The sequence below is a fragment of the Inquilinus sp. CA228 genome (assembly GCF_052078665.1).
Taxonomy (GTDB): Bacteria; Pseudomonadota; Alphaproteobacteria; order DSM-16000; family Inquilinaceae; genus Inquilinus.
Window position 1 is genome coordinate 1 of record NZ_JBQJIK010000003.1, and the last position, 111,202, is coordinate 111,202.

The following is a 111,202-nucleotide window of genomic DNA, read 5'->3' on the forward strand; positions in this document are numbered from 1 at the left end:
CCAGCACGGTCAGCGTCGGCGACGCCGGCGCCGAGCGCACCATCACCAATGTCGCGGCGGGGCGGCTCTCGGCGACCTCGACCGACGCGGTGAACGGCTCGCAGCTCTTCGCCACCAACACGGCGGTCGACGACGTCGCCAGCCAGATCACCGACGTCACCGGCCAGCTGACGCATTACTACAGCGTCAACGACGGCGGCACCCAGGGCGCCAACTACGACAATGACGGCGCCACCGGCACCAATTCGCTGGCGGCCGGTGTCGCGGCCAGCGCGACGGCGGCGGATGCGACGGCGCTCGGTGCCAACAGCTCGGCGACCAATGCGGGCGACGTGGCCCTGGGCTCCGGCTCGGCCACGGCGGCTGCGGTCGGCACGGCCAGCGCGACGATCGCCGGCACGACCTACAGCTTCGCCGGCACCACGCCGGCCAGCGCGGTCAGCGTCGGTGCGGCGGGTGCGGAGCGCACAATCACCAACGTCGCGGCGGGTCGGATCGCCATCGACTCCACCGAAGCGGTGAACGGCAGCCAGCTCTTCGCCACCAACACCTCGGTCGACACGCTGAACACCAAGGTCGACAACATCAGCACCGGCGGCGGGATCAAGTACTTCCACGCCACCTCGACCCTGGCGGACAGCCAGGCGACGGGGACGGACAGCACCGCCGCCGGGCCCGAGGCCGTGGCCTCGGTGACGGACGGTGTCGCGGTCGGCCATGGTGCGACTGCGGGGGCGAATGCGGGTGACGTCGCTCTCGGCTCGGGCTCGACGACGGCGGCTGTGGTCGGCACGGCCAGCGCCACCATCGCCGGCACGACCTACGCCTTCGCCGGCACCACGCCGACCAGCACGGTCAGCGTCGGCGCGCCGGGGGCGGAGCGGACGATCACCAACGTCGCGGCGGGCCGGATCGCGGGCGACTCCACCGACGCGGTGAACGGCAGCCAGCTCTTCGCCACCAACACGGCGGTGGACAGCGTCGCCAACGAGGTGACGACCATCACCGGCCAGCTGACGCACTACTACAGCGTCAACGACGGCGGCACCCAGGGCGCGAACTACGACAATGACGGCGCCACCGGCACCAACTCGGTGGCGGCCGGCGTCGGGGCCAGCGCGACCGCGGCGGATGCGACGGTGCTCGGCGCCAACGCCTCGGCCGGCAACGCGGGTGATGTCGCGCTGGGTTCCGGCTCGGTCACGGCGGCCGCGGTCGGCACCGCCAGCGCGACCATCGCCGGCACCACCTACAGCTTCGCCGGCACCGCGCCGGCCAGCACGGTCAGCGTCGGCAGCGCCGGTGCCGAGCGGACCATCACCAATGTCGCGGCGGGGCGGCTCTCGGCGACCTCGACCGACGCGGTGAACGGCAGCCAGCTCTTCGCCTCCAACCAGGCGATCGACAACGTCGCCAGCCAGATCACGGATGTGAACGGCCAGCTGACGCACTACTACAGCGTGAACGACGGCGGCACCCAGGGGTCGAACTACGACAACCGCGGCGCCACCGGCACCAACTCGCTGGCGGCCGGCGTCGGCGCCAGCGCCACGGCGGCGAACGCCACCGCGGTCGGCAACGGCTCGCAGGCGCTGGCCGCCTCGACCGTGGCCATCGGCGACACCACCACGGTGGCGGCCGCGGCCGGCACGGGCTCGGTCGCCATCGGCCACAACTCCCAGGTGCTGGGCGGCACCGGGGCGGTGGCGATCGGTGAAGGCCAGACGGTGAGCGGCGACGGCGCGGTGGCGATCGGCGATCCGAACACCGTCACCGGCACCGGTGCCGTGGGCATGGGCGCCAACAACACGGCGGACGGCACCGGCGCACTGGCCATCGGCAGCGCCAACACCGCGACGGGCCAGGGCTCGATCGCGCTGGGCAATGCCAGCAACGCCACTGGCGCCGGCTCGCTCGCCTTCGGCGACGCGGCTTCGGCCGGCAACGCCGGCGATGTGGCGCTGGGCTCCGGCTCGGTGACCGGGGCGGCGGTCGGCACGGCCGGCACGACCATCGCCGGCACGAACTACAGCTTCGCGGGCACGGCGCCGACCAGCACGGTCAGCGTCGGTGCGCCGGGCGCCGAGCGCACCATCACCAACGTGGCGGCCGGGCGGCTCTCGGGTACCTCCACCGATGCGGTGAACGGCAGCCAGCTCTTCGCCACCAACCAGGCGGTCGACAGCATCGCGACCACGGCCAATGCCGGCTGGAACCTCAGCGCGGATGGCGGGACGACCAGCCAGAACATCGCGCCGGGCGGCACCGCGAGCTTCGCGGCGGGCAGCAACACCACGGTCAGCCGCACCGGCTCGACCATCACCTACGGCGTGGTGGCCGACCCGAGCTTCAACTCGGTGACGGTGGGCGGCACCTCGATCACCACCGATGGGCTGACCATCGCCGGCGGGCCGAGCATCACCTCGACCGGGATCAATGCCGGCGGCCGGACGATCACCAATGTGGCGCCGGGCGTGGGCGGCACCGATGCGGTGAACGTCAACCAGTTGAACGAGATCGGCGATGTCGCCAATGCCGGCTGGAACCTGCAGGCGAACGGCGACACCGCGACCAAGGTGGCGCCGGGCGGCACGGTGCAGTTCCTGAACGGGCAGAACATCGCGGTCACCCGGACCGGCACGGACATCACCGTGGCGACCACGCCGGCCCTGACCGCGGACAGCCTGACCCTGACCAGCGGCCAAGTGTTCGACGCCGCGGGCCTGAACATGAACGGCACCGGCATTACCGGCTTGGCGCCGGGCGCGGTGAACTCGACCTCGACCGACGGGATCAACGGCTCGCAGCTCTACGGCGTGTCGCAGAGCATCGCGACGCATCTCGGCGGCGACTCGACGGTCAATCCGGACGGCACCATCACCGGCCCGACCTACAATGTGCAGGGCAACAACTACACCACGGTGACCGACGCCTTCGACGCGGTCGATGGCAACCTGACCACCATCAACAATCAACTGACCAACATCAACAACGGCGCCGGGATCAAGTACTTCCACGCCAACTCGACCCTGGCCGACAGCCAGGCGGTCGGCACGGACAGCGTCGCGGTCGGGCCGACGGCCGTGGCCTCGGTGCAGGACGGCATCGCCATCGGCCATGGTGCTGCGGCCGGCGCCAATGCGGGCGACGTCGCCCTCGGCGCCGGCTCGACGACCGCGGCCGCGGTGGCCACCGCGGGCGCCACGATCGCCGGCAAGGACTACAGCTTCGCCGGGGCGACCCCGACCAGCACGGTCAGCGTCGGCGCGCCGGGGGCGGAGCGGACCATCACCAATGTCGCGGCGGGTCGCCTCTCGGCGGACTCGACCGACGCGGTGAACGGCAGCCAACTCTTCGCCACCAACTCGGCGGTCAACGTCCTGGGCACCCAGGTCGGCAACGGCGGCATCGGCCCGGTGCAGTACAGCAACCCCGACTCGCCGACGACCCCGAACGGCGGCACGCCGACATTCGACCTGACCCTGGTGGGCGAGGACTCCGGGCCGGTCAAGCTGCACAATGTCGACAAGGGCGTGGTGTCCTCGACCTCGACCGACGCCATCAACGGCTCGCAGCTCTTCGGCACGGCGCAGAGCATCACCAACGTGCTCGGTGGCGGGTCGACAGTGAACCCGGACGGCACCATCACCGGGCCGACCTTCTTGGTGCAGGGCAGCAGCTACACCACAATCTACGACGCCGTCGGGGCCGTGAACGACAGCCTGACCAACATCAACAACGGCGGCGGCATCAAGTACTTCCACGCCAACTCGACCCTGGCCGACAGCCAGGCGGTCGGCACGAACTCCGTGGCGATCGGGCCGGCGAGCATAGCGAACGGCGAGGACAGCTTCGCCGCGGGCAACGGGGCGACCACGGCGGCGGGGGCGACAGGTGCTGTCGCGTTGGGCAGTTCCGCCTCCGCCGGCGCCTCCGGCGCCACGGCGTTGGGCCAGGGGGCGACCGCGACCAACGCCAACGACGTAGCGCTGGGCGCGGGCTCGAAGACCGCGGCCGCGGTCGGCACCTCCAGCGCCTCGTTCAACAACTTCACGCTCGAGGGCTTCGCCGGGACCAACCCGACCAGCACGGTCAGCGTGGGCGATGTCGGCGCCGAGCGCACCATCACCAATGTGGCGGCGGGGCAGATCACGTCGACCTCGACCGACGCGATCAACGGCTCGCAGCTCTACTCGCTGGCGTCGGTGGTCGACAACTCGATCAACGGCGGGGCAGGCATCAAGTACTTCCACGCCAACTCGACCCTGGCGGACTCCGCGGCCACCGGCACCAACAGCACCGCCATCGGCCCGGCCTCGACCGCCAGCGCCAGCAACGCGATCTCGATGGGCAACGGCGCCAGCGCGTCCGCCAACAACGCGATCGCGATCGGCGCCGGGGCGCAGGCGACCAAGGCCAATTCGCTGGCCCTGGGCGCAGGCTCCACGACCATGGCGAACCTGTCCGACGCGGCCTACGCGCCGGTGGTGGGGGCCACCACCGCCGGGGTGGCGACGGGCGAGGTCTCGGTCGGCTCGTCGGGGGCGGAGCGCCGCATCACCAACGTCGCCGCCGGCTCGGCCGCGACCGATGGGGTCAATGTGAGTCAGCTGACGGCCCTGGCGAATGTGTCGGTGAAGTACGACACCGACGGATCCGGCAACCTCACCAACCGGATCACGCTGCAGGGTGGAAACCCGAACGCGCCGGTCACCATCGGCAATGTCGCGCCGGGCGTGAACGGCACCGATGCGGTGAATGTCGACCAGCTGAACGGCGCCTTCGACTCGCTCAATGGCAAGATCAAGCAGGCGCGGCGGGAGGCCTGGCAGGGAGCCGCGATCGGCATCGCCGCGTCGTCGCTGCAGTTCGACACCCGTCCGGGCAAGGTCAGCGCTTCGATGGGCGGCGGCATGTGGCGCGAGCAGGGGGCCCTGGCCCTCGGCCTCGGTTACACCGCCGAGTCCGGCCGGGTCCGCGTGAACGCCCGGGCCGTCACGAGCGGCGACGACTGGGGTGGCGGCATCGGCGTCTCCTTCACCTTCAACTGAGGGTGATGCCGATGCGGCTGGCAGGGCTCCTGTTCGCGGCGCTGGCGGTGGCGGCGACGTCCGGGACGGCTTTCGCGGTGGGCTGGGTGCAGTTGCCCGGCGGCTATGCCGTGAAGCCCTCGGAGGTCGCCATCCCCGACGGCGAGGAGCTCGGCCAGTACCGGCGGGTGGTGCAGCCGTTCAAGAACTGGACCCTGATCTGCGACGAGAGCCTGAAGTCGAAGCGTCGGGTCTGCAACCTGACCCAGTCGATCGTCGACCAGCGCGGGTCGCCCGTCTTCAACTGGTCATTCGTGGCCACGGCGGACGGCAAGCCCCTGGTGGTGATGCGGGTGCCGGCGGCGCTCGGCATCGGGCAGCAGATCGGGCTGGCGCTGGGCGACAAGCCGGACCGGATCGTCGCTCAGACCGACCAATGCGACGGGGCGTTCTGCACCGCCACGATCGCGATCGGCCGGATGCTGCGGCGGCACATCCAGGCCGGCACCGACTGCATCGTCTCCTACACGCTTCCGGGCGCGGGCGACGTGACGTTCCAGGCTCCCCTCGAAGGCCTGTTCACGGCCCTCGCGGTGATGAAATGACCCTGGCGCCCTGTCGGGCGCCTTTCAGAGAAGGATGAGATCCGATGCGACTGATCAAGACTCTACTTCTGGGGACCGTCTCGGTCGCGATCATTGCCGGCGCTGTGGTGGCGTTCGATCTGATCGGCTTTGCCCAGCTGCCGGCCCAGGCGGCGGATGCGAAGAAGCCGGCGGCGGAGGCACCGAAGGCACAGGAACAGGCGGCCCCGACCCAGCCGCCGGCGGCTCAGACCCAGCAGTCGGCCGCTGCGGCCCCCGGGGTGCAAAGCTCCGTCTTCGAGGAGCACGCGAAACAGGCCAAGCTCGGGGCCTGCGCCAACATCTTCAACGTCCTGGGGCGCGGCGTCGCCGCCGATGCGAGCTACACCGCGCAGACCCAATGGGACACCAAGGCAGCCGACGCGCACTCGGTTGAATCCCTGATCGCGCTCACCGGAAATCCGGCGACACAGGAGCTGCCTGCGGCCGGCCTGGTGTTCACAGCCCCGGTCGGGCGGTCCTGCGAGGGGGCACTGGTGCGGGTGACGCCGGTCAAGGCGACCTGCCTGGCCGTGGCCAGCCAGCTCATGACCCAGGAGAAGGGCCAGACCGGCATGCTCGGCGATCTGCCGCTGGTGTCGCTGCCCAACGGCGCACGGGTCGTCCTGGTGCCGTTTGAGAACAACTGCGTCGCGATGACGAGCATTCGGGCCGCCGGCTGATGGAGCGCCCGTGGCCGCGATAGGCAGGATCAGGGAGATGAAGATGATTCGACCGATCATTCTGGTTCTAGCCGCCTGGACCTGTCTCGCCGCCACGGCCGGGGCGGCCGATCCGCCCCTCGCGCCGGCGCCGGCCGTGGTCGAGACGATCGATACCAACCGCAGCTACCTGGTGTTCTTCGACTTCGACAGCTCGAGTCTGACCCCGGAAGCCAAGCAGGTCGTGGCCTCGGCCGCGGCCAGTGCGCTGCAGGGCGAGACCACCCGCATCGACGTCACCGGTCACACCGACCGTTCGGGCTCGGTCCAGTACAACCAGGCTCTCTCGGTTCGTCGTGGCGAGTCGGTCCGTCGCGAACTGGTTGCCGACGGCGTTGCCGACAGCCTGATCGCGGTCAGGGGCGTCGGCGAGTCCGATCCGCTCGTCCCGACCGCCGACGGCGTCCGCGAGCCGCAGAACCGTCGCGTCGTGATCGTCCTGTCACCGACCGGGCCGGCGGCCGAGCAGAACTCCGGGATGAGGGGGATCTGGGGCGCCATCGCCTATTCGGTGCCGGACCAGAAGCGGGGCTTCTTCTGGGGCGCCGACAAGGCGGATGAGGCGCAGGAGATCGCCCTGCGGCACTGCGTGCACCGGGGCGGCCAGGACTGCAAGGTCGTCTCCCTGTTCCGCAACCACCGCCACTGGACCGACGACGACAAGAGCGGCTTCCCCTATGAGCATTGCGCCGCCCTGGCGGTCGGGACGGCCCCCGCCGCCGGCCGGCCGGCCTTCTGGGGCGCCGCCTCGGCCGAGACCCGCCGGCAGGCCGAGGAGAAGGCGACCGCGATCTGCGGCGGCGACGCCAATGAGTGCCGGATCCCCGAATGGGTCTGCACCTGAGCCGACACCGCATCCGAAAAGACCGTCCGTCCAACCAGATCAGGCAGCTGAGACCCTCTGATGCTCCCCGTTTCCGCCCTGCCGTCGATGAACGTGCTCCTGGCGACGCCCTGCTACATCTCGGCCGTCTCGATGAACTACGTGACCAGCCTGTTCGAGTTCACCCATGAGGCGATCCGGCTGGGGCTGAACTCGTCCCTGCACATGCGCTCGGAGAGCCTGGTCACCCGCGGCCGCAACGAGATCGTCAAGTTCTTCCTGATGAACGAGCGGTACACGCATCTGTTCTGGATCGATTCCGACATCGTGTTCAAGCCGGCGGACGCGATCCGCCTGCTGCTGTCGGACCACGACGTCGCCGCCGGGATCTACCCGATCAAGCGCTTCAACTGGCCGCAGCAGGGCGTGCCCGCCGGCACGACGAAGGAATCCTTCGAGACGCGGTACACCGACTATCCGTTCAACCCGGTCGGCCTCGGCTCCGAACCGCTGGCCAAATTCGTCGGCGAGGAGGGCTTCATCGAAGTGGCCGAGGCACCGACCGGGTTCATGGTGATCAAGCGGCATGTGTTCAGCCGGCTGATGCAGCACTACCCGCAGCTCAACTACATGCCCGACGGGCCGCCGAACAACCCGGAGGCGCCGTTCTACTGGCTGTTCTTCGACTGCATGGTGGACCCCGACACCAACCGCTACCTGTCGGAGGACTACGCCTTCTGTCGCCGCTGGCGGGACATCGGCGGCAAGGTCCACGCCGATCTCCAATCCGACCTCGGGCATCTCGGCCAGCACATGTTCCGCGGCAATTTCGCCGAGAGCGTCAGGCTGCGGGCCCATGATCCGGGGAACGGGCCGCGGAAATGACGCGAGGGCCGAGGCCCGGAGTGCTCTCGACGCGTCGGTTGGGCTCGCAAGCGGCACGGCTTTGCGGGCATTGTGTCGGGCTGTCCTCGTCACCGGTCTGACCGGTTTGCCATCCCGTCACATGGTCCCGCAACCGGTGGGCCGGATGCGGCTGCCACGCCGCGACGACTGGCCGGATCGCGCACCGATCATAGAAATTCGAAGCAGGGGATCGAAGCTCTTCCAGACGCTTGTCGCATCGGGAGGAGGCTGTGGCGTGGAAACGGCGACGCACGGAGGTCGCGGCTTCAAACTGAAATGGCTCCCTGGACTGGACTCGAACCAGTGACCCGCTGATTAACAGTCAGCTGCTCTACCAACTGAGCTACCAGGGAACACGAGCGCCGGATCGCTCCGGGCTGTCGGTGGCGCGGCTTATAGCAACCTCGCCCCGCCCTGCCAAGCCTCACCTGCATCCTCGATCATACTTTTTGGGGATGCTGGTCCGGCCGGGATGTCGGGCGGGCCGTTTGGAGGCGCGAGCCGGAATCGAACCGGCGTGCACGGATTTGCAGTCCGCTGCTTGACCACTCAGCCATCGCGCCCCGACGGCGGCCCCCGTATATCGTCCGCCGAGAAGCAGGGTCAAGGACGAACGCGCGGAACTTTCGATGCCGCTGATGCGGCCGCCACGGCCGAGCGGCATCAGAGCGATTGTGTTGCGGGCGCGAAGGCCGATATAACCGCTGCGTTTGAGCGCGCGGCGGCCGCCCGGCCGCTGCGCCTCGCTGTTCTCAGAGTGCGGAATCCCATGGTCGACTACGCAGCCGCCCGCCTGAACATGGTCGAAGGGCAGATCAAGCCCAACAAGGTCGTCGACCAGGCCCTGATCGACGCGATGATGGCCGTCCCGCGCGAACGCTTCGTGCCGGCCGACCGGCGCGGCGTCGCCTATGTCGACCAGGATGTGGCGATCGGCGGCGGCCGGGTGCTGATGGAGCCGCGGGTTCTCGGCCGGCTGCTGAACGACGCCCGGATCACGCCGGACAGCCGGGTGCTGATCGTCGGCGCCGGCACCGGCTACAGCGCCGCGATTGTTGCCCGCCTCGCCGCCAAGGTGGTGGCGCTGGAGGAGGACAAGGCGCTGCTCGGCACCGCGCGTGGGGCGCTGTCCGAGCTCGGCGTCCAGGGTGCCGCGCTGGTCGAGGGGCGGCTGGCGGAGGGCCGGCAGGCCGAAGGGCCCTACGACGTCATCCTGATCGACGGCGCGGTGGCGGAGGTGCCGGCGGCGCTGATCGCGCAGCTGGCGCCCGGCGGCCGCCTGCTCACGGTGGTGGATGACGGCGACGGTGTCGGCCGTGCTATGCTGGTCAGCGCGGTCGATGGAGTCGCGTCGCAGCGCCCGCTGTTCGACGCGACGACGGCGACCCTACCGGGCTTCGAGCGCAAGCCGGCCTTCCAGTTCTGAGCGTGGCGGGGCATCGGGTGCAGCAGTTCGAGATCGACGTGGCGACCTTGGCGGATTGGCGGCGCGACGGCACCGGGCATGTGCTGGTCGATGTGCGCGAGCCGCAGGAGCTGGCGGTGTGCCGGGTCGAGGGTTCGCTCGACATCCCGATGGGCGAGCTCCCGGGCCGGCTGGATGAGATTCCGGGCGATCGCCCGGTGGTCGTCATGTGTCACCACGGGGGGCGCAGCGCGCAGGTGGTGCGGTGGCTTTCGGCGAGGGGCATGGACAACGCGGTCAATCTGCGCGGGGGCATCGATGCCTGGGCGTGCGAGATCGATCCAACCATGGGACGGTATTGACGATGACACGATTTGGACGGTTCGGGCTCTCCACCGCGGTCCTGTCCGCGGCGCTGATGCTGGGCACCGCCCCGGCCTCGGCGCAGTCGATGACCGAGGCGCTGGCGTCGGCCTACGCCACCAACCCGGATCTGGCCTCCGACATCGCCAATCTGAAGGCGGTCAATGAAGGTGTGGCGCAGGCCCTGTCCGGCTACCGACCGGATGTCAGCGCCACCGCCAGCATCCAGAGCCAGTTCACCAATACGACGAGCGACTCCAGGCCGCCCGCTGCGGGCCTTATCGGCCAACTCCAGGGCGGCAGCGGCCGGAGCGGCGATCCCCTGTCCGCCGGCGGCCGCGAGGGCTACTGGCATGAGGTCAACCCGGCCACGCTCGGCATCACGGTCACCCAGAACATCTACAACGGCGGCCAGACCCAGGCGTCGGTCAACCAGGCCGAGAACACGGTCATGGCGACCCGCGCCGTCGTCCAGACCACCGAGCAGACGGTGCTGCTGGACGCCGCGACGGCCTATGCCGACGTGGTCCAAAACCAGTCGGCACTCGACGTGCAGCGCAACAACGAGGCGGTGCTGCGCCGGCAGTTGCAGGCGACCCAGGACCGGTTCAATGTCGGCGAGGTGACCCGCACCGATGTCAGCCAGGCCGAAGCCAGCCTGGCCAGCGCCGTTGCCGGCCGGGTGGAGGCGGAGGGCACGCTGCGCGCCAGCCGCGCCACTTTCGAGCGCTTCATCGGCCAGCCGCCGGGGACGCTGGAGACGCCGGCGGTGCCGGCCGGGCTGCCGTCCTCGATGCAGGACGCGATCCAGAAGGCCCAGGCGAACTATCCGGGCATCGTCGCGGCGGTGTTCACCGAGCGCGCCGCGGCCGACAACATCGACCTGCAGTTCGGCGCGCTGCTGCCGTCGATCGACGTGCAGGCGCGGATCCAGCGGCAGTATTCGACCGTCTCCCATCCGCAGTCGACCACCGGGGCGCAGAATCGCATCGATTCCGCCTCGATCGTGGCCCAGTTGACCATCCCGCTGTACTCGCAGGGCAACCAGGAATCCCTGGTGCGCCAGGCGCGCTACACCCATGGCCAGCGCCGCATCCAGATCGAATCGCAGCGCCGCATCGCGATCCAGGGCGCGGTGCAGGCTTGGCAGGCGCTGGTGACGGCGCGCGCCGCGATCAAGTCCTTCCAGGCCGCGGTCAGGGCCGAGGAGCTGGCGGTGGAAGGCCTGCAGCAGGAAGCGCAGGTCGGGTCGCGCACCGTGCTCGACGTGCTGACCGAGCAGCAGAACCTGCTCAACGCCCAGCTCAGCCTGGTGCAGGCGCGGCGCAACGAGGTGGTCGCCGGCTACCAGCTGCGCAACGCGACCGGCACCCTGACCGCGCAGGACATGGGCCTGGCGGTCAAGGTCTACGATCCGGAGCCGGACTATCAGAAGACCCGCGCCCGCTGGTTCGGGACGTCGGTCGACGAGTGAAGACCGCTTCTCCCGGCATGGGGGAAGGTGCGTGTCCTGTCATTGCCGTCCTCGGACTTGATTCGAGGATTGACCCGGCAATCCGGAGGGTGTCGACACTCTCCGGATGTCCGGATCAAGCCCGGGCACGATATTGCAGTGGAAGTGGAAGACGACCGAGAGGATGAGCGAGACGCGGGCACAGCAGGAGCCGTCGATGGAGGAGATCCTGGCCTCCATCCGGCGCATGATCACCGAGGACGATCCGGCGCGCGGCCGGGCCGCCCCGATCGATGCTGCGCGGGCCCAGCCGTCCGCCGCGCCGGCCGATGACGACGTGCTGGAACTGACCGAGGCGCTGGACGATCCGCGGCCGGCCGCTCCTCCGCCGCCGCCTGCCGAAGCTGCGGCCGCGGAGGACGAGTCCGTGGTCTCGCCGGCCAGCGCCAGCGCCGCGCTGGCGGCCCTGGCCCGGCTGAACGCCGCGGCCCCGCCGCCGGCGGCGGTGCACAAGAGCCAGCCGGTGGACGATCTGGTGCGCGAATTGCTGCGGCCGATGCTGAAGGAATGGCTCGACGCCAACCTGCCGCGGCTGGTCGAGCAGGCGGTCGAGCGGGAGGTATCCCGCATCGCCAGCGGCGCCGTACGGCGCTGATCCGCCCCTCCGCTTCACCGCTCCATCGTCAAGAATTCAAAGATACGGAAGGTTCAGCCATGCTGGACAAGACTTACGGGCCGCGCGAGGTCGAGGCCAAGCTCTATCCCGAATGGGAGAACAGCGGCGCCTTCGCCAACAACGTCCATTCGAACGCGGCGCCCTTCACCATCATGATGCCGCCGCCGAACGTCACCGGCGACCTGCATATGGGCCATGCCTTCACCTTCACCTTGCAGGACGTGCTGACGCGGTTCAACCGGCGGCGCGGCCGCGACGCGCTGTGGCAGCCCGGCACCGACCATGCCGGCATCGCCACCCAGATGGTGGTCGAGCGCGAACTGGCGAAGGAGGGCATCAAGCGCCAGGACCTCGGCCGCGACGGCTTCCTGGAGCGGGTCTGGGACTGGAAGGCGCAGTCCGGCGGCGCCATCACCAGCCAGCTCCGCCGCCTCGGCGCCACCCCGAACTGGTCGCGCGAGCGCTTCACCATGGACGAGGGCCTGTCCCGCGCCGTGGTCAAGGTGTTCGTGCAGCTGCACCGCGAGGGCCTGATCTACCGCGACAAGCGGCTGGTGAACTGGGACCCGAAGCTGCGCACCTCGGTCTCCGACCTCGAGGTCGAGCAGAAGGAGACCAAGGGCCATCTCTGGCATTTCCGCTACCCGATCGAGGGCGAGGAGGGGCGGTTCATCACCGTCGCCACCACGCGGCCGGAGACGATGCTGGGCGACACCGCCGTCGCCGTGCATCCGGACGATGAGCGCTACAAGGACCTGGTCGGCAAGAACGTCATCCTGCCGCTGGTCGGCCGCCGCATCCCGATCGTGGCCGACGCGTATTCCGACCCCGAGAAGGGCTCGGGCGCGGTGAAGATCACCCCGGCGCACGACTTCAACGACTTCGAGGTCGGCCGCCGCCACGACCTGCCGCTGATCAACATCCTCGACGAGGAGGCGCGGCTGAACGATGAGGTGCCGGAGGCCTATCGCGGCCTGGACCGGTACGAGGCGCGCAAGCGCGTGGTCGCCGATCTCGAGGCGCTGGGCCTGGTCGAGACCATCGAGGACCATGTCCATGCGGTGCCGCATGGCGACCGCGGCGGCGTGCCGATCGAGCCGTACCTGACCGAGCAGTGGTATCTGAAGGCCGAGGTGCTGGCGAAGCCGGCGATCGAATCGGTGGAGCAGGGCCGCACCGTGCTGCTGCCAAAGATGGCCGAGAGCATCTTCTTCGAGTGGATGCGCAACATCCAGCCCTGGTGCATCAGCCGGCAACTGTGGTGGGGCCATCAGATCCCGGCCTGGTACGGGCCGGACGGCACGATCTTCGTCGAGGAGAGCGAGGCCGAGGCCAAGGCGGCGGCCGAGACCCAATACGGCGAGGCGGTCGAGCTGCGGCGCGAGACCGACGTGCTCGACACCTGGTTCTCCTCCGCCCTGTGGCCGTTCTCGACCCTGGGCTGGCCGGACCGGACGCCGGAGCTGCAGCGCTACTACCCCGGCGACGTGCTGGTCACGGGCTTCGACATCATCTTCTTCTGGGTCGCCCGGATGATGATGATGGGCATCCATTTCATGGACGAGGTGCCGTTCCGCACCGTGTACTTCCACTCCCTGGTCCGGGACGAGAAGGGCCAGAAGATGTCGAAGTCCAAGGGCAACGTCATCGACCCGCTGGAGCTGGTGGACCGCTACGGCGCCGACGCGCTGCGCATGACCCTGGTGTCGCTGGCCGCCGGCCGCGACATCAAGCTCGGGCCGCAGCAGGTCGAAGGCTATCGCAACTTCGCCACCAAGCTGTGGAACGCGGCCCGCTTCTGCGAGATGAACGAGTGCCGGCCGGTGCCCGGCTACGACCCGGCGGCGAACACGCTGACGCTGAACCGCTGGATCGTCGGCGAGGTGGCGAAGACGGCGGAGAAGGCGGCTGCGGCGCTGGAGGGCTTCCGCTTCAGCGAGGCGGCGCAGGTGCTGTACCAGTTCACCTGGGCCGGCTTCTGCGACTGGTACCTGGAATTCGCCAAGCCGGTGTTCTCGGGCACCGATGAGGCCGCCAAGGCCGAGACTCGCGCCACCACCGCCTGGGCGCTGGAGCAGATCCTGCACCTGCTCAACCCGATCATGCCGTTCGAGACGGAGGAGCTGTGGCGGCATCTCGCGGATCGCGGCGGCGCCACGCTGTTGACCCAGCCCTGGCCGGACTACCCGGCCGGTCTGGTCGACCCGCGGGCGGCGGCCGAGATGGACTGGGTGATCCGGCTGATCTCGGCGGTCCGCACCATCCGGTCGGAGATGAACGTGCCGCCGGCGGCCGAGCTGACGGCGACGCTGCGCGACGCCTCGGCGGAGACTAGGCGCCGGCTCGACACCCATGGCGCGCTGATCCGCCGCCTGGCCCGGCTGGCCGCGATCGAGCCGTCGGAGGCGGTGCCGGAGAAGGGCGCCGCCCAGGCGGTGATCGACGAGGCGACGCTGGTGCTGCCGCTGGCCGGGATCATCGATCTCGACAAGGAGCGGGCGCGTCTGACCAAGGAGATCGAGAAGAACGCGTCCGAGGTCGAGAAGATCGACCGCAAGCTCGGCAACGCCCAGTTCCTGGAGAAGGCGCCGGACGATGTGGTCGAGGAGCAGCGCGAGCGCCGGGCCGAGGCGCAGGCTGCGATCGAGAAGCTGCGGCAGGCGCTGGCCCGCGTCTCGGGCTGACCTCTCCGGCTCCGGATGACCTGGTGGAACGGGCCCCTCGCGGGGCCCGTTTCGATTCCGGCGGGCACATCGCGAAGGGATTGACAAAAAAAGTTGTCAAGGGTGGAATGGATCCATGCTGGACGTGGATGTCATCGACGACCCGGCGGCCGCCATGGCCGCGCTCGAACCGGTCCGCAACCGCCTGCTGGCCGAGCTGGGCGAGCCGGCCTCGGCCGCCGGGCTGGCCGCACGGCTCGGGATTCCGCGGCAGAAGGTGAACTACCATCTGCGCGCGCTGGAGGCGCATCGGCTGGTCCGCGAGGCGGAGACGCGGCGCTGGGGCGGGCTGACCGAGCGGCTCTACGTGGCCACCGCGACCTCCTACATCGTCTCGCCGCAGGCGCTCGGGCCGGTCGCCGCCGATCCCGCGCGCACCTCCGACCGGCTGTCGGCCAGCTATCTGATCGCGCTGGCCGCCCGCGTCGTTCGGGAGGTCAGCGGCCTGTGGCGGGCCGCCATCAACGCCGAGAAGCGGTTGGCCACCCTGTCGATCGACACCGAGATCCGCTTCGCGTCGCCGGCCGACCGGGCCGCCTTCACCCAGGAGCTGACGGCGTCGATCGCCGCCCTGGCGGCGCGCTACCACAACGCGTCGGCGCCCGGGGGGCGGAACCATCGCCTGGTTTTGGTGGCCTATCCCAAGCCCGCCGACCCAACGGAAAAGGAGCAGACATGCCACTGAAGACCGATGCAAAGCGGCGCTGGGTCGAGCTCGACGTGCTGCTGCCGGGAACGCCGGAGCAGGTGTGGCAGGCGATCGCCACCGGCCCGGGCCTCAGCGCCTGGTTCACCGCCACGCAGGTCGAGGAGCGGGTCGGCGGTGCCATCCGCTTCGAGTTCGGCGAGGGCATGGCCTCCGCCGGCACCGTCACCGCCTGGGAGCCGCCCTTCCGCTTCGCCTATGAGGAGACCGGCTGGAACGGCGAAGCGCCGCCGGTGGCGACGGAATGCGTCATCATCAGCCGGTCCGGCGATGCCTGCGTGCTGCGGCTCGTCCACACCCTGTTCACCACCGACGGCAGCTGGGATGACGAGCTGGAAGGCTTCGAATCCGGCTGGCCGGGCTTCTTCGTGATCCTGCAGATCTACCTGGCGCGCTTCGCCGGCCTGCCGGCCGCGCCGGCCCGGGCCATGGCCATGCATCCGGGCCCCGACCTAGCGGCCTGGACCGACCTGGCCCGCCGGTTCGGCTTTACCGGCGTCAATGTGGGCGAGCGGTGGAGCACGCCGGCCGGCGTCCCGGCGCTGGCCGGAACCGTGGAGCGGGTGCAGCAGAATGCCAAGTCGCGCGAGGTGACGGTGGCGCTGGACCAGCCGGCGCCCGGCATCGCCCTGATCGGGATCCATGGCTGGCAAGGCCGGGCCCGGGTGGCGGCCAGCGTGTTCTTCTACGGCGACCGCACCGCCGACACCGCCGCCAAGTTCGAGGCCGAGCTGCGCCGCTGGGCCCAGGAGACCTATCCGGACAAAAAAGGGGAATAGCCATGCCCGTGAAGAAGGACGAGACCGGCCGCCGCACCGTCCAGGTCGAGGTCGAGGTGCCGGGCACGCCGGAGGAGGTGTGGCATGCCATCGCCACCGGCCCCGGCGTGACCTCCTGGTTCGTGCCGACCCGGATGGAGGAGCGGGTGGGCGGCACGGTTACCGCCAATTTCGGGCCGGGGATGGATTCGCTGGCGACCATCACCGCCTGGGATCCGCCACATCGCTTCACCGCCGACAGCCGCGACGACATGGGGCCGGGCAGCCCGACCATCGCCACCGAATGGACCGTCGAGGCGAAGTCCGGCGGCACCTGCGTCGTCCGGGTGGTGCATGCCTGGTTCGCCGACAGCGACGACTGGGACGGCCAGTTCGGGGCGTTCGAGAGCGGTTGGCCGGCCTTCTTCCGCATCCTGCGGCTGTACCTCGCCCATTTCCGCGGCCAGAGCGGCGTCAATCTCCAGCTGATGGGCGTGGCGTCGGAACCGACGGTCGAGGCGGCCTGGGCGGCGCTGGCCGGGCGGCTCGGCATCGCCGGCGCCGGGCCGGGGCAGCGGGTGCAATCGGCAGCGGATGCACCGGCTTTGGCCGGGCAGGTCGAGCGTATCGGCCCGGACGAGCATCCGGAGCTGCTGCTGCGGCTTGACGCGCCGGCACCCGGCATCGCCCATCTCTTCGCCCTGCCGATGGGTGGGCAGGTCTATCTGCCGATCCGCCTCTATCTGTTCGGCGACCAAGCGGCGGCCGTCGCCGCGCGGGAGGAGCCGGCGTGGCAGGCCTGGATGGCCCGCCACTTCCCGATGCCGCCGGGCTGAGGCCGGCGCTTCAGCCGGCCTCGCGATCCAGCAGGGCGCGCTTGCGGGCCACGCCCCAGCGGTAGCCGGACAGGTCGCCGTCGGAGCGGACCACGCGATGGCAGGGGATGGCGACCGCCAGGTCGTTGGCGGCGCAGGCCTGGGCCACCGCGCGCACCGCCTTCGGACGGTCGATCCGCCGGGCAATCTCGGCGTAGCTGGCGGTGCTGCCGGCCGGGATGCTGCGCAGCGCCTGCCACACCTTCTGCTGGAAGGCGGTGCCGCGGATGTCGAGCGGCAGGTCCAGCATCGCCTCCCCATTGGCGGCCGACGGCGCCTCGACGAAGCCGACCACCCGGGCCACCAGCTGCTCGAACTCCGCGTCGCCGCCGACCAGCCGGGCCTTGGGGAAGCGGTCCTGCAGCTCCTCAAGCAGCACCTGCGGGTCGTCGCCGAACTGGATGGCGACGATGCCCTTCTCGGTCGCCGCCACCAGGATGGCGCCGAGATGGCATTGCCCGATGGCGAAGCGGATCTCGGCCCCGGTGCCGCCGTCGCGGAAAGCGGTCGGGGTCATGCCCAGCCGCTGCGGCGCCGCGGCGTAGAAGCGGCCGTTGGAGTTGAAGCCGGCGCCGTAGATCGCCTCGGTGACGGTCTCGGTCTGCTCGAGCTCGTCGCGCATGCGGTCGGCGCGATGGGCGTCGGCATAGGCCTTGGGGGTGACGCCGGTGACCGACTTGAACATGCGGTGGAAATGGAACCGGCTCAGCCCTGCCGCCTCGGCCAGCTCGTCCAGGCTGGGCATCTCCTCGGCGGTCTCGATCTTGCGGCAGGCCGCGACCACCAGGGCGGTCTGGCGCTCGGCCAGAGAGATCTCGTTCGGCTTGCAGCGCTTGCAGGGGCGGAAGCCGGCGCGCTCGGCCGCGGCGCCGTCGGCATGGAAGCCGGCATTCTCGCGCCGCGGATGGCGCGAGGCGCAGTTCGGCCGGCAATAGATCCCGGTGGTGCGGACGGCGAAGACGAAGGCGCCGCTGGCGGCGCGGTCGCGGCGCAGCACGGCGGCCCAGCGGGCCTCGTCATTGACGAAGACCGGGGTGGGGACGGGGGGCGGGGGAATGAAGCCCATGGTTCGCTCCTGTTCGACGGTGGGATCGACAGGTCCCGTTGATATGGGGATGCCGATCGTCCCCTCGAAGATGGCTGGCTGCGCTTCCGTCGGCACTCCGGCCCTTGCTCTCAAATTCCGGGCCTGGCGGCGACCCGGTTCTTGCGATGCCGGGCTTGCGATCGAATTCGGCGGCAACAAGCGGAGCGCGGGGCGGGGGCCGTGCACGGATGCTGGGGCTCCCGTCTCCCTTCCGCGAGCCCTCGATGTCCGCCACCGCCCCGCTTCCCGCCGCGTTCCGCCGCCTGGCCTGGTCCAATCTGGCCGCGCAGTCGGCGGAGCAGATCGGCCTCGCCGCCGCGCCGATCGTCGCCGTGCTCGCGCTCGGCGCCGGGGCCGGTGGCACCGGCCTGCTGCAGACCGTGCAGACGCTGCCCTTCCTGCTGCTGTCCCTCCCGGCCGGCCTCCTGGCCGACCGGTCGTCGCGCCGCCGGATGATGGCGGCGGCGGAGGCGTTGCGGGCGGTCTCGCTCTTCGCCGTGCTGTTGCTCCTCTCGACCGGCGGCCTCAGCCTCGGCCTGCTGGCGGCGCTCGGCTTCCTCGGCGCCGCCGGCACCGTGGCCTACAGCGTGGCGGCGCCGTCGCTGGTGCCGGACCTGGTGCCGCGGGCGGCGCTGCCGGCCGCGAACGGGCGGATCGAGCTGGCGCGCAGCGCCGCCTTCGCCGCCGGCCCGGCCGTGGCCGGCGCGCGGGTGGCCTGGACTGGCGCCGGCCTGGCCTTCGCCGCAGCGGCGGCCGTGTCGGTCCTGGCCGCGAACCTGCTCGCCGGCATCCGCGAGCCGCAGCGGCCGGCGCCGCCGCGCCGCCACGCCCTGCAGGACCTGCGCGAAGGGGCCGCTTTCGTCCTGACCCATCCGCTGCTGCGGCCGGTGCTGCTGACCGCGGTGTTCTTCAACCTCGGCTGGTTCGTGCTGCAGGCGATCTACGTGCCCTATGCGGTCGACCATCTCGGCCTCGGCGCGTCCTCCGTCGGCGCCACGCTGGCGGTGTACGGCATCGGCATGGTGCTGGCCGCGCTGGCGGCGCCGCGGATCGCCCGGCGGATGCCATTCGGGGCGATGCTGTTGGTCGGCCCGTTCTCCGGCCTCGCCGGCGCGCTGCTGATGCTGCTGACCGTCTGGCTGCCCTTCGCCCCGATCGCCGGGCTGGCCTTCTTCCTGTTCGGCGCCGGGCCGATGCTGTGGGTGATCGCCTCGACCACCCTGCGCCAGGCGGTGACTCCGCCGGCGATGCTGGGCCGGGTCTCGGCGATCATCACCATGGCCACCTTCGGCTCCCGCCCGCTCGGCGCCGCGATCGGCGGCCTGGTCGGCGACAGCCACGGCGCCGCCGCCTGCCTGGCCGTCGCCGTGATCGGCTTCGTCATCCAGGCCCTGGTCATCGCCGGCTCGCCGGTGCCGCGCCTCGCCGCGCTGCCGGCGGAGTAGAGCGGAATCGCGTGGGCAGCCCCTTGCCGTCGGCCGCGAGGTTCGCTCGAGGCTCGTCGGATCGGGGCTGCCCCTGCCGGGTATCGGTTATGATTCCGTCGCTCGGCTCAGCACCGGAGTGATGTCGATCGAGACCGGCTGCGCCGGCAGCGGATGGGGGGTCTCGCCGGGGACCGACAGGTCCAGCTTCTTGAGATCGACCTGCATGATGGTGGGATTGTCGTAGGTGCGGAAGTTGAAGACCTTCTGCGTCAGCGCTTTGAGGACGATCCACTGGGTGTAATCGTATTCGGGCGCCTTGCCCTCCTTCGGCCGCGAGGCGCTGGTGCCTTTCGGGATGTCGACGGTGTTGAGCAGGTGCAATGCCAGGTTGCACGCCTCTTCGCCGGTCTTCGGCCGCTCGGCGAAGTGCTTCTGGAAGACGGTGCGGATGAAGCGGGAGGGTGGGGTCGAATCCCCGGGGAGCCCCCGCATGCCGCTGCCATGTCCCGTCTGCTTGAACCGCTTCAGGCCGATCTCGATGGGCTCGGCGTCGGTGTTGGACAGACCGACATAGTTTTCGATGTTGGTGATCTGCCAGGGGAAGGGCGGGTCGTTGGTCAGCACCGCGACCGGGTTGTCGTGGATCTGGATCTCGCCGTCGATGAACTCGATGACGATGCTCCGGCCGGCCTCGTCATGGATCGGGAAATGCAGCGGCATCTCCTTCTCGAGCACCAGGTCCCCCCAGACCTCGACCTCGCCTCGGTTCAGCCTGTCCTTGACCTCGTCGACAGTGGCGCAGGTGCCCAGCACCCAACTGGTGAAGAGGTCGACGACCAGGGCCTTGGACGGGTTGGACACCGTGCGCTGGTAGCGCGTGCCGGGCAGCCACAGGGCGCCGATGCTGAGCCCCACCTCGTTCATGCCGTCGGTGATGATCTTTTTGCCATAGGCGTTCATGCCGACATAGCCGTATCGGGCCGTCCAGCGCAGCCCGTCCTTGAGATCGGGCGTCGGGCTCATTTTCTCCGTGCCCCTGCCGCCGATCAGGAGTTCGGATTTGAGGTCCGATCCGAACTCCATGCTGCGCCCGTTGACGACGCTGGCATCGCCGGCCAGCAGCAGAAAATCCGTGCACATAACCTGCCTCCTCGGGTGGGGATCCCGCCCGACCGGCGAAATCAGCCGGCCGGCATGCTTCCGTGCCAGGGACGGGACCCGGGTGACGCTGGGTTCAAAAGGGACGCGGCGGCGACGCTTCCGGGCCAACCGCCCATCGCCGTCCGACCGAGGTCAGGATGACATCTGTCTGCCTGGGCCGGTAGGTCCAGATGGCTGTCATCGCTGGGTCCAGATCCATAAAATCCAAGCTTGTGAACGCCAGCCGGTCTGGAGGACAAAAAGCCGACAGCTGCACATTTGGCAGCCATCGAGGGCGCGGAAGGGTGATTGCAGCTATGTCGAGGGGCGGGCGCCTTTCCACGGCGCTGGTGGTGGCCGGGGCAAGACAGAGCCTTCGGCCGCAAGTGACCGCGGGGCGGCCGCCGGTTCTACAGGCCTCGCCAAGACAGCCGACCGATCGAGGCCGGCGGTCGGCTCCGCGCGCCTAGCTCTTCTTGTCGGTCGCCGGCGCCGGGGTCTGCGGGATCTGCGTCTGGCCGGCCTGGATCTGGCTCTGTTCGCCTTTGGCGTCGGCCTGGGCGCTGTAGGGGCAGGCGAAGGCAGGTGACGCGATCAGCAGCGCTGCGGCAGCAAGGGCAAGGAGCTTCATCTCGGCCTCCCGTTCCTGCGCCGGAGCGTCGGATCGAGGATCCGGACTGCGGCGCAATGGCATAAGGGATCGATCCGAATCATCGTACTCGTCTGCGCCGGATCTGGAAAGCCGCTGTCCGGAGTCGGGCTCACGCCCGCTGCTTCTGCCGGGCCTGCTGCAGATAGGGCGCCAGGTACTGGCCGGTGTAGCTGCGCTTGGTGCGCACCACGTCCTCCGGCGTGCCGGCGGCGATGATCTCGCCGCCGCCGTCGCCGCCCTCGGGGCCGATGTCGACGATCCAGTCGGCGGTCTTGATCACCTCGAGATTGTGCTCGATCACGATCACCGTGTTGCCCTGGTCGACCAGCTCGTGCAGCACCTCGAGCAGCTTGCGCACATCGTGGAAATGCAGGCCGGTGGTCGGCTCGTCCAGGATGTAGACGGTCTTGCCGGTGGCCCGGCGCGACAGCTCCTTGGCCAGCTTGACCCGCTGCGCCTCGCCGCCCGACAGGGTGGTCGCGGCCTGGCCGATCTTGACGTAGTCGAGGCCGACCCGGTGCAGCGTCTCCATCTTGTCGCGGATCGAGGGCACGGCGCGGAAGAACTCCGCCCCTTCCTCGACCGTCATGTCCAGCACCTCGGCGATCGACTTGTCGCGGTACAGCACCTCCAGCGTCTCACGGTTGTAGCGATGGCCCTTGCAGACGTCGCATTGGACGTAGACGTCGGGCAGGAAGTGCATCTCGATCTTGATCACGCCGTCGCCCTGGCAGGCCTCGCAGCGGCCGCCCTTGACGTTGAACGAGAAGCGGCCGGGGCCGTAGCCGCGGGCCTTCGCCTCCGGCAGCCCGGCGAACCAGTCACGGATCGGCGTGAAGGCGCCGGTGTAGGTGGCCGGGTTCGACCGCGGCGTGCGGCCGATCGGCGATTGGTCGATGTCGATGATCTTGTCGAGGAACTGGACGCCCTCGATCGTGTCATGCGGTCCCGGGTGCTCATGCGCGCCCATCAGCTGCCGGGCCAGCGCCTTGTACAGGGTCTCGATCACCAGGGTCGACTTGCCGCCGCCGGACACGCCGGTGATGCAGGTGAAGGTGCCCAGCGGCACCTCCATGGTGACATTTTTGAGGTTGTTGCCGCGGGCGCCGACCACCTTCAGCACCTGACCCTTGTGGCCGGGGCGGCGAGTCACCGGCACCTCGATCCGCTTGGCGCCGGTCAGGTACTGGGCGGTGATGCTGTCGGGCGTCCGCAACACCTCCTCGGGCGTGCCATGCGCCACCACCACGCCGCCATGCACGCCGGCGCCCGGGCCCATGTCGACCAGATAGTCGGCGGCGCGGATCGCGTCCTCGTCATGCTCGACCACCAGCACGGTGTTGCCGAGGTCGCGCAGCCGCTTCAGCGTGCCCAGCAGCCGCTCGTTGTCGCGCTGGTGCAGCCCGATCGACGGCTCGTCGAGGACGTACAGCACGCCGGTCAGGCCGGAGCCGATCTGCGAGGCCAGGCGGATGCGCTGGCTCTCGCCGCCCGACAGCGAGCCCGAGCCGCGCGCGAGGGTGAGATAGGTCAGGCCGACGGCGCTGAGGAAGGTCAGCCGCTCGTTGATCTCCTTCAGGATGCGGTAGGCGATCTCCTGGTCCTTGACCGACAGCTTGGCGTTCAGCGCCGCGAACCACTGCCCGGCCTCGGCGATCGACTTTTCCGCCACCTGGCTGACATGCAGCCCGTCGATCTTCACTGCCAGCGCCTCGGGCTTGAGGCGGGCGCCGCCGCAGGTCTCGCAGGGCCGGGTGCCCTGGTACTTGCCCAGCTCCTCCCGGGTCCAGGCGCTGTCGGTCTCGCGGAACCGGCGCTCCATGTTCGGGATCAGCCCTTCGAACGGCTTCTCGGTCTTGTAGGTGCGCAGCCCGTCATCGTAGCGGAAGGTGATCGAGTCCTTGCCGGAGCCGTACAGGATCGCATTGCGCACCTGCTCCGGCAGGTCGCGCCAGGGCGTGGTGGTGCTGACGCCGTAATGGGCGGCGATCGCCTCCAGCGTCTGGTGATAGTATTTCGAGGACGAGCCCTCCCACGGCGCCACCGCGCCCTTGGCCAGGGTCCGGCTCTCGTCCGGCACCACCAGCTCCGGGTCGAACACCAGCTTGGCGCCCAGCCCGTCGCAGGCCGGGCAGGCGCCATGCGGGCTGTTGAAGGAGAACAGCCGCGGCTCGATCTCCGGGATGGTGAAGCCGGAGACCGGGCAGGCGAATTTCGACGAGAACAGCGTGCGGTCGCCGCTGTCGGCGTTCTCGGCGATGGCCAGGCCCTCGGCCAGGCCCAGCGCGGTCTCGATCGAATCGGCCAGGCGGTTGCCCAGGTCGTCGCGCACCACCAGCCGATCGACCACCACCTCGATGTCGTGCTTCAGCTTCTTGTTCAGCGCCGGCACGTCCTCGATCTCGTAGAGGGTGCCGTCGACCTTGACGCGCTGGAAGCCGCGGGCCCGCAGCTCCTGCAGCTCCTTGCGGTACTCGCCCTTGCGGCCGCGCACGATCGGGGCCAGCAGGTACAGGCGGGTGCCGTCGCCCATCGCCATCACCCGGTCGACCATCTGGCTGACCGTCTGGCTCTCGATCGGCAGGCCGGTGGCCGGGGAGTAGGGCACGCCGATGCGGGCGAACAGCAGCCGCATATAGTCGTAGATCTCGGTCACCGTGCCGACGGTCGACCGCGGGTTGCGGCTGGTCGTCTTCTGCTCGATCGAGATCGCCGGCGACAGGCCCTCGATCGAATCGACGTCCGGCTTCTGCATCAGCTCGAGGAACTGGCGGGCATAGGCCGACAGGCTCTCGACATAGCGGCGCTGGCCTTCGGCATAGATGGTGTCGAAGGCGAGGGAGGATTTGCCCGAGCCGCTGAGGCCGGTGATCACGATCAGCTGGTCGCGCGGCAGATCGACGTCGACATTCTTCAGATTGTGCTCGCGCGCGCCGCGGACGCTGATGAACTTGTGCATCGCCAGGATCACTCATGCGGGAAAGGCGTCCCCGGATTCCGGGCACACCGATGTGCAATATGGGGCGGGCGAAGCCCGAAAGCGACTCCGGCCCGGCTGTCGGATCGCTGCAGGGCCTGCGCCGCGTTCCGGCCCACAGCGAGTCCGATGTCGGGACTCGAACATATCGGGAACGTTGCGGTCAAGCGGAAAGCAAGATAGGATGCCCGTCCAAAGCCTTCCAGGGGCGAAACCCCAAGGCCTTCGGTGCGAGATTTCATGATCCATCGGGTTGGCTTGGTCGCGCTTCTGCTGCTGCTGTCGTGGGCCGGCGATTCGATGGCCGCGACGCTCGACTGCGGCGACGCCGGCAAGCGGCTGTGGAGCCGCAGCGACCCCCAGGTCAATCTCAGCCACATCTTCTGCGGCGAGATCGGGCGCAACGGCGACCCCAAGGGGTTCCACTCCCGCGCCGCCGGCCTGCCGACCGGCGCGGTCGACCGGGTGGAGGAGACCGCCCATCGCGGCAACGAGGTCTATGACGCGGCCGTGATCTTCAGCAACGGTCGGCGCAAGCGGTCGACCTTCTATCCCGACGACTGCTCGGCCGAGGCGATCCTGCGCTCGGTGCTCTACGCCTGGCGCAACCAGACCGGCGAGCATCCGGCCTGGGGCGTGCTCGGCCCCTCTGCGCCGGACGGCGGCAGCCAGGGGGACGGCTATTGCCGCGATGACCGCGGCCGGCCCTTCGAGATCCGCATCGGCACGATCCAGCGTCGCGGCCAGGATGCGGTCAACACCGCGTTCCCGAACTGAGAGGCCGCGATGAAGGGGAAGCAGAGCATGATCGAGGTCACCCGCGACGCCGAGGGGCGGCCCCGCGTCGTGCCCGGCACCGCGGCGCCGATCCTGGCCGACTTCCTCGAGACCGATCTGCGCGGCGATACGGCCTGGGCCGCCAGGGTGGCGGAGCGCCTGGGCGAGGCCGGGGAGGGGGGAGAGCCGATCACCGGTAACCTCTATGCGCTGGAGATCCGCGGTGCCCAGTCGGTGCTGCGCAACATCCACGACGCCAAGGTGCCGGCGCTGGTGCTGCCGACAAGGGATCTGGCGGCGGCGGTCGGCGCCTGGCTGGCGGCTTTGCGCAAGCCCGGCCGCGCGGCTCGGTCGCGGCGGAAGGAATGAGCCTGGCGGGGGCTCAAACGTGATTGGAATCAGGGGACCATCCGTCTAGGGTCCGCCGCTAACACGTATGGAGTGAGGTCTGGATCATGGCTGGCAGCGTCAACAAGGTCATTCTCATCGGCAATCTCGGCCGCGATCCGGAAATCCGGGCTTTCCAGAATGGCGGGCGCGTGGCGAATTTCTCGGTCGCGACGTCGGAGAACTGGAAGGACCGCACCACCGGCGAGCGCAAGGAGCGCACCGAATGGCACCGCGTCGCGGTGTTCAACGACGCGCTGGTCGGGGTGATCGAGCGATTCCTGAAGAAGGGCTCGAAAGTCTATATCGAAGGCCAGCTCGAGACCCGGAAATTCAACGACCAGAGCGGCGCTGAGCGCACCATCACCGAGGTGGTGCTGCGTCCGTTCCGCGGCGAGCTAACCATGCTCGACGGCCGTGAGGGCGGTGGCGGCGGCGGTGGCGGCGGCGGAGGCGGCGGTTTCGAGGACGAAGGCGGCGCGGGCGGCGGCTATGGTGGCGGTGGTGGCGGCGGCCGGTCCTCGGGCGGCGGTTCGCCCGGCGGGGGCTCCTCCGGCGGCGGCTCCTCCGGCGGCGGCTCCTCGGGCGGCGGCCGCGGCCCGATGGCGGATGATCTCGACGACGAGATCCCGTTCTGACGCCAGCGGCGATGGACGACCGCGGGATGCGGGGCCGGGCGCCGCGCATCCTGCTGATCAATCCCAACACCAACCGCGCCACCACCGCGATGATGGTTGCGCTCGCCCAGGCCGAGGCCGGCGATGCGATGATCGTCGAGGGCGCGACGGCTGCGTCCGGCGTGCCGATGATCCTCGACGAGGCCGCGCTTGCCGCCTCGGCGGAGCAGGTCGTCGCGATCGGAGCCGGGGCTGCCGCAATGGCGGGGATGATCGTGGCGGCGTTCGGCGATCCCGGGCTGGAGATGCTGCGCGGCAGCGTGGCGGTTCCGGTGGTCGGGCTCTGCGAGGCAGGGATGCTGGAGGCCGCGGCCGGCGGGCGCCGCTTCGGCGTCGCGACCACGACCCCGGCACTTGCCGCCGCGATCGATGCCAAGGCCCGGGCCCTGGGGCTCGGCCCGCTCTACACCGGCATCCGCGTGACGCCCGGCGACCCGACCGCGCTGGTCGGCGACCCGGAACGGCTGGAGCGGGCGCTGGCCGATGCGGTGGCCCTGGCGATCGAGCGGGACGAGGCCGAGGCGGTGGTGATCGGCGGCGGTCCGCTCGGCCGCGCCGCCAGCGCCCTGGAAAGACGGTTCGCGGTCCCGGTCATCGGCCCGGTTCCCGCCGCCATTCGCCGTCTGGCCCGGCTGCTGCAGGAGCGGTGACGCCGCTCAGGCGGTGAGCCGCACGCAGCGGGCCCAATGTCCCGGTGCCAGGTCGACCGGCGCGGGCTCCGCGGCGGCGCAGGTGTCGGCGAAGCGCTGGCAGCGCGGCCCGAAGGCGCAGCCCGGCGGCGGGGCGCTGAGGTCCGGCGGCGCACCCGGGATCGCGTCCAGTCGGCCGCCCTTCGCCAAAGCATGACTGGTTCGGGTGGCCAGCAGGCCTCGGGTGTAGGGGTGCGCCGCCTCGCGGATCACCGCGGCGCAGGGCCCGGTCTCGACGATACGGCCGGCATACATCACCGCGATCCGGTCGGCGACCTCGACCGCCACGCCGATGTCGTGCGTCACGAAGATGATGGCGAGGCCGAATTCGCGCTGTAGCTCGCGCAACAGCAGCAGCACCTGGATCTGCACGGTGGCGTCGAGCGCGGTGGTCGGCTCGTCGGCCAGCAGCACCTTGGGCCGGCAGGCGAGGGCCAGCGCGATCATGGCGCGCTGGCGCATGCCGCCCGACATCTCGTGCGGATAGTTGTCCAGCCGCCGCTCCGGCGACGGGATGCGCACGCGCTCGAACAGCGCCAGCGCCCGGCGCCGGCCTTCGGCGCGGGAGACGCGCTCGTGCCGGACCACCGCCTCGGCGATCTGGTCGCCGATCCGGTACACCGGGTCGAAGGCGAGGCCCGGGTCCTGGAACACCATGGAGGCGATGCGGCCGCGATAGGCGGACAGCTCGGCCGCCGACAGGCCGAGGACATCCCGCCCGTCCACCGTGACCGTGCCGCCGATCCGCGCGGTCTTCGGGTGCAGGCGCAGCAGCGTCCGCAGGGTGACGCTCTTGCCCGAGCCGGATTCGCCGAGCAGGGCGACGGTCTCGCCCGGGACCAGGCTGAGGTCGACCCCGGCGACCGCCCGCACCTTTCCGCCGGCGGCGGCGAAGTCCACGGTCAGGTTCTTCACGTCGACGATGGGTGCTGCGGTCATGCGGCGGCGCTTTGCGGATGGCCGGAGGCCGGATCGGCGAGGTGGCAGGCCGCCCGATGCGCGCCGCCGACGGCGTGCAACGCCGGCTCGATCCGGGAGCAGGGGGCGGCGGCGGCGCGGCAGCGTGGGTGGAAGCGGCAGCCGGGCGGCGGATCGATCGGGTTCGGCGGGTCGCCGGACAGCGGCGCCTCCTCGGTGCGCCGGTCCGGGTCCATCGACGGCATCGAGGCCAGCAGCGCCTCGGTATAGGGATGGCGCGGGGTCTCGAAGATCGACTCCGCCGCGCCGACCTCGGCGACCTTGCCGAGATACATCACCATCACCCGGTCGCAGATCAGGCGCACCGTGTGCAGGTCGTGCGAGATGAACATGTAGGTCAGGCCGAACTCGTCCTTCAGGTCGAGCAGCAGGTTCAGCACCTGCGCCTCGACCGATTTGTCGAGCGCCGACACCGCCTCGTCGAGGATCAGCAGGCGGGGGCTCAGCGCCAGCGCCCGGGCGATGTTGACGCGCTGGCGCTGGCCGCCGGACAGCTCGTGCGGATAGCGCCCGGCGAAGCGGATCGGGTCGATCCCGACCCGGTGCAGAAGATCCTGGGCCTGGGCGCGGGCCGCCCGGGCGCCGAGGCCCTGGATCCGCGGGCCGAAGGCGATGGTGTCGAGCGCCGTCAGCCGCGGGTTGAGCGAGGCGTAGCTGTCCTGGAACACCATCTGGGCCTGCCGGCGGAAGGCGGCGAGCCCCAGCGCCGCCGACCCGACCTCCTCGCCGTCGAACAGGATGGCGCCGGCATCCGGGCGGATGATCCGCATGATCAGCCGCGCCGTGGTCGACTTGCCGCAGCCCGACTCCCCGACGATGCCCAGCGTCTCGCCCTTGGCGATGTCGAAATCGACGCCGTCGACCGCGCGCACGATGGCGCCGCCCTTGCTCAGAAATCCTGCTTTTTGGCCGAAATGCTTCACCAGGCCGCGCACGGACAGCAGCGGCGTCCCCGGCCCGCCACGGTCGCGCGGATCCGGGGCGCTCACGACTTCACCTCCATGGCCGTGCGCAGCCCGTCGGAGAACAGGTTGAAGGAGATCGAGGTGAGAAAGATCATCGCGCCCGGCAAGGCCGCGACCAGCGGCTGGGAATAGATCGCCGTGCGCAGGGTGTTCAGCATCAGGCCCCATTCCGGCTCCGGCGGCTTGACCCCGAGGCCGAGGAAGGACAGCCCCGAGGACAGGATCATCGACACGCTGATCAGGCTGGTGGCGTAGATGAAGATCGGCCCCAGCACGTTGCCGAGCACATGGACCCGGATGATGGTGACTGGGCCGGTGCCGGACAGGCGGGCGGCCTCGACATAGTCGCGGCTGCGGATCTGGGTGGTGACGCTCTCCGCCACCCGGGCGATCTGCGGCACGAACACCACGGTCAGCGACACGATCGCGTTCAGGATGCCGGCGCCGAGCGCGCCCGACAGCGCGATCGCCAGCAGCACCGACGGGAAGGCGAAGAACACGTCGATGACGCGCATCACCAGCGTGTTGATCCGGCCGCCGACATAGCCGGCGGCGATGCCGATGCCGGACCCCAGGACGAAGGCGAACAGCACCGGCGTCACCCCCAGGAACAGCGACAGCCGGCCGCCATAGATCAGCCGGGTCAGCATGTCGCGGCCGAGCTCGTCCGACCCCAGCGGGTAGCCGGGGAAGCCGATCGGCTTCAGCCGGCGGGCCATGGTGCCCTTGATCGGATCGGCCGGGGCGATCCAGGGCGCCAGCACCGCCGCCAGGACGATCGCGACGATCACGGCGAGGGCGATCACGGCGACCGGGTCGCGCATCAGCCGCCGCCCGACATTCGCCCAGTAGCCGCGCCGCGCGGGGCTCCGGGGCATGGCTTCGGCGATCGCCGTCATCGGTCAGCCCCGCTGGATGCGCGGGTCGAGCGCGGTCTGCAGCACATCGACCAGGAGGTTGAGGAACACGAAGATCAGGGCCAGCACCAGGATGGTGCCCTGCAGCAGCGGCAGGTCGCGCTGGAAGATCGCGGCGTTGAGCAGGAAGCCGGTGCCCGGCCAGGCGAACACCGTCTCGATCAGGATCGAGCCGCCGAGCAGATAGCCGAGCTGCAGCCCCATCACCGCCAGGGCGGTCGGCGCGGCGTTGCGCACCACATGGGCCAGCACGCTGCGCTCGCCCAGGCCCTTGGCGCGCAACGCCTGGACGAACTCCTGGTTGAGGATGTCGCCGACCATCGCCCGCACCGTGCGGGCGATGATGCCCATCGGGATCACCGACATGGTGACGGCCGGCAGGATCAGGTAGCGGAGATGGTCGAGGTCGGGCCACCAGTTGCCGGAGCCGTCCGGCCCGGCGCCGGTCGGCGGCAGCCAGCCGAGCGTGGCCGAGAACACGATCACCAGCACGATGCCGAGCCAGTAGTGCGGCACGCTGACCCCGAAGACGGAGAGGGCGGAGGCGGCCTTGTCCAGCGCGCTGCCGCGGAAATAGCCTGCGACGAAGCCGAAGAAGGTGCCGAAGGTGAAGCCGATCAGGGTGGCGGCGGCGGCGAGGATCAGGGAATTTCCCACTGCCCGCCCGACCTCCGACGCCACCGGCCGGCCGGTCGCGATCGATCGGCCGAGATCGCCCTGCGCCACCTTCCACAGCCACAGCCCGTACTGCACCGGCAGCGGCCGGTCGAAGCCGTAGGCGGCCCGCATCTCGGCCTGCTGATCGGCGGTCGCATCGATCGGCATCACCGCGGTCAGCGGATCGCCCGGCGCCAGATGGACGAGCAGGAAGCACACCAGGCTGACGCCGAGCGCCACCGGCAGGACGTACAGCAGCCGTCGCAGGACGTAGAGGAGCATCGCTCGGTCCCCGTCGGCGTCAGGGTTCCATGGTGATCGGCGAGAAGTCCTGGAACCAGTTCTGGGCCTGGACGAAGCCCTTCACCTTGCTGCTCATGGCCCGGGCGTTGACGTCATGCGCCACCATCAGGAACAGGGCGTCGTTCACGTATTTCTCGTGGATCTTCTGCAGCACCTTGGCCTGTTCGGCCGGATCGAAGGTCTGGCGCACCTGGTCGAACAGCGCGTCCATCTCCGGGTCGCAATAGGCGCCCCAGTTGGTGCCGGCCGGCGCCACCAGGTTGCACTGCAGGTGCCGGATGAAGCCGGTGAAGGGATCCTGGATGAAATAGGAGTAGTTCATGCCGGTGGCGCCGCGGGCGCTCGGGTCCTTGGCGCCGGCCCGCCAGATGTTAATCAGTTGGTTCCACTCCACCACCTCGAACTCGACCTGGATGCCGATCTCCGCCAGGTTCTGCTGGATGAACTCGTTCATCGGCAGCGGCTGCATCTGGCCCGAGCCGGAGGAGGAGATCAGGATCTTGGTCGCGAGCGGATGGTCCGGGCCGTAGCCGGCTTCGGCCATCAGCGCCTTGGCCGCCTCGGGGTCGTATTTCAGCTCGAAGCTGGGATGGCCGAACCAGGGATGGCCCGGCGGCAGGAAGCCCTGGGCCGGGATCATCAGGCCGGACAGCATCTCCGTCATGCCGTCGCGGTCGATCGCCAGGTTGGCGGCCTTGCGGATGCGGATGTCGTTCCAGGGCGAGCCCTCGACCCGCGACAGATGCCAGGTCCAGTTGTGCGGATAGGCGTTGGTGACGATCTGGAAGCCGGCGCCCTTGAGCGATTCCACCGCGTCCGGCGCCGGCGCCTCGATCCAGTCGACCTGGCCGGAGCGCAGGGCCGCGATCCGGGCATTGGCTTCGGGCAGGGGCAGCAGCACCAGCTTATCGAGCTTCGGCACCCGGGCCTCGTCCCAATAGTCGGGGTTCGGCACCAGCTCGGCCCGCTCCCGCGGCATGAAGGCGGTGAGCTTCCACGGGCCGGTGCCGGACGGGGTCTTGGCGAAGGCCTCCCAGCTGCGCCCGACCTTCTCCCACTGGGCGGGCGAGGACATCATGATCCAGGCCAGCTGATAGGGCAGGGTGGCGTCCGGCACCTTGGTGACGATCTCGACGGTCTGGGGATCGACCACGCGGTAGGACGCGACTGACGGGATGCGCGACTTGCCCTGCGCCGCCTGGCGCTGGTCGTATTGCGGGCTGTCGGTCTTAAGCAGCTTGTCGAGGTTCCACACCACCGAATCGGCGGTGAAGTCGGAGCTATCTTGGAACTTGACGCCCTGCCGCAGCTTGAACAGCCACTTGGTCTTGGTCGGATCGCCGGGGTCCAGGCCCCAGGACGTGGCGAGGCCGGGAGTCAATTCCGATGGCCCGGTTGCGCTCGACAGGTCCCAGTTGATCAGCGCGTCATAGACCGTATAGCCCATGAAGCGCATGCCCTCGCCGCCGTTGTCCGTCTGTCCCGTGGTCAGCGGGATGTCGGACGCGGTCATGCCGATGCGCAGGGTGCCTTGCGCCTGGGCGCCGCCGCAGGCCGTGACGGCGAGCATGGCCGCCACGGCCGCCTTGAGGGTGAAATTTCGCATGTCGCTGCCGGCTCCCGATTGTCGTCGGGCAGCGCACACGCAAGCTGCGGGCCAGACTCGCCGACGGGCTGTCGGCGCCGGCGATGCCGGTCCGATCTGCCCGGATTGGATGCAATCAGCGGGTCAGATTGGATACATTCTATGCGGGGCGGTTACCCGAGCGCCTCCAGCGGCTCCCGCCGCATATTGTCCGGCGGAGTGCGGCGCCCCCCGGGCTGGGCGGCCCAGGACGCGGCGTTGGCGATCACCTTCTGCACCTCGGCGTTGTGATAGCTCGGGAAGGTCTCGTGCCCCGGGCGGAAGTAGAAGATCCGGCCGTAGCCGCGGCGGTAGCTCAGGCCGCTGCGGAACACCTCGCCGCCCTTGAACCAGCTGACGAAGACCAGCTCGTCCGGCTCCGGCACGTCGAAGAACTCGCCATACATCTCCTCCTGCGGGATCTCGATGCAGCGGTCGAGCCCGGCCGCGATCGGATGCGCCGGGGCGGTGACCCAGATCCGCTCGGTCTCGCCCGCCTTGCCGTGCACCCGCCAGTTGACGCTGCAGCTGGTGCCCATCAGCCGGCGGAAGATCTTCGAGTAGTGGCCGGAATGCAGCACGATCAGGCCCAGCCCGCCCATGACGTGGCGGCGCACCCGCTCGACCACGGCGTCCGACACCTCCTCATGCGCCTTGTGGCCCCACCACAGCAGCACGTCGGTGCCGTTCAGCACCTCGTCGGTCAGCCCGTGCTCGGGCTGGTCCAGCGTCGCGGTCGCGACCGGGAAGCCGCGCTGGCGCAGCGGGTCGGCGATCGCCTCGTGGATGCCGTCGGGATAGATCGCCGAGACCTCGGGGTTCTGCAGCTCGTGCCGGTACTCGTTCCAGACCAGCAGGCGGGGAAGGGCCATGTCGCTTGTCTCCGGGATTGCGCGGTCAGGGCAGGATTTCGGACAGCGACACCCATGTGCCGTCCTGGGCGCCCGACCGCATGCAGGCGAAGCTGGTGGCGAGGGAGTGGATGTTGTCCTCGCCCGAGGTGAAGTAGCGCGGCGGCTTGCCGCGCACAGCGGCGGCGAAGGCGTTCAGCGTGCCGGCCCGGTCGATCAGCGCCAGCGGCTTCATCGGCAGGTCCTTGGTCGACCCGTCCGGCTTGCGCAGCACCACCTTGTCGGCGATGTCGCCGCCCATGCCGCGGGCCTGCCACACCAGTTCGCCCTCCTCGCATTCGACCGACCATTCGCCGGTCCAGGTGGTCGGCGTGCCGCGCGACACCCAGGAGCCGTTATAGGACACCATCAGCCCGCTCTCGAGCGCCAGCAGCGCATGCGCCGCGGCGTGGTCCTTGAACGGGCTGTCCGGTGTGTTCCAGCTGCGGCAGGCGACCCGCTGCACATTCTCGCCGAAGATCATGCGCATCAGGTCGAAATGGTGGATCGCCATGTCCAGCAGCAGTGGGCCCGGGATGTCGTGGTAGCGGTGCCCGGTCACCTTCCAGTTCTGCCGGAAGTCGATCAGCGCCGACAGCGGCCGGCCATAGGTGCCGTCGCGCACCAGGTCGGCCACCGTCTGCACCGCTGCCATGTAACGGTAGTTCTGGCTGACCATCAGCAGCCGGTCGACCCGCTTGGCCAGGGCGATCAGCTCCTGCGCCTCCTCCAGCGTCGAGGTGAAGGGCTTCTCGACCAGCACATGCTTGCCGGCCTTGAGCGCCGCCTCGCTGACGCTCTTGTGCCCGGCGGTCGGCAGCACCGCCAGCACCGCCTCGGCCTTGACGGCGGCGATGGCGGCGTCGAGGCTGGGGAAGCACTTGTCCTCGGCCAGGCCGAGCGTCTCCTGGGCCCGCTTCAGCACCTCCGGACTGGCGTCGACGAAGCCGACGACGTCGACCGCCTTGACCTGCGGCAGGATGGTGTGGGCCCAGTTCATGCCCCAGCCGCCCAGGCCGACCTGGATGACCTTGACCGACATTCCGTTTCCCTCTTGCTTCCGTTATCGCGTGATGCTCACCAGCGGCCGCCGCGGCTTATCCGGTTCAGCTCTTTCTGCAACTGAGCCAGGTTGGTCGCGGCGTCGCCGTTCTTCGACAGGGTGCTGTGGACCGCGTTCCAGAACAGCGTGGAGACCTCGTTGTAATGCTCGCCGGTCACCGCCGAGGGGCGGGCCACCGCGCCGTCGAGCAGGGTCCGGGTCAGCTTGAAGAAGGGGCGCGCCTGCTGGATCTCGGGGTCGTCATAGAGCGCCATGATGGTCGGCGCCAGCCCGGCCTTCAGCGCCCGGCGCTTCTGCTCGTCGCGGCCGGTCAGATAGAGGGCGAGGTCGGCCGCCTCTTTCGGATGGGCCGAATACTTCGACACCGCCACCTGCCAGCCGCCGAGGGTGGCGGCGTTGCGTGCGCCCTCGCCGTCGCCCTTCGGCAGCGGGGCGGCGCCGACCTTGCCCTTGATCGGGCTGTCAGCGGCCTCGGCCAGGCCGTAGGCGTAGGGCCAGTTGCGCATGAAGGCGGCGTTGCCGGACTGGAACACGCCGCGCGCATCCTCCTCGATATAGTTCAGCACGCCGTCCGGAGTGATGGTGCCGACCCAGGAGGCGGCGAGGTCCAGCGCTTTGGCCGCCTGCGGGTTGTTGACCGTGATCTTGCCGTCCGGCCCGACGATCGACCCGCCGCCGAAGCTGGCGATCCATTCGAGGGCATTGCAGGTCAGCCCCTCATAAGCCCGGCCCTGGAAGACGAAGCCGAAGAAGCGGTCGTTGCCGTCCTTGCGCTCGCCCTCCTGGATCGCCTTCGCGGTCTCGGTCAGCTCGGCCCAGGTTGCCGGAACCTTGAGCTTGTACTTGTCCAGCAGATCCTGGCGGTAGTACAGCAGCCCGGCATCCGTGTACCAGGGCAGGGCCAGCAACTGGCCGTCGCGGGTCAGGCCCTGGATGATGTTCGGGAAGTGCTGGTCGATCGTGGCCTGGTCGACATAGGGCTTCAGGTCGATGAAGTGGCTGCCCAGGATGCCGGGCCAGATCACGTCGACGCGGAACACGTCGATGTCGCCGGATTTCGAGGTCAGAAACTGCTGATACAGGCCCAGCTGCTCCGAGGTCGATTGCGGCGCGGCGACGATCCGGACCGTGTTCCCGGTCTTCTCGGCCCAGGCCCGCGCGGCCTCGTTGCAGAGATGGCCGTTGGGGCCGGTGTCGCAGGTGACCGCGATCTCGACGCCAAAGGCGGCGGGCGATGCGGCCAGGGTGAGGGCAAGAGCGGCCAGAGCGGTCAGGTGCTTCCCGGACATGGTTCCTCCTGTGGTCTCGACGAACGGATTCTGCTGTCCGCTGCAATCGTTTGCAGATTAGTGGGACAGCAGCGTTTGGCAACCGGCAATCGACGCCACGGATCGGCATCCGCCGAACCTCCGCCTGCCGGAGCAGGGATGCGGTCGGGTCCGCTCCAGAGGGCTTAAGGAGTACTTAAGGTTCCGGCAGGGGGCATAATCCGCCCCGGTCTTCCACAACCAGTGGTCGTGGCCTCCATGACACGGCTGGACGTTTTCTCGATGCGAGCTTAGACAAAAAAATGGACATAAATAAATATTCCATATATTTCGATATAGTTTGCAACTCTCGGTCGGGCTTCTAGGAATACACTCCGACGCAGCTTAGGTCCATTCTCATGCATAATAGGGTATGCAGGTTTTTCTGCTTTCCGATTTCTAGTAAGAGCGGTTGCTGTTTTTACGAAGCCTAATAAAGCTTGTGTCGTTGCCTAGTTTGTGCTACATAGTCGGCTATTACTGCTAGTTTAGCTAATCTTTTAGGGAATGCAGGGAATGAACAAATATTCTGGAATCCTGAGGCACTAGGCGAGTAGGTTTGGCAATGCCGCTCGCCAAGCAGGCCGTATGGTTTTGATATGTACATTGAAGCCCCCCACCGATGAACACGAATGCGCTGACACGAGCTTATCTGGTCCTCGGGGGGCTGGGGGCGGTCTCGCTGATTGCTTACGGCGTCTACAAGAGTTCCGTGCCGGTGGGGACGGTCAATGCGTCGACGCCGGCGGCTCAGCCTGCGCCCGCCGATGTGAGGGTGTTCGGCGTCATGACGGCCGCCCGGTTCATCGCGCGCGGGCAGGCGATCACCCGCGAGGACGTGGTCACCACCTCGATCGCCGGCGCGGTGCCGCGCGGGGCGCGGACGGCGATCAGCGACGTGGTCGGCAAGGTGGCGACGGCCGACATCATGCCGCAGCAGCTGCTGCTCGATTCCACGATCTCCGCCGATCCGGCCCAGGCGGGTCTCGCCGCGCTGATCCCTGCCGGCTATCGTGCGATCAGCATCCTGACCAATGACGAGATCGCGGTCGGCAAGTTCGTCCGGCCGGGCGACAAGGTCGACATCCAGCTGGTGCTGCCGGACGACGTTCTGAGCAAGCAGGGCGCGCCGGGGCGGCCGGAAACCGACCTCAGCGAGGCGCGCACGGTTCTCCAAGACGTGCTCGTGCTCACCGTCGGCGCCACCCTCGGCGATCCGACGCTGACCGAGGAAGCCGCCGAGCAGGCCGCGGGCGCCGCCGGGCGCCGCAGCGAGCCGTCGCGGACCATCAGCCTGGCGATGACGCCGGACCAGATCGCCAAATTCGCCCTGGCCCGCAGCCTGGGCTCCTTCTACCTGTCCCTGCGCGGCAGTGACGATCTGCAGCTGATCGACGACAACACCGCCAAGCTCTCCGACATCCGCGGTCCTGCCCCGCCGCCGTCCGCCCCGACGCCGTCACAGCGGCCGATCGAGCTGATCGTCGGCGACCGCACCCAGCTGATCTATCCGAAGTCGTCCGGAGAGCCGCGATGAGAGTTGTCGTCCGCATGCTGTGCGTCGCGGTCCTTGTCTTCGTCTCTCAGATCGCGGGGGCGGCGGAACTGCGGCTCGGCGTCGGGGCCCAGCGCGTGCTCAACCTCCCCGCGCCGATCACCCGCATCGTCGTCGGCCAGGGCGGCATCATCGATGCGACCGCGCTGAACGAGGACCAGTTGCAGATCACCGGGCTGCAGTCGGGCCAGACCACGCTGGCCGTCTTCACCGCCCAGTCGGACCAGGGGATCTCCTACGACGTCACCGTCGGCGGCGCTCCGGCGGTCGCGCTGCCGACCATCCCCGACCGCGGCGATCCGGCCCGCCAGATCCGCGGCCAGCCGGGGCTGCAGGGCGTGCGGGTGAACCGCGACGGCGACACGCTGGTGCTGTCCGGCACGGTGCCGGATCTCGACGCCCATGCCCGAGCCTCCAGCATCGCCCGCGCCTATGGCGGCGGCAACGTCGTCGACCTGACCCGGGTCACCGGCAACCAGATGGTCGCGGTGGACATCCAGTTCGCGGCGGTGTCGTCGACCACGCTGCGCGCCCTCGGCTTCAACTTCGCGGCGCTCGGCGGCAGCGACTTCCAGGGCGCGATCGTAGGCCCCAACACGCTGCAGAGCTTCGAGTTCAACCCCCGGCTGTCACTCGAAGCCTCCGTCCCCCTGGCCAGCGCCTTCAACCTGTTCCTCGGCGACCCCCGCAACGGCATCTTCGGCATCCTCAGCGCCCTGTCGCAGGCCGGACTGACCCAGCTCCTCGCCCAGCCGACGCTGCTGGTCCGCTCTGGCGACCAGGCCGAGTTCCTGGCCGGCGGCGAGGTGCCGATTCCGGTGCCGCAGGGCGGGGCGTCGAACGGCACGGTGACGATCGAATACCACGAATACGGCGTGAAGCTGGAGATCGCGCCCGTGGTGATGTCGGACAAGCGCATCGTGCTCAAGGTCGCGCCGGAAGTCAGCGAGCTCGACTTCGCCAACGCGCTCGAGTTCCAGGGTTTCAGCGTGCCGGCCTTCCGCCGCCGCTCGACCTCGACCACGGTCGAGCTCGGCAACGGGCAGAGCTTCGTGCTGGCCGGCCTGATGTACAGCAACAGCCAGATCAACGAGAGCAAGTTCCCGTGGCTCGGCGACATCCCGATCATCGGCGCCCTGTTCAAGAGCACCAACAACCAGCAGGAGCGGCAGGAGTTGATCATCGTCGCGACGCCGCGGCTGGTGACGCCGCTGTCGCCCGGCCAGATCCCGCCATTGCCGGGGGTGGACACGCGCAAATACAACCCGACGATCGGCGACATGATCCTGAACGTGGATCAGGTGCAGGACCATCTCGCGCCCTATGGGCTGATGCGGTGAGGCCGTAATGTTCCGGATCATCGCCGCCACCTCCGACACCACCCTCGCCGCCGGCCTGATCGCGGCCCTTGAAGGGACCGCCGCGATCATCCGCTCGGCGCCGGAGACGGCATCGTTGGCGGAGCTGTGCGGCAAGGCCAGGCCGGACCTGATCCTGCTCGACATCGATCCGGTCGAAGGCTTCGGCACCGCCTTGGCCGAGGCGGTGCGGGCCCTGGTCGGCGCCGATCCGGACGCGCCCGTCATCGTGCTCGGCGATGAGGGCGATGCCCGCTCGGTGCTGAGGGCGATCCGCGCCGGCGCCATGGATGTGGTCGATCGCAACAGCGATCGCGAGGCCCTGCGCGAGCAACTCGGCCGGTATCTTGCCGGCGCGCCGCGCGGCGATACGGGCGGCAGCGGTGCGCTGACCCTGGTGCTCAGCGGCCAGCCGGGCGGCGAGGGCCTGTTCGCGGTCAATCTTGCGGTGCTGCGGGCCAGGGCAGCGGGCGGAGCGCTGCTGGTCGACGGCGCGCTGCCGTCGAGCGAAGCGGGCGCCGCGCTCAACGTGCCGCTCAACTACACCATCCGCGACGCCATCCAGGACTTGTCGCGGCTGGATCGAACGCTGCTGTCCTCGGCGCTCGGCCACCACGTCGCGTCCGGGCTGCATGTGCTGCCTCTGGCCGTGGCGGGGGAGGAGGTGCACGACATGGCGCCCGACGCCATCGCCTCGATGCTGCTGGTGCTGCGGGCCTTGTTCGGCGAGGTGGTGCTGAATGCCGGCGGCATCCGCCATCCGGGCCTGCTTGACGAGTTCGTCCGCACGGCCGGGCGCATCTACCTCGTCGCGCCGCAGAAATTCACCGCGGTCAAGGCCTGCCGCGACCTCCTGGTCCAGATCGGGCCGAGCACCTTGGTGCTCGATCGCGTCACCCTGGTTGTCGAGGACCACATGCCGGGGATCGGCCTGACCGAGGAGCAGATGCGCGAGGCGCTCGGCGTGCGCCAGTCGGTGCGGCTGCCGGCCGCCCGCGTCGAGCTGACCAACGCGCTCAATGCCGGCCGTCCGCTGGTGCTGGAGCAGCCGCGCGCGCCCTACAGCCGGGCGCTGGAGAAGCTCGCGGCCGAAGGCGTGTCGGCCCCCACCAGCCCGGCCGCCCGGCCGGCGTCGCGCGGCATCGGCCTCTTCGGCCGGCTGCGGACATCGTGAGGGGATGGCGATGGCGGGTCTGATCAACAACGTTGGGGCGAGGGCGGCAGCGGATCCCGAACTGGCCGCCGCCGAGCTGCGGACCACCGACGGCTATCAGCGCACCAAATTCGCGATCTTCAACCTCGTGCTGGAGCAGCTGGAGGCGCTCGGCATTACCGCCGAGACCGCCAGCCGGCCAATGATCCGGGATGGCATCGAGCAGGCCATCACCCGCTTCGCCGCCAAGGAAGGGCTTGCCCTCAACGCCGCCGAGCGGTCGCTGCTGGCCACCGAGGTGCAGAACGAGGTGGTCGGTCTCGGCCCGCTCGAGCCGCTGTTGAAGGACCCGACGATCGACGACGTGATCGTCAACGGGCCGTTCCGAATCTATATCGAGCGCGCCGGTCAGCTCTCGGCGGTGCCTCTTCGGTTCCGCGACACCGCTCATCTGATGAACATCATTCAGCGGATCGTCAGCCCGATCGGCCGCCGGGTCGACGAGGCGACGCCCTATGTCGACGCCCGGCTACCGGACGGATCGCGGGTCAATGTCGTGATCCCGCCGATCGCGATCGACGGGCCGATGGTGTCGATCCGCAAGTTCCGCGTCCAGGCCATGGGCGGGCAGGACTATGTCCGGCTCGGGTCGATGAGCCAGGAGATGCTGAGCTTCCTCGCCGCCGCCGTGCGCTCTCGGCTCAACATCCTGATCTGCGGCGGCACCGGCTCGGGCAAGACCACGCTGCTCAACATGCTGAGCAGCTACATCGAGGAGAAGGAGCGGCTGATCACCATCGAGGACGCGGCCGAGCTGCAGCTGCGGCAGAGCCATGTGGTGCGGCTGGAGACGCGGCCGCCCAATCTCGACGGCAGCCGCGAGGTCACGGCCCGCGACCTGGTGCGCAACGCCCTGCGGATGCGGCCCGACCGCATCATCCTGGGCGAGGTGCGCGGCGCCGAGGCGGTCGAGATGCTGCAGGCGATGAGCACCGGACATGACGGCTCGATGGCGACGATGCATGCCAATACCAGCCGCGACGCCTTCGGCCGGCTGGAGATGCTGCTCGGCTTCGGCGGCCTTACCGGCGATCCGAAGACCCTCCGGCGCTACATCGCCAACAGCGTTCAGATCATGGTCCAGGTCAACCGCATGGCCAACGGCAAGCGCCGGGTCACTTCGGTGTCCGAGCTGACCGGCCTGGAAGGGGACAGCTACAGCCTCAACCAGCTCCTCACCTTCGTGGAGCAGCCGCCGCAGAGCGGACTGGGCGAGTTCCGGGTCCATTCCGCACGCCCGTTCTATGCCCACCGGCTGGTCGGGGCGCCCGATCTGCGGGCCGCCATGGGAGGCGCGCCATGACCGGCTTCGGCTTCCTCCTGCTCGGTGTCCTGGCCCTCCTGGTCATGGCCGGGGTGAGCCTGTTGGCCGGCAGGGCGCAGCGCCGTCGGCAGCAGCAAATGCAGGAGCGGCTGCAGGCATTGCGGGACAACATGCCGAAGGCAGCAGGCGTGGCGCGACCACAGACCACGGCGCTGCCCGGTCCGCAGTTTCTGCGTCTGTGGCTGACTCGGGCCGACATCGCTCCGACGCCTCGCTCATTGGGCGCCGCGGCGCTGGCGATCGTCTTGGTGGCACTGATCGTAAACTGGCTGGCAGGACCTTTGGCCGCTGCTCTGGCCGCAGTGACGCTTACTTTCGCCGGCATATACGGGCTGTGGCGCCTGGCGTGCCGCCGCCTGGACGCTTTCATCGAAGGGCTGCCCTTCTTCCTGGATGCGCTGCGTCAGCTGCTGGTGGTGGGGAATTCGATCCAGCAGGGGCTGCTCAAGGCTGCGGAGAACACATCCCCTGCGATGCAACGCTATCTGCAGCCGATGATCCGACGCGTCAACAACGGCGCGCCGATCCCGGAAAGCATCGAATGGTTGGCGCAGCGGCTGGAGCTTGCGGAGCTGTACATGCTGGCCGCGGCCGTCGAAACCAATTTCCGATATGGCGGCCGGATGTCCAATGTTCTGGCCAATCTGATCCAAATCCTGCGCGACCGGGCCCGGGTGGAGCGCGAGTTGAAGGCAGCCACCGCCGAAATCAGGTTCAGCGCCATTGTTCTTGGTCTGATGCCTCTGCTGACGGCGGCACTGATATTTCTGATTAAGCCAAGCTATGTCGCCTTCTTCATCGAAACGGAGCAAGGCCATCGGCTCGCGATCATCGCTGCTGGGTTGCAGTTGACCGGCATGGTCGTCATGCGCCGCATCATGCGGCTGGAGTTCTAGGCCATGCCGACCGTTGAGCTCATCATCATCATCGTCACGGTCTGTTCGAGCCTCGGCTGCCTGGTGCTCGGCCTGCGCGGCACGGTGACCGAGTTCCGGCTGAGGCGCCGTCTGGTCACGATTGCCGATCGATCGGCGGCGGCTGACGTCGGAAATATTGCCTGGCTCCTGCCCTTCGAACGGGTTCTGGTGGGCGGAGCCAAGGATCGAGAGGAAATCACGCAGGCGCTGCGGTCCGCTGGGCACTACGAAGCCGAGGCTGTGCTGGTGTTCGCAGGCTTGCGCTTCGCCGCTGCGGTTCTGGCCATGGTCGGCACCGGTATCGGACTGTGGTTGACGGGGCACTGGGGAGGCATGGCGCGGTTCCTTCCGCTGGCGGCGGGGGCCGTGACCTATGTCGGCGCCAAATTCGCATTGCAGTGGCGAGCGTCGGTTCGGCAGCGCCGGGTCGCGGCCGAACTGCCATTCGTGCTCGATCTGATGCTGCTGATGCTGGAGAGCGGCATCAGCCTGGACCAGTGCTTCCGCTCGATCGCCCAGATGAGCAACGGGGCGATTCCGCTGGTCCGGCAATCGATCCGTCTGCTGGTTGAAGATATCCAGCGCGGCATGCCGTACGACCAGGCCTTCGATCGTTGGGCGGATCGTCTGGGGGTGAATGGCGGGCGCGAACTGACGGCGATGTTCAATCAGACCATGTTCCATGGCACCGAACTCGGTCCCGCATTGCGCGAATTCGTCCGCGAGTTCGCCGACAAGCGTGTGTCGTCGGTGCGGGAGAGCATCGGTCGCAAGACCACGCAGATGACCGTGGTCATGATCCTTTTTCTCATGCCGGCCTTGTTCATCGTGCTCTGCAGCCCGGCCGTGGTGACGCTCTTCCGTGCTCTGTCGAAAGGCTCCTGAGGATGAAGGCGCCGCTTCGCCTGGTATCGCTTCTCCTGCTGCTGCCCTGGCTGTCCGCCTGCTCAAGCCTGTTCGGCGGCGACAGCGCGCCGCGTCGCGAGCCGTCCCCGGCCGACCAGTTGCCGCAGGCGGCGCCGCTCAATGCCGAGAATTCGCGCGATCTCTATCTCGGCATCGTCGACAAGCTGCGCCAGGGCGGCAAGTCGCGGGCCGCGCTGGCCTATCTCGACGACTACGACAACCGCCACCCGGGTGATCTCCGGGCGCAGGTGCTGCGGGCCGACGCGTTCCTCGACATCCAGGATTACGACCGGGCCGAGGCGATCTACCGCGAGCTCGTGAATGGCGATCAGGCGTCGGCGGCCTATGACGGGCTCGGCCGCGTTGCCGCCGGGCGCGGCGACTGGGCCAAGGCACGGGCGCAGTTCCATGAGGCGGTGCGGCGCGAGCCGATCAACGTCAAATACCTGAACGACCTCGGCTTCGCCGAGATGCGCATTGCCTCCTATGACGAAGCGTTGTTCACGCTGCGCCAGGCCAGCGAACTGGCGCCGACCAATGCCCAGGTCCGCAACAACCTGATTCTCTGCCTCGACGTCGCCGGCCAGGGCGACGCGGCGAAGGCCATGATCCGCCGGATCGCCGACGCCAAGGAGCGGCGGGCGGTCGAGCAGATGGTCGGGGCCGCCCGCACCCAGATCCGCACGCCGACCACCGCCGGTGCGAGCCCTTCGGCCGCCCCACGGCGCCTGGCGCAAGCCTCGGAGACCCAGCCATGATCCGACCGGCCCTGACGAAGGCCCGTCTGTCGATGCTATGCGCCGCCCTCCTGCTCCTTCCGGCCGCCACGGCCGGGGCGCAGCAGGCGCTGGTGCCGGCCCGGCCCGCCGCGCCCGACTGGTTCGAATCCAACCGCACCCTCCAGATCCTGCGGGCGCAGCAGCAGCCGACCTTGCGCCCGGGGGGCCAGGGAGGGCTCGCCGGCGCGGAAGCGGCGCAGATCTACCGCAACTACGTGCAGCAGATCGGCAGGCAGGTCCAGGGTGGCTCCGGCGCATCCGGCTATGGTTCGTCGGGCGGGTTCGGCGCCAACGGCACGTCCTCCGGCTACAGGCCGCCGCAATGAAACGAGCGCGCGGCATCGCGGCAAGGGTGACGGAGCAGGGGGCGATCGCCCCGTTTGCGGCGGTCATGCTCGTTGTCGTGCTCGGCGTGGCGGCACTCGCGACCGATGTCGGCGCCTGGTACGGAGAGCGTCGCCAGTTGCAGGCGGCGACCGACGCCGCGGCCCTGTCGGCGGTCAACTCTCCCGATCGGGCGAATGAGATCGCTGGTAGAATTCTGGAAAAGAACGGCTCGGCCGGCGCCGCGGTCACAGTTGTCAGCACCGGGACCTATTGCCCCAACGCCGAGTTGGCCTCGTCGGCGCGCTACGAGCCTGGAATCGTCGCCTGTCCTAATGCGAGCTTTGTTCCGTCAACGCCGAATGCCGTGCGGGTGACGACCAGCTCCAGCGCTCCGATCGGTCTGGCCCGGGCGCTGGTGTCGGATGAGCTCTATCAGGTGTCGGCCAGCGCCACGGCCGCCCGAATCGATGAGGCCGGGCTCCAGGCCGGCACCGGCCTGGTCCGGCTCGACACGACCCAGAGCGCCTTGTTGAACCTGGTCCTGGGAAATCTGCTCGGAACCAGCCTCAACCTGAGCCTGGCTCAGTATGACGGTCTGGTGAATGCCGATCTGAAGGCCCTGTCCTTCCTCAACCAGTTGGCGGTGCAGCTCGACCTGTCGGTCGGCACCTATGATCAGCTGCTGCAGACGCAGGTGCAGGTGACCGATCTGATCCAGGCCACGATCGACGTGTTGCAGGCCCAGGGCCAGGTCGCCGAGGTGGCGATCGATGGGCTGCTGACGCTGAAGGGCGAGGTAGTCGGCGACCCGGCGATCCAGTTGGGCCAGCTGCTCGACCTCGGTGTCTGGCGCAACCTACCGCTGGGCGGCGAAGCTCAGCCGAGCGCTCTCGACGCCGGGCTGAACGTTCTGCAACTGGTGACCATGGCGCTGCAGGTGGCCAACGGCAAGAATGCCGTAGCTTTGCCGGCGGTGACGGTGGGGGTGCCGGGCGTCGCCACACTGCAGGTGACGGCGACGGCGATCGAGCCGCCGCAGTCGCCGCCTTTCGCCTTCGGTCCGGTCGGGATGACCGTCCACACGGCTCAGGTCCGGCTGCAGCTGACGCTGAAGCTACTCGACCTGTTCGGGCTTCTCGGCAAGGGAATCCAGCTCCCGCTTTACCTCGAAGCCGCCGCCGGCGAAGCCACCCTGGCCGGTATCGATTGCGGTGACGAGCCCGACACCGATGCGACCGTGACGGTCCAGGCCAAGAGCGGTCTTGCCCGGATCTATATCGGCGCGCTGCCGCCCAACCTGATGACCAATTTCGACAGGGCGGTCGCTGATAGCGACATCACGGCCACGACGCTGGTTGATCTCAGCGTTCTTGGAATCCTGGGCGTCGTACGCATCGACGGAAAGGCGGTCGCCAAGCTCGACGGTGCTTCCAGATTGCTGACCTTTACCCAAACGCAGATCAAGAATCGGGAGGCCCAGTCGGTCAGTGCGGATCCGTCGGCTATTCTCGCCAGCCTCACCGGCGACCTCGCGGAGACGTTGGAGCTGAAGGCTTGCGGGCTAAGCCTGTTCGGGATCTGCGTGCTCAACCTGGATCTCGGCTCCATCCTGCTGCGGCCGACGCTCACGGCGCTCCATCAGCTTCTCGATCCGGTGATCAGCTCGGTGCTCGGTCCGCTGCTCGACAATGTGCTGCTCGCGCTGGGTGTTCGGCTCGGGAACATGGACGTGGTCGTCACCGGCGTCCGTTGTGGGGTGCCGGTCCTGGTCAACTGATCGAGATACCCGCCGGTGCACCGGGGCACCGATGGGCATTTAGCATCCCGGATCTTTGGAGGACATAGTATGTTGCGGAATATCGTTCTGAAATTCCTGACCCGCGTTGCTCGCGACGACGAAGGACTCACCTCCGTCGAATACGCGGTTCTGGGCGCGATGGTCGTTGCGGCACTTGTGGCGGCTACCAGCTTCTCGACCGAACTCACGGCCGCTTTCAACGACCTCATCAAACCGCCGCCGGTTTGATAATAATAGCGGGTAGGAGAAAATGATCAGGGAACGTCTTCGTCTGATCCGGATTGGACGTGAGGCGTCATCTCGAGCAAAGACCGGGTTCAGGCCGGCGGACACATCGTCCGCCGGCCCATCCGGCGAGGCTGGGATGGCGGCGGTCGAGTTCATCCTGGTCGCCCCTGCCTTCCTGGCGATCGTCTTCGGAATCCTGATCTACGGCTTCTATTTCGGGACCTGGATCGCGATTTCGCAGGCGGCGGCGGAGGGGGCGCGGGCATCGGTGGCGGGCATGTCCCCGATGGAACGGGCGAGCTTGGCGCAGGCGGCCGCGACAGCGGTGCTCGAAAACTACGGTTCGCTTCTCGATTCGGAGAACTGGACGATCACGGCACAGCCGGGGGCGACTCCCAGCACCTTCCAGGTCAGCGTCCAATACGACTTGTCCGGGAAGGCATTCGAGAACTTCGCCGACTTGCTTCCCGTTCCGACGGATACGCCGACGGCGACCATGACCGTCGGTTATGGCGGCTACTGATGAGCGGTTTCGACTTCATCTTTCTCGGCCTCCTGGTCCTGCTCCTGCTGCCGATCGTGCTGATCGATCTGCGCGAGAGCAGGATCCCCAATATCTGTAACTTGGCACTGGCCGCCGGCGGGCTGGTCCAGGCCCTGGTCCGCAGCCCGACGCTCAAGACCCTCGGCCTGTCGCTCGGCGTCGCCGTGCTCACCTTCGTTCTGCTGGCCGGCACCGCCTGGCTGATGCAGAAGATCGACCGGCATGCCCGGATCGGTTGGGGCGACCTGAAGTTCCTGACCGCCGCCAGCCTCTGGGTCGGGCTGCAGGGCAGCCTGATCGTGCTGATCGTCGCCAGCGTGGTGGCGCTGCTGGCCACCCTGGCCATGGCGCCCTGGCGCGGGGTGAAATGGCGCGAGATGCGGCCCTTCGGCCCGGCGCTCGCGGTCGGCCTGCTTGCCGTCACCGTCACGGTCTTCATCCGGGGCGCGTGACGCCTCAACTCCGCTGTTTGTTTCACTGATCAACCCTGTTGATCGGATCAAATCCCTTCATCTCACATGACAATGGTGCTTAGCTCCCGTCATCCGTGAATGGGAGCTTGCCATGAGCACCGATGTGAATCGCCGGATCCTGCTGGCCGCGCGGCCTGTCGGGGAGCCGAAGGAGACCGATTTCCGCCTGGTCGAGGAGCCGGTGCCGGCACCGGGGCCGGGCCAGCTTCTGCTCCGCACGCTGTGGCTGTCGCTCGACCCCTATATGCGCGGCCGGATGAGCGACGCGAAATCCTATGCGGCGCCGGTCGAGATCGGCCAGCTCATGGTCGGCGGCGCGGTCGGCCGCGTCGTCGCCTCGAACCACCCCGGCTTCGCTCCGGGCGACATCGTCGAAGGCCGCACCGGCTGGCAGGACTACGCCCTGTCCGACGGCACCGGGCTGCGCCAGGTCGATCCCGCGCTGGGGCCGATCTCGACCGCGGTCGGCGTGCTCGGCATGCCCGGGATGACGGCCTATACCGGCCTCCTCACCATCGGCCAGCCGAAGCCGGGGGAGACCGTGGTGGTCTCGGCCGCGTCCGGCGCCGTCGGATCGGTGGTCGGGCAGATCGCCAAGATCAAGGGCGCGCGCGTCGTCGGCATCGCCGGCGGCGCCGAGAAGGGCGCCTACCTGACAAGCGAGCTCGGCTTCGACGCCGCGGTCGACCATCGGGCGCCGGATTTCGCCGAGCGGCTGGGCGCCGCCGCGCCGGACGGCATCGACGTCTATTTCGAGAATGTCGGCGGCGCGGTGTGGGAGGCGGTGTGGCCGCTCTTGAACCCCTTCGCCCGGATCCCGGTCTGCGGCCTGATCGCCCAGTACAACGCCACCGGCCTGCCGGACGCGCCGAACCAGGTGCCGGCGTTGATGCGCAGCGTGCTGTCGAAGCGGCTGACCCTGCGCGGCTTCATCGTCAGCGACTTCGCCGACCAGCACGCCGCCTTCCTGCGCGACGTCTCCGGCTGGATCGGCGATGGCAGGCTTCGCTACCGCGAGGACGTGGCCGACGGGCTGGAGACAGCGCCCCGGACCTTCCTGCGGCTGTTCCGGGGCGAGAATTTCGGCAAGCTCCTGGTCAAGGTGGCGGAGTAGCGCCGGACGTCACAGCAGGGTCCGCCCGGCGATGGCCATCAGGCCGATGCGGGTGAGCGCGGCGTCGAAATCCGCGTCCAGCGGCAGGCCTAGGTCGCTGCGGGCGGAGTCGCTCAGCGTCTCCAGCCGCAGCTGGTTCTGCCGCGCGGCCGAGCGAGCCGGTCCGCCGGCGATGCGGCGCCAGATCCGCTCCAGCAGGCCGGCGGGGCGCTGACGCAGCGGCAGGCGCAGGACATGGGTGCTCATGACGATCTCCTGGAAGCCATGGAAAACGGGCAGGCGGCGGCCTTCGGCGCCGGCAGCGGAACCGTGTCGATGCCGTATCGTCCGATGATCACCGGGCCGGTGGCGTCGGACACCGTGACCACGGTCTCGGCCGCGGCGCCGGGCCGGGCCCGGTACATCACCACCTCCGTCAGAACGGCCATCGGATCCTCCATCTCGGCCCCGGCGACCCCGAGGCGATGGTGGAACACTACGCCACCCCTCCTGACAACATCCTGTCAGGAGAGATGGCCGGGCCGACGCATCGGGCGGTCTTGGAGCAGAAGATGGGTGAACGCTGGCGTACACCATTCGACAATATCGAGGAGGAATTGTACGTTTCCGTTCAGCTTACAAAGGTGAGGCCGGCCGTGACCGATTGGGACGATCTGCGGGTGATCCATGCAGTGGCCGAGGCCGGCAGCCTGTCGGCGGCGGCGCGGCGCCTCGGCCTCAGCCAGCCGACCATCGGCCGCCGGGTCCAGGCGCTGGAGGAGCGGCTGGGTTTGATCCTGTTCGAGCGCAGCGCCGACGGGTATCGCCCGACCGCGGCCGGGGGGGCGCTGCTGCCGCATCTGCGCGCCATGGCGGAGTCGGCGGCGGCGCTGGAGCGCGAGGCCCGGATCCAGGGCGATTCCGGCACCGGGCTGGTGCGGGTTGCCGCCGGCGGCTGGGCCAGCCGCTTCCTGGCCGAACGGCTGGCCCGGCTGCGCGAGGCGCTGCCCGGCATCGACCTGGCCCTCGATTTCGAGCGCCAGATGCCGGATCTCGCCGGCGATTCGGTGCATCTCGGTGTCTACGCCGCCGTGCCGGATCTGCCGGGCCTGCGCTCCCGCCTGGTCGCCCGCTCAGCCTATGCCGTCTACGGCGCGCGGGCTTATGTCGACCGGCATCCGGAAGCCTGGGCCGAGGCGCGCATCGGCGTCTGTGACTGGGTGATCTATGACAGCGATCGGGTGCGGGTCGGCAGCGACGTCGACGGCTACCCGCTCGACCGGCAGCTCGCCCTGGCCGGGAACACCCGCATCCTGCGCCTGACCACGACCGACCTGATGCTGTCGGTGCTGCTGTCCGGCGCCGGGCTGGCGCTGATCCCGTGCTTCGTCGGCGACGCCCATCCGGATCTGGTGCGGGTGTCGCCGATCGTGCCGGCAATGGAGCACCGCTACCGCCTGATCGTGCACCAGGATGTCGGACGCTCGCCTCGCGTCGCCCGGGCCAAGGAGGCGATCGCCGCCCTGTTCGCGGCCGAGCGCCGGCTGCTGGAGGGCGAGGCCGGGGCGGCGGACCGGGCCGGCGCGGCGGTCCTGGCCTGAGATCAGCCGCCGGGGGGACTGCATCGCCCGGCTGCATGGCTGGCCGGCGTTTGCACGGCTCTCTCCGCCCCTCCGCTCTGCTAGGGTGCCGCTCCAAGGGAGAGGCGCCGGCGATGTACCAGGTTCCGATCCGGCCGGGCGAAAGCTGGATGCGCGCCCGGGTCCGGCGACATGTCCATGAGCTGTTGCGCCTGGCGCTGCCGGTCATCATCGCCCGCGCCGGCCTGATCCTGATGGCGCTGGTCGACACCCTCTTCGTCGGCCGCTACGGCAGCGCCGACCTGGCCCATCTGTCGATCGCCAACGCCCCGATCGGCCTGATGATGGCCACCGGCACCGGCCTCGTGCTCGGCACCCTGGTGATGACCGCCAACGCGCTCGGCCGCAACCGGCCTGAGGAGTGCGGCGCCGTCTGGCACCGCTCCCTGATCTATGGTGGCGCGTTCAGCCTGGTGATGGCGGTGCTGTGCCATTTCCTGGAACCGGTGTTGATCCTGACCGGGCAGACGCCGGAGCTGTCGAGGGCTGGCGCCGAGATCGCCATCATCCTCGGCTGGGGCATGCCGGCGGCGGCGGTCTACACCGTCACCGCCTTCTTCCTCGAAGGGCTGAAGCGGCCGCTGCCCGGCATGGTGGCGATGATCGCCGCCAACCTGCTGAACGCGCTGGTCAACTGGCTGCTGGTGTTCGGCAATCTGGGCTTCCCCGCGCTCGGTGCGGATGGTGCCGCCTGGGCCAGCACCGCCTCCCGCATCTTCCTGGCCGTCTGCCTCGTCGGCTACGTCTGGGTCATGCCGGGTCAGGCGGGCTTCGGCGTCCGGCGCTGGCAGGGCTGGCGCTGGCACGAATGGGCTCAGCAGCGCCGGCTCGGCTATGGCGGCGGCGCCAGCATCTTCCTCGAGGCTGGGGCCTTCACCGCGCTGACCTTCTTCGCCGGGCTGCTCGGCACCCTGCCGCTCGCCGCCTATTCGATCGGCCTCAACCTGATCTCGCTGATCTTCATGGTGGCACTCGGCCTCGGCGCGGCCACCGCGGTTCGGGTCGGCGTCGCCCATGGCAGGCGCGACCTCAAGGACATGGTGCTGGCCGGCTGGGTCGGGCTCGGCGTCAACTCCGTCGCCATGGCAGGCCTCGGGGCCGTGCTCTGGCTCGGTGCAAGGCCGATCGCCGAGGCCTACACCACCGACGCGACGCTGATCCCGCTGCTGGTGCCGGTGATCCTGGTGGCGGCCTTCATCCTGGTGGTCGATGGCGGCCAGGTGGTGATGGCCAACGCGCTGCGCGGCCGCGGCGACGTGGTGGTGCCGACCTTCCTGCACACCATCTCCTATGTCGTGGTGATGACGCCGCTGGGCTGGTTCCTGGGCGTCCATCTCGACCGCGGCGCGGTCGGGCTGTTCGAGGCGATCCTGATCGCCAGCGTGGTCTCCGTCGGCCTCCTGGCCGGCCGTTTCCACCGGCTGGCGCGCGGCGATGCCCGGGCTTCCGCGGCGGCCGGCGCGGCCGCCTGAAGGCTGCTCCGGCGCGATTGTTCGCAGGTGCGGAAACGTGCTAGCGTCGCCGCGCCCGGCACGCTGTCCGGGCACGTCCTTTTGTCAGCCCGGACAGTGATTTGACCGAACGTCCCACCACGCCGCCACACTTCGACATCACCCCGGTGACGATCGAGGAGGAGATGCGGCGCTCCTACCTCGATTACGCCATGAGCGTGATCGTCTCCCGCGCCCTGCCGGATGTGCGCGACGGCCTCAAGCCGGTGCACCGCCGCATCCTGTTCGCGATGAAGGAGGGCGGCTACGATTCGACCAAGCCGTTCAAGAAGTCGGCCCGCGTCGTCGGCGACGTCATGGGTAAGTATCACCCGCATGGCGACACCGCGATCTACGACGCCATGGTGCGCATGGCGCAGGACTTCTCGATGCGGCTGCCGCTGATCCAGGGACAGGGCAATTTCGGCTCGATGGACGGCGACCCGCCGGCGGCGATGCGCTACACCGAGGCGCGCCTGGCCAAGGCCGCCGAGGCGATGCTGGACGATATCGACAAGGACACGGTCGACTTCCAGCCGAACTACGACGAGACCCAGTCCGAGCCGACGGTGCTGCCGTCGCGCTTCCCGAATCTCCTGGTCAACGGCGCCGGCGGCATCGCCGTCGGCATGGCCACCAACATCCCGCCGCACAATCTGGGCGAGGTGATCGACGCCTGCCTCGCCACCATCGAGAACCCCGCGATCACGATCGAGGAGCTCAACGTGATCGTGCCGGGTCCGGACTTCCCGACCGGCGCCATGATCCTCGGCCGCTCCGGCATCCGCTCGGCCGTCGCCACCGGCCGCGGCAGCGTGGTGATGCGGGCCCGGTCGTCGATCGAGGAGATCCGCAAGGACCGCGAAGCGATCATCTTTACCGAGATCCCGTTCCAGGTGAACAAGTCGCGGCTGATGGAGCGCATCGCCGAGGTCGTCAACGACAAGATCGTCGAGGGCATCTCCGAGCTGCGCGACGAGAGCGACCGCGACGGCGTCCGCATCGTCGTCGAGCTGAAGCGCGACGCCAGCGCCGACGTGGTGCTGAACCAGCTGTACCGCTCGACCCCGCTGCAGACCTCCTTCGGCGTCAACATGCTGGCGCTGCTCGGCGGCCGGCCCGAGCTGCTGAACCTGAAGCAGATCATCGACGCCTTCATCGCCTTCCGCGAGGAGGTGATCACCCGGCGCACCCGCTACCTGCTGACCCGCGCCCGCGAGCGCGCCCATCTCCTGGTCGGCCTCGCCACCGCGGTCGTCAACATCGACGACGTGATCGAGCTGATCCGCCGCGCGCCCGACCCGCAGACGGCGCGCGAGGAGCTGATGGCCAAGGCCTGGCCGGCCGGCGAGATCGCGCCGCTGATCGCGCTGGTCGACGAACCGGGCCGCCCGCTGGCCGAGGACGGCACCTACCGCCTGTCCGAGGCCCAGGCCCGCGCCATCCTCGACCTGCGCCTGCACCGCCTGACCGGGCTGGAGCGCGACAAGATCGGCGACGACCTGCGCGCCATCGTCGCCGAGATCCAGGAATACCTGACGATCCTGGCCAGCCGCGAGAAGCTGCTGGAGATCCTGCGCACCGAGCTGCTCGAGATGAAGGAGCAGTTCGCCACCCCGCGCAAGACCGAGATCCTCGACCTCGAATTCGAGGCCGACATCGAGGATCTGATCCAGCGCGAGGACATGGTCGTCACCGTCTCCAACGGCGGCTACATCAAGCGCGTGCCGCTGTCGACCTACCGGGCGCAGCGCCGCGGCGGCAAGGGCCGCAGCGGCATGGCGACGAAGGAGGAGGATTTCGTCTCCGACCTGTTCGTCGCCAACACCCACACGCCGATGCTGTTCTTCTCCAGCCGCGGCATCGTCTACAAGCTCAAGGTCTACCGCCTGCCGATCGGCACGCCGCAGTCGCGCGGCAAGGCGATGGTCAACATGCTGCCGCTGCAACAGGGCGAGACCATCTCCACCGTCATGCCGCTGCCGGAGGACGAGAGCACCTGGGACCAGCTCTACGTCATGTTCGCCACCGCCAGCGGCGGTGTCCGCCGCAACAGCCTGGCCGACTTCACCAGCATCAATCGCAACGGCAAGATCGCGATGAAGCTGGACGAGGGCGACAGCCTGATCGGCGTCAAGGTCTGCCGCGACGACCAGGACGTGCTGCTGGCCACCCATGTCGGCATGTGCATCCGCTTCCCGGTCACCGATGTCCGCGTCTTCAAGAGCCGCGATTCGGACGGTGTGCGCGGCATCCGCCTGGGTGAGGATGACCACGTCATCTCGATCTCGATCCTGCACCATCTCGACGCCACGCCGGACCAGCGCGCCAACTACCTGCGCATGGCCAATGCGGCGCGCCGGGCCGAGGGCGAGGAGACCGACGGCGAGGACAGCGAGACGGTGGAGGAGCACGACCTCGACCCGGCCCGCTTCGCCGAGCTCGAGGCCGTCGAGGAGTTCATCCTGACGGTCAGCGAGGAAGGCTTCGGCAAGCTCAGCTCCGCCTACGGCTACCGGATCACCGGCCGCGGCGGCAAGGGCATCTGGACCATGGCGATGGGCGAGAAGAACACCGCCGTCACCGCCTGCTTCCCGATCTCGCCGAACCAGGAGATCATCCTGGTCACCGATGGCGGCCAGTTGATCCGCTGCCCGGTCGCGGATGTGCGGATCGCCGCCCGCAAGACCATGGGCGTGCGGCTGTTCAACGTCGCCGACGGCGAGCATGTCGTCTCCGTGGCCTCGGTGCCGGAGGAGAACGGCGACGGCGGTGATGCGGCCGAGGACGAAGCGTCCGGCGAGGCCGCAGATGAGCAACCGGACGGCGCCGCGTCGGGCGGCGACGGCGCATAAGGAAAGCCGCACGGATGTCCAAGGGGCGCACCGGGGTCTATCCCGGCACCTTCGATCCCATCACCAAGGGCCATATGGACATCATCCAGCGGGCGACACGGATCGTCGACCATCTGGTCGTCGCCGTGGCCCGCAATGATGGCAAGGGCCCGCTGTTCTCGACCGATGAGCGGGTGGAGCTGGTGCGGGCCGACGTCGCGCCCCTGGTGGCCCAGGGGATCTCGATCGAGGTCCGCTCCTTCGACGTCCTGCTGATGCACTTCGCCGCCTCGGTCGGCGCCACCACGGTGGTGCGCGGCCTGCGCGCCGTCTCGGATTTCGAGTACGAGTTCCAGATGGCCGGCATGAACGCCAAGATCAATCCGGTGATCGAGACGGTGTTCCTGATGGCGTCGGACCGCTACCAGTTCATCTCCTCGCGTTTCGTCAAGGAGATCGGCCGGCTGGGCGGCGACATCGCCCCCTTCGTCAGCCCGCTGGTGGCCAAGCGCCTGAACGAACAGTTCGCGCGCAAGGGGTTCGTCGCGGAATAACAGCGCGCGGGTGTTGACCGTCCGGCGGTGCCTCCCTAATGTGCGGCCCGCTCGCCCGGGGACAGCCCGGGCCGGCAGTGTGAGCCGGTAGCTCAGTCGGTAGAGCAGAGGCCTTTTAAGCCCCTGGTCGTGGGTTCGAGTCCCACCCGGCTCACCATCCCTTCATCGCCCGTTCGTCCGAAGCGTCTGCCCGCTTGCCGTCGCGGCATCTTGGCGACCACTCTGTCGGATGGGGGTCAGGCGGCGTCCGCATTTCCGGACTGTCTGCCGGTCTCGCCCGGCGGCTCCGGCCGGCCGATGGATCCGATCCAAGGGGGACGATTCACCATGCACCGCAGAGACCTGATGATCTCCGGGCTTGCCCTGTTCATGCTGGCGGCGACGGCGTCCGGCGCCGGCGCGGCCGAGTGGTGGGGCAAGAAGCTGCCCGGCCAGCCGCAGAACTTCATCTTCGGCTATGGATCGCTGATCAACACAGCGTCCCGCAACTCCACCGCCAGCAAGCCGATCGATGCGATCCCGGTGCGGGTCTCCGCCTCCTTCGGCTATGTCAGGGCCTGGGTCGACCGCGCCAGGTCGGGCTTCACCGCCCTCGGGCTGCGCAGGCCCGGCCCCGGCGAGCAGGCGACGACGATCAACGGCGTGCTGTACCCGGTCGAGGGCAACGACATGGGCGCCTTCGATGCGCGCGAGGCCGGCTACAAGCGCATGGAGGTGCCGCGCGAGGCGATCGAGGGCGTGTCCTGGGAGCAGGTGCCCGCCGAGGGCAAGATCTGGGTCTATGTCTCGGTCGGCAAGGACGGCGTGCCGGGCGAGGGGCTGCAGCCGCCTTCGGCCGACTATCCGCTGCTGCAATCCTATGTCGACGTCGTCATCGACGGGGCCCTGGAATACGGCCCCGACTACGCCCGCGAGCTGATCGAGACGACGGCGGATTGGAACCGCTATTGGCTGAACGACCGCGAGCTGCCGCGCCGACCCTGGGTCTACGACAAGAACTACGCGGCCGTGGACAAGCTGCTGGAGGAGACGGCCCCGGCGGCGCCCCATTTCAAGGACCGCCTGTTCCCCGAGGTCTACGCGATCCGCAACCTGGCGCCCGCCGCGCAATGAGACGTCATCAGGCGACCTGCTGTGCCGGGGCCCTGCGCAGCCGGGCTCGCAGATGCGGGCAGGTGCCGCATTCGGCGACCTCCGGCAGCCGGTAGCGTAGGCAGCACAGCCGGCGCCAGCGCTTCGCCTCGCCGTCCTCCTCGATCGTCTGGATCGGGTCGAACAGCGGGTTCGGCGTGCCATCCGGCCGCTCGCGGCTGGACAGCAGCCGGCTGGCCTCGACGGCCAGGTCGCCATCGGCCAGCGGATGGGCAGCGATCTCGCCCAGGATCCAGTCCAGATAGACTGCGGCGTTGTTCCAGTACAGGCGCGGCGCCACCCGCGTGTGCTGTGCCCAGGCGGCGATGAAGGGCTCGATATGGCCGCCGATCAGCCGGTCGAAGCGGCGGAAGGCGTCCATCTCATCGTCCGGCTCGCCGTCATGCGCCATGCGGAAGGCGATCGGGTGGCCCTCCGGCGCCCGGATCACCCCGATCTCCGCCAGGGCGATCGGGAAGCGGCGGCCCAGCAGCAGGCTCGCCGCCATCACCGGCGGCAGCAGCCGGGCGAAATACCATTGCGACCAGAAGGAGGCGACGGCGCGCCGATCCGCTCCGGGATACCGGCCGGCATAGGCGTCGAGCACTCGGTCGATCGCCGCCGGGTCGAGCAGGCTGCCGCCGGGCAGGGCGGGGCGCTCATCGTCCGGCAGCACCACCGCCTCGCCGCAATGGGCCAGGTCGCCGGTGAAGATCGGCCGCAGGATCTCGATCATGTCCGCGGAGGCGTTCGGTGGCAAACCATCGGCCGTCGATATCGCAACTAAGATGCAATCGCAACTCTATCGCAGATCAGGCGCCGACAAGGGAAGTTGCATGGCTGCTGTAGGGATCGGATAAAAATAGCATAGCGGGATCTAAAACTATTTTTGATATATATAAACTGCAACTTCTGAGTTCCATGCCATGCAGCCTCAGAACCAGCGTGCCCGCGGGCGGGCCGGGGCGGCCGGTCCGCGCGCCCTGATCTGTACCGCTGCGATGTCTCTCATCCCGGCGCTTCTCGTCGCCTGCAGCGTCTATGACATCCGGCCGGAGATCGACCCTTCGGCCTCGATCGACGGCGGCGCTCGATATGAGGGGGATCTCGCCGTCTGCCAGGAGCAGGTGGCGTCATCACCACAACGGGCATCGGGACCCAGCGGCGCGATGCGCGTCCTGGCGGCGATAGCGATCGGGGCCGGCGTCGCCGGCGGCGGCGCCGCTCTGTTCGGCGGCAATACCCGCGACGCGGCCGGCTGGGGAGGCTTGGCCGGCGCGGCTGCCGGCTTCAACGGATGGGGCGAATCGCTCGCCGACGACCCGGTGCCGAGCGACAGCTTGCGGGTCGAATCCTGCCTGCAGCGGCGTGGGTACACGGTTCTCTGGGCCAATGGCTCCCGGCTGACCGCCTTCGATCCGCCGATCGAGCGCTGATGGCTGGGATCGGGCGATCGCCTGTCAGCGGCGGCGCAGGTCGCGCCCGTCCAGCGTCACATTGGCGTCGGGGTCCAGCCGCCGCTCCTCGATCCGCAGCTCCGCCGCGCGCTCGATCCCGGCGCGGTGGTGGTGATAGATCTCGACCGCTTCGGCCGGCGTCGGGCGGTGCCCGAGCAGGGTGCGCAGCGCCGCTGCCGGCAGGAACACCCGGCCGGCATAGTCGCCGACCTCGACGCCGAACTCGACCGCTTGGCGGGCCTCGTTCCAGGTGGCGTCCTCGGGGAAGGTGAAGATCGGGCGGGCCATGGCGCCTTCTACCAGCCCGCCGCGCGGCGCGGCAATGTCAGGCCCGTTCCGCCAGCGGCCAGGCGGCGCGGTAGGCGGCCTCGACATGCGGGCCGCAGGCCAGCGCCCGGCTGCGGTCGCCGCCCAGCGGCACGGCCACGGCGCCGTAGTCCGGATTGGCGAAGAACGGCACCGAGATCCGGTCGCGGCCGGAGCGGTTGGCCACCCGGTGCGGGGTGGAGACGAAGCGGCCGTCGGTCCAGCTCTGCATCATGTCGCCGATGCTGATGACGAAGCTGCCCGGCACCGGCGTCGCCGCGATCCAGTCGCCGCCCCGGTTGCGCACCTCCAGCCCGCCGGTCCCGTCCTGCAGCAGGATGGTGAAGGCGCCGGTGTCGGTGTGCGCCTCGACCCCCTGCACCGCCTCGTCCGGCGGTTGCGGCGGGTAGTGCAGCAGGCGCAGCTGGGTCAGCGGCTTGCGGAAATAGGGCTGGAAGTACGTGGGATCGAGATCGAAGGCGCCGAGCAGCCGGTCGGTCAGCCCGGTCATCGCGGCGTAATAGGCCTCCAGCGCGGTCCGGAAGGCGGGGTTGGCTTCCGGCCAGCGGTTCGGGCCGTGCATGACGCTGCCGGACTGGACCTCAGGGTCGTCCGGGCCGAGCTCGAGCATCACCTGGAACGCCTCCAGCAGCCGGCGCGGCACGCCGGGGCCGGTGATGCCCATCGGCACATAGCCGCGGAAGCAGGGCGACCCGGCGACGTCCAGCGCTTCCCGCTCGGGCAGGGGCCGGGCGAAGAACCAGCGGGCGGCGGCGACCACCTCGTCGACCACCACCGCCGGCACGCCATGGCCGGTGACGTAGAAGAAGCCGGCGGTCTCGCAGGCCCGGCCGATCTCGGCCGATGCTCCGTCGGTGGCGATGTCGATCACCGGGATCCGCTGGAAATCCGTCGCCACGCCTGCCCCGTGCTGGTGGAGCGGGCAGGGTGGCGGGGGCCGGTCACCCGGTCAACGACCTACTTCGCGGTCAGGAATGTGATGACGTCGCCGTCGAACTCCTTCGGGTTCTGCAGCATGCCGAAATGGCTGACATTGGGCAGGATGTGCAATTCCGCGCCCGGGATCGTGCGCGCCATGTACTCCGTGTGCTCGCGCTTGATGCCCTCGTCGTATTCGCCGTCGGCGATCGCGGTGCGCACCTTGATGCCGCGCAGCTGGTCGGCGGTGAAATCGGGCTGGGTCGCCCACATCTGCGAGATCTGCTGCAGGAAGCCGTCATACTGGTCCGGTGTCTTGGACAGTTTCTGGTATTCGGTGCCGGCGCGCTCGATGAAGGCGGCGAAGGTCGGGTTCTTGTCGAAATCCGGCTTCAGCCCGGTCAGGTCGGAATTGGCGCCATAGGCGTAGAGCCGGTTCAGCCGCTCCGGATGATGGATGGCGATGTCGAGCCCGATGATGCCGCCGTCGCTCCAGCCGACCAGGTCGGCCTTCGGGATCTTCAGATGGTCCAGCAGCGCCACCACGTCCGACGCCATCAGGTCGTAGCTGTAGGGCTGGGCCGAGCGGGTGCTGCGGCCATGGCCGCGGCTGTCGGCGACGATCACCTGGAAGCCCTGGGCGGTCAGCGCCGGCACCAGGCTGCCCCAGTAGTCGGAGTTGGACAGGCCGCCATGCAGCAGGATCACCGGCCGGCCCGTGCCGAACACGGCGTAGTACATCTGGATGTCGTTGATCGGCGCCGCGCCGCTCTCGGCCGGCTTGGGCAGCGGCGGCGGATCCGGCAGGGTCTGCCAGATTTCGGCCGCCTGCGCCGTCAGCGCCGCGAGACCGATGCCGGCCGCGACGGCGGCGCTCAGCAGGGTTCTTCCCAGACCACGAAACATGATGGGTGCTCCCGGTGACGTGAAGTGGGACCGACTCGCGAGGAGCCGGGATCATATCACCCGGGCGAGGGTTCCTTCCGGCGCGGCGCGAGGCCGCGGACGGCCTGCATCCCGCTGTCGAGGAAGCGGTCCGACAGCGTCTCGTCGGCCGCAGCGCGGGCCAGGGTCAGCGCGCCGACCATGGCGGCCACCGCCTGCGCCGCCGCCGCGGGGTCGCCGCCATCGGCTTCGAGCGCCGCCGCGGCCAGCTCCAGCAGGCCGTTCAGACCACGGGTGAACTCGGCGCGCGTCTCGGCCGGGTGGCGCGCGATCTCCGGCCCGATCGCGGCGGCGATGCAGCCCTGGCCCGGATGGTCGCGATGGGCCTGCGACAGATAGGATTCGGCCAGCGCCGCCAGCTTCTCGCCGGGCGGCTGGCCCTCGACGATCCGGCGCAGGCGGGTCTGGCTCTCGCCGAAGCCCTCGGCGCAGGCGGCGGCCACCAGCGCCTCCTTCGACGGGAAATGGGCGTAGAAGCCGCCATGGGTCAGCCCGGCATCGGCCATCAGCGCGGCGACGCCCACCGCCTCCACCCCGTCCTCGCGGAAGCGTTTGGCGGCGGTGCGGATGATCCGCTCCCGCGTCTCCTGCTTGTGGTCCTTGCTGTAACGCATGCCGGCCTCCGGTCTCCCCGCCTGGACATTGCCTTCTTAGATGATGCTTATCATATTGTGAGCATCATCTCACTGTCCAAGGGGCTTCCCATGTCCGCCGAAGATCCCGTCGTGATCGTCGGGTCCGCTCGCACGCCGCTCGGCCGCTTGCGCGGCGCGCTGGTGCCGCTGGCGGCGCCGCAGCTCGGCGCCGCCGCGATCGCCGCGGCCCTGGCCCGGGCCGGGGTCGCGTCGGCGCAGGTCGACGAGGCGCTGGTCGGCTGCGTGCTGCCGGCAGGGCAGGGCCAGGCCCCGGCGCGCCAGGCGGCCCGCGGCGCCGGCCTGCCCGATTCGGTCGGGGCTACCACCGTGAACAAGGTCTGCGGCTCCGGCATGAAGGCGACGATGCTCGGCCGCGACCTGATCGCCGCCGGCTCCGCCGACATCGTCGTCACCGGCGGCATGGAGAGCATGTCGAACGCGCCCTGGCTGCTGCCGGGCGTGCGCGACGGGCTGCGCTTCGGCCATGGCCGGATCTTCGACCATGCGGCGCTGGACGGGCTCGAGGACGCCTACGACAAGGGCCGGGCGATGGGCGATTTCGGCGAGGCCACGGCCGCCCGCTACGGCTTCAGCCGCGATGACCAGGATGCCTATGCCGCGACCTCGCTGCGCCGGGCCCAGGCGGCGATCGTCGAGGGCGCCTTCGCTGCCGAGATCGCGCCGGTCTCGGTCCCTGGCAAGGGCGGCCCGGCCGAGATCGCGGTGGACGAGAACCCGAAATCGCTGTCGGCCGACAAGATCCCGAATCTCAAGCCGGCCTTCCGCCCGAACGGCACCATCACCGCCGCCAGCTCCAGCGCCAATGCCGACGGCGCCGCGGCGCTGGTCCTGGCCCGGCGCTCGGTCGCCGACCGGCTGGGGCTGCCGGTGCTGGCGACGATCCGCGGCCACGCCACGCGGTCCCAGGCGCCGGAATGGTTTACCACGGCGCCGATCGGGGCGATCCGCACGCTGCTCGACCGGGCCGGCTGGCGGGCCGGCGAGGTCGACCTGTTCGAGATCAACGAGGCCTTCGCCTGCGTGGTGATGGCGGCGATGCGCGACCTCGACCTGCCGCATGACAAGGTCAACATCCATGGCGGCGCCTGCGCCCTGGGCCACCCGATCGGCGCCACCGGGGCCCGGCTGATCGTCACCCTGCTGGCGGCGATGCAGCGCCACGGCCTGCGCCGCGGCGTCGCCGCGCTGTGCATCGGCGGCGGCGAGGCGACGGCGATCGCGATCGAGCGGGCCTGAGGCCGCCCCGGCCTAGCCGGCGTAGCGGATGGCGCCGTCGCCGCTCTTCTCGGCCACCCGCATCGAGGCCGCATTGTCCGGATGGATGTCGGCGATCGGCGCGACTCCCAGCGTGTCCCGGGCGTGGGCCAGCACCGGCGCCGCGGCCTCGGTGGCGTAGCCCTGGCCCCAACTCGCCCGATTGAAGCGCCAGCCGATCTCGATCTCCGGCCCGGTGCCGTCGAGCGGGATCAGCAGCACCCAGCCGAGGAAGGCGGCTTCCGGCATCCTGGTCCGCACGGTCCAGTAGCCCAGCCCGTCCGGATAAGCCGCAGTGATCCGCGCCTCGACGAACGCGCGATGCGCCGCCGGATCGGCCCAGGGCCCGTCGATGTAGCGCACCACCTCCGGATCACGATCCATAGTGAGGCAGTCCGGCAGGTCGGCCGTGGTCCGCGGCCGCAGCACCAGCCGCGGCGTCTCGAAGGACGGCAGCACCGGCACCGTGCTATCGCGGCAGCGTCTTGGTCTGGCCCGGCGCGATGCCGCCCAGCTGGGTCAGCAGCGCCGGATAGCTCGGGTCGGTCGGCAGCACGACGCGATGCGACGCCCCGGCCCGGGCCGCGTTGACCGGGCCGAAGCTCAGCACGATCGCGGCGTCCGGGCGCATCGTTGCCGTGTCGCTGCCCTGGGCCGCCGGCACCGGCGGCGGCGACCGGGTCGCGAAGGTGGAGACCGGCGCCGGGGTGAAGGCGGTGCGCGGCTGCACCGCGACCGGGACTGCCGGCGCCGCGCCTTGGATCACCAGCGGGCGCGACGGCGCCACCGCGTTCGCCGGCAGCGGCATCATCGGCTGGGGCACAGCCCGCGGCGCCGTGAACGGCGAGGCCACCCGCGGCGTCACGGGTGTGGTCGGGGCGATCAGCACCTGCCGCGGCTGCGGCTGAAACTGCGGCTGCGGCTGCGGCCGAAACTGCAGCGAGGGCGGGACCAGGCGCGGCGCCGCGGGGCCGGCCGGCAGGGCCACCGGGGTCGCCAGCGGCCGCAGCGCACCCGGTCCGTCGGGCTGCAGGCCGCCAGGGCCGCCGACCAGCCGGGCCTCGAAAAACGACGCCCCGGCCGTGCCGCAGGGGATGAACAGGTCGACCGGCGTGCCGATGGCCAGCCGGCCGGGACTGTCGGGATAGGTCCCGATCACGCCGGTGCTGATCCGGCAGGATCCACGGCTCACCTCGGTGGTGGCGTTGACCTGGAGCTGGACATGATAGGCGGGAGCCTGGGCATGGGCCGGGAGCGCGATCCCGAATGCAGCAACCAGAAGAAGCGAGGGTTTCATCGTCGCACATCCTCCGAAGCCAAGCGCCCAGTATGCCCTGTCCGGCGGGGCGGCGGAAGCGGAGCGGGGCGCGTCAGCCGGCGCCGCGCTGGCGATAGGCCCAGACCGAGGCCGGCGGGATGTTGGCCGGGACGAAGCCGACGCGCCGGCCGGTCAGGCCCAGCTTGTCGCGCGGCAGCGGCGAGGAGAGGGCGTAGGTGTAGAGCACGACCTGTCGCCCCTTCGGCATCACTGAATAGGCCGAATCGAGGATCGCCTTCTGCTCCTCCAGCGTCAGCAGCAGCATCGGGATGCCGCACACCGTGGTGCCGACCTTGCCGACCACCTCGGGCGGCAGGATTTCGGCCAGGCGCCGGGCGTCGCCCTCGATCACGTGGATGCCCGGGAAGATGTCGCGCAGATGCTGCGCCATCTCCGGGTTGATCTCGATCACGTAGAGGCGATCGGCCGGAACGCCGCGCTCCAGGATGCCGCGGGTGATGGCGCCGGTGCCGCCGCCCAGCTCGATCACATATTCATCGGGGGCGCGCACCATCTCCTGGGTCAGCCGGCGCTTCAGGGCGGGCGAGGAGGGCGCCACCGATCCCACCTCGCGGGGGTTGGCGAGCCAGCGGCGGAAGAACAGCCAGGGGTTCATGTCCGGCCGGTCTTGGCCGGCTTTGTGGTCGGTCATCGAGCAACGGGTCCTTGCGACGTCGAACGGATGGAGGCGTCCGATCCTCCGGGCGACGAACGCTTGATGCTCCGTTCCGGCGCCGATCGCAAGATCATCGCGGACCGGCGGCGCTTCCCGGTGGGCGCGCTGCTGCCATGCCGGGGGCGGGGGGCAGCCGGGCGGCAGGCGGTTGACGGGGCGCTCCCGCCCGCCAGAAATGGTGCCCCGTTCCGCGCCCAGCGCAACAATCGGTGCAGTCGCCCATGACAGAGACAACATTCGGCAGGACGGCCGCGCCGGCCGCCGCTAATTCCACCGGCCGGATCGTGATGGCGAGCCTGGTCGGCACCGCCATCGAGTTCTACGACTTCTACATCTACGGCACGGCGGCGGCCCTGGTGTTCGGGCCGGTGTTCTTCCCCGAGGAATCGGATGCGGCGCAGCTGCTCCTCTCCTTCGCCACCTTCGCCATCGCCTTCGTCGCCCGGCCGGTCGGCTCGGCCCTGCTGGGCCATTTCGGCGACCGGGTCGGCCGCAAGGCGACGCTGGTGGCGTCGCTGCTGCTGATGGGCGTCTCGACCACGCTGATCGGCGTGCTGCCCGGCTATGCCACGATCGGCTGGCTGGCGCCGGCGCTGCTGTGCCTGATGCGCTTCGGCCAAGGGCTGGGCCTCGGCGGCGAATGGGGCGGGGCGGCGCTGCTGGCGGTGGAGAACGCCCCGGCCGGCAAGCGGGGCTGGTTCGGCATGTTCCCGCAGCTCGGCGCCCCGATCGGCTTCCTCGCCGCCAACGGCCTGTTCCTGCTGCTGGCGCTGGGGCTGGACGAGGCGCAGTTCCGGAGCTGGGGCTGGCGGGTGCCGTTCCTGCTCAGCGCCGTGCTGGTGGCGGTCGGCCTCTATGTCCGGCTGAAGCTGGTCGAGACGCCGGTGTTCCGCGCGGCGATGGAGCGGCAGGAGCGGGTGCGCGTGCCGATCGGCGAGGTCCTGACCCGCTACACCCGGGTCACCATCCTCGGCACGCTGGCGATGGTGTCCTGCTACGCCCTGTTCTACATCACCACGGTGTTCTCGCTCAGCTACGGCACCAAGACACTCGGCTATTCGCGCCAGACCTTCCTCGGGCTGGAATGCTTCGCCATCATCTTCCTCGGCCTCGGCATCCCGCTCTCCTCGTGGCTCAGCGACCGGATCGGGCGGCGCCCGGTGCTGATCGTCGGCGGCATCCTGACGGCACTGTTCGGCTTCGCCCTGGCGCCGCTGCTGGGCGGCGGCTCGATGCTGCTGGTCACCCTGTTCCTGTGCCTCGGCCTGTTCCTGATGGGGCTGATCTTCGGCCCGATGGGCGCCTTCCTGCCGGAGCTGTTCCCGACCCGGGTGCGCTACACCGGGGCGTCGCTGACCTACAACCTGGCCGGGATTCTCGGCGCGTCGCTGGCGCCCTACATTGCCCAGACGCTGGTCGAGCAGGGCGGGCTCGGCTGGGTCGGCGGCTATATCAGCATCGCCGTGGTGATCAGCCTGGTCGCGGTCTGGCTGATCCGCGAGACGCATGACCAGGACCTGACCCGGATGGACCGATGACGGGCGGTCTCGGGCGAGGGGAGGTCTCCCCGCACCAGCCTGTTGGCGCGAATATCACAAAACTGTAATCTTCGCCTTCAACCCTCGGTTGCCAGGGCGTCGCATCTCGGCGTGCCCGGCCGGCCGGGGGCGGGACGGGGGATTGCGGTTGCGGTATCGGGATCGCCTGTGGCGGGAGGTCTGGCGCGTGCTGCGGAACCACCGCCGGCGGGGTGCGTGGCTGGGCCGCAACGTGCTGCGGCGCCTGCTGGCGAAGCGGTTCGGCGCGCTGCCGCCCGGTGACGGCCGCTGGACGATCTTCCGGGAGCTGTGGTCGACCGAGGCGCTGGCGCGTCACGGCGGCGGACGCCATGACCGGACCGAGCCCTGGGGGCTGCAGGGGCCGGTGCTGCTGGCCCGCCGGTCGGGCGAATTCTGGGTGATCGACGGATCGAACCGCATCAACCATTGGGCCGCGGCCGGCGACACCGGCCGGCACGAGGTGCTGGTGATCGACCTCGACCGCCTGGTCGAGACGCGTGGCCCGGTCTGGTCGACGATCGGCCGGGCCGCCGGCCTGGCCCTGCCCTGGCTGCTCGTCGCCGCGGATGCGCCGCTGCTCTGAGGTCCCGGATGCCGGCCGCGCGTCGGCCCAGCCGCGGCAGGGCCGGATCCCCGCGTCCGATGCTCACGGCCCCTTGTCCGCCACGCTCCGGTTCCCGGGGCCGGGGCCGCCGTCGGCTGTCCCATGCTCGGGCAGGCCCAGGCGCCGCGCCAGGGCGGGCGGCCTGAGCAGCATGATGCCGTGCCGCTTGGCATAGGCGGCCTGGCGCTGGAATTCGGCTTCCTCCGGATCGAGCGGCGGCTGGGGATCGGGCGGCCCAGCGGCTGCGGGAGGCCCGGCGCCGCCGGGATCGGGCGGCCGGTCGTCCAGCTTGCGGAAGAGCTTGCCGCCGGGGGCGAAGATCTCGCCGGTGGTGGTGTTGAGGTTGTAGATCTCGTCCCCTGGCAGGCCGAGGTCGGCGGCCGGGATGGTGCGGTAGGTTCCGGGGGTATAGTCGTATCTGCGCGGCGGCGGGGGCGGATTGGCGGCGGCATGGCCGGGGATCTCGTCCCATGGCTTCGGGCCGGCGCCGGCCGGATCGGCCTTCGGCCCGTTCGGGTCGAGGGCGGCGGCGAGGGCGCGGCGGGAGACACCGATCTCACGGCCGAGCCACTGGACCAGGGTCTCGATCGGCAGGGCGGTGTCGGCGAGGTCGGCGTCGATGCGGTCGTCCTCGGTCAGCCGTTCCCAGAGCTCGGTGGTGAGCCTTTCCCTGGCCTCGGGCTTTCCGGCGGCGATGGCGCGGGACATGCGCTCGGCGACGGCGTGGCGCCGGCGGTCCTTCTGGTCCTGCCGCCGGTCCTTGTGGGCCTCTGCTTTGCGCCGCGTCTCCTCCCGCTGCTGGCGCAGCCTGGCCTTCAGCGCGATGGCGCGGCGGATGCCGAGGAAGAGGTTGCTGAAGCCGCCTTCGGCCTTCCCGGCGCGGTCGAGATCGCCGGCCTTGAGGGCGGCGACGCCCTGGGCCTGGAAGCCCGCGGCCAGCGCCTCGGCGAGAGCGGCCATGCGGGACAGCAGCGCGAGGTCGGCCTCGTCCGTGGCCGGCGAAGCGGCGAAGGGAGTCCGGGTCTTGATCGCGCGATCGACCATCCCATCATTAGAACAAAACAGGAACACAGAGTCAAGCGAGAATCGAAATTTGCTGCCGCACCGCCGTCGCGCGAACCCGATGAGCGTCTCGACCGCCGCCGTGGTCTCGCCCCGTTGCGCCTTCCGCAAGCCGGGATCCTGTGGCATATCGCGGCGGGTCGACGGGAATGCACGGCCGAAGAGCGATCCGGCGAGAACCATGCCGGACCGGTGTGCTCTCGCGTTGAGGTCAAGCACCAATCGGGTTGGTCGAAGATGTCGCCAGTGGGATGGAAGGCACTCGGGCAGTGGGGTGAAGACGCAGCTCGCATCGAACCGCTCGCCGGCGGAGTTGCCAACGACGTGTGGAGCGTGCGCGTCAACGGGCAGCTCGCGGTCGGTCGTCTCGGTGCCAGGAGCGACGCCGATCTCGCCTGGGAGACCGAGCTCCTCCGACACCTCGACCGTGAAGGCCTGACCGTGCCGATGCCGATCCCGACGCCGGACGGCCGGCTGTTCGCGGACGGTCTGGTGGTGATGACATATGTGGAGGGCGGGCCGCCCGAGACGGAGGCCGACTGGCGTCGCGTGGCCGACACGCTGCGCCGGCTGCACCGGTTGACGCAGGGCTGGCCGCAGCGCCCGGGCTGGCGGTCGTCGACCGACCTCCTGCACGCCGAGACCGGGACGAAGATCGACCTCGCCGCGATGCCGCCCGAGGGCGTTGCCCGATGCCGGGCAGCGTGGGCGCGGCTGATCGGACGTCGGACATGCGTCGTCCACGGCGACCTCAACCCCGGCAACGTCCGCATGACCGCGGACCGGGTCGCGCTGATCGACTGGGACGAGTCGCATGTCGACGTCCCCGACCTCGACCTGGTGCTGCCCCACAACGCCGCCGGTCTCGACGGCGGCGCGCATGACATCGCCGCGCAAGCATCGGCCGCATGGGAAGCCGCCGTCTGCTGGGACGACGAGCACGCCATCAAGCGGCTTGCCGCAGTTCGAGCGGTCTGAGTAGCGGCAGCGAATCGAGAGGCGGCAGCGGATGTCGTGATCAGCTTCGAGGGTGAGGGGATGGACCCTCGCCCCCGGCTTGTCTCACCTGATCGCCCGCCCGAGATCCGCCGAAACAGGCTCCGGCTTCTGCCGTCCGGCCGTCTCCGCAGCAGCGATGTTCACCCCGACGAAGATTGCCGCCGCGACGAGGAGGGTGAGATTGATCCAAACCCAGCCTGGAATACCGAAGACCGGCATGGTCAGGCTTCCTGTTCCTGGGTTTTATGCCTGGCGGCGCGACGGCTGAGGAGATAGCCGAGCGCCACCACGAAGACCGCGCCGATCGCGGCGGCGGGGAGCTCGATGCGATTTATCAGCCCTTCGCCGAAGGTCCCGAGCAACCACGGGTCGGAAACGAGCATGTCGCCGGCGACCCATCCGAGCAGCGCGGCTCCGGCCCAGACCAGGATCGGCAGACGGCCGAGCAGCGCCATGATGATCGCCGAGCCGGCGACGATGAGCGGCACCGAGATGATGAGGCCGACGATGAGCAGCGTGGTGGAATCCTTCGCCACGGCGGCGATGGCCAGAACATTGTCGAGGCTCATCACCGCATCGGCGATCGCGACGGTGCGGATGGCGTGCCAGAGCCGCGCGGTCTGCTGCACCACGCCGCCGCCATCCTCGTCCTCACTGAGCACCAGCTTGACCGAGATCCACAACAGCAGGCAGCCGCCGACGATCTTCAGGAAAGGGGTCGAGAGCAGCGCGGCGACGACGACCGTGAAGACAATGCGCAGAACCACCGCGACAAGCGCGCCGAGCACCATGCCGGGACGCTGTCTGCCTGGCGGCAGGCCGCGGCAGGCCATGGCGATGACGACGGCATTGTCGCCGGACAGGATGATGTTGATCCAGATGATCTGCACGAGCTTGAGAAGCTCGGGGCCGAGACTTTCCATTGAAACCTGCTCCGAAGGCGTACCGCATGAGCGGATGCGCGACGTCCCGGCCGGCGCGCGGCTGTTGATAGCCGCAGGGTCGCGGGTCATCGCGGACGAGGCGGCCCGGCGCACCCTAGGGCGCGCCAGGCCGCCATCGCTTCAGAGGGTCGGAGGACCTGTGCAGGAATGCGCCGAGGGGCGAGGGAGGAACGGAAGCCAGGCATCGGTCGCCCGATATTCGGCATCCGAGACGCAGTGGAGCTTCGCCAGGGCGAGGAAGGTGGCTTCTTCCCGGTCTGCTTCTTCCTCGGGGTCCTCGGCAACGCTGAGCGTGGCGCTGACGAGGGCCGCAGCGTCGCCCTGCGGATCGGCGGGCGCCGAGACATGGTCCCCGAATTCGTTGCCGGTGAGCGGCGCGTTGAAGGTCGGCGCCACGATTGCCAGCAGCGCGAACAGCACCAGGAGGACCTGCGCAAGGCCGCTATGGAGGCGGGACTGGCGCAGAATGAACCTCTCTCAACACGTCGGTTTCAGGATTTTTTCACATTCGGGGAGGCCCCCCGCCCTGTCAAGCGCCCGGCCGTGCCGGCGCGTGAGAGTGGAATGTCCGCATGTCGCGCTTCGCGGTCAGTCTCTGATGGCTCAGATGTGCCAGAAGCGGGCGCTCAAGAGGCTCTCGATGGGGGCGAGAGCAGTACCTCGAAAGCGGCAGAGGCGAGTAACTGTCCTTCGGCCACCTCGCCTCCGCGATCAGGGCTCGCCAGCCGCCGCCGGCGTTCGGGCGAGCATCCTGCTGGCCTCCTCGATCCTTCGCCTCGAAACACCGGCCGGGGACGCCGGCGTGATCCAGCTTGAAGCGATCAGAGGCCCTGGAAGAACCCGCCGAGGAACGCCGCCGCCTCGTCCGAGAGGCCGACGATCTTGTTGGTGGCCTGGCGGTAGAATTTGAAGTTGAGCTCGGTGCCGGGCCGGCCGTCGGTCCAGTCGGTGAGGGGCCTGAGCTCGCGCCGCCCCAGCGGCCGCCCGGCGAGGGCGGTGCGCCGGATGGTGACGCTCACGCGCGGCGTCTGCCGGGCGACGCCGGGCACCTTCGCGACCGCCTCGGCGGCGGTGACGATGCCGCAGGCGACCAGGCCTCGCCCGCCCTCGGTCTCGCTGGCGAACAGGAACACCGTGTCGCCCGCGGCGATGTGCTTGCCGCCATACATCGTCTTCTGCGCGGTGAAGACGAAGGTCTCCGCCCGCGGATCGCGGATCTCGGCCTTGATCGCGTAGGGCATACGTCTCCTTTCCCGTAAGCGAGACCTTTCCACAACGCCCATCCCTCGCCGTCATTGCGAGGAGGCGAAGCCGACGAAGCAATCCAGAGGCCAGCACGAGCGGCCCTGGATTGCTTCGCTGCGCTCGCAATGACGGTGTTTGGAATTTCGAAAAGGTCTCTTAAGCGGCGGCTAACGGCCCTCTGGGTACATGAGGCTAGCGGCTTCGTGCATGGCCTTCCTGGTGTGTTCATTCGGCGTCAATTTCAACTCTGAGAGGGCCGCCGCTAACTCATCCCATGCCAATCCATATTCACGATGATCAATGAAGTGTTGAATTTTGCTAACGTCCGTTGCGGGAAGACGAGTCTGCTCTTGGTTAAGCGCCGTTTCGAGCAGTGTCTGCAACTGTTCCCACAGTTTCTGATAGTTCATCTCGATCTCCCATTCCGCCGGGAGAGTGCGGGCGTCCGGCAACGTGGAAAACGGTTGAACCTTGCCAATCCCGGATAAGTCGCCGACGCCGCACCGTCAGCCGCCCGGATCACCCCTTCCGGTGGCCGTACAGCGCCTCCGGGTCCTGCAGCACCGACAGGTCGGTGTGCCAGGCGCCGTCGCGCGCGACCCGGAAGAAGCAGCTGCGCCGGCCGGTGTGGCAGGCGACGCCGGTCTGGTCGACCCGCAGCAGCACCGCGTCGCCGTCGCAGTCCAGCCGCAGCTCGACCAAACGCTGCACCTGGCCGGAGGTCTCGCCCTTGCGCCACAGCGCCTGCCGCGAGCGCGACCAGTAGCAGACCCGGCCGGTGACCAGCGTCTCCGCCAGCGCGTCGCGGTTCATCCAGGCCAGCATCAGCACCTCCCCGCTGTCGTGCTGCTGGGCGATGGCGGGAACCAGCCCGTCGGCGTCGAAGCGGACCTCGTCGAGCAGCGTCGCCGCGCTCATGCCGCCGCCCGCAGCCGGTCGAGGCCGGCCTCCAGATCGGCGATCAGGTCGGCCGGGTCCTCCAGGCCGACATGCAGCCGGACGCCCGGCCCCGCGGCCTGCCAGGTGGTGGCGGTGCGGATCTTCTCCGGATGGGTCGGCAGGATCAGGCTCTCATAGCCGCCCCAGCTGGCACCCATCTGGAACAGCTCCATGCCGTCCAGCATCGCCGCCACCTGGGTGGCGGAGGCCGGCCGCAGCTCGATCGCGAACAGGCCGGAGGCGCCGGTGAAGTCGCGCCGCCACAGCGCATGGCCGGGATCCTGCGGCAGGGCCGGGTACAGCACCCGCGACACCTCGGGCCGGGCCTGCAGCCAGCGCGCGATCTCCAGCGCGGTCTCCTGGTGCTGGCGCAGCCGCACCCCCATGGTGCGCAGGCCGCGCTGGGCCAGGTACAGGTCGTCCGGCCCGGCGCAGTGACCGGACGTCACGGCGAAGCTCTTGAGCTTCAGCCAGACCGACCTCTCGCGGGCGCCGACGATGCCCATCATCGCGTCGGAATGGCCGACCATGTATTTGGTCGCGGCATGGACGGTGACGTCGACTCCGTGGCCGAAGGCGTCGAAGCCGAGCGGCGTGGCCCAGGTGTTGTCGAGCGCTGTGAGGACACCGCGCGCCCGGGCGGCGGCGGCGATCGCCGGCACGTCCTGCACCTCGAAGGTCAGCGAGCCCGGGGATTCGAGATAGACCAGCCGGGTGTTGTCGCGGAACAGGCTCTCGATCCCGGCGCCGATCAGCGGATCGTAGTATTCGACCGCGACGCCGAAGCGGCTCAGCACCGCATCGGCATAGCGCCGGGTCGGGCCATAGGCGCTGTCGGTGACCAGCACATGGTCGCCGGCCTTGACGAAGGCGGTGAGGGCGACGTTGACCGCGGCGAGGCCGGAGGAGACGGCGACGGTGCCGTACCCGCCCTCCAGCGCCGTGACCGCGTCCTCGAAGGCCTCGCTGGTCGGGGTTCCGATGCGGCCGTAGCTGTAGACGCCGTGCTCGAAGCCGGCATGCGCCTCGTCCATCGCCGCCACGGTCGGCCACAGCACGGTCGAGCTGTGATAGACGGGCGGGTTCACCATGCCGTGATTCTCACGGGGGTGGCGGCCGGCATGGGCGAGGACGGTGGCGGGGCGGCGGGACTTGGACATGGCGGTCGCTGTCAGTCAGTGGCGGCGTGTGTCAGTCGTCATAACTGACGGGGCCGACATCTTTCGGCCAGCCGGGCGGGCCGGTCAAACCTGATCGATGCAGGGCCGGCCTGATCGCCGGCCGGCGGGGTGCGACGAAAATCGCAGTCCCCTGTCACCGATGTAACACTCTTCCCGCATTCCGCAATGCGACCGTCATCCGGCCCGCCGAGGATGGACGGGTCGATACGATGGGACGCGGATGATGGATATGACGGATTTTCCCAGGCCGACCTGCCGGGTGGTCGGCGCCGGCGCGCGCTTCATCGGCAAGCAGGCGCTGTCCTACACGCCCGGGATCTCGGCCGAAACGGCGGGAGCCACCGGTATCCATCTGCAGCTCGTCACCCTGCCGCCGGGCGTCCGGGCCAAGGCGCATCGCCACGAGGCGCATGAGACCGCGATCCATGTGCTGAGCGGCGAATCCGGCATGTGGTACGGCGACAGGCTGGAGCAGCATCTGATGGTCCGGGCCGGGGAGTTCCTCTACATCCCCGCCGGCATGCCGCACCTGCCCTACAATCCGAGTGCGACCGAGGATTGCGTCGCGGTGATCGCCCGCACCGACCCGAACGAGCAGGAGAGCGTGGTGCTGATGCCGGAGCTCGACGGCATCCACCGGTAGCCGCCGGGGCGGCGGCCGCTACTCGACGTGCTGCTCGATCACCTCGAGGAAGGCGCCGGCGTAGCGCAGCAGCTTGGCCTGGCCGACGCCGGGGATGGTGGCGAACTCCGTCATCGAGCGCGGCCGGGCATGGGCCAGTTCGGTCAGGGTCGCGTCGTGGAAGATGACGTAAGGCGGCACGCCCTGCTCGCGCGCCAGCTCCAGCCGCCGGGCCCGCAGCGCCTGGAACAGCGAGGCCTCGGCCGGGTCGCTGGGCAGCGCCCGCGCGGTGCGGCCGCCCGACTTGCCCGCCGACTTGCCGCGCGCCACCCGCTTCACCGCCTCGCGCCGCAGCTGGATTTCCTTCTCGCCGCGCAGCACCTCGCGGCAGTCGGGCGCCAGATGCAGCCCGCCATGGCCCTCGGTGTCGACGATCAGCAGGCCGGCCGCCACCAGCTGGCGGAACACCGACTTCCACTCCGCCTTCGACAGGTCGCGGCCGATGCCCCAGGTGCTCAGCCGGTCATGGCCGAGCTGGCGGACGCGATCGGTCTCGGTGCCGGTCAGCACGTCGATGACATGGCCGACGCCGAAGCGCTGGCCGGTGCGGTAGACGCAGGACAGCGCCTTGCGCGCCAGCTCGGTGCCGTCGAAGCCCTCGACCGGCTCCAGACAGGTGTCGCAATTGCCGCAGGGCTGCGGCAGCGCGTCGGCGAAATACTCCAGCAGCACCTGGCGGCGGCAGCGCACCGTCTCGCAATAGCCGAGCAGGGCGTCCAGCTTCTGCCGGTCGATCTGCTTCTGCCGCTCCGGCGCGTCCGAGTCGGCGATCAGCCCCTGGATCTTGCCGACATCCTGGATGCCATAGGCCATCCAGGCGTCTGACGGCAGCCCGTCGCGGCCGGCGCGGCCGGTCTCCTGGTAATAGGCCTCCAGGCTCTTCGGCAGGTCGAGATGGGCGACGAAGCGGACGTCGGGCTTGTCGATGCCCATGCCGAAGGCGATGGTCGCGACCATGACCACGCCGTCCTCCTTGAGGAAGCGGTCCTGGTTCGACGCCCGCACCTCGCGGTTCAGCCCGGCATGGTAGGGCAGGGCCTCGATGCCCTCGCCGCGCAGCCACTCCGCCGTGCCCTCGACCTTGCTGCGCGACAGGCAGTAGACGATGCCGGCCTCGTTCGGATGCTCGCTCCGGATGAAGGACAGCAGCTGCGCCTTGGGGTTCTCCTTCGGCACGATGCGGTAGCGGATGTTCGGCCGGTCGAAGCCGGCGACGAAGATGCGGCCGTTCTGCAGCTTCAGCCGCTCGGCGATGTCGCGCCGGGTCGGGCCGTCGGCGGTGGCGGTCAGGGCGATGCGCGGCACGCCCGGATAGCGCGTCGCCAGCGTGTCGAGCTGCAGGTATTCGGGCCGGAAGTCGTGGCCCCATTGCGACACGCAATGCGCCTCGTCGATGGCGAACAGCGCCAGCTTGCAGTCGTCGAGCATGTCGAGCAGCCCATCGGTCAGCAGCCGCTCGGGCGAGACGTAGAGCAGGTCCAGCTCGCCCGACCGCATCGCCCGGGCGATGTTGCGCGATTCGCCGGGCGGCAGGGCCGAGTGCAGCGCCGCGGCGCGGACGCCGAGCTGGCGCAGCGTCTCGACCTGGTCCTGCATCAGCGCGATCAGCGGCGACACCACGACGCCGAGCCCCGGCCGCACCAGCGCCGGCACCTGGTAGCACAGCGACTTGCCGCCGCCGGTCGGCATCAGCACCAGCGCGTCGCCGCCGGAAATCACCTGGGCCACGATCTCGGCCTGCTCGCCGCGGAAGGCGGAGTAGCCGAAGACGTCGTGCAGGACTGAGAGGGGGTCAAGGGGCATCCCCCGCTTATAGCGGGCGGCGGCCTCGAACCAAATACCCGATTGCGATCGGGGTTCGACCACAACAGATTGTGGTCGAACGGCTTCGTCGCATCCAGGCCTGGAGGGTCAGGCGGGCGCCAGATCCGGGCTGGCCGGCGCCTCCGCCGGCACCCTCCGGCGCCGCGCGATCAGCAGGATGGCGAAGCCCACGATGGTGGTCAGCACCGGCAGCACATACATGATCGGCAGCAGCTGCAGCGAATCGCGGGCCACGCCGGCGATGCTCATCGTGGTCGCCTGCACCGCGACCACGCCGACGGCGGCGATCAGGATGCGGCGGCTCAGGCCGCGGCGGTTGTAGTCGCCGCTCAAGAGGACGCCGAGGCAGAGCACGACATAGGCGAAGGGCAGCAGCGGGTCGGTGATGCGCTTGTGCCCCTCCATCACCAGCCGGCCGTAATTCCGCATGTCGCGGGGCGACGTCGGGTCGGGGTGCAGCAGGTCGGGCAGGAACCGCTCCGACGGGGCGCGGTAGCTGCGGGCCAGGTCCTCGACGCCGGGGGTGTTCAGCGGCACGGTGTAGCTGTCGAAGGCGACCGGGTCGACCTTGCCGGTCTTGCGGTCGAGCTGCTGGATCACGCCCTTCAGGGCCACGATCCGCGGCCCGTCCTCGCTGTCCTCGACATAGCCGCGGTCGGCGATGATGGTGACCGGCTGGTCCTCGTTGTCGGTGCTGTGCACCAGGATGCCGCTGAGGTCGCCGGTCACCGGGTTGCGGTCGCGCACGAACACCGTCTTGTTGTCGCCGATGGCGTTGAACTCGCCGGTCTGCAGGAAGGCGGCCGAGACGTCGGACTGGGCCATCGCCGTCAGGTCGCGGAACTCGCGATTGGCCACCGGCCAGAAATACAGGGTCATGGTGTAGCTGAGGGCGGTGATGATCAGGCCCATCGCCAGGCCGGGCAGGGCCAGCCGCAGCTGGCCGATGCCGGCGCCGCGCATGACCAGCAGCTCGCCGTCCGACAGCATCCGGTTGTAGACGATCAGGCAGGCGGCCACGACGCCGACCGGCAGCACCGCGATCAGGAACTCCGGCATCGACAGGAAGACGAGCTCGAGGAACAGCCCGACCCCGACGCCGCCGTCGACGATCAGCTGGATCAGCCGCATCGAGGTGGTGAGCATGATCGCGAAGACCAGGATCACGGTGGCAAGCACCGTTGCGACCGCGATCTGGCGGAAGATGTAGCGGCTGAGGAGCGACATGGCGGCACCGTATACACGAGGCGCGAAGCGACGGCCAATGTTGCCAAGCGTCGCGGCGCTGATCCAGAATGCCGCGTGCCGAAAAGCACGACAAATCAAGGCGTCGGCCAATTTGCCGTGCCGTCTGAGGAAACCCAGGGAAGATTCTGACAATGCTCAAGAATATCGATCCGATCATCACCCCGGATCTGCTCACGGTGTTGGCCAGCATGGGGCATGGCGACGACCTGGTGATCTGCGACACCAACTTCCCGTCCCGGTCGGTGGCGCAGCACACCATGGTCAAGGCGCCGATCGAGCTGCCGAATGTCAGCGCCGCCCGGGCCGTGCGCGCGATCCTGTCGCTGATGCCGCTCGACAGCTTCGTCGACCATCCGGCGCGGCGCATGGAGGTGGTGGGCCAGCCGGACGAGATCCCGGAGGTGCAGCGCGAGGTCCAGGCCGAGATCGACCGGGCCGAGGGCCGGTCCTGGCCGATGGGGTCGGTCGAGCGCTTCGCCTTCTACGAGGACGCCAAGCAGGCCTATGCCGTGGTCCGGGCCGGGGAGGGGCGGTTTTACGGCTGCTTCCTGCTGAAGATGGGCGTGGTGCCGCCGAAGTAGGAAACAGCCGATGACCTCGCCGAAGATCGCCATCCAGGGCGTGTTCGTCGCCGACCTCGCCTTCCGCGCCGCCCGGCTGCCGGTGATGGGCGAGACCCTGCTGTCCAACGGCTTCAAGCTCGGCCCGGGCGGCAAGGGCTCGAACCAGTCGGTCGCCGCGGCCCGGGCCGGTGCCGACGTCGCCTTCATCACCAAGCTCGGCACCGACCCGTTCGGCCAGATGGCGCGCGGCCTCTATGCCGCCGAGGGGATCGACGCGACCCATGTGCTGACCGATCCGGAGCGGCCGACCGGGGCCGCCTTCATCTTCGTCGACGGCAAGACCGGCGAGAACGCGATCATCATCGAGCCGGGGGCCGCGGCGGCGCTGACCGAGGCCGAGATGGAGGCGGCGGCGCCCGCCATCGCTGTCGCGAGGGTCTTCGTCGCCCAGCTCGAGCTGCCGCTGCCGGTGGTGCGCCGCGGGCTGGAGATTGCCCGGCGGCACGGGGTGACCACGATCCTGAACCCGGCCCCGGCCACCACCCTGCCGGACGATCTCTATCCCCTGGTCGACTACCTGACCCCGAACGAGACCGAGGCCGAGAGCCTGGTCGACTTCGCGGTCGACAGCGGCCAGCAGGCGGCGCGGGCGGCGGAGGTGCTGCTGGACAAGGGCGTCGGCACGGTGATCGTCACCCTCGGGGCCAAGGGTGCCCTGCTCACGAGCCGGTCGGAGACCGTGCATGTCCCGGCCTTCTCGGCGGGAGCGGTGGTCGAGACCGCGGGGGCGGGCGACGCCTTCAACGGCGGCTTCGCCCTGGCCCTGGCCGAAGGCCGGCCGGTGGCCGAGGCGGTGCGCTTCGGCTGCGCCGTCGCCGGCATCTCGGTGACCCGTCCCGGCACGGCGCCGTCGATGCCGCGGCGCGACGAGATCGAGGCGCTGCTCCGCCAGAACTGATCCCGGCAAGTCCCTGATTGTGCCGTCATCGCGAGCCGGCTTCGGGGGCCGCGATGGCGGTGCTTTGGCCGTCGGGCCTGACTATCATTTTATGCAAAATAAAATAGAAATATCCGAGAATCATTACAGTAATTGATGAGTGATGATTCCTGTCTTTCTGCATAAATTCTTATTCTTCTCTGAAATACGTGTTAGCCTCGGCAGCAGAGGCTCGAAACCGTCAAAAGAACGGTAGCGTCTGGGAATACTCATTCCCTGGAGGAGGAGACGATGGCTTCGACAAGTTCCTTGGATGGACTTCTGGATGAAGACGGCTTGCTGGGAGGGCTGCTGGGCGGTCTGCTCGGTGAGGACGGTCTGGTGGGAGGGCTGCTGGACGGCCTGCTCGGCGATGGCGGCCTGCTGGGCGGCGTCATCGACGGCGTCGGCGGCCTGCTGGGCGGTGTTCTCGGCGGTATCGGCGGGCTGCTCGGCGGGCTCCTGGACGGCCTGCTCGGCGGCCTGCTCGGCGGCGGCCTGAACGGCCTGCTCGGCAATCTGCTGGGCGAGCTCGGCGACGCCGGCGGCCTGCTCGGCGAGCTGCTCACCCCCGACCTGATCGGTGGCGTGGTGTCCGGCCTGCTCGGCAATCTCGGCGGCCTGCTGGGCGGCGCGATCGGCGGCGTGCCGATCGGCGACCTGCTCGACGGGCTGTTCGGCGACGGCGGCCTGCTCAGCCCCGACGGGCTGCTCGGCGGCCTGCTGGGCGAGGACGGGCTGCTGACCCAGCTGGTCGAGGTCCTGGGCAGCGGCGGCGACCTGATCGGCGCGCTGCTCGACCCCAATGGGCTGCTCGGCGGCCTGGTCGACACGGTCGGCGGCCTGGCCGATGGCCTGGTGGGCGACAACGGGCTCGTCACCAGCCTGATCGGCGGCCTGCTGGGCGATGTCGGCGGGCTGTTCGACGACCTGACCGTCACCGGCATCGTCGGCAACCTGCTCGATCCGGACGGCCTGATCGGCGGGCTGCTGTCGGATCTCGGCGTCAGCAGCGACATCGGCGAGATCATCGGCGGCATCTTCGATCAGCTGCCGGGGCTGGACCTGCTCGACAGCCTGCTGACCGACGGCATCCTCGGCGGCCTGCTCGGCGACGTGCTGGGCCCGGACGGCAACGGCCTCACCGACCTCCTGCTCGGCGCCCTCGGCAGCCTGTCGCCGGATGTGCTGATGGCCAACATCGTCGACAGCGGCGGCGTGCCCGGCCTGCTCGACAGCGTGCTCGGCGGTGCCGTCGGCGTGCTCGACACGCTGCTGACCGACGTGCTGGGCGGGGCGCTGAGCGGCGGCCTGCTGCAAGGCGACGGCGGCCTGATCGGCAACCTGTTCGGCGAGTTCGGCATCCTCGGCGGTGACCAGGTCGGCCTGCGCGACGCGCTCGGCGACGGGCTGATCGGGGACGTGTTCAACACGCTCCTGGATGTCGGCGTGCTGGTGGCCGGGGGCGAGGTGATCAAGGTCGCCGGCCCGCTCGCCATCGCCGGCACCGTGGCCGACCTCCTGGCCGGCGACAACGGCCTGCTGCACGGCCTGGTGCCGGAGGCGCTGCTCAACCAGGTGTTCGGCGAGGACGGCGTGCTCGGCGCCGCGCTGGAAAGCCTGGTCGGCGGCGTCAACGGCCGCGACGGGCTGCAGGCCGTGCTCGACATGACCGTGATGAACATCTCCGACGTGGTCCAGGACCTGAAGGAGGTGATCGCCGAGTTCCAGGACATCGGCATCGCCGTGCCGCAGCTCGACGGCCTGATCGCCCTGGCCGGGACGCTCGAGGAGGTCGCGGAGACGACGGCGCAGGTGTTCACCGATCTGCATGGCGTGATCCGCGACATCAACGACATCCGGGTCGGCACCTCCGGTGCGGACACGATCAACGGTTGGCTCGGCGACGACCAGCTCGACGGCGGCGCCGGCAGGGACGAGCTCTCCGGCGGCACCGGTGACGATCTCCTGAAGGGTGGCGCCGCCGGCGACACCCTCAAGGGCGGCATCGGCGACGACATCCTGATCGGCGGCGCCGGCACCGACGCCATGATCGGGGGCGGCGGCGCCGACATCTTCCGCTTCGCCGCCGCGTCGGAGTCGACGGCGGGGGTCGGCCGGGACTTCGTCATCGACTTCATCCATGTCGAGGGCGACAAGATCGACCTGGCGGCGATCGACGCGAACACCCGGGTCTTCGGCAACCAAGCCTTCACCTATATCGGCAACCAGACCTTCCACAACGTCGCGGGCGAGCTGCGCTTCTCCGGCAGCATCCTGGCCGGCGACACCAACGGCGACGGCCGGGCGGATTTCGAGGTCTTCGTCCGGATGCACGGCGCCCTGGTGGCGGGCGACTTCGTGCTCTGACCGGTTTTCCGGTCCCAGCGGCCGCGCGGCGTCCATCGCCGCGCGGCCTTTTTTATGGGCGCTGCGCATCCGGGACCCCAGTTGATTTTCTCGGGCCGGACGCCTATCTCACTCCTTATGAGAACACCTTGGACGAACCCGTTGGCGGCACGTCGAACGCCGCTTCACGCCCGGGGCTGCTGACCTCGGGGGCGCCGCCCCCCAGGCCCGAGCCGCCCCGCCGTCCGTTCTCGTCCCCGTCGCACCCCGCGACCCGTTTTCCCAGACACAAGACTTCGCATCCCGGCCGTCCCGATGCGCCGGGAAGCGCCCAAACCCTCCGGGCATGACCCCGGAGCGGCCGATCAGAAGAAAGGAAAGTCGGCATGTCCCGCAGAAGCCTGCCCAAGCGGCCGGAGATCCACGTCACCGCCGGCGACTATGATCGCCTTGCGGCGCTGGCCGACGCCGCGGCGGATGCCTTCCCGGCGATCGCCGACTTCCTGGCGGCGGAGCTCGACCGCGCCCAGATCATCGACGCGACCGCGGCCAAGGGCGTGGTCCAGATGCGCTCGACCGTCGCCTATCGCGACGACGAGACCGGCGAGGAGCACACGGTCACCCTGGTCTATCCGGAGGAGGCCGACATCGAGGCCGGACGGCTGTCGGTGTTGACCCCGGTCGGCGCCGCGCTGATCGGCCTGCGCCGGGGCCAGACCATCACCTGGATCACCCCCTCCGGCAAGCCGCGCAACCTGACCGTGGTCCGGGTCGAACCCGCCGTCCGCCCGGCCGTGTCCTGACCTTCAGACTTCCTCGACGATAGGAGCGGTGCGATCCCTCCAGCGTGATCTGACCCAAGATCAGCTGGCTCTAGCCCCGCAGCCCCGCCACCAGCCCGGCCAGGTCGTCCATGTGCGGGCAGATCAGCCGGGCGCCGGCGGCGCGCAGCCGGTCGGCATGGCCGTCGCGGATGTGGCGGCCGCCGAGGAAGCCGATTACCGTCATGCCGGCGGCGACGCCGGCCGTGGTGCCGGTGACGCTGTCCTCGATCACCAGGCAGCGGCCGGACTCGACGCCGAGCCGCGCCGCCGCATGCAGATAAAGGTCCGGCGCCGGCTTCGGCCGCGCCACCGCCTCCGGCGTGTAGACATGCTCGCCGAACAGGCGAGTCAGGCCGGCGATCTCGAGCGAGCGGCGGACCCGGCCCAGATGGCTGTTCGAGGCCACCGCCATCGGCAGGCCGAGGCCCGCCAGCGCCGGCTGCACGCCGGGGATGGCGTCGAGGCTGAGCGCCAGGGCGTCGTCGATCACCTGCGCCATGCGCGGGCCGATATCCTCCGGGAACACCGTGCCGAAGCGCGCCGCCACCTGGCGCACGATGTGCAGGTCGGGCGTGCCGACCAGCTGCTCCACCAGCTCCTCGACCGGCGCCTGCGGCTCATACTGCGCGATCAGCTCCGCCACCGCCCGGCAGGCGATGATCTCGCTGTCGACCAGCACCCCGTCGCAGTCGAAGATCACCGCCGAGATGCCGCCGGCCGACGGGGCTGGCGCGGCATTCCGCACGGGGTCGACGGTGTCCATCACATCCTTCTCCATCCGGTTCCGCCGGTTGCGTCGGCGGGGCGAGTCACCATAACGTACGACAAGTCAACGAAGCCGCGAGACAGCGGCGCGGCGAGGGGGAGGCACGGACTTTGCGGGAGCCGATCAAGCACGCCTTCATCTGGCCGGCTTTCCTGGTCGTGCTGCTGGTCGGCATCTTTCCCCTCATCTACTCGCTGACGATCAGCTTCCAGAGCATGCGGCTGGTGCCGCCACTGCCGCCGCGCTTCGTCGGGCTCGACAACTACGCCTCGCTGCTCGCCAATCCGCGCTTCTGGGCCACCGTGCGGACGACCGCGACCATCGTCTTCATCTCGGTCTCGGTGCAGTACGTGCTCGGCTTCGCCATCGCGCTGGCGCTGCATAGCAAAATTCCGGGCGAGCGTCTGTTCCGCGTCGGCTTCCTGCTGCCGATGCTGATGGCGCCGATCGCGGTGTCGCTGGTCGGGCGCATGCTGTTCCATTCCACCGTCGGCCCGATCAACGATCTGTTCACCCAGTTCGGCCTGCCGAACCTGCCGTTCCTGACCAATGCGACCTGGGCGCTCGGCACCATCATCGCGGTCGAGGTCTGGCAATGGACGCCCTTCATCATCCTGATGATGCTGGCCGGGCTGCAGAGCCTGCCGCAGGACGTCTACGAGGCGGCGCAGCTGGAGAATGCCAGCGCCTGGCAGCAGTTTTGGGGCATCACCTTCCCGATGCTGCTGCCGATCTCGGCCGCGGTCGTGTTCATCCGCATCATCGAGGGCTTCAAGATCATCGACACGGTCTTCGTCCTGACCGGCGGCGGCCCGGGCGTGTCGACCGAGACCCTGACCCTGTTCGCCTATCAGGAGGGGTTCAAGAAGTTCAACCTCGGCTACACCGCGGCGCTCAGCTTCCTGTTCCTGATCGTGATCACCGTCTTCGGCACGATCTATCTCGCGATCCTGAAGCCGCATCTGGAGAAGCAGCGATGAGCCGGGGCGATCTTCAGCGCGGGAGCACGAAGCGCGGCCTGGTCTTCCTGCTCTGCCTGGGCTGGTTCCTGGTGACGATGTTCCCGATCTACTGGACGCTGATCACCTCGTTCAAGCCGCCGACCGCGGTCAGCGGCGGGCCGACCTACCTGCCCTGGATCGATTTCGAGCCGACGCTGCAGGCCTGGATCGACGCCTTGACGGGCGTCCGCGGCAACTTCATCACGCCCTTCGTCAACTCCACCCTGATCGGGCTGTCGGCGACCGTCCTGTCGGTGGCCCTGGGGTCGATGGCGGCCTATGCGCTGGTGCGCTTCCCGTTCCAGGTCCGGCTGCTGGCCGGGGTCGCCTTCGCCGTGGTCGCGATCGGCGGCTTCCTGCTGCTGCAGAACGTCGTCGGCCTGACCCGGGTGCAATCCCTGGGCAGCGCGCTGGTGGCGGCGCTGGTGGTGTCGATCGCGCTCAACGCCCTGCGCCTGCCGGGTCCGGTGCTGGGCAATGACGACGTCGTGTTCTGGTTCGTCAGCCAGCGCATGTTCCCACCGATCGTCACCGCCTTCGCGCTCTACCTGCTCTATTCCGAGATCGGCAAGGCCGGGCTGCCGCTGCTCGACAGCTTCTGGGGCATGACGCTGTGCTACACCGCGTTCTCGCTGCCGATCGTGGTCTGGTTGATGCGCGACTTCTTCCAGGCGCTGCCGGTCGAGATCGAGGAGGCGGCGCTGGTCGACGACGTGCCGCGCTTCCGCGTCTTCCTCGAGATCGTGCTGCCGATGGCGCGGCCCGGGCTGATCGCCACGGCGATGATCACGCTCAGCTTCGTCTGGAACGAGTTCCTGTTCTCGCTGCTGCTGACCGCGGGAAGCTGGCAGACCCTGCCGATCATGCTGTCGGGGCAGAACTCCTATCGCGGCGACGAATGGTGGGCGATCTCGGTCGCCGCCATGATCTCGATCGGGCCGATGATGGTGATGGCGATTCTCCTGGCCAGGCTGATGCGATCAGGCCTGCTGCTGGGCAGCATCCGATGATCGCGACACAGGGAGGAACAACAATGAAGACCATGCTTCTCGCCGCCGCCGGCGCGTGCGCGCTGACCGCGGCGCTCCACGGCCCCGCCGCCGCGGCCTGCGACCCGGACTATTCCGGGGTGACGCTGACCGCGGGCTCGCAGACCGGGCCGTTCATCGCCCTGGCGCTGCAGATGGCGGCCAAGACCTGGGAGCAGAAGACCTGCGGCAAGGTCAATGTCGTCGAGTTTCCGTTCGGCGAGCTGTATCCGAAATACCTGACGGCGATGACCGCCGGCGAATCGACCTTCGACGTCATCACCTTCGCCCCGGCCTGGATGCCGGACTTCTCACCCTACCTGTCGGAGATGCCGGACTCGGTGCGCCAGGGCAAGGATTGGGAGGATATCGCGCCGGTCTACCGCGACCGGCTGATGGTGTGGGACGGCAAGCACCTGTCGCAGACCATCGACGGCGACCTCCACACCCTGTCCTACCGCAAGGACCTGTTCGACGACCCGAAGGAGAAGGAGGCGTTCAAGGCCAAGTACGGCTACGACCTGGCCGCGCCGAAGACCTGGAAGGAATATTACGACATCGCCGAGTTCTTCACCCGGCCCGACCAGAAGCTGTGGGGCACGGCGGAGGCGTTCCGGCGCGGCGGCCAGCAGTTCTGGTTCTTCTTCACCCACGCCGCCAGCTACACCAACGACCCGCAGAACCCCGGCAGCATGTTCTTCGACCCGGAGACGATGGACGCCCAGGTCAACAACCCCGGCTGGGCCAAGGCGCTGGAGGACTACATCAAGTCGGTGAAGTTCTCGCCGCCGGGGGCGCTGAACTTCTCCTCCGGCGACATCCGCACCGCCTTCTCCGGCGGCCAGGTGGCGATGAACTTCGACTGGGGCGACACCGGCGTGATCGCCGCCGACAAGACGCAGAGCACGGTGGCCGGCCATGTCGGCTCGGCCCTGACCCCGGGCTCGACCGAGATCTGGAACCACAAGACCAAGGCCTGGGACAAGTCCGACCAGCCGGTGTTCTCGCCCTTCATGGCCTTCGGCGGCTGGCAGGCGGCCGTGCCCTCGGCGGGCAAGAACGTCGAGGCTGCCTGGAACTACGTCGAATGGGTCTCGAACCCGGAGAACAGCGGCGTCGCCACGGTGACCGGCGGCTCCGGCGTCAACCCCTACCGCCTGAGCCATTTCGCGCCCGACCGCTGGCTGGCCAAGATGACCAAGGAGGAGGCCGACGAGTACCTGGCGGCGCAGCGCGGCAGCCTCGAGGCCAAGAACGTGGCGCTCGACATGCGCATCCCCGGCTACTTCTCCTACACCGAGGTGCTGGAGATCGAGCTGTCCAAGGCGCTGGCGGAGCAGACGACGCCGCAGCAGGCGCTCGATACGATCGCCCAGGAGTGGAACAAGCTGACCGACGAGTTCGGCCGCGACACCCAGCTCGCCGCCTATCGCGCCTCGATGGGCCTGCCGCCCCTGAAGAAGTAGATCGGACCCGCCCCGCCGCGCGCCGCGGCGGGGCGAAGCCCGAGTGCTCGAGACCCAAGGACATCATGGCCCGCGTCAGACTCGAAGCCGTCACCAAGGCCTATGGCGACGTGCCCGTCATCCCGTCGCTCGACCTCGAGGTCGCGGACCGCGAATTCGTCGTGCTGGTCGGCCCCTCGGGCTGCGGCAAGACCACGACCCTGCGCATGATCGCCGGGCTGGAGGCCGCGAGCGGCGGCTCCATCCGGATCGGCGACCGCGACGTCACCCAGCTGCGCCCCGGGCTGCGCAACTGCGCCATGGTGTTCCAGAACTACGCGCTCTACCCGCACATGACGGTGCGCGAGAACATCGGCTACGGCATGAGGGTGCGGGGCGAGCCGAAGGCGACGGTCGATTCCAAGATCAAGGATGCGGCGCGGATCCTCGGCCTCGATCCCTATCTCGACCGCCGGCCGAAGCAGCTGTCGGGCGGCCAGCGCCAGCGCGTCGCCATCGGCCGCGCCATCGTCCGCGACCCGGACGTGTTCCTGTTCGACGAGCCGCTGTCCAACCTCGACGCCAAGCTGCGGATCGAGATGCGGGCCGAGATCAAGGCGCTGCACCGGCGCCTGCAGACCACCATCGTCTACGTCACCCATGACCAGGTCGAGGCCATGACCATGGCCGACCGGGTGGTGGTGATGAACCAGGGCCGGATCGAGCAGGCGGCCGAGCCGCTGACCCTCTATGAGCGCCCGGCCAACCTGTTCGTCGCCGCCTTCATCGGCGCGCCGAGCATGAACTTCCTGCCCTCGACCCTCATTGCCGATGGTGGCTCGCCCGGGCTGCGCCTGGCGGACGGCACGGTGCTGCCGGTGCCCACGGCCAAGCGCGCGGCGCTGGCCGGGCGCGACGGCCTGGCCGTCACCATCGGCCTGCGGCCGGAGCATGTGGCCGGCGGCGCCACGGGCCCGGTGACGCTGCCGATCCTGCCGCGGGTGATCGAGCCGCTCGGCGCCCACACCCTGGTCCTGGGCGAGGTGGCGGGCGGCAAGTTCACCGCCCAGGTCGACGCCCATTTCCCGGCCCGACCGGACGAGCCGACGACGATCAGCCTCGACCCCGAGCGGCTGCACCTGTTCGAGACGGAGAGCGGACAGGCGGTGTGATGGGGCTTGCGACCTGCTTGGTGTATGACAATATCATACTCACGAGTTGTTTCGTCGGAGCTTGCTGATGGCCCGCACAAGCCGCCCTGTCACCGTCACTCTGGGTGACCTGCAGGAACATGTCGAAGCCCGCGTAAGGTCAGGGGCATATGCCTCGACCAGCGAGGTCCTGCGGGCCGCGGTTCGGGCGCTGGATCGCGAGGAACAGGCGATCGGCGATTGGCTGAAGGAGAAGGTCGATGAGGCCTTCGCCGATCCGGGCCCTAGCGTACCGGCCCGCGACGTCTTCCGCCGGCTGCGGGCCTATCACGCCGAGCAGGCCGAGGCGGACACGGAGTGAAGTACCAGGTTCGGTTCAGGCCGCGGGCCGAAGCGGACCTGTTCGATCTGCATCGCTATATCGCCGCCGCATCGGGCCGCGCTGCCGCGGGCGGCTATATCGATCGGATCGAGGCGGCCTGCCTGTCGCTCGAAACCTTTCCGGAGCGCGGCACGCGTCGAGACGACATCCGTCCGGGCCTTCGGGTGATGGGATTCGAGCGCCGGGCCGTGATCGTGTTCCAGATATCCGGCGACGAGGTGGTCATTGCCCGCGTCTTCTACGGGGGCCGCGACTACGAACGGGCCTTGCTTGGCGCGACCGACGATTGATCGTCCGATCCTTCGCGACCTGTGCCGTCACGCCTTCGGCTTGCCGTAGACTCCGCGCAGGAAGAAATCCCAGATCGCGTAGACCAGGGCGGCGCCCCACAGGAACAGCCACAGCTGGTCGCCCAGCCACAGGAACTCCGCCGCCAGGGCGGCGATCAGGAAGACGACGATCAGCAGCCGGACCCAGAGGGGTTCGAGCCAGGGATGGGCTTGCGGCGTCGGCATCGTCTCCAGCGGGTCCGGCAGGGCAGGGGCGGGGAGAGTGGCACGGACCGCGCCCGGCAGCCAGCCCGTCGCGGCGCGCCACGCCCCGCGCTATGGTCGGGGGATTCGCGACCGAGAGGACCCCGCCGATGCCGAAGATCATCCTCGACTGCGACGTCGGCATCGACGACGCGCTCGCCATCCTGTGGCTGGCCGACCGGCCGGGGGTTGAGATCGCGGCGCTGGGCAGCGTGCACGGCAACGCCCACGCCGATACCGCGGCGGCCAACGCCCAGCACGTCTTCGACCTGGTCGGGCTGGGCCATGTCCCGGTCGCCGTTGGGGCCGAGTCGCCGCTGGCCCAGCCGGTCAGCATCAGCGGCCATGTCCATGGCGATGACGGCCTCGGCGGCCACGGGCCGAAGGCGCCGCCGCGGCCCTTCGCGGCCGAGACCGCGGCCGAGCAGCTGGTCCGGCTGGCGCGGGCCGAGCCGGGCGCCTTTACCCTCCTGGCCACCGGCCCGCTGACCAACCTGGCGCTGGCGCTGCATCTCGAGCCGGACCTGCCGAAGCTGGTCGACCGGGTGGTGGTGATGGGCGGCGCGGTGACGGTGCCGGGCAACATCACTGCCGCCGCCGAGGCCAACATCTTCCACGACCCGGAGGCGGCGGAGGCGGTGTTCGCCGCGTCCTGGCCGGTCACCCTGGTCGGGCTGGACGTCACCATGACCGCCTGGCTGGGCGCGGCGGAGCTGGCGCGGATCGAGGCCGATCCCCGGCCGCGCGGGCGCTTCGCCTGGTCGATCCTGCAGCATTATGTCGACTTCTATCACGGCCGCTACGGCATCCGCGGCTGCGCCCTGCACGATCCGGCGGCGGCGATGCTGCTGCTCGACCCCGGCCTCGCCGAGTACACCGACTGGCCGGTGCGGGTCGAACTCAGCGGCGACCTGACCCGCGGCATGACCCTGGCCGACCGCCGCGGCATCCCGGAAGAGCAGGGGGCGGCGCGGCCCGCCATCCGGGTGGCGACCCGGATCGACCGCGACCGCGTGGTCGGCGGCTTCCTCGACGGGCTGCTGCGCTGATGGCGGGAAGTCGACCGGCCGGTCTATTCTTGCCGATTGTCGCGATACATCCGGTCGAGCCCGGGCCCCTGCCGAAAGAACGATCAACCCCTGCACGAGGAATGGTCGGATGATTACTCCGGAAGCACGCGGCTCGCCAATCGCTTGACTGAAATACCGTATTTCAACGGTATTTCAACGGTCCCGCAGCCGCGGCAAACCAAAAAAAGCCGTGCATTCATCCATAATGTTCCATTAAATGACCCTCCCCCGGCAGCGTGCTGCCGGGACGATCTTGCGGTTTCGCTCCGGCGAAGGCCGAGGCAAAAAGGGGAGGTTTCATGAAGGTTCGTATTCTGCTGGCAGCGGGGGCCGCGGTCGTCGCCGCGGCGGGCTTCACCGCTTCGGCCCAGGCCGGCGCGACGTTTGATGCCGTCAAGCAACGCGGCTTCATCCAATGCGGCGTCAACACCAGCCTGGCCGGCTTCGCGCTGCCGGACAGCCAGGGCAAGTGGACCGGCATCGACGTCGACACCTGCCGCGCCCTGGCCGCGGCGGTGTTCGGCGATTCCGAGAAGGTCAAGTTCACCCCGCTGAACGCGCAGGTTCGCTTCACCGCGCTGCAGTCGGGCGAAGTCGACGTGCTGGCCCGCAACACCACCTATTCGCTGTCGCGCGACACCTCGCTCGGCCTCAGCTTCACGGCCGTCAACTTCTATGACGGCCAGGGCTTCATGGTGAACAAGTCGCTCGGCGTGGCGAGCGCCAAGGATCTGAACGGCGCCACCATCTGCGTCCAGCCCGGCACCACCACCGAGCTGAACCTGACCGACTGGTTCCGCGCCAACAAGCTGGACTTCAAGCCGGTCGTGATCGAGAAGCTGGAGGATGTCGAGGCCGCCTTCTTCTCCGGCCGCTGCGACGCCTACACCACCGACGCCTCGGGCCTGGCCGGCACCCGCGCCGCCAAGGCGCCGACGCCGGACGACTACATCATCCTGCCGGAAATCATCTCCAAGGAGCCGCTGGCGATCGCCGTGCGGCAGGGCGACGACCAGTGGGCCGACATCACCCGCTGGGTGTTCTTCGCCCAGGTCCAGGCCGAGGAGAGCGGCGTCACCAGCGCGAACATCGACAGCTTCGCCGATTCCCCGGATCCGACGATCCAGCGCCTGCTGGGCAAGACCCCGGGCATGGGCGAGGCGCTCGGCCTGCCGGAGACCTGGGCCTACAACGCCATCAAGCAGGTCGGCAATTACGGCGAGATGTTCGAGCGCAATGTCGGCGAGAAGACCCCGCTGGGCCTCAAGCGCGGCCTGAACGCGCTGTGGACCCAGGGCGGCCTGCAATACGCGCCGCCGATCCGGTAACCAGCGATCGATGCCGCCGACCCCGCAACGGGTCGGCGGCATTGTTTTCGGGGCCTGGGATCTTCGGGCCAAGAAGAAGCGACAGGGCGGTTTGAGCGAGGTGTGACGCAATGACCATGGACGTTGCCGCGGCAGGAACTGCCGTGCGCCGTGGATCCGCATTCAACGACCCCAGACTCCGTGCGATTTTCTACCAGATTGTCCTGCTGCTGGTGGTCGTCGGCGTCGGCTGGTTCCTGGTCTCCAACCTGATTCACAACCGCGAGGTCCGCGGCATCCAGACGGGCTATGGCTTCCTCAACCGCGAGGCCGGCTTCGCCATCTCCGAGACGCCGATCTCCTATTCGCCCAGCGACCCCTATGCCCGCGCCTTCCTGGTCGGGCTGGCGAACACGCTGAAGGTCTCGATCCTCGGCATCATCCTGGCGACCCTGCTGGGCCTGGTGGTCGGCGTCAGCAAGCTGTCCTCGAACTGGCTGCTGGCCAAGCTCGCCGCGGGCTATGTCGACCTCGTCCGCAACATCCCGCTGACCGTGCAACTGCTGCTCTGGGCCGGGCTGATCCGGGTCAGCGCCCCGCCGCCGCGCCAGGCGGCGAACCCGGTGCCCGGCGTCTTCATCAGCAATCGCGGCATCCAGGTCCCCTCGATCGAGGACAACCCGGTCTTCCTGTGGATGCTGGTCGCGGCGCTGGTGGCGCTGGTCATCGGCTGGGGCATCACCCGCTGGGCCAGGCAGCGCCAGGCGGCGACCGGGCAGCCGTTCCACAGCTTCTGGGTCGGGCTCGGCCTGTTCATCGGCCTGCCGCTGGTGGTCTGGCTGGCCGGCGGCGCGCCGGCCGCCTTCGAGATCCCGGAGCTGAAGGGCTTCAACTTCCAGGGCGGCTGGACGCTGACGCCGGAATTCGCGGCGATGGTGATCGGCCTGACCGTCTACACCGCCGCCTTCATCGCCGAGATCGTGCGCGGCGGCATCCTGGCCGTGTCGCACGGCCAGACCGAGGCGGCCCGCGTGCTCGGGCTGCATTCCGGCGTCACGCTGCGCCGCATCGTGCTGCCGCAGGCGCTGCGCATGATCATCCCGCCGATGACCAGCCAGTATCTCAACATCACCAAGAACAGCTCGCTGGCGGTGGTGATCGGCTATCCGGACCTGGTGTCGATCGGCAACACCGTCGGCAACCAGACCGGCCAGGTGGTCGAGGCGATCTCGATCTTCATGGCGGTCTACCTGTTCATCAGCCTGTCGATCTCGATCGGCATGAACGTCTACAACCGCCGCATGGCGCTGAGGGAGCGGTGAGCATGGCCAGCACCCGAGCCCTGACCGAACCCTTCGTCGCCACCCAGGAGCTTCCGGCGGAGCCGCCGCCGGGCTCGACCACCGGCCCGATCGCCTGGCTGCGGCAGAACCTGTTCAACACCTGGTTCAACACGATTCTGACGCTGCTGATCGCCTATCTGGCGATCCGGCTGGTCCCGCCCTTCGTCCAATGGGCCCTGATCGATCCGGTCTGGGGCCCGTCGACGCCGGATGAGGCGCCGGCCGACGTGGTCGCCTCCTGCCGGGCCACGGCCGGCGCCTGCTGGGCCTTCGTCGAGGAGAAGTACCGGCTGATCTTCTTCGGCCTCTACCCGTTCGGCGAGGAGTGGCGGCCGATCATCGCCATGGCGATGCTGATCGGCCTCGCCGTCGCCAGCACCATGCGCCGCTTCTGGGGCAAGCGCCTGATCGTCGCCTGGGTGGTGGTGATCGCCGCCGCCGTCAGCCTGATGTACGGCGCCGTGCCGTTCGGCTTCTTCGACATCCCGATCCCCGGCCTGTCGCTGGTCGAGACCGGCAGATGGGGCGGCCTGCCGCTGACCATGGGCCTGTCGATGATCGGCCTGGCCCTGGCCTTCCCGCTCTCGATCCTGCTGGCGCTCGGCCGCCGCTCGCACATGCCGGCGATCCGGACCCTGTGCGTGACCTATATCGAGCTGATCCGCGGCGTGCCGCTGATCACCGTGCTGTTCATGGCCTCGGTGATGTTCCCGCTGTTCCTGCCGGAAGGCTGGAACTTCAACTACCTGCTGCGGGCCCAGGTGGCGATCATCCTGTTCACCGCCGCCTATCTCGCCGAGGTGGTGCGCGGCGGCCTGCAGGCGATCCCCAAGGGCCAGTTCGAGGCGGCCGACAGCCTTGGCCTCAGCTACTGGCAGAAGCAGCGGCTGATCATCCTGCCGCAGGCGCTCCGGATCTCGATCCCGGCCCTGGTCAACACCTTCATCGGCTCCTTCATGGACACCACGCTGGTGATCATGGTCGGCCTGTTCGACCTGCTCGGCGCCGCCCGGCTCGGCCTGTCGGATCCGATCTGGGGGCCGTTCTACAAGGAAGCCTATCTGTTCGTATCGCTGCTGTTCTTCGTGTTCTGCTTCTCCATGTCGAAATACTCGCAGCACCTGGAGAGATATCTGAACATCGGCACGCGACGCCGCTGACAGGGAGATGACAATGACTGCGACTCAAGCGACCGCCGCCGCGCCGGAAATCCTGATCCAGATGTCCGGGGTCAACAAATGGTACGGCGAGTTCCATGTCCTCAGGGACATCAACTTCGCCGTCGAGAAGGGCGAGAAGGTGGTGATCTGCGGGCCCTCGGGCTCCGGCAAATCGACCCTGATCCGCTGCCTGAATCGGCTGGAGGAGCACCAGAAGGGCTCGATCATCGTCGACAAGATCGAGCTGACCAACGACGTCAAGAACATCGACGCCATCCGCCGCGAGGTCGGCATGGTGTTCCAGCAGTTCAACCTGTTCCCGCATCTGACGGTGCTGGAGAACCTGACCCTCGCCCCGATCTGGGTCCGCAAGACCCCGAAGAAGGAGGCCGAGGAGACGGCGATGTACTTCCTCAAGCGGGTCAAGATCCCCGAGCAGGCGCAGAAGTACCCGGGCCAGCTGTCCGGCGGCCAGCAGCAGCGTGTGGCCATCGCCCGCTCGCTGTGCATGAAGCCGAAGATCCTGCTGTTCGACGAGCCGACCTCGGCGCTCGACCCCGAGATGATCAAGGAAGTGCTCGACGTCATGATCGAGCTGGCGCGCGAAGGCATCACCATGATCTGCGTCACCCATGAGATGGGCTTCGCCCGCACCGTGGCGAACCGGGTGATCTTCATGGATCGCGGCCAGATCGTGGAGCAGAACGAGCCGGAGGAGTTCTTCAAGAACCCGAAATCGGACCGGACCAAGCTGTTCCTGAGCCAGATCCTGGCGCATTGACGGGCAGGGCGCCGCCCCGGCGGCGCCCCCGTTCCATTCCAACCCGAGGCCGGCGAGGCGCTGCTCGCCGGCCTTTTTCATGCCCGATGTCCACCGCTTCGCTGGCTGCGGCATCGTCGATCCGCACCTCCTGACAGCCCCGACGGCCAAGTGTGGCCGTTCGGCCACAGCTCGTGGCGATTTTATCTTACATACATTCTAGGATGTATAATGCGATTGCCGCCTCCGCGAGGGCGGGACTATGGTCGCCGAAGTCTCGGGGCACCGATCACGCCGGCCATCAGGGTCGAAACGGACTGTGCCTTCGATGACACAGATCGGCGCCGTTTCGGGGGACTCGCTTTCGACACGGCCGCCATCGCCCGACCGGCAGCGTCGGGTTCTGCCTGCAAGCCCCGATGGGCAGCCAAGACGGGGCAGGCAAGCAGGCGGGCCGAGAGGCGTCTTGAGCGAACCGCCCTGCATCGGTGTGGGGCCATAGGAGGGAAGAATGAAGAAGGTACTGCTGGGTGGTACGGCGCTCGTCGCCGCCGCTCTGATCGGCGCGATGCCGGCGTCGGCGGCCGATGCCAATGTGACGTCCGGTCTTTCGCTGAAGATCAGCGGCTTCATCGGGTCCCAGGCGACCCTGTCTCTGGGCGACAGCCAGAACGAAGACTTCGCCCGCGACTACGATTTCCAGACCAACGCGCGGATGATCTTTGACGTCAAGAACGTCACCGATTCCGGCCTCGAGTACGGCGGCCGTATCCGCTTCAACTCGGTCAACCGCCGGGAAGACGTCCAGGTCGACCGTACCTATGTGTACGTCAAGGGCGCCTTCGGTCAGGTGACCTTCGGTAACGCGCCGACGACGGCCGACGACTTCGGTTACGTTTATGCGCATGACCAGCTGAACGGCGACATGGGCCTGGGCGCCGGCTTCGGCGACCTGCTCGACGGCAACTTCTTCCTCGGCGGCGGCAACTTCTTCTCGATCGATGCGACCTACCTCGCCGGTGTGAGCAACGCCGACACCCGCATCAAGTACACCTCGCCGACCTTCGACGGCTTCAGCTTCGGCGTCGACTTCACCCCGGTGATCGGTGGTCCGGACCATGCCGGCAACGGCGGCCGCAACGACCTGTTCAACGACGACGAGACCGTCTACGAGAACGTCGTCAGCGCCGGCGTCAACTACGAGCAGACCTTCGACTCGGTGTCGGTCCGCGTCGCCGCGTCGGCCATCACCGGCAACGGCACCCAGACCTCCGGGTCCGGCGCCAACCCGGGCGGCCACGACCTCGAGGTCTACACTCTCGGCGGCCAGGTCGGTTCCGGCGGCATCACCGCCAGCGTGAACTGGACGCACAACGAGCAGACCGCGGCCGCGGACAAGCCGGTCGACACCATCATCGGCGACCTCAGCTACCAGTTCGGTCCGTTCCTGGCCTCGGCCTCCTACGCCTACACCTGGGCGGACAAGGGCAACGGCCTGAACTCGTCCTTCGGCAGCGGCGAGGATCTCAAGGACAACCACCTCGCCGGTGTGAACCTGAGCTACACCCTGGCCCCGGGCCTCAACACCTATGCTGAGGTCATCTACGAGAAGCAGAACTTCCGTCAGGGCGCCGAATGGGAGTCCGCCAGCCTCGGCACCGGCATCGTCATCGGCTTCTAAGAAGCGCTGGCGAGCCCGGACCGTATGGCCGGCTCGAGAAGACCGGGCGTGACAGACCACTCCTAACGGTCTCTGTCTCGTCCCCTCGAAGGCTGAAAAGTCACGTCCGGTCGAAGGAGGATGCGCGGCTCTGCAGGCCGCGCATCCTTTTTTATTGGCCTTTCTCAGGGCGGCCTCGGGGTCGCGATTCGAGTCTTCAGTAACATACGTTCATGTATGTATATTCTCGTTGCTTCGGCCAGCTTGGAAGCTTACGGTTTTGCAATCTCGCGGACGGGTCGAGTCCTACACGCTGGAGAACTATCGCGCCGGCCAGGATTGGGAGACCGCCAACCTCATGACCGGCGTGCTGCTGGCGTTCTAAGAACATCGTCACCTGGTGACGGTGCGGGAAGACCGGGCGTGACGGACCACTCCTGACGGTCTCTGTCTCGTCCCCTCGAAGGCTGAAAAGTCACGTCCGGTCGACGGAGGATGCGCGGCCCTGCAGGCTGCGCATCCTCTTTTTTGTTGGCAGCGTTCGATCGTGATGACGCTATTTTTACATACGTTCATGAATGTATATTGATGTTGCCGGGATGTTTCGGCGAGATTACCGTCCGCATGTCTCTCGGATGGGTTGAGTCTCGGCTTCCCGAACTCGCGTGACGGAGCGGAACTCGCCGCGGGAGACTCCGTCTCTATAGTCCTTGATGCAGGTTCTCACGGCCCCCGACGGGCCTGACTCCGACAATCCGGATGCAGGCGGTCGTGACGGTGGGGCGGGAGGAGGGGAAGTGAAGCAGGTTCTTCTCGGTGGGGCGGCGCTGGCCGCCATGGGGCTGGCCGGCGCGATGCCGGCAGCGGCGGCCGACACGAATGTGACCTCGGGTCTTCAGCTGAAGATCAGCGGCTTCATCGGCTTCCAGTCGACTTTGGTGCTCAGCGACAGCCAGCACAGCAGCCTCGACCGCGACTACGACTTCCAGACCAACGCGCGGGTGATCTTCGACGTCAAGAACGTCACCGATTCCGGCCTGGAATACGGCGGCCGCATCCGCTTCGATTCGGTCAACCGCCGCGACGACGTCAACGTCACGCGCGTCTACACCTATCTCAAGGGCGCCTTCGGCACCCTGACCTTCGGCGACGCGCCGACCGTCGCCGACGACATCGGCTATGTCTATGTCCATGACGATCTGGTCGGCGCCATGGGCGCCGGCGCCATGGATTTCGGCGAGCTTCTGGACGGCGACTTCCCGCTGGGCGGCGGCAACTTCTATTCGATCAACGCCACCTATCTCGCCGGGCTGACCAACCAGGACACCCGGATCAAATACACCTCGCCGACCATCAACGGCTTCAGCTTCGCCGTCGACTTCACCCCGGTGGTCGGCGGCGCGGACCATGCCGGCAATGGCGGCCGCAACGACCTGTTCGACGATGACGAGACCTATTACGAGAACGTCGTCACCGGCGGCGTGAACTACCAGGAGACGTTCGGCGACTGGTCGGTCCGGGCGGCGGGCACGGCCGCCTATGGCCACGGCATCCAGACCTCGGCCTCCGGCGCCAACCCGCACGGCAATGATCTCGAGGTCTACACGCTGGGCGGCCAGGTCGGGTACCAGGACTTCCATGCCAGCGTGAACTGGACCCACAATGAGAGCATCGCCGTCGCCGACAAGCCGGTCGACACCGTCATCGGCGACCTCAGCTACCAGACCGGCCCGTTCCTGGCGTCGCTGTCCTACGCCTATACTTGGTCCGACAAGGGCAACGGCCTGGACTCGTCCTTCGGCAGCGGCGAGGATCTGAAGGACAACCACATCGTCGGCGCCAACGTCACCTACACGCTGGCCCCCGGCCTCAACACCTATGCCGAAGTGATCTACGAGAAGCAGAACTTCCGCGAGGGCCAGGATTTCGAGAACGCCAACCTGATCACCGGCGTTATCCTCGGCTTCTGAGCGTCCTCCAGCCTTTATCAGGAGTAGGTTGGGTTCGCCTTTGCGAACCCAACATGGTTCGGGCTGTACGATGTTGGGTTCGCTTGTCGCGAACCCAACCTACGCCGGACGTACAGCTGTCCGCATCCCCGATTCAGGTTGCGAGCGGAATGTGCGGCGCGGCCGTCCGCGGCAGCAGGCCGGTCAGGCGCGGGTCGGGCCTGCGCGCCACCCGTTGCGCATAGGGCACGAAGCCGGCGCGCTGGTAGTGCGCCAGCGCCTTCGGATGGTCGAGGGTGCAGGTGTCGACCGTCATCCGCCGGATCGGCCGCGCCCAGGCGAGGTCGATCAGCGACCACAGCAGGAACGGCCCCAGCCGGCGGCCGATGAATTCGGGGATCAGCCCGAAATAGGCCAGGTCGGTGGCGTCGCCGCCGGCCTGGAACAGCTCGCCGAAGCCGGCCGGCACGCCGTCGACATAGAGCACGGTGACGCCGGTGCGCTCGTCGTTCAGCCGCTCGGCCAGCCGGTCGTCGTCCCATTCCCGACGGTCGGTCCACAGCCAGTTGGCGCCGACCGTGTCGTAGAGATAGCGGTAGAAGGACACGGTCGCCGGCTCGGCCCGCATCAAGAGGTGCCGGGCCAAAGGCGGGGGCGGGGGCGTGCGCGCCGGCCTGGCCGTCATCTCCAGCTGGGTGACGGTGATCGTCAGCTCCGGCACGGAAGCGGCGTTCACGGCCGCCTCCGGGCCGGGCCGGTCTCGACCGGCGTGTTCCCTGGCATGCCCCATTCGGCCCAGGATCCGTCATAGACCGCCGCATCCTCCCGCCCGATCCGGTGCAGGCCCAGGGCCAGGACGCAGGCGGTGATGCCGCTGCCGCAGCTCGCCGTCACCGGACCGCTCTCCGGCAGGCCGGCGGCGGCGAAGCGCGCGGCGATCGCCTCGGGCGGCAGCAGGGTCTTGGTCGCCGGGTCCAGCAGCTCGCCGAAGGGCAGGTTCAGCGCGCCCGGGATGTGGCCGCCGCGCAGGCCCGGCCGGGGCTCCGGCGCCGTGCCCTCGAAGCGCTCGCGCGCCCGGGCGTCGATCACGGTGCCCACCGTGCCGGCCAGCACTTCGGCCTTGCTGCGCACCAGCGCCGGCCGCGGATGCGGGGTGAAGCGCGCCGGGGCGGGGGTGGGCGCGCCGCTCGCGAGCGGCCGGCCCTCGGCCTTCCAGGCCGGCAGCCCGCCATCCAGCACCGCCACGCCGTCATGGCCGAAGGCGCGCAGCATCCACCAGGCGCGGGCCGCGCTCATCAGCCCGTGCACGTCGTAGCAGACGACGAAGCTGTCATTGCCGATGCCCAGCGCCGCCATCCGCTCGGCGAACAGCCCGGGCGGCGGCAACATGTGCGGCAGGCCGCCCGGCGCCTTGCTCTCCGGCGCCGCGATGTCGTCGACGTCGAACAGCACCGCGCCCGGGATGTGGGCCTCGGCGAATTCCGCCGCGGCGTCGCGGTTGGTGCCCGGCAGATGGTAGGTGGCGTCGACGATGCGGACGTCCGGGTCGTCGAGATGCTCGGCCAGCCAGGAGGTCGTGACGATGGTGTTCATGCTTCGCCTGCGAAGGTGATGACGACCCGGCGGTTCTGCTTGCCCTTGTTCTCGATCTTGGCGATCGCCAGGGCGCCGATCTCCGCCGTGTTGCGGACATGGGTGCCGCCGCAAGGCTGCAGGTCGACGTCGCCGATCCGCACCAGCCGCACCCGGCCGAGGCCGCTCGGCGGCTTCACCGACATCGTCCGCACCAGCTCCGGCCGCGCCGCCATCTCCTCGTCGGTGATCCATTCGGTCCCGATCGGCAGGGCGGCCGCGACCAGCTCGTTCAGCCGGGCGGTGATCGCCGCGGCGTCCAGCGCGTCGCCCGGCAGGTTGAAGTCGAGCCGGCTGCGCTCGGCGCCGATCTGGCCGCCGGTGACGTCGCCGGGCACGGCGACGCACAGCAGGTGCAGGGCGGTGTGCATGCGCATGTGGCGGTAGCGCCGCTCCCAGTCCAGCGCCAGCTCGACCGGTGTGCCGGGGGCGGGCAGGGCGGCGCCGTCCGCCGCGACATGGCGGATCTCGTCCGGGGTCGCGCCCTTGCGGGTGTCGGCCACCGTCGCCTCGCCGCCGGCCCAGCGGATCGCACCGCTGTCGCCCGGCTGGCCGCCGGCGGTGGCGTAGAACACGGTCCGGTCCAGGACGATGCCCTCCGGCGCCGCGTCGACCACCAGGGCGGTCGCACCGCGGGCATAGGCGTCGTCGCGGAACAGCAATTCGGTCATGCGCTGGTCTCCAGCCAGTCGGGTTCCGGCAGTCCCTTCTCGCGCAGGAACTCCGGGTTGTAGAGCTTGGACTGATAGCGGCTGCCGTGGTCGGCCAGGATGGTGACGATGGTGTGGCCCGGCCCCATCCGCCGCGCCATCTGCACCGCGCCGGCCAGGTTGATGCCGGTCGACCCGCCGAGCAGCAGCCCCTCGTCCCGGGCCAGGCCGAACAGGACCTGCAGCGCCTCCTCGTCGGTCGCCTGCTGCGCCCAGTCGAGCGGCATGTCCTCGAGGTTCTTCGTGACCCGGCCCTGGCCGATGCCCTCGGTGATCGAGCTGCCCTCGGCCTTCAGCTCGCCATGCTCGTACCAGTTGTACAGCGCCGCCCCCAGCGGGTCGGTCAGGGCGATCTGCACCTTCGGGTTCCGCTCCTTCAGCGCCAGGGCAACGCCGGCCAGCGTGCCGCCGGTGCCGACGGCGCAGGTGAAGCCGTCGACGGTGCCGCCGGTCTGCTGCCAGATCTCCGGCCCGGTGGTCTGGTAATGGCCGTCGCGGTTGGCGACATTGTCGAACTGGTTGGCCCAGATCGCGCCGTTCGGCTCGGTCTGCGCCAGCTCGGCGGCCAGGCGCCCGGAATAGTGGACGTAGTTGTTCGGATCCTTGTAGGGCACGGCGTCGACCTCGACCAGCCGGGCGCCGGCCAGGCGGATCGCATCCTTCTTCTCCTGGCTCTGGGTCCGCGGCAGCACGATGACGCTGCGGTAGCCCAGCGCCCGGCCGACCAGGGCCAGGCCGATGCCGGTGTTGCCGGCCGTGCCTTCGACGATGGTGCCGCCCGGCTTCAGCGTGCCGCGCGCCTCGGCGTCGCGGATGATCGCCAGCGCCGCCCGGTCCTTGACAGAGCCGCCGGGGTTCAGGAACTCCGCCTTGCCCAGGATCTCGCAGCCGGTCTCCTCCGACAGGCGGGCGAGGCGGATCAGCGGCGTGTTGCCGATCGCGCCGACGAAACCGTCGACGATCCGGCGGGAAGGCGTGTCGCTCATGCTCGGTCCCAATTCTCGGTCCAGGCGTCATCGGAGACCTTAGAGGGCGCTATTGGCCGCTTCAAGCGGTGCCCGGCGGCGGCGCCCAACGGCGGCGCAACGACTCCCGGTTCAGCGCGAACCATTGCAGCGCGATCAGGGTGATGGCGTTCTGGATCCGGCCCTCCGTCAGGAGCGCCAGCGCTTCGTCCGCCGCCATCGGCAGGATGCGGATGTCCTCCTGCTCGGTCGCCAGCCCGTGCAGGCTGCCTTCGGCCGGTGCCGCGACCCGGCCGCAGAACAGGCTGACCCATTCGTTGAAGCCGCCGGGGCTGGTGGCGAACTCGCCGACCGGCAGCAGCTCGGCGACGGCGAGGCCGGTCTCCTCCTGCGTCTCGCGGACGGCGGAATGCTCCTTCGACTCGCCGGCGTCGATCAGCCCGGCCGGGATCTCGACCATCCAGCCCGGCCGGTCGGCGATCCAGGCGCCCAGCCGGAACTGCTCCAGCAGCACCACCCGGTCGGCGACCGGGTCGTACGGCAGCAGGGCGGCGGCCGGGCGGCGCAGCACCAGCTCGCGCGCCAGCGGCCCGGTCCAGCCGCCGTCGAAGCGGCGGTGGCGCAGCTGCAGCCGGTCCAGCCGGAAAAAGCCGGCATACTCCGTCCGCCGTTCGATCAGCTCGACATCGGCGTCATTGTCGAAGGCCACTCTCGCTCACTCCTGCGCGACGGGAACGGCGGACGATAGCGAGGCCGCTGCCCGGGCGCCACGGCGCTCCAAGCCGCAGGACCGGATTAAGGTTTGACGCCCCGCCGTCACGATCGCGATACTTCCAATCGGACCCGGCGGGTTGCGATGTCGCGGACGAACGCTTCGCCGTCGCCAGGGGAAACAACGGGATGGCCCACGGGCCGTCTAATGGCCTTGTTGCGGGCCGAGGCTTCAGAAACGCAAGAAAGCGTCGCCCCACAGGGTGGTTCCAAGCGTCTCGACAGGGAGAGCCTGATGGATATCAAGGATCTGGGTAAGGTTCACGTCGCGATTCCGAAGCTGGCCGAGGATCTGCGCGACGGGAGGCTCGACCGACGCGAGTTCCTGCGCACCTCGGTGTTGCTCGGCCTGGCAATTCCGACCGCGTATTCCGTGGCCTCGATGGTGACCGGCGAGCCGATCATGCCGCAGGCCCTGGCGCAGGAGACGCCGCGCAAGGGCGGCACGCTGCGGGTCGGCATCTTCGTCATGGATGCCAGCGACCCGGCGATCTACGACTGGTCGGAGAAGGGCAATTCCGCGCGGCAGCTGATCGAGCCGCTGGTGCGGGTCGGCACCGACAACCTGTCGCATCCCCATCTCGCCGAGAAGTGGACGGCGAATGACGATGTCACGGTCTGGACGCTGTCACTCCGCCAGGGGGTGAAGTGGAGCAACGGCGACGCGTTCAACGCCGATGACGTGATCGCCACCTTCACCCGCTGGCTCGACAGCAAGACCGGCTCCTCCAACCAGGGCCGGTTCAGCGGCCTGACGGTGAAGGAGGGCGAGACCGTCAAGATGGCGCCGAACGCGCTGGAGCGCGTCGACGACCACACGGTGCGCTTCCACTTCGCCAGCGCCATGCTCTCCTTCCCCGAGAGCCTGGGCGACTATCCGGCGCTGATCACCCATCGCGACTTCGCCACCAAGCACGAAGCCAACCTGATCAAGAACCCGATCGGCACCGGCCCCTTCAACCTGAAGGAATACGCGGTCGGCCAGCGCGCGGTGTACACCAAGAAGGCCGATTACTGGGGCGGCGAGCCCTATGTCGACGAGCTGCAGTTCATCGATCTCGGCGCCGACCCGGCGGCGGAGTTGGCGGCCCTGTCCTCCGGCCAGGTCGACCTGCTGTACAAGCTCGATCCCAACCTGCTGCCCGGCTACCAGGCCAACCCGCAGTTCAAGATCTACGACAAGGAGACCGCGATCACCGGCGTCGCCCGCATGCGGGTGACCGAGAAGCCGTTCGACGACAAGCGGGTGCGCCAGGCGATCCAGGCCTGCGTCGATCACGACAAGCTGACGCAGCTGGCCTATCAGGGGCTGGGCACGCCGGGCGAGGACTTCCACGTCGCGCCGATCCATCCCGAATACACCCATCTCGGCGCGGTGCCGCAGGACTACGAGAAGGCCAAGAAGCTGCTGGCCGATGCCGGCCATCCGAATGGCCTCGAGATCGAGATCAACTGCGTCGACGACCCGAAATGGGAAGGCCAGATCGGCGTGGTGCTGTCCGAGATGGTGAAGCCGGCCGGCATCACCATGAAGGTCAACATCCTGCCCGGCGGCACCTATTGGGACCGCTGGACCTCCTGGCCGTTCAGCGTGACGCAGTGGACCACCCGCCCGCTCGGCGTCCAGGTCCTCAGCCTGGCCTACCGCACCGGCGTGTCCTGGAACGAGACCGGCTACGCCAACCCCGAATTCGACAAGCTGCTCGACCAGGCCCAGGCCACGGTCGACGTGGCGAAGCGCAAGGAGCTGGTGAAGAAGCTCGAGCAGATCGTCCAGGAGGACGCCATCACCATCATCCCGTTCTGGTCGAAGATCTACACCGCCAGCACGGACAAGGTGCAGGGCTTCGCCTACCACTTCGCCCGCGAGATGTATTTCGAGAAGGTGTGGCTGTCGGCGTGAGGACGCACACCAGAGGCATCGGACGGGGGCGCGTCACGCGCCCCCGGGCCGGTAAGCGTGGGGAGGCGGTCTAGCGATGCTGATCTTCCTCGCCAAACGCGCCCTTTTCATGATCCTGACCATGCTGGCGGTGTCGCTGCTGGTCTTCCTCCTGCTGGAGGTCAACGGGTCGGCCGTGGCGGTGAAGGTCCTCGGCCCCTACAGCTCACAGGAACAGCGGACCCTGTGGCTCGAGGCGCATGGCTATTTCGCGCCCTGGTACGAGCGCTATCTCGGCTGGCTCGGCCGCATGGCCAGCGGCGATTTCGGCACCTCGCTGCGCTTCAAGACTCCGGTCGCCGACGTGCTCTGGCCCCGGCTGGGGAACACCGCGATCCTCGCCGGCTGCGTCTTCCTGATCATGGTGCCGGTCTCGGTCGTGCTCGGCGTGCTCGCCGGCATGCGCGAAGGCTCCGCCACCGACCGCTCGATCTCGGTGCTGTCGATCGTCACCACCTCGATCCCGGAATTCGCCTCGGCGACCTTCCTGTCCTTCCTGTTCGTGCTGGTCCTGAAATGGCTGCCGGGGACCAGCGGCATGAGCCAGGGCTTCGACGTCCTGCAGCTGGTGATGCCGGTCGCGGTGCTGGTGCTGTACGATTTCGGTTACGTCACCCGGATGATGCGCGCCTCGATGGCCGAGGTGATGCAGAGCCCGTACATCCGCACCGCGGTGCTGAAGGGCATCCCCTACAGGCGGGTGATCATGCGCCACGCCCTGCGCAACGCCCTGATCGCGCCCTTCACCGTGATCGTGCTGCAGATCAACTGGCTGTTGTCCGGCGTGATCGTGGTCGAGGCCTTCTTCGGTTACAAGGGCTTCGGCGCCCTGCTGCTCGAAGCCTCGCTGAACCAGGACATCTACCTGATCCAGGCCTGCGCCATGGTCTCGGTCTTCGTCGCCGTCGCGACCCAGACCATCGCCGATGTCGGCTACACCTACCTCAACCCGCGCATCCGCTTCACCTGAGGGGTCGGAATGGCCGAGATTTCGCTGCCGCCACCATCCTCGCTGAGCCGCAATCCGATCTTCCGCGCGCTGCGCTCGGTGCTGCTGCTGCGTGAAAGCTGGGTCGGGCTGATCGGCGTCCTGATCGTGCTGTTCTGGGTCATCCTGGCGATCCTGGCGCCGGTGGTCGCGCCGTTCCCACCGAACCAGAACCTGCTGCCGTTCAAGCCGCCCGGCACCGTGGCGCCGGATGGCGGGGTGTTCTGGCTGGGCACCGACCAGCTCGGCCGCGACATCCTCAGCCGGGTGATCTGGGGCGCGCGCCGGGTGCTGATCTACGCCCCGCTGGCCACCGCCTGCGCCTATGCGCTCGGCGTCACCATGGGGCTCCTGGCCGGCTACAAGCGCGGCCTGTGGGACGATGTGCTCAGCCGGATCGGCGACATCATCCTGTCCTTCCCGATCCTGGTGCTCTACGTCGTCATCATCACCACCTTCGGCCCGTCCGGCATCAACATCGTGCTGGCGGTCACCTGCGCCAGCGCCCCCGGCATCATGCGCATCGTCCGCGGCCTGACCCTGGACCTGCGCAACCGCGACTACGTCGCCGCGGCGCAGACCCGGGGCGAATCCTCGCTCTACATCATGTTCGTCGAGATCCTGCCGAACGCGCGCGGGCCGCTGATCGTCGATGCCTGCCTGCGGCTCGGCTACACCATCATCACCATCGGCGTGCTCGGCTTCCTCGGCCTCGGCCTGCCGCCGCCGGACCCGGACTGGGGCGGCATGGTCAACGAGACCCGCGCCATGGCCGCCTTCGCGCCCTGGATGACGGTCTTCCCCTGCATCGCCATCTCCTCGCTCGTCCTCGGCCTGAACCTGCTGGCCGACGGGTTGCGCGAGATTTCCCTGAAGGATTGAGGCGATGACGGTCGAGCTGATCCCGCCGCGCGACGCCACGACCCCGATCCTGGAGATCGACCGGCTGTCGATCTCCTACCTCACCCGCGCCGCCGAGATCCCGGCGGTGGTCGATTTCTCGCTCACCGTCCGGCCCGGCGAATGCGTCGGGCTGGTGGGCGAGAGCGGCTGCGGCAAGTCGACCGTGGCGATGGCGATCATGCGCTATCTCGGCCGCAACGGCCGGATCGCCGGCGGCACCATGAAGTTCCGCGGCCGCGACCTGATGGCGATGTCGGAGGAGGAGCTGCGGCGGATCCGCGGCGCCGAGATCGCCATGGTCTATCAGGAGCCGATGGCGGCGCTGAACCCGGCGCTGCGGATCGGCGACCAGCTGGCCGAGGTGCCGCTGTGCCACGAGCCCGGCTGCACCCGCGAGCAGGCGCTGGTGCGGGCGCGCGACATGCTGGCCCGGGTCCGGCTGGGCGACCCCGAGCGGGTGCTGCAGGCCTATCCGCACCAGATCTCGGGCGGCCAGCAGCAGCGCGTGGTCATCGCCATGGCGCTGCTGTCCAACCCGTCGCTGCTGCTGCTGGACGAGCCGACCACGGCGCTCGACGTCACGGTCGAGGCCGGCATCGTCGACCTGATCGCCGAGCTCGGCCGGACGCTCGGCACCGCCATGCTCTACATCAGCCACAATCTCGGGCTGATCCGCGAGACCTGCGACCGGGTCTGCGTCATGTATGCCGGCCAGGCGGTGGAGGAGGGGACGATCGACCAGATCTTCGCCGCCCCGCGCCACCCCTACACCCAGGGCCTGTTCGGCTGCATCCCGACCCCCGGGCGGGACAAGACCAGCCGGCCGCTGGTGCCGATCCGCGGCCAGCTGCCGCTGCCGCAGAACCGGCCGCAGGGCTGCTGGTTCGGGCCGCGCTGCGACCATTTCGAGGCCGGCCGCTGCGACGCGGCGCCGGTGCCGATGCTGCCGGCCAGCGAGACCCGCGGAGTGCGCTGCCTGCGCTGGGAGGAGATCGAGGCGCTGCCGCCGGTCCCGGCGCCGGTCGAGGCCCTGCCCGTCGTCGTCGCCGTCGCGAACGACCTGCCGGTGCTGCAGGTCGCGGCGATGCGCAAGCACTACCCGATCTACGACAGCTCGATCGCCGCCCTGTTCGGCAGCGACCGCACCCGCTACGTCCGCGCCAATGAGGCGATCAGCTTCGAGGCCCGCGGCGGCCAGACCGTAGCCATCGTCGGCGAGAGCGGCTGCGGCAAGTCGACCTTCGCCCGGGTGCTGATGGGGCTGGAGACGGCGACCGACGGCAGCGTCTCGTTCCGCGGCACCGATATCGGCCGCAAGCCGGTGCAGCGGCGCGACGCCAAGCTTTTGTCCTCGCTGCAGATGGTGTTCCAGAACCCGAACGACACGCTGAACCCCAGCATGAGCGTGGGCCAGCAGATCGGCCGGGTGATCCGCAAGTTCGGCGTCAAGAAGGGCCGGCGCAACGTCGAGGCGGAGGTGCTGCGCCTGCTCGACCTTGTCAAGCTGCCGCACGCCTTCATCGACCGCAAGCCGCGCCAGCTCTCCGGCGGGCAGAAGCAGCGCGTCGGCATCGCCCGCGCCTTTGCCGGCGCCCCGGCCATGGTGGTGGCGGACGAGCCGGTCTCGGCCCTCGACGTCTCGGTCCAGGCCGCGGTCACCGGCCTGCTGGTCGACATCCAGCGCCGCTCCGGCACCACGCTGCTGTTCATCAGCCACGATCTCGGCGTGGTCCGCTACCTGGCCGACCGGGTGGTGGTGATGTATCTCGGCCAGATCATGGAGCAGGGGACGACCGACGCCGTCTTCCAGCCGCCATACCACCCCTACACCGAGGCGCTGCTCGCCGCGGTGCCGGTCGCCGACCCGACGATCGAGAAGAAGCGCATCATCCTGGAAGGACCGCTGCCCAGCCCGCTCGACCCACCGCTGGGCTGCCCGTTCCACACCCGCTGCCCGCGCAAGCTCGGCGGCATCTGCGAAACCGAGGCGCCGCCCGAGCGCGCCGGCACCGACGGCCACCTCATCCGCTGCCACATTCCGCTGCCGGACCTGGCGGCGGTGGAACCTGTCCTGGGGCGCGCGGGTTAGACGTCCCGGTGTAGATCGCCTTATGCGGGTATTGCGGCCGGGTTTCTCGCGACATACTATAGTATGAGGCGGGCCGGGTTCGACACTGCGGCATTTGGGGGACCGCACCAGATCGATCGTTCGCGATCGCATTCGGTGTCGGGCCGAGGCCCGCAGGAGGAAATAACAGTATGGCCATCCGCGGCTCGGACCGACAGCGCCGGCGCAAGACCATCAGCGAAGATGGCCCGGATCCGGTGGATGTCCATGTCGGGACCCGACTGCGCCAGCGCCGCACTCTCATGGGGATGAGCCAGGAGAAGCTGGCTGCGGCCTTCGGCGTGTCGTTCCAGCAGATCCAGAAATACGAGCGCGGCGCCAACCGCGTCAGCGCCAGCCGGCTGCACCAGTTGACGCGCATCCTCAACGTGCCGGTCGGCTACTTCTTCGAAGGCATGACCGACGTCCCGCAGAACGGCTCCGCCCATCCGGCGCATGACAACGAGATGGTGGCGAGCCGCGAGACGCTGGAGCTGGTGCGGGCCTATTACCGGATCGAGGATCCGACGGTCCGCCGCCGCCTGGTCGACCTGCTGCGCTCGCTCGGGCCGGAGGCGGCGTCCGAGCACTGAGGCGAAGCGCCCGGGCCGCGTTTCAGGCTGGCGTCGCGGCCGGGGCGGGGCTACATCAGCCCTGTTCCGATACAGCCGAGGCTCGCCCGTGTCGCTTCCCTTCGTCGACCTCAAGCAGCAATACGCCCGCCTGAAGCCCCTGATCGATGCCCGCATCCATGCGGTGCTCGACCATGGCCAATACATCCTGGGGCCGGAGGTGGCGGAGCTGGAAGGCGAGCTGGCGCAGCGGGCCGGCGCCCGCCACTGCCTGACGGTGGCCAGCGGCACCGACGCGCTGATCATGCCGCTGATGGCGCGGGGCATCGGCCCGGGCGACGCCGTCTTCGTGCCGGCCTTCACCTTCACCGCGACGGCGGAGGCGATCCTGCTGCTCGGCGCGTCGCCGGTCTTCGTCGATGTCGATCCCGCGACCTATCTGGTCGACCTGGCCGATCTCGAGCGCCGCGTCGCCGCGACCAAGGCGGCCGGCAGGCTGGCGCCGAAGGCGGTGATCGCGGTCGACCTGTTCGGCCTGCCGGTCGACTATCCCAAGCTGCAGGCGATCGCCGACGCGCATGGCCTGTTCGTGATCGACGACGCGGCGCAGAGCTTCGGCGGCGCCTTCCACGGCCGCCCGGTCGGGTCGCTGGCGCCGGTCACCGCCACCAGCTTCTACCCGGCCAAGCCGCTCGGCTGCTACGGCGACGGCGGCGCCATCTTCACCGATGACGACGATCTGGCCGAGATCCTCAAATCGATCCGCGTGCATGGCGAGGGCAAGAGCCGCTACGACACCGTCCGGGTCGGCCTCAACGCCCGCTTCGACACCATCCAGGCGGCGGTGCTGCTGGCCAAGCTGCCGAGTTTTTCCGACGAGCTGGAGGCCCGCGACCGGCTGGCCCGGCACTATTCGGCCCGGCTGTCCAACCGCATCCAGACCCCGGTGATGCCGGACGGGCTGATCTGCGCCTGGGCGCAATACACCATCCGTGTGGCGGACCGCGACGCGGTGCGGGCGAAGCTGGGCGAGGCCGGGGTCCCGACCGCGATCTACTACCCGACGCCGATGCACCTGGCCGAAGCCTACCGCGCCCATGGCGAGGGCGAGGGCTCGCTGCCGGTCAGCGAGGCGCTGAGCCGCGAGGTGCTGAGCCTGCCGATGCACCCCTTCCTGTCCGACGCCGACGCCGACCGTGTCTGCGACGCGGTGATCGCGGCGGTCGGGTAGGGCTCAGCGCGTGGCCACCGCCACCGCGGCACCGGCCATCACCGCGCCGGTGCCGCGGTTGATCGCCCTGAGCGCCCGCGGCGACCGGAACATCCGGCGGGCGCGCAGGGCCAGCACGACATACAGCGCCAGCACCGCGCCGTAGACCACGACCAGCGTGGCGGCGAGCTCGGCGAAGCCGATCCAGGTCAGCCGCGGCAGGTCGATGATGGTCGGCAGCAGCGCCAGGTAGAACAGCGTCGTCTTCGGGTTGCCGAGGCAGACCGAGATGCCGGCCAGGAACAGCCGCACACCTTCGCCGCGCACCGGCTGCGCCTCGACCGGAGCCGCGGCCGGGGCGGTCCACAGCTTCCAGGCGAGATACAGCAGATAGGCGGCGCCGGCGTATTTGATCACGACGAAGACCGGCTGCATCGTCGCCGCCACCATGGCGAGGCCGAGCGCGGTGGCGCCGAGCCACATCAGGTCGCCGGCCATCAGCCCGGCGCAGAAGGCCGGCGCTCCGCGGCTGCCGCGGCCGAGCACGCGGGCCACCAGCGCGGCGGTGGTCGGGCCCGGCACGGCGCAGGCGACGCCGAGCGTGACGGCATAGATCAGCAGCGTCGACAGTTCCATCGGCTCACCTTCGCGAGTCAGGCGTAGAAACATTAAGAAATATATTATGCCAGGGGAAATTCATCCTGTCTCGCACATCGTTGAAATCACTCGGTGTTTGAAGAATTTCCAATTGTTTCCGGCATCTGTAATGAGTGTGGTGGGAATTTTGACGTTCCGTTATTGCCTGTTCAAGCGCAATATCGGCGCCGAAAAAGTGCGCGGCCAGTCTAATCCAGGGATCATCCTGGTTTCATTCATGCATTCCTGGCCAGCCGAGATCATGTCTTTGTCGAGCCTGTTCCACCCCACCGCCATCATTGCGGCCGGCGCCGAGATCGGCCCGGGCACCCGCGTCGGGCCCTATGCCGTCATCGGCGCGGACGTGCGGCTCGGGTGCGACAACGTCGTCGGCCCCCATGCCGTGGTCGAGGGCGACACCGAGATCGGCGATCGCAATCACATCTTCCAGTTCGCCTCGGTCGGGGCGCCGCCGCAGGATCTGAAATGGGGCGGCGGCAACAGCCGGCTGCGGATCGGCAACGACAATGTGTTCCGCGAGCACGTCACCATCCATTCCGGCGCCGCGCGGCCGCTCGGGACGACCAGCATCGGCGACGGCAACCTGTTCATGGTCAACTCCCATGTCGGCCATGACTGCCGCATCGGCAACCACACACGCTTCGTCAACGGTGCGGGGATCGCCGGCTATTGCGAGGTCGACGACCACGCTTTTCTCAGCGGTGTGGTCGCGGTCCATCAATTCACCCGGATCGGCACCCTCGCCTTCGTCGCGGCCGGCGCCATGGTGTCCCAGGACGTGCCGCCCTTCTGCCTGGCGCAGGGCGACCGGGCCCGGCTGGTGTCGCTGAACGAGGTCGGGCTGCGCCGCAACGGCTTCATCGAGGCGGATGTGCTGATGCTGCGCAAGGTGTTCCGCCTGCTGTTCCGCGGCGACGGCAGCAAGGCCGAGCGGATGGCGGCGGTGCATCATGCCTATGCCGGCCGCCTCGGGGTCGATCTGCTGCTGCGCTTCCTGTCGGACACCAAGCGCGGCCTGGCAGCGGCCTGAGCGGCCGGGACGCGGCACCGGCCGCCAACGCAATGATGTGTAACAATTTTTGAGTTCCGCGCTGGCGCCGCGGGCGGCAGGATCGCCAACGTGCCGGGCTGACCGGCGTCCTCCGTTGGGAATCCGCATGACGTCGCCCTTGATCCACCATACCGCGATCATCGAGCCGGGCGCCGAGATCGGCGAGGGCACCCGCATCGGCGCCTATGCCGTGATCGGGCCGAAGGTCCGGCTGGGCCGCGACTGCATCGTCGGGCCGCATGCGGTGATCGAGGGGCGGACCGAGATCGGCGACCGCAACCAGATCTTCCAATTCGCCTCGGTCGGCGCGCCGCCGCAGGACCTGAAGTGGAAGGGCGAGGACACCCGGCTGGTCATCGGCCACGACAACATCATCCGCGAATACGTCACCATCCAGCCGGGCGTCGGCGTCTCCGGCGGGCTGACCGAGGTCGGCGACGGCAACCTGTTCATGGCCTGCTCGCACATCGCCCATGACTGCCGCATCGGCAACCGCGCCCAGTTCGCCAACGCCGCGACCCTGGCCGGCCATGTCGAGGTCGGCGACCACGTCCATGTCAGCGGCCTGGCCGGGGTGCACCAGTTCACCCGCATCGGCGCCCACGCCTTCGTCGCCGCCGGGGCCATGGTGGCGCAGGACGTGCCGCCCTTCTGCCTGGTCCAGGGCGACCGGGCGCGGCTGGTGTCGCTGAACGAGGTCGGCCTGCGCCGGCACGGCTTCACCGAGCCGGAGGTGCTGGCCCTGCGCCGCGTGTTCCGCACGCTGTTCCGCGGCACCGGCGGGAAGGCGGAGCGGGTGGCCCGGGTCCGCCGCGACCATGCCGCAGACAAGGGCGTGGCCGAGCTGCTGGAGTTCCTGTCCGACACCAGGCGCGGGCTGGTCGCGGCCTGACGGCAACGGTCCGGCCCTTCGGCGCGTTGCTGACTCGAAGCCGCTCTTCGAGGAGAACGCCATGACCGCCTTGAGTCCGATCCAGGCCGGCATCACCGTCGACGCGCCGCCGGAGCGTGCCTTCGAGGCCTTCACCGCCGAGCTCGGGCGGTGGTGGCCGCTTGCCTACACCTACGCCCAGGCCGAGCTCGACACCGCCGTGATCGAGCCGAAGCCCGGCGGCCTGTGGTTCGAGCGTGACCGCGCCGGCCAGGAGACCGCCTGGGGCGAGGTCCGCGCCTATGAGCCGCCGTCCCGGCTGGTGTTGTCCTTCGCTGTCAGCCCGGACCGGGCGCCGGAGCCGGAGGAGCGGGCCAGCGAGGTCGAGATCCATTTTCTGGCGGAGGGCAGCGGCACCCGGATCGAGCTCGAGCATCGCGATTTCGAGCGCCATGGCGACGGGGCAGGGCGGCTGCGCGAGGGCATGGCCTCGCCCGGCGGCTGGCCGCTGATCCTCGCCGACTTCGCCCGATACCTGCGGGGCTGACGGCGGCGCCAAGGCCAGGGGCGCCGCTTGCGGGACCTCTTCCCAGCGCCCATCCCCTCGCCGTCATTGCGAGGAGGCGAAGCCGACGAAGCAATCCAGGGGCCGGTGCGTGCGGCCCTGGATTGCTTCGCTGCGCTCGCAATGACGGTGTTTTGGAATTCTACAAAGGTCCCTTAAGCGGGAGAGGCAATGCACTCTGGCCTTTGAGTTTGGTCTACTCCACCGGCATCTCCGTCTCGATCCAATCGGTCAGCGAATCGTGCTTCGGCGCCCAGCCCAGTTCCGCCCGGGCCCGCTTGCCGCGCACCCGGCTGTTCGAGCCCAGCGAGTACACGGCATGGCCGAAGCCCAGCGCGGCGATGGCGTCGTCAACCGGCCAGGGCTGCGGCGCGCCGAGGCCGAGCCGCCGGGCGATCGCCGCCGTAGC

General features: G+C 69.1%; 109 protein-coding genes and 3 tRNA genes (1 of these 112 cut by a window edge). 69 read left to right on the forward strand and 43 right to left on the reverse strand.

Annotated features, from left to right (window positions below; translation table 11 throughout):
- From ACTOWL_RS01730 to ACTOWL_RS01750, 5 genes are all read left to right on the forward strand, one after another.
- A partial coding sequence (locus ACTOWL_RS01730) for a beta strand repeat-containing protein (RefSeq protein ID WP_441319459.1) occupies window positions 1-5,051 on the forward strand: 5,051 nt, incomplete at its 5' end.
- Between the two features lie 11 nt (window positions 5,052-5,062).
- The gene (locus ACTOWL_RS01735; RefSeq protein ID WP_441319460.1) at window positions 5,063-5,635 is read left to right on the forward strand and encodes an invasion associated locus B family protein; all 573 of its coding nucleotides are present in this window, start codon (window positions 5,063-5,065) and stop codon (window positions 5,633-5,635) included.
- 44 nt (window positions 5,636-5,679) lie between these two features.
- The gene (locus tag ACTOWL_RS01740; RefSeq protein ID WP_441319461.1) at window positions 5,680-6,336 is read left to right on the forward strand and encodes a hypothetical protein; all 657 of its coding nucleotides are present in this window, start codon (window positions 5,680-5,682) and stop codon (window positions 6,334-6,336) included.
- Window positions 6,337-6,379: 43 nt separating this feature from the next.
- On the forward strand, window positions 6,380-7,219 hold the full coding sequence (locus ACTOWL_RS01745) for an OmpA family protein (RefSeq protein WP_441319462.1): 840 nt from the start codon (window positions 6,380-6,382) through the stop codon (window positions 7,217-7,219).
- Between the two features lie 60 nt (window positions 7,220-7,279).
- Entirely contained in the window at window positions 7,280-8,083 is an 804-nt protein-coding gene (locus tag ACTOWL_RS01750) for a hypothetical protein (protein WP_441319463.1), read from the forward strand.
- Window positions 8,084-8,381: 298 nt separating this feature from the next.
- Here the strand turns inward: ACTOWL_RS01750 and ACTOWL_RS01755 are convergent.
- Window positions 8,382-8,457: transfer RNA gene (locus ACTOWL_RS01755), tRNA-Asn, on the reverse strand.
- 136 nt (window positions 8,458-8,593) lie between these two features.
- Window positions 8,594-8,667, reverse strand: a tRNA-Cys gene (locus tag ACTOWL_RS01760).
- A 206-nt stretch (window positions 8,668-8,873) separates the two neighbouring features.
- On the opposite strand from ACTOWL_RS01760, the gene ACTOWL_RS01765 reads away from it, so the two are divergent.
- From ACTOWL_RS01765 to ACTOWL_RS01800, 8 genes are all read left to right on the forward strand, one after another.
- Complete coding sequence (locus tag ACTOWL_RS01765) at window positions 8,874-9,530, forward strand: protein-L-isoaspartate O-methyltransferase family protein (protein ID WP_441319464.1); 657 nt, start codon at window positions 8,874-8,876, stop codon at window positions 9,528-9,530.
- 17 nt (window positions 9,531-9,547) lie between these two features.
- Window positions 9,548-9,871: a rhodanese-like domain-containing protein gene (locus ACTOWL_RS01770; RefSeq protein WP_441319465.1), complete on the forward strand. Its 324-nt coding sequence runs from the start codon at window positions 9,548-9,550 to the stop codon at window positions 9,869-9,871.
- Window positions 9,872-9,873: 2 nt separating this feature from the next.
- Window positions 9,874-11,346 (forward strand): TolC family outer membrane protein, encoded by a 1,473-nt coding sequence (locus ACTOWL_RS01775; RefSeq protein ID WP_441319466.1) that lies wholly within the window; start codon window positions 9,874-9,876, stop codon window positions 11,344-11,346.
- 163 nt (window positions 11,347-11,509) lie between these two features.
- Window positions 11,510-11,980 (forward strand): DUF2497 domain-containing protein, encoded by a 471-nt coding sequence (locus ACTOWL_RS01780; RefSeq protein ID WP_441319467.1) that lies wholly within the window; start codon window positions 11,510-11,512, stop codon window positions 11,978-11,980.
- A gap of 59 nt (window positions 11,981-12,039) precedes the next feature.
- On the forward strand, window positions 12,040-14,685 hold the full coding sequence (locus ACTOWL_RS01785) for a valine--tRNA ligase (protein ID WP_441319468.1): 2,646 nt from the start codon (window positions 12,040-12,042) through the stop codon (window positions 14,683-14,685).
- A gap of 115 nt (window positions 14,686-14,800) precedes the next feature.
- Window positions 14,801-15,409: a helix-turn-helix domain-containing protein gene (locus tag ACTOWL_RS01790; RefSeq protein WP_441319469.1), complete on the forward strand. Its 609-nt coding sequence runs from the start codon at window positions 14,801-14,803 to the stop codon at window positions 15,407-15,409.
- Window positions 15,400-16,209, forward strand: coding sequence for an SRPBCC family protein (locus ACTOWL_RS01795; protein ID WP_441319470.1), 810 nt, complete (start codon window positions 15,400-15,402; stop codon window positions 16,207-16,209). Before ACTOWL_RS01790 ends, ACTOWL_RS01795 begins: the two co-directional genes overlap by 10 nt.
- Window positions 16,210-16,211: 2 nt before the next feature.
- Window positions 16,212-17,024: an SRPBCC family protein gene (locus ACTOWL_RS01800; RefSeq protein WP_441319471.1), complete on the forward strand. Its 813-nt coding sequence runs from the start codon at window positions 16,212-16,214 to the stop codon at window positions 17,022-17,024.
- Between the two features lie 10 nt (window positions 17,025-17,034).
- Here the strand turns inward: ACTOWL_RS01800 and ada are convergent, their stop codons facing one another.
- Complete coding sequence (gene ada, locus ACTOWL_RS01805) at window positions 17,035-18,129, reverse strand: bifunctional DNA-binding transcriptional regulator/O6-methylguanine-DNA methyltransferase Ada (RefSeq protein WP_441319472.1); 1,095 nt, start codon at window positions 18,127-18,129, stop codon at window positions 17,035-17,037.
- Between the two features lie 245 nt (window positions 18,130-18,374).
- Between ada and ACTOWL_RS01810 the strand changes: the two genes are divergently transcribed.
- Window positions 18,375-19,595: an MFS transporter gene (locus ACTOWL_RS01810; protein WP_441319473.1), complete on the forward strand. Its 1,221-nt coding sequence runs from the start codon at window positions 18,375-18,377 to the stop codon at window positions 19,593-19,595.
- Window positions 19,596-19,682: 87 nt separating this feature from the next.
- On the opposite strand, the gene ACTOWL_RS01815 is transcribed toward ACTOWL_RS01810, so the two are convergent.
- The 3 genes from ACTOWL_RS01815 to uvrA all read right to left on the reverse strand — a co-directional run bounded on the left by ACTOWL_RS01815 (window position 19,683) and on the right by uvrA (window position 24,328).
- Window positions 19,683-20,717 carry a linear amide C-N hydrolase gene (locus tag ACTOWL_RS01815; protein ID WP_441319474.1) on the reverse strand — a complete coding sequence of 345 codons (1,035 nt, stop codon included), beginning with the start codon at window positions 20,715-20,717 and terminating at the stop codon, window positions 19,683-19,685.
- A 466-nt stretch (window positions 20,718-21,183) separates the two neighbouring features.
- On the reverse strand, window positions 21,184-21,348 hold the full coding sequence (locus ACTOWL_RS01820) for a hypothetical protein (RefSeq protein WP_441319475.1): 165 nt from the start codon (window positions 21,346-21,348) through the stop codon (window positions 21,184-21,186).
- A 130-nt stretch (window positions 21,349-21,478) separates the two neighbouring features.
- Window positions 21,479-24,328, reverse strand: a complete 2,850-nt coding sequence (gene uvrA / locus ACTOWL_RS01825) for an excinuclease ABC subunit UvrA (RefSeq protein WP_441319476.1) — start codon at window positions 24,326-24,328, stop codon at window positions 21,479-21,481.
- A gap of 258 nt (window positions 24,329-24,586) precedes the next feature.
- Here uvrA and ACTOWL_RS01830 point away from each other — a divergent pair, with 258 nt between their 5' ends.
- From ACTOWL_RS01830 to ACTOWL_RS01845, 4 genes are all read left to right on the forward strand, one after another.
- On the forward strand, window positions 24,587-25,123 hold the full coding sequence (locus tag ACTOWL_RS01830) for an EndoU domain-containing protein (protein ID WP_441319477.1): 537 nt from the start codon (window positions 24,587-24,589) through the stop codon (window positions 25,121-25,123).
- Between the two features lie 9 nt (window positions 25,124-25,132).
- Complete coding sequence (locus tag ACTOWL_RS01835; RefSeq protein ID WP_441319478.1) at window positions 25,133-25,492, forward strand: hypothetical protein; 360 nt, start codon at window positions 25,133-25,135, stop codon at window positions 25,490-25,492.
- A gap of 86 nt (window positions 25,493-25,578) precedes the next feature.
- Window positions 25,579-26,148, forward strand: coding sequence for a single-stranded DNA-binding protein (ssb, locus tag ACTOWL_RS01840; protein ID WP_441319479.1), 570 nt, complete (start codon window positions 25,579-25,581; stop codon window positions 26,146-26,148).
- Window positions 26,149-26,159: 11 nt separating this feature from the next.
- Window positions 26,160-26,837, forward strand: coding sequence for an aspartate/glutamate racemase family protein (locus ACTOWL_RS01845; RefSeq protein ID WP_441319480.1), 678 nt, complete (start codon window positions 26,160-26,162; stop codon window positions 26,835-26,837).
- Window positions 26,838-26,843: 6 nt separating this feature from the next.
- On the opposite strand, the gene ACTOWL_RS01850 is transcribed toward ACTOWL_RS01845, so the two are convergent.
- From ACTOWL_RS01850 to ACTOWL_RS01885, 8 genes are all read right to left on the reverse strand, one after another.
- The gene (locus tag ACTOWL_RS01850) at window positions 26,844-27,815 is read right to left on the reverse strand and encodes an ABC transporter ATP-binding protein (protein ID WP_441319481.1); all 972 of its coding nucleotides are present in this window, start codon (window positions 27,813-27,815) and stop codon (window positions 26,844-26,846) included.
- Window positions 27,812-28,843 (reverse strand): ABC transporter ATP-binding protein, encoded by a 1,032-nt coding sequence (locus ACTOWL_RS01855; protein WP_441319482.1) that lies wholly within the window; start codon window positions 28,841-28,843, stop codon window positions 27,812-27,814. Before ACTOWL_RS01855 ends, ACTOWL_RS01850 begins: the two co-directional genes overlap by 4 nt.
- Window positions 28,840-29,697, reverse strand: a complete 858-nt coding sequence (locus ACTOWL_RS01860) for an ABC transporter permease (protein WP_441319483.1) — start codon at window positions 29,695-29,697, stop codon at window positions 28,840-28,842. The genes ACTOWL_RS01855 and ACTOWL_RS01860 overlap by 4 nt, the downstream gene beginning before the upstream one ends.
- Window positions 29,698-29,721: 24 nt before the next feature.
- The gene (locus ACTOWL_RS01865; RefSeq protein WP_441319484.1) at window positions 29,722-30,675 is read right to left on the reverse strand and encodes an ABC transporter permease; all 954 of its coding nucleotides are present in this window, start codon (window positions 30,673-30,675) and stop codon (window positions 29,722-29,724) included.
- Between the two features lie 19 nt (window positions 30,676-30,694).
- Entirely contained in the window at window positions 30,695-32,302 is a 1,608-nt protein-coding gene (locus tag ACTOWL_RS01870) for an ABC transporter substrate-binding protein (protein ID WP_441319485.1), read from the reverse strand.
- 152 nt (window positions 32,303-32,454) lie between these two features.
- The gene (locus tag ACTOWL_RS01875; protein ID WP_441319486.1) at window positions 32,455-33,192 is read right to left on the reverse strand and encodes a ThuA domain-containing protein; all 738 of its coding nucleotides are present in this window, start codon (window positions 33,190-33,192) and stop codon (window positions 32,455-32,457) included.
- Window positions 33,193-33,217: 25 nt separating this feature from the next.
- Window positions 33,218-34,252 (reverse strand): Gfo/Idh/MocA family protein, encoded by a 1,035-nt coding sequence (locus tag ACTOWL_RS01880; RefSeq protein ID WP_441319487.1) that lies wholly within the window; start codon window positions 34,250-34,252, stop codon window positions 33,218-33,220.
- Window positions 34,253-34,287: 35 nt separating this feature from the next.
- Complete coding sequence (locus tag ACTOWL_RS01885) at window positions 34,288-35,562, reverse strand: ABC transporter substrate-binding protein (protein ID WP_441319488.1); 1,275 nt, start codon at window positions 35,560-35,562, stop codon at window positions 34,288-34,290.
- A 640-nt stretch (window positions 35,563-36,202) separates the two neighbouring features.
- Between ACTOWL_RS01885 and cpaB the strand changes: the two genes are divergently transcribed.
- From cpaB to ACTOWL_RS01950, 13 genes are all read left to right on the forward strand, one after another.
- Entirely contained in the window at window positions 36,203-37,117 is a 915-nt protein-coding gene (gene cpaB, locus ACTOWL_RS01890) for a Flp pilus assembly protein CpaB (protein ID WP_441319489.1), read from the forward strand.
- The gene (locus ACTOWL_RS01895) at window positions 37,114-38,475 is read left to right on the forward strand and encodes a type II and III secretion system protein family protein (protein ID WP_441319490.1); all 1,362 of its coding nucleotides are present in this window, start codon (window positions 37,114-37,116) and stop codon (window positions 38,473-38,475) included. Before cpaB ends, ACTOWL_RS01895 begins: the two co-directional genes overlap by 4 nt.
- A 7-nt stretch (window positions 38,476-38,482) precedes the next feature.
- The gene (locus tag ACTOWL_RS01900) at window positions 38,483-39,667 is read left to right on the forward strand and encodes an AAA family ATPase (protein WP_441319491.1); all 1,185 of its coding nucleotides are present in this window, start codon (window positions 38,483-38,485) and stop codon (window positions 39,665-39,667) included.
- 10 nt (window positions 39,668-39,677) lie between these two features.
- Complete coding sequence (locus ACTOWL_RS01905; RefSeq protein WP_441319492.1) at window positions 39,678-41,009, forward strand: CpaF family protein; 1,332 nt, start codon at window positions 39,678-39,680, stop codon at window positions 41,007-41,009.
- Window positions 41,006-41,926 carry a type II secretion system F family protein gene (locus ACTOWL_RS01910; protein ID WP_441319493.1) on the forward strand — a complete coding sequence of 307 codons (921 nt, stop codon included), beginning with the start codon at window positions 41,006-41,008 and terminating at the stop codon, window positions 41,924-41,926. The genes ACTOWL_RS01905 and ACTOWL_RS01910 overlap by 4 nt, the downstream gene beginning before the upstream one ends.
- A 3-nt stretch (window positions 41,927-41,929) precedes the next feature.
- Complete coding sequence (locus tag ACTOWL_RS01915; protein WP_441319494.1) at window positions 41,930-42,832, forward strand: type II secretion system F family protein; 903 nt, start codon at window positions 41,930-41,932, stop codon at window positions 42,830-42,832.
- A 2-nt stretch (window positions 42,833-42,834) separates the two neighbouring features.
- The gene (locus tag ACTOWL_RS01920; RefSeq protein ID WP_441319495.1) at window positions 42,835-43,611 is read left to right on the forward strand and encodes a tetratricopeptide repeat protein; all 777 of its coding nucleotides are present in this window, start codon (window positions 42,835-42,837) and stop codon (window positions 43,609-43,611) included.
- The gene (locus ACTOWL_RS01925) at window positions 43,608-43,958 is read left to right on the forward strand and encodes a hypothetical protein (RefSeq protein WP_441319496.1); all 351 of its coding nucleotides are present in this window, start codon (window positions 43,608-43,610) and stop codon (window positions 43,956-43,958) included. The genes ACTOWL_RS01920 and ACTOWL_RS01925 overlap by 4 nt, the downstream gene beginning before the upstream one ends.
- Entirely contained in the window at window positions 43,955-45,736 is a 1,782-nt protein-coding gene (locus ACTOWL_RS01930; RefSeq protein ID WP_441319497.1) for a pilus assembly protein TadG-related protein, read from the forward strand. Before ACTOWL_RS01925 ends, ACTOWL_RS01930 begins: the two co-directional genes overlap by 4 nt.
- Before the next feature lie 69 nt (window positions 45,737-45,805).
- Complete coding sequence (locus ACTOWL_RS01935; RefSeq protein ID WP_441319498.1) at window positions 45,806-45,985, forward strand: hypothetical protein; 180 nt, start codon at window positions 45,806-45,808, stop codon at window positions 45,983-45,985.
- A gap of 136 nt (window positions 45,986-46,121) precedes the next feature.
- The gene (locus tag ACTOWL_RS01940; RefSeq protein WP_441319499.1) at window positions 46,122-46,508 is read left to right on the forward strand and encodes a TadE/TadG family type IV pilus assembly protein; all 387 of its coding nucleotides are present in this window, start codon (window positions 46,122-46,124) and stop codon (window positions 46,506-46,508) included.
- Window positions 46,508-46,981: a prepilin peptidase gene (locus tag ACTOWL_RS01945; protein WP_441319500.1), complete on the forward strand. Its 474-nt coding sequence runs from the start codon at window positions 46,508-46,510 to the stop codon at window positions 46,979-46,981. The genes ACTOWL_RS01940 and ACTOWL_RS01945 overlap by 1 nt, the downstream gene beginning before the upstream one ends.
- 112 nt (window positions 46,982-47,093) lie before the next feature.
- Window positions 47,094-48,116 carry an NADP-dependent oxidoreductase gene (locus ACTOWL_RS01950; RefSeq protein ID WP_441319501.1) on the forward strand — a complete coding sequence of 341 codons (1,023 nt, stop codon included), beginning with the start codon at window positions 47,094-47,096 and terminating at the stop codon, window positions 48,114-48,116.
- Between the two features lie 9 nt (window positions 48,117-48,125).
- Here the strand turns inward: ACTOWL_RS01950 and ACTOWL_RS01955 are convergent, their stop codons facing one another.
- Both ACTOWL_RS01955 and ACTOWL_RS01960 read right to left on the reverse strand, forming a co-directional pair.
- Complete coding sequence (locus ACTOWL_RS01955) at window positions 48,126-48,362, reverse strand: hypothetical protein (RefSeq protein WP_441319502.1); 237 nt, start codon at window positions 48,360-48,362, stop codon at window positions 48,126-48,128.
- Window positions 48,359-48,544, reverse strand: a complete 186-nt coding sequence (locus ACTOWL_RS01960) for a hypothetical protein (RefSeq protein WP_441319503.1) — start codon at window positions 48,542-48,544, stop codon at window positions 48,359-48,361. The genes ACTOWL_RS01955 and ACTOWL_RS01960 overlap by 4 nt, the downstream gene beginning before the upstream one ends.
- A gap of 207 nt (window positions 48,545-48,751) precedes the next feature.
- Here ACTOWL_RS01960 and ACTOWL_RS01965 point away from each other — a divergent pair, with 207 nt between their 5' ends.
- The 6 genes from ACTOWL_RS01965 to ACTOWL_RS01990 all read left to right on the forward strand — a co-directional run bounded on the left by ACTOWL_RS01965 (window position 48,752) and on the right by ACTOWL_RS01990 (window position 55,726).
- Window positions 48,752-49,696, forward strand: a complete 945-nt coding sequence (locus tag ACTOWL_RS01965) for a LysR family transcriptional regulator (RefSeq protein ID WP_441319504.1) — start codon at window positions 48,752-48,754, stop codon at window positions 49,694-49,696.
- A 113-nt stretch (window positions 49,697-49,809) separates the two neighbouring features.
- Window positions 49,810-51,207: an MATE family efflux transporter gene (locus ACTOWL_RS01970; RefSeq protein ID WP_441319505.1), complete on the forward strand. Its 1,398-nt coding sequence runs from the start codon at window positions 49,810-49,812 to the stop codon at window positions 51,205-51,207.
- Window positions 51,208-51,308: 101 nt separating this feature from the next.
- Window positions 51,309-54,080, forward strand: a complete 2,772-nt coding sequence (gene gyrA / locus ACTOWL_RS01975; RefSeq protein WP_441319506.1) for a DNA gyrase subunit A — start codon at window positions 51,309-51,311, stop codon at window positions 54,078-54,080.
- A gap of 14 nt (window positions 54,081-54,094) precedes the next feature.
- On the forward strand, window positions 54,095-54,613 hold the full coding sequence (gene coaD, locus ACTOWL_RS01980) for a pantetheine-phosphate adenylyltransferase (RefSeq protein WP_441319507.1): 519 nt from the start codon (window positions 54,095-54,097) through the stop codon (window positions 54,611-54,613).
- 81 nt (window positions 54,614-54,694) lie between these two features.
- Window positions 54,695-54,770: transfer RNA gene (locus tag ACTOWL_RS01985), tRNA-Lys, on the forward strand.
- Between the two features lie 170 nt (window positions 54,771-54,940).
- On the forward strand, window positions 54,941-55,726 hold the full coding sequence (locus tag ACTOWL_RS01990) for a gamma-glutamylcyclotransferase family protein (protein WP_441319508.1): 786 nt from the start codon (window positions 54,941-54,943) through the stop codon (window positions 55,724-55,726).
- 7 nt (window positions 55,727-55,733) lie between these two features.
- On the opposite strand, the gene fhuF is transcribed toward ACTOWL_RS01990, so the two are convergent.
- The gene (gene fhuF / locus ACTOWL_RS01995) at window positions 55,734-56,480 is read right to left on the reverse strand and encodes a siderophore-iron reductase FhuF (RefSeq protein WP_441319509.1); all 747 of its coding nucleotides are present in this window, start codon (window positions 56,478-56,480) and stop codon (window positions 55,734-55,736) included.
- A 190-nt stretch (window positions 56,481-56,670) separates the two neighbouring features.
- Here fhuF and ACTOWL_RS02000 point away from each other — a divergent pair, with 190 nt between their 5' ends.
- On the forward strand, window positions 56,671-57,180 hold the full coding sequence (locus ACTOWL_RS02000; RefSeq protein WP_441319510.1) for a hypothetical protein: 510 nt from the start codon (window positions 56,671-56,673) through the stop codon (window positions 57,178-57,180).
- Window positions 57,181-57,204: 24 nt separating this feature from the next.
- Here ACTOWL_RS02000 and ACTOWL_RS02005 read toward each other — a convergent pair whose 3' ends face one another.
- From ACTOWL_RS02005 to ACTOWL_RS02020, 4 genes are read right to left on the reverse strand one after another with little or no spacing between them, the layout of a single operon-like run.
- A complete protein-coding gene (locus tag ACTOWL_RS02005) occupies window positions 57,205-57,489 on the reverse strand; it encodes a DUF1488 family protein (RefSeq protein WP_441319511.1) in 285 nt (94 codons plus the stop codon).
- Between the two features lie 37 nt (window positions 57,490-57,526).
- Window positions 57,527-58,426: an isopenicillin N synthase family dioxygenase gene (locus ACTOWL_RS02010; protein WP_441319512.1), complete on the reverse strand. Its 900-nt coding sequence runs from the start codon at window positions 58,424-58,426 to the stop codon at window positions 57,527-57,529.
- Window positions 58,427-58,485: 59 nt separating this feature from the next.
- Window positions 58,486-59,352 (reverse strand): alpha/beta fold hydrolase, encoded by an 867-nt coding sequence (locus ACTOWL_RS02015; RefSeq protein WP_441319513.1) that lies wholly within the window; start codon window positions 59,350-59,352, stop codon window positions 58,486-58,488.
- Between the two features lie 56 nt (window positions 59,353-59,408).
- Window positions 59,409-60,005, reverse strand: coding sequence for a TetR/AcrR family transcriptional regulator (locus tag ACTOWL_RS02020; protein ID WP_441319514.1), 597 nt, complete (start codon window positions 60,003-60,005; stop codon window positions 59,409-59,411).
- Window positions 60,006-60,095: 90 nt separating this feature from the next.
- On the opposite strand from ACTOWL_RS02020, the gene ACTOWL_RS02025 reads away from it, so the two are divergent.
- Complete coding sequence (locus ACTOWL_RS02025) at window positions 60,096-61,283, forward strand: acetyl-CoA C-acyltransferase (protein ID WP_441319515.1); 1,188 nt, start codon at window positions 60,096-60,098, stop codon at window positions 61,281-61,283.
- Between the two features lie 12 nt (window positions 61,284-61,295).
- On the opposite strand, the gene ACTOWL_RS02030 is transcribed toward ACTOWL_RS02025, so the two are convergent.
- The 3 genes from ACTOWL_RS02030 to ACTOWL_RS02040 all read right to left on the reverse strand — a co-directional run bounded on the left by ACTOWL_RS02030 (window position 61,296) and on the right by ACTOWL_RS02040 (window position 63,271).
- Window positions 61,296-61,766 carry a GNAT family N-acetyltransferase gene (locus tag ACTOWL_RS02030; protein WP_441319516.1) on the reverse strand — a complete coding sequence of 157 codons (471 nt, stop codon included), beginning with the start codon at window positions 61,764-61,766 and terminating at the stop codon, window positions 61,296-61,298.
- Between the two features lie 4 nt (window positions 61,767-61,770).
- Window positions 61,771-62,598: a hypothetical protein gene (locus tag ACTOWL_RS02035; RefSeq protein ID WP_441319517.1), complete on the reverse strand. Its 828-nt coding sequence runs from the start codon at window positions 62,596-62,598 to the stop codon at window positions 61,771-61,773.
- A 73-nt stretch (window positions 62,599-62,671) separates the two neighbouring features.
- Window positions 62,672-63,271, reverse strand: coding sequence for a class I SAM-dependent methyltransferase (locus ACTOWL_RS02040; protein ID WP_441319518.1), 600 nt, complete (start codon window positions 63,269-63,271; stop codon window positions 62,672-62,674).
- A 245-nt stretch (window positions 63,272-63,516) separates the two neighbouring features.
- Between ACTOWL_RS02040 and ACTOWL_RS02045 the strand changes: the two genes are divergently transcribed.
- Together ACTOWL_RS02045 and ACTOWL_RS02050 are read left to right on the forward strand one after the other, a co-directional pair.
- Complete coding sequence (locus ACTOWL_RS02045; protein WP_441319519.1) at window positions 63,517-64,833, forward strand: MFS transporter; 1,317 nt, start codon at window positions 63,517-63,519, stop codon at window positions 64,831-64,833.
- Between the two features lie 187 nt (window positions 64,834-65,020).
- Window positions 65,021-65,437, forward strand: a complete 417-nt coding sequence (locus ACTOWL_RS02050) for a hypothetical protein (protein ID WP_441319520.1) — start codon at window positions 65,021-65,023, stop codon at window positions 65,435-65,437.
- Between the two features lie 63 nt (window positions 65,438-65,500).
- On the opposite strand, the gene ACTOWL_RS02055 is transcribed toward ACTOWL_RS02050, so the two are convergent.
- Window positions 65,501-66,502 carry a hypothetical protein gene (locus ACTOWL_RS02055; protein ID WP_441319521.1) on the reverse strand — a complete coding sequence of 334 codons (1,002 nt, stop codon included), beginning with the start codon at window positions 66,500-66,502 and terminating at the stop codon, window positions 65,501-65,503.
- A gap of 264 nt (window positions 66,503-66,766) precedes the next feature.
- On the opposite strand from ACTOWL_RS02055, the gene ACTOWL_RS02060 reads away from it, so the two are divergent.
- On the forward strand, window positions 66,767-67,498 hold the full coding sequence (locus ACTOWL_RS02060; protein WP_441319522.1) for a phosphotransferase enzyme family protein: 732 nt from the start codon (window positions 66,767-66,769) through the stop codon (window positions 67,496-67,498).
- Between the two features lie 84 nt (window positions 67,499-67,582).
- Here ACTOWL_RS02060 and ACTOWL_RS02065 read toward each other — a convergent pair whose 3' ends face one another.
- The 7 genes from ACTOWL_RS02065 to metC form a co-directional block, all read right to left on the reverse strand.
- A complete protein-coding gene (locus tag ACTOWL_RS02065) occupies window positions 67,583-67,738 on the reverse strand; it encodes a hypothetical protein (protein ID WP_441319523.1) in 156 nt (51 codons plus the stop codon).
- A gap of 2 nt (window positions 67,739-67,740) precedes the next feature.
- The gene (locus ACTOWL_RS02070; RefSeq protein WP_441319524.1) at window positions 67,741-68,442 is read right to left on the reverse strand and encodes a TerC family protein; all 702 of its coding nucleotides are present in this window, start codon (window positions 68,440-68,442) and stop codon (window positions 67,741-67,743) included.
- 141 nt (window positions 68,443-68,583) lie between these two features.
- The gene (locus ACTOWL_RS02075; protein WP_441319525.1) at window positions 68,584-68,883 is read right to left on the reverse strand and encodes a hypothetical protein; all 300 of its coding nucleotides are present in this window, start codon (window positions 68,881-68,883) and stop codon (window positions 68,584-68,586) included.
- A gap of 401 nt (window positions 68,884-69,284) precedes the next feature.
- Entirely contained in the window at window positions 69,285-69,704 is a 420-nt protein-coding gene (locus ACTOWL_RS02080) for a hypothetical protein (RefSeq protein ID WP_441319526.1), read from the reverse strand.
- Between the two features lie 171 nt (window positions 69,705-69,875).
- Window positions 69,876-70,118, reverse strand: coding sequence for a hypothetical protein (locus ACTOWL_RS02085; RefSeq protein WP_441319527.1), 243 nt, complete (start codon window positions 70,116-70,118; stop codon window positions 69,876-69,878).
- A 109-nt stretch (window positions 70,119-70,227) separates the two neighbouring features.
- On the reverse strand, window positions 70,228-70,626 hold the full coding sequence (gene hisI / locus ACTOWL_RS02090; RefSeq protein WP_441319528.1) for a phosphoribosyl-AMP cyclohydrolase: 399 nt from the start codon (window positions 70,624-70,626) through the stop codon (window positions 70,228-70,230).
- Window positions 70,623-71,807: a cystathionine beta-lyase gene (metC, locus tag ACTOWL_RS02095; protein ID WP_441319529.1), complete on the reverse strand. Its 1,185-nt coding sequence runs from the start codon at window positions 71,805-71,807 to the stop codon at window positions 70,623-70,625. The genes hisI and metC overlap by 4 nt, the downstream gene beginning before the upstream one ends.
- Window positions 71,808-72,057: 250 nt before the next feature.
- Here metC and ACTOWL_RS02100 point away from each other — a divergent pair, with 250 nt between their 5' ends.
- Complete coding sequence (locus ACTOWL_RS02100) at window positions 72,058-72,471, forward strand: cupin domain-containing protein (RefSeq protein WP_441319530.1); 414 nt, start codon at window positions 72,058-72,060, stop codon at window positions 72,469-72,471.
- 18 nt (window positions 72,472-72,489) lie between these two features.
- Here ACTOWL_RS02100 and recQ read toward each other — a convergent pair whose 3' ends face one another.
- Together recQ and lptF are read right to left on the reverse strand one after the other, a co-directional pair.
- Entirely contained in the window at window positions 72,490-74,313 is a 1,824-nt protein-coding gene (recQ, locus tag ACTOWL_RS02105) for a DNA helicase RecQ (protein ID WP_441319531.1), read from the reverse strand.
- 108 nt (window positions 74,314-74,421) lie between these two features.
- Complete coding sequence (gene lptF, locus ACTOWL_RS02110) at window positions 74,422-75,561, reverse strand: LPS export ABC transporter permease LptF (RefSeq protein ID WP_441319532.1); 1,140 nt, start codon at window positions 75,559-75,561, stop codon at window positions 74,422-74,424.
- A 152-nt stretch (window positions 75,562-75,713) separates the two neighbouring features.
- Here lptF and ACTOWL_RS02115 point away from each other — a divergent pair, with 152 nt between their 5' ends.
- The 4 genes from ACTOWL_RS02115 (at window position 75,714) to rnk (ending at window position 80,273) form a co-directional block, all read left to right on the forward strand.
- Entirely contained in the window at window positions 75,714-76,163 is a 450-nt protein-coding gene (locus ACTOWL_RS02115; protein ID WP_441319533.1) for an RbsD/FucU family protein, read from the forward strand.
- Between the two features lie 10 nt (window positions 76,164-76,173).
- Window positions 76,174-77,103, forward strand: coding sequence for a ribokinase (rbsK, locus tag ACTOWL_RS02120; RefSeq protein WP_441319534.1), 930 nt, complete (start codon window positions 76,174-76,176; stop codon window positions 77,101-77,103).
- A 315-nt stretch (window positions 77,104-77,418) separates the two neighbouring features.
- Entirely contained in the window at window positions 77,419-79,491 is a 2,073-nt protein-coding gene (locus ACTOWL_RS02125; protein ID WP_441319535.1) for a calcium-binding protein, read from the forward strand.
- Window positions 79,492-79,856: 365 nt separating this feature from the next.
- A complete protein-coding gene (gene rnk / locus ACTOWL_RS02130; RefSeq protein ID WP_441319536.1) occupies window positions 79,857-80,273 on the forward strand; it encodes a nucleoside diphosphate kinase regulator in 417 nt (138 codons plus the stop codon).
- Window positions 80,274-80,343: 70 nt separating this feature from the next.
- On the opposite strand, the gene ACTOWL_RS02135 is transcribed toward rnk, so the two are convergent.
- Window positions 80,344-81,057 carry an HAD family hydrolase gene (locus ACTOWL_RS02135; protein ID WP_441319537.1) on the reverse strand — a complete coding sequence of 238 codons (714 nt, stop codon included), beginning with the start codon at window positions 81,055-81,057 and terminating at the stop codon, window positions 80,344-80,346.
- 113 nt (window positions 81,058-81,170) lie between these two features.
- On the opposite strand from ACTOWL_RS02135, the gene ACTOWL_RS02140 reads away from it, so the two are divergent.
- The 6 genes from ACTOWL_RS02140 (at window position 81,171) to ACTOWL_RS02165 (ending at window position 86,357) form a co-directional block, all read left to right on the forward strand.
- Complete coding sequence (locus ACTOWL_RS02140; RefSeq protein WP_441319538.1) at window positions 81,171-82,040, forward strand: carbohydrate ABC transporter permease; 870 nt, start codon at window positions 81,171-81,173, stop codon at window positions 82,038-82,040.
- Window positions 82,037-83,071, forward strand: a complete 1,035-nt coding sequence (locus tag ACTOWL_RS02145) for a carbohydrate ABC transporter permease (RefSeq protein ID WP_441319539.1) — start codon at window positions 82,037-82,039, stop codon at window positions 83,069-83,071. The genes ACTOWL_RS02140 and ACTOWL_RS02145 overlap by 4 nt, the downstream gene beginning before the upstream one ends.
- A 23-nt stretch (window positions 83,072-83,094) precedes the next feature.
- Window positions 83,095-84,555, forward strand: a complete 1,461-nt coding sequence (locus ACTOWL_RS02150) for an extracellular solute-binding protein (RefSeq protein WP_441319540.1) — start codon at window positions 83,095-83,097, stop codon at window positions 84,553-84,555.
- 65 nt (window positions 84,556-84,620) lie between these two features.
- Entirely contained in the window at window positions 84,621-85,706 is a 1,086-nt protein-coding gene (locus ACTOWL_RS02155) for an ABC transporter ATP-binding protein (RefSeq protein ID WP_441319541.1), read from the forward strand.
- Between the two features lie 67 nt (window positions 85,707-85,773).
- Complete coding sequence (locus ACTOWL_RS02160; RefSeq protein WP_441319542.1) at window positions 85,774-86,046, forward strand: ribbon-helix-helix domain-containing protein; 273 nt, start codon at window positions 85,774-85,776, stop codon at window positions 86,044-86,046.
- Complete coding sequence (locus ACTOWL_RS02165) at window positions 86,043-86,357, forward strand: type II toxin-antitoxin system RelE/ParE family toxin (RefSeq protein WP_441319543.1); 315 nt, start codon at window positions 86,043-86,045, stop codon at window positions 86,355-86,357. Before ACTOWL_RS02160 ends, ACTOWL_RS02165 begins: the two co-directional genes overlap by 4 nt.
- Before the next feature lie 27 nt (window positions 86,358-86,384).
- On the opposite strand, the gene ACTOWL_RS02170 is transcribed toward ACTOWL_RS02165, so the two are convergent.
- Complete coding sequence (locus tag ACTOWL_RS02170; protein ID WP_441319544.1) at window positions 86,385-86,582, reverse strand: hypothetical protein; 198 nt, start codon at window positions 86,580-86,582, stop codon at window positions 86,385-86,387.
- 128 nt (window positions 86,583-86,710) lie between these two features.
- Between ACTOWL_RS02170 and ACTOWL_RS02175 the strand changes: the two genes are divergently transcribed.
- The 7 genes from ACTOWL_RS02175 to ACTOWL_RS02205 all read left to right on the forward strand — a co-directional run bounded on the left by ACTOWL_RS02175 (window position 86,711) and on the right by ACTOWL_RS02205 (window position 95,870).
- Window positions 86,711-87,649: a nucleoside hydrolase gene (locus tag ACTOWL_RS02175; protein WP_441319545.1), complete on the forward strand. Its 939-nt coding sequence runs from the start codon at window positions 86,711-86,713 to the stop codon at window positions 87,647-87,649.
- A gap of 320 nt (window positions 87,650-87,969) precedes the next feature.
- A complete protein-coding gene (locus tag ACTOWL_RS02180) occupies window positions 87,970-88,998 on the forward strand; it encodes an amino acid ABC transporter substrate-binding protein (protein WP_441319546.1) in 1,029 nt (342 codons plus the stop codon).
- Between the two features lie 110 nt (window positions 88,999-89,108).
- A complete protein-coding gene (locus tag ACTOWL_RS02185; RefSeq protein WP_441319547.1) occupies window positions 89,109-90,299 on the forward strand; it encodes an amino acid ABC transporter permease in 1,191 nt (396 codons plus the stop codon).
- A gap of 2 nt (window positions 90,300-90,301) precedes the next feature.
- Window positions 90,302-91,480 carry an amino acid ABC transporter permease gene (locus ACTOWL_RS02190; RefSeq protein WP_441319548.1) on the forward strand — a complete coding sequence of 393 codons (1,179 nt, stop codon included), beginning with the start codon at window positions 90,302-90,304 and terminating at the stop codon, window positions 91,478-91,480.
- A 13-nt stretch (window positions 91,481-91,493) separates the two neighbouring features.
- A complete protein-coding gene (locus ACTOWL_RS02195; protein ID WP_441319549.1) occupies window positions 91,494-92,261 on the forward strand; it encodes an amino acid ABC transporter ATP-binding protein in 768 nt (255 codons plus the stop codon).
- Window positions 92,262-92,751: 490 nt separating this feature from the next.
- Window positions 92,752-93,921: a porin gene (locus tag ACTOWL_RS02200; RefSeq protein ID WP_441319550.1), complete on the forward strand. Its 1,170-nt coding sequence runs from the start codon at window positions 92,752-92,754 to the stop codon at window positions 93,919-93,921.
- Window positions 93,922-94,697: 776 nt separating this feature from the next.
- Window positions 94,698-95,870, forward strand: coding sequence for a porin (locus ACTOWL_RS02205; protein WP_441319551.1), 1,173 nt, complete (start codon window positions 94,698-94,700; stop codon window positions 95,868-95,870).
- A gap of 133 nt (window positions 95,871-96,003) precedes the next feature.
- Here ACTOWL_RS02205 and ACTOWL_RS02210 read toward each other — a convergent pair whose 3' ends face one another.
- The 5 genes from ACTOWL_RS02210 to ACTOWL_RS02230 all read right to left on the reverse strand — a co-directional run bounded on the left by ACTOWL_RS02210 (window position 96,004) and on the right by ACTOWL_RS02230 (window position 99,865).
- Window positions 96,004-96,585, reverse strand: coding sequence for a GNAT family N-acetyltransferase (locus ACTOWL_RS02210; RefSeq protein ID WP_441319552.1), 582 nt, complete (start codon window positions 96,583-96,585; stop codon window positions 96,004-96,006).
- Window positions 96,582-97,442 carry a 3-mercaptopyruvate sulfurtransferase gene (gene sseA, locus ACTOWL_RS02215; RefSeq protein ID WP_441319553.1) on the reverse strand — a complete coding sequence of 287 codons (861 nt, stop codon included), beginning with the start codon at window positions 97,440-97,442 and terminating at the stop codon, window positions 96,582-96,584. The genes ACTOWL_RS02210 and sseA overlap by 4 nt, the downstream gene beginning before the upstream one ends.
- Window positions 97,439-98,152: an alanyl-tRNA editing protein gene (locus tag ACTOWL_RS02220; protein WP_441319554.1), complete on the reverse strand. Its 714-nt coding sequence runs from the start codon at window positions 98,150-98,152 to the stop codon at window positions 97,439-97,441. Before ACTOWL_RS02220 ends, sseA begins: the two co-directional genes overlap by 4 nt.
- Window positions 98,149-99,177, reverse strand: a complete 1,029-nt coding sequence (locus tag ACTOWL_RS02225) for a cysteine synthase A (protein WP_441319555.1) — start codon at window positions 99,175-99,177, stop codon at window positions 98,149-98,151. The genes ACTOWL_RS02220 and ACTOWL_RS02225 overlap by 4 nt, the downstream gene beginning before the upstream one ends.
- 61 nt (window positions 99,178-99,238) lie before the next feature.
- The gene (locus ACTOWL_RS02230) at window positions 99,239-99,865 is read right to left on the reverse strand and encodes an NUDIX domain-containing protein (protein ID WP_441319556.1); all 627 of its coding nucleotides are present in this window, start codon (window positions 99,863-99,865) and stop codon (window positions 99,239-99,241) included.
- 297 nt (window positions 99,866-100,162) lie between these two features.
- Here ACTOWL_RS02230 and ACTOWL_RS02235 point away from each other — a divergent pair, with 297 nt between their 5' ends.
- From ACTOWL_RS02235 to ACTOWL_RS02260, 6 genes are all read left to right on the forward strand, one after another.
- Window positions 100,163-101,830 carry an ABC transporter substrate-binding protein gene (locus tag ACTOWL_RS02235; RefSeq protein ID WP_441319557.1) on the forward strand — a complete coding sequence of 556 codons (1,668 nt, stop codon included), beginning with the start codon at window positions 100,163-100,165 and terminating at the stop codon, window positions 101,828-101,830.
- A gap of 76 nt (window positions 101,831-101,906) precedes the next feature.
- Entirely contained in the window at window positions 101,907-102,839 is a 933-nt protein-coding gene (locus tag ACTOWL_RS02240; protein ID WP_441319558.1) for an ABC transporter permease, read from the forward strand.
- A 9-nt stretch (window positions 102,840-102,848) separates the two neighbouring features.
- The gene (locus tag ACTOWL_RS02245; protein ID WP_441319559.1) at window positions 102,849-103,739 is read left to right on the forward strand and encodes an ABC transporter permease; all 891 of its coding nucleotides are present in this window, start codon (window positions 102,849-102,851) and stop codon (window positions 103,737-103,739) included.
- A 4-nt stretch (window positions 103,740-103,743) separates the two neighbouring features.
- Window positions 103,744-105,849, forward strand: coding sequence for a dipeptide ABC transporter ATP-binding protein (locus ACTOWL_RS02250; RefSeq protein WP_441319560.1), 2,106 nt, complete (start codon window positions 103,744-103,746; stop codon window positions 105,847-105,849).
- A 170-nt stretch (window positions 105,850-106,019) separates the two neighbouring features.
- Window positions 106,020-106,460, forward strand: coding sequence for a helix-turn-helix domain-containing protein (locus ACTOWL_RS02255; protein ID WP_441319561.1), 441 nt, complete (start codon window positions 106,020-106,022; stop codon window positions 106,458-106,460).
- 88 nt (window positions 106,461-106,548) lie between these two features.
- The gene (locus ACTOWL_RS02260; RefSeq protein WP_441319562.1) at window positions 106,549-107,670 is read left to right on the forward strand and encodes a DegT/DnrJ/EryC1/StrS family aminotransferase; all 1,122 of its coding nucleotides are present in this window, start codon (window positions 106,549-106,551) and stop codon (window positions 107,668-107,670) included.
- Window positions 107,671-107,673: 3 nt separating this feature from the next.
- Here ACTOWL_RS02260 and ACTOWL_RS02265 read toward each other — a convergent pair whose 3' ends face one another.
- Window positions 107,674-108,285 carry a LysE family translocator gene (locus tag ACTOWL_RS02265; protein WP_441319563.1) on the reverse strand — a complete coding sequence of 204 codons (612 nt, stop codon included), beginning with the start codon at window positions 108,283-108,285 and terminating at the stop codon, window positions 107,674-107,676.
- A gap of 262 nt (window positions 108,286-108,547) precedes the next feature.
- On the opposite strand from ACTOWL_RS02265, the gene lpxA (ACTOWL_RS02270) reads away from it, so the two are divergent.
- From lpxA (ACTOWL_RS02270) to ACTOWL_RS02280, 3 genes are all read left to right on the forward strand, one after another.
- The gene (gene lpxA / locus ACTOWL_RS02270; RefSeq protein WP_441319564.1) at window positions 108,548-109,336 is read left to right on the forward strand and encodes an acyl-ACP--UDP-N-acetylglucosamine O-acyltransferase; all 789 of its coding nucleotides are present in this window, start codon (window positions 108,548-108,550) and stop codon (window positions 109,334-109,336) included.
- 127 nt (window positions 109,337-109,463) lie between these two features.
- A complete protein-coding gene (lpxA, locus tag ACTOWL_RS02275; protein WP_441319565.1) occupies window positions 109,464-110,249 on the forward strand; it encodes an acyl-ACP--UDP-N-acetylglucosamine O-acyltransferase in 786 nt (261 codons plus the stop codon).
- 61 nt (window positions 110,250-110,310) lie between these two features.
- Window positions 110,311-110,775 carry an SRPBCC family protein gene (locus ACTOWL_RS02280; RefSeq protein ID WP_441319566.1) on the forward strand — a complete coding sequence of 155 codons (465 nt, stop codon included), beginning with the start codon at window positions 110,311-110,313 and terminating at the stop codon, window positions 110,773-110,775.
- Between the two features lie 214 nt (window positions 110,776-110,989).
- On the opposite strand, the gene ACTOWL_RS02285 is transcribed toward ACTOWL_RS02280, so the two are convergent.
- A protein-coding gene (locus tag ACTOWL_RS02285) for an NAD-dependent epimerase/dehydratase family protein (RefSeq protein WP_441319567.1) crosses the window boundary here: on the reverse strand, window positions 110,990-111,202 show its end. 690 nt of this gene lie beyond the right edge of the window; 213 of the gene's 903 nt are visible here — the last part of the coding sequence; the start codon falls outside the window, past its right edge — the gene reads right to left on this strand; the stop codon is at window positions 110,990-110,992.

Bases quoted from the DNA above. Each gene is read 5' to 3' on its own strand.
- ACTOWL_RS01735 (WP_441319460.1), top strand. From the start codon at position 5,063: ATGCGGCTGGCAGGGCTCCTGTTCGCGGCGCTGGCGGTGGCGGCGACG.
- ACTOWL_RS01740 (WP_441319461.1), top strand. From the start codon at position 5,680: ATGCGACTGATCAAGACTCTACTTCTGGGGACCGTCTCGGTCGCGATC.
- ACTOWL_RS01745 (WP_441319462.1), top strand. From the start codon at position 6,380: ATGATTCGACCGATCATTCTGGTTCTAGCCGCCTGGACCTGTCTCGCC.
- ACTOWL_RS01750 (WP_441319463.1), top strand. From the start codon at position 7,280: ATGCTCCCCGTTTCCGCCCTGCCGTCGATGAACGTGCTCCTGGCGACG.
- ACTOWL_RS01765 (WP_441319464.1), top strand. From the start codon at position 8,874: ATGGTCGACTACGCAGCCGCCCGCCTGAACATGGTCGAAGGGCAGATC.
- ACTOWL_RS01775 (WP_441319466.1), top strand. From the start codon at position 9,874: ATGACACGATTTGGACGGTTCGGGCTCTCCACCGCGGTCCTGTCCGCG.
- ACTOWL_RS01780 (WP_441319467.1), top strand. From the start codon at position 11,510: ATGAGCGAGACGCGGGCACAGCAGGAGCCGTCGATGGAGGAGATCCTG.
- ACTOWL_RS01785 (WP_441319468.1), top strand. From the start codon at position 12,040: ATGCTGGACAAGACTTACGGGCCGCGCGAGGTCGAGGCCAAGCTCTAT.
- ACTOWL_RS01790 (WP_441319469.1), top strand. From the start codon at position 14,801: ATGCTGGACGTGGATGTCATCGACGACCCGGCGGCCGCCATGGCCGCG.
- ACTOWL_RS01795 (WP_441319470.1), top strand. From the start codon at position 15,400: ATGCCACTGAAGACCGATGCAAAGCGGCGCTGGGTCGAGCTCGACGTG.
- ACTOWL_RS01800 (WP_441319471.1), top strand. From the start codon at position 16,212: ATGCCCGTGAAGAAGGACGAGACCGGCCGCCGCACCGTCCAGGTCGAG.
- ada (WP_441319472.1), bottom strand. From the start codon at position 18,129: ATGGGCTTCATTCCCCCGCCCCCCGTCCCCACCCCGGTCTTCGTCAAT.
- ACTOWL_RS01810 (WP_441319473.1), top strand. From the start codon at position 18,375: ATGTCCGCCACCGCCCCGCTTCCCGCCGCGTTCCGCCGCCTGGCCTGG.
- ACTOWL_RS01815 (WP_441319474.1), bottom strand. From the start codon at position 20,717: ATGTGCACGGATTTTCTGCTGCTGGCCGGCGATGCCAGCGTCGTCAAC.
- ACTOWL_RS01820 (WP_441319475.1), bottom strand. From the start codon at position 21,348: ATGAAGCTCCTTGCCCTTGCTGCCGCAGCGCTGCTGATCGCGTCACCT.
- uvrA (WP_441319476.1), bottom strand. From the start codon at position 24,328: ATGCACAAGTTCATCAGCGTCCGCGGCGCGCGCGAGCACAATCTGAAG.
- ACTOWL_RS01830 (WP_441319477.1), top strand. From the start codon at position 24,587: ATGATCCATCGGGTTGGCTTGGTCGCGCTTCTGCTGCTGCTGTCGTGG.
- ACTOWL_RS01835 (WP_441319478.1), top strand. From the start codon at position 25,133: ATGAAGGGGAAGCAGAGCATGATCGAGGTCACCCGCGACGCCGAGGGG.
- ssb (WP_441319479.1), top strand. From the start codon at position 25,579: ATGGCTGGCAGCGTCAACAAGGTCATTCTCATCGGCAATCTCGGCCGC.
- ACTOWL_RS01845 (WP_441319480.1), top strand. From the start codon at position 26,160: ATGGACGACCGCGGGATGCGGGGCCGGGCGCCGCGCATCCTGCTGATC.
- ACTOWL_RS01850 (WP_441319481.1), bottom strand. From the start codon at position 27,815: ATGACCGCAGCACCCATCGTCGACGTGAAGAACCTGACCGTGGACTTC.
- ACTOWL_RS01860 (WP_441319483.1), bottom strand. From the start codon at position 29,697: ATGCCCCGGAGCCCCGCGCGGCGCGGCTACTGGGCGAATGTCGGGCGG.
- ACTOWL_RS01865 (WP_441319484.1), bottom strand. From the start codon at position 30,675: ATGCTCCTCTACGTCCTGCGACGGCTGCTGTACGTCCTGCCGGTGGCG.
- ACTOWL_RS01870 (WP_441319485.1), bottom strand. From the start codon at position 32,302: ATGCGAAATTTCACCCTCAAGGCGGCCGTGGCGGCCATGCTCGCCGTC.
- ACTOWL_RS01875 (WP_441319486.1), bottom strand. From the start codon at position 33,192: ATGGCCCTTCCCCGCCTGCTGGTCTGGAACGAGTACCGGCACGAGCTG.
- ACTOWL_RS01880 (WP_441319487.1), bottom strand. From the start codon at position 34,252: ATGTCGGTCAAGGTCATCCAGGTCGGCCTGGGCGGCTGGGGCATGAAC.
- ACTOWL_RS01885 (WP_441319488.1), bottom strand. From the start codon at position 35,562: ATGTCCGGGAAGCACCTGACCGCTCTGGCCGCTCTTGCCCTCACCCTG.
- cpaB (WP_441319489.1), top strand. From the start codon at position 36,203: ATGAACACGAATGCGCTGACACGAGCTTATCTGGTCCTCGGGGGGCTG.
- ACTOWL_RS01895 (WP_441319490.1), top strand. From the start codon at position 37,114: ATGAGAGTTGTCGTCCGCATGCTGTGCGTCGCGGTCCTTGTCTTCGTC.
- ACTOWL_RS01900 (WP_441319491.1), top strand. From the start codon at position 38,483: ATGTTCCGGATCATCGCCGCCACCTCCGACACCACCCTCGCCGCCGGC.
- ACTOWL_RS01905 (WP_441319492.1), top strand. From the start codon at position 39,678: ATGGCGGGTCTGATCAACAACGTTGGGGCGAGGGCGGCAGCGGATCCC.
- ACTOWL_RS01910 (WP_441319493.1), top strand. From the start codon at position 41,006: ATGACCGGCTTCGGCTTCCTCCTGCTCGGTGTCCTGGCCCTCCTGGTC.
- ACTOWL_RS01915 (WP_441319494.1), top strand. From the start codon at position 41,930: ATGCCGACCGTTGAGCTCATCATCATCATCGTCACGGTCTGTTCGAGC.
- ACTOWL_RS01920 (WP_441319495.1), top strand. From the start codon at position 42,835: ATGAAGGCGCCGCTTCGCCTGGTATCGCTTCTCCTGCTGCTGCCCTGG.
- ACTOWL_RS01925 (WP_441319496.1), top strand. From the start codon at position 43,608: ATGATCCGACCGGCCCTGACGAAGGCCCGTCTGTCGATGCTATGCGCC.
- ACTOWL_RS01930 (WP_441319497.1), top strand. From the start codon at position 43,955: ATGAAACGAGCGCGCGGCATCGCGGCAAGGGTGACGGAGCAGGGGGCG.
- ACTOWL_RS01935 (WP_441319498.1), top strand. From the start codon at position 45,806: ATGTTGCGGAATATCGTTCTGAAATTCCTGACCCGCGTTGCTCGCGAC.
- ACTOWL_RS01940 (WP_441319499.1), top strand. From the start codon at position 46,122: ATGGCGGCGGTCGAGTTCATCCTGGTCGCCCCTGCCTTCCTGGCGATC.
- ACTOWL_RS01945 (WP_441319500.1), top strand. From the start codon at position 46,508: ATGAGCGGTTTCGACTTCATCTTTCTCGGCCTCCTGGTCCTGCTCCTG.
- ACTOWL_RS01950 (WP_441319501.1), top strand. From the start codon at position 47,094: ATGAGCACCGATGTGAATCGCCGGATCCTGCTGGCCGCGCGGCCTGTC.
- ACTOWL_RS01955 (WP_441319502.1), bottom strand. From the start codon at position 48,362: ATGAGCACCCATGTCCTGCGCCTGCCGCTGCGTCAGCGCCCCGCCGGC.
- ACTOWL_RS01960 (WP_441319503.1), bottom strand. From the start codon at position 48,544: ATGGCCGTTCTGACGGAGGTGGTGATGTACCGGGCCCGGCCCGGCGCC.
- ACTOWL_RS01970 (WP_441319505.1), top strand. From the start codon at position 49,810: ATGTACCAGGTTCCGATCCGGCCGGGCGAAAGCTGGATGCGCGCCCGG.
- coaD (WP_441319507.1), top strand. From the start codon at position 54,095: ATGTCCAAGGGGCGCACCGGGGTCTATCCCGGCACCTTCGATCCCATC.
- ACTOWL_RS01990 (WP_441319508.1), top strand. From the start codon at position 54,941: ATGCACCGCAGAGACCTGATGATCTCCGGGCTTGCCCTGTTCATGCTG.
- fhuF (WP_441319509.1), bottom strand. From the start codon at position 56,480: ATGATCGAGATCCTGCGGCCGATCTTCACCGGCGACCTGGCCCATTGC.
- ACTOWL_RS02000 (WP_441319510.1), top strand. From the start codon at position 56,671: ATGCAGCCTCAGAACCAGCGTGCCCGCGGGCGGGCCGGGGCGGCCGGT.
- ACTOWL_RS02005 (WP_441319511.1), bottom strand. From the start codon at position 57,489: ATGGCCCGCCCGATCTTCACCTTCCCCGAGGACGCCACCTGGAACGAG.
- ACTOWL_RS02015 (WP_441319513.1), bottom strand. From the start codon at position 59,352: ATGTTTCGTGGTCTGGGAAGAACCCTGCTGAGCGCCGCCGTCGCGGCC.
- ACTOWL_RS02020 (WP_441319514.1), bottom strand. From the start codon at position 60,005: ATGCGTTACAGCAAGGACCACAAGCAGGAGACGCGGGAGCGGATCATC.
- ACTOWL_RS02025 (WP_441319515.1), top strand. From the start codon at position 60,096: ATGTCCGCCGAAGATCCCGTCGTGATCGTCGGGTCCGCTCGCACGCCG.
- ACTOWL_RS02035 (WP_441319517.1), bottom strand. From the start codon at position 62,598: ATGAAACCCTCGCTTCTTCTGGTTGCTGCATTCGGGATCGCGCTCCCG.
- ACTOWL_RS02040 (WP_441319518.1), bottom strand. From the start codon at position 63,271: ATGACCGACCACAAAGCCGGCCAAGACCGGCCGGACATGAACCCCTGG.
- ACTOWL_RS02045 (WP_441319519.1), top strand. From the start codon at position 63,517: ATGACAGAGACAACATTCGGCAGGACGGCCGCGCCGGCCGCCGCTAAT.
- ACTOWL_RS02055 (WP_441319521.1), bottom strand. From the start codon at position 66,502: ATGGTCGATCGCGCGATCAAGACCCGGACTCCCTTCGCCGCTTCGCCG.
- ACTOWL_RS02065 (WP_441319523.1), bottom strand. From the start codon at position 67,738: ATGCCGGTCTTCGGTATTCCAGGCTGGGTTTGGATCAATCTCACCCTC.
- ACTOWL_RS02070 (WP_441319524.1), bottom strand. From the start codon at position 68,442: ATGGAAAGTCTCGGCCCCGAGCTTCTCAAGCTCGTGCAGATCATCTGG.
- ACTOWL_RS02080 (WP_441319526.1), bottom strand. From the start codon at position 69,704: ATGCCCTACGCGATCAAGGCCGAGATCCGCGATCCGCGGGCGGAGACC.
- ACTOWL_RS02085 (WP_441319527.1), bottom strand. From the start codon at position 70,118: ATGAACTATCAGAAACTGTGGGAACAGTTGCAGACACTGCTCGAAACG.
- hisI (WP_441319528.1), bottom strand. From the start codon at position 70,626: ATGAGCGCGGCGACGCTGCTCGACGAGGTCCGCTTCGACGCCGACGGG.
- metC (WP_441319529.1), bottom strand. From the start codon at position 71,807: ATGTCCAAGTCCCGCCGCCCCGCCACCGTCCTCGCCCATGCCGGCCGC.
- ACTOWL_RS02100 (WP_441319530.1), top strand. From the start codon at position 72,058: ATGACGGATTTTCCCAGGCCGACCTGCCGGGTGGTCGGCGCCGGCGCG.
- recQ (WP_441319531.1), bottom strand. From the start codon at position 74,313: ATGCCCCTTGACCCCCTCTCAGTCCTGCACGACGTCTTCGGCTACTCC.
- lptF (WP_441319532.1), bottom strand. From the start codon at position 75,561: ATGTCGCTCCTCAGCCGCTACATCTTCCGCCAGATCGCGGTCGCAACG.
- ACTOWL_RS02115 (WP_441319533.1), top strand. From the start codon at position 75,714: ATGCTCAAGAATATCGATCCGATCATCACCCCGGATCTGCTCACGGTG.
- rbsK (WP_441319534.1), top strand. From the start codon at position 76,174: ATGACCTCGCCGAAGATCGCCATCCAGGGCGTGTTCGTCGCCGACCTC.
- rnk (WP_441319536.1), top strand. From the start codon at position 79,857: ATGTCCCGCAGAAGCCTGCCCAAGCGGCCGGAGATCCACGTCACCGCC.
- ACTOWL_RS02135 (WP_441319537.1), bottom strand. From the start codon at position 81,057: ATGGACACCGTCGACCCCGTGCGGAATGCCGCGCCAGCCCCGTCGGCC.
- ACTOWL_RS02145 (WP_441319539.1), top strand. From the start codon at position 82,037: ATGAGCCGGGGCGATCTTCAGCGCGGGAGCACGAAGCGCGGCCTGGTC.
- ACTOWL_RS02150 (WP_441319540.1), top strand. From the start codon at position 83,095: ATGAAGACCATGCTTCTCGCCGCCGCCGGCGCGTGCGCGCTGACCGCG.
- ACTOWL_RS02155 (WP_441319541.1), top strand. From the start codon at position 84,621: ATGGCCCGCGTCAGACTCGAAGCCGTCACCAAGGCCTATGGCGACGTG.
- ACTOWL_RS02160 (WP_441319542.1), top strand. From the start codon at position 85,774: ATGGCCCGCACAAGCCGCCCTGTCACCGTCACTCTGGGTGACCTGCAG.
- ACTOWL_RS02170 (WP_441319544.1), bottom strand. From the start codon at position 86,582: ATGCCGACGCCGCAAGCCCATCCCTGGCTCGAACCCCTCTGGGTCCGG.
- ACTOWL_RS02175 (WP_441319545.1), top strand. From the start codon at position 86,711: ATGCCGAAGATCATCCTCGACTGCGACGTCGGCATCGACGACGCGCTC.
- ACTOWL_RS02180 (WP_441319546.1), top strand. From the start codon at position 87,970: ATGAAGGTTCGTATTCTGCTGGCAGCGGGGGCCGCGGTCGTCGCCGCG.
- ACTOWL_RS02185 (WP_441319547.1), top strand. From the start codon at position 89,109: ATGACCATGGACGTTGCCGCGGCAGGAACTGCCGTGCGCCGTGGATCC.
- ACTOWL_RS02190 (WP_441319548.1), top strand. From the start codon at position 90,302: ATGGCCAGCACCCGAGCCCTGACCGAACCCTTCGTCGCCACCCAGGAG.
- ACTOWL_RS02195 (WP_441319549.1), top strand. From the start codon at position 91,494: ATGACTGCGACTCAAGCGACCGCCGCCGCGCCGGAAATCCTGATCCAG.
- ACTOWL_RS02200 (WP_441319550.1), top strand. From the start codon at position 92,752: ATGAAGAAGGTACTGCTGGGTGGTACGGCGCTCGTCGCCGCCGCTCTG.
- sseA (WP_441319553.1), bottom strand. From the start codon at position 97,442: ATGAACACCATCGTCACGACCTCCTGGCTGGCCGAGCATCTCGACGAC.
- ACTOWL_RS02220 (WP_441319554.1), bottom strand. From the start codon at position 98,152: ATGACCGAATTGCTGTTCCGCGACGACGCCTATGCCCGCGGTGCGACC.
- ACTOWL_RS02225 (WP_441319555.1), bottom strand. From the start codon at position 99,177: ATGAGCGACACGCCTTCCCGCCGGATCGTCGACGGTTTCGTCGGCGCG.
- ACTOWL_RS02235 (WP_441319557.1), top strand. From the start codon at position 100,163: ATGGATATCAAGGATCTGGGTAAGGTTCACGTCGCGATTCCGAAGCTG.
- ACTOWL_RS02240 (WP_441319558.1), top strand. From the start codon at position 101,907: ATGCTGATCTTCCTCGCCAAACGCGCCCTTTTCATGATCCTGACCATG.
- ACTOWL_RS02245 (WP_441319559.1), top strand. From the start codon at position 102,849: ATGGCCGAGATTTCGCTGCCGCCACCATCCTCGCTGAGCCGCAATCCG.
- ACTOWL_RS02250 (WP_441319560.1), top strand. From the start codon at position 103,744: ATGACGGTCGAGCTGATCCCGCCGCGCGACGCCACGACCCCGATCCTG.
- ACTOWL_RS02255 (WP_441319561.1), top strand. From the start codon at position 106,020: ATGGCCATCCGCGGCTCGGACCGACAGCGCCGGCGCAAGACCATCAGC.
- ACTOWL_RS02265 (WP_441319563.1), bottom strand. From the start codon at position 108,285: ATGGAACTGTCGACGCTGCTGATCTATGCCGTCACGCTCGGCGTCGCC.
- lpxA (WP_441319564.1), top strand. From the start codon at position 108,548: ATGTCTTTGTCGAGCCTGTTCCACCCCACCGCCATCATTGCGGCCGGC.
- lpxA (WP_441319565.1), top strand. From the start codon at position 109,464: ATGACGTCGCCCTTGATCCACCATACCGCGATCATCGAGCCGGGCGCC.
- ACTOWL_RS02280 (WP_441319566.1), top strand. From the start codon at position 110,311: ATGACCGCCTTGAGTCCGATCCAGGCCGGCATCACCGTCGACGCGCCG.